At 37.6% G+C, this 115,343-nt stretch carries 91 protein-coding genes; 29 read left to right on the forward strand and 62 right to left on the reverse strand.

Annotated features, from left to right (window positions below; genetic code table 11):
• Positions 1-194: 194 nt before the first annotated feature.
• The 4 genes from R2Q77_RS00580 to tilS form a co-directional block, all read right to left on the reverse strand.
• Positions 195-2,072, reverse strand: a complete 1,878-nt coding sequence (locus R2Q77_RS00580; RefSeq protein WP_316801764.1) for a beta-galactosidase — start codon at positions 2,070-2,072, stop codon at positions 195-197.
• Positions 2,073-2,297: 225 nt separating this feature from the next.
• Complete coding sequence (bshA, locus tag R2Q77_RS00585; protein ID WP_316801765.1) at positions 2,298-3,440, reverse strand: N-acetyl-alpha-D-glucosaminyl L-malate synthase BshA; 1,143 nt, start codon at positions 3,438-3,440, stop codon at positions 2,298-2,300.
• Between the two features lie 211 nt (positions 3,441-3,651).
• On the reverse strand, positions 3,652-4,137 hold the full coding sequence (locus R2Q77_RS00590; protein ID WP_316801766.1) for a hypothetical protein: 486 nt from the start codon (positions 4,135-4,137) through the stop codon (positions 3,652-3,654).
• Positions 4,138-5,469 (reverse strand): tRNA lysidine(34) synthetase TilS, encoded by a 1,332-nt coding sequence (tilS, locus tag R2Q77_RS00595; RefSeq protein WP_316801767.1) that lies wholly within the window; start codon positions 5,467-5,469, stop codon positions 4,138-4,140.
• 65 nt (positions 5,470-5,534) lie between these two features.
• Between tilS and R2Q77_RS00600 the strand changes: the two genes are divergently transcribed.
• Positions 5,535-7,796: an OstA-like protein gene (locus tag R2Q77_RS00600; protein WP_316801768.1), complete on the forward strand. Its 2,262-nt coding sequence runs from the start codon at positions 5,535-5,537 to the stop codon at positions 7,794-7,796.
• Positions 7,797-7,916: 120 nt separating this feature from the next.
• On the opposite strand, the gene R2Q77_RS00605 is transcribed toward R2Q77_RS00600, so the two are convergent.
• Positions 7,917-8,513: a non-canonical purine NTP diphosphatase gene (locus R2Q77_RS00605; protein WP_316801769.1), complete on the reverse strand. Its 597-nt coding sequence runs from the start codon at positions 8,511-8,513 to the stop codon at positions 7,917-7,919.
• Positions 8,514-8,571: 58 nt separating this feature from the next.
• Positions 8,572-9,222, reverse strand: coding sequence for a hypothetical protein (locus tag R2Q77_RS00610; RefSeq protein ID WP_316801770.1), 651 nt, complete (start codon positions 9,220-9,222; stop codon positions 8,572-8,574).
• Between the two features lie 104 nt (positions 9,223-9,326).
• Here R2Q77_RS00610 and R2Q77_RS00615 point away from each other — a divergent pair, with 104 nt between their 5' ends.
• The 7 genes from R2Q77_RS00615 to R2Q77_RS00645 all read left to right on the forward strand — a co-directional run bounded on the left by R2Q77_RS00615 (position 9,327) and on the right by R2Q77_RS00645 (position 15,352).
• Complete coding sequence (locus tag R2Q77_RS00615; RefSeq protein ID WP_316801771.1) at positions 9,327-9,914, forward strand: hypothetical protein; 588 nt, start codon at positions 9,327-9,329, stop codon at positions 9,912-9,914.
• A 59-nt stretch (positions 9,915-9,973) separates the two neighbouring features.
• Positions 9,974-11,332 (forward strand): peptidylprolyl isomerase, encoded by a 1,359-nt coding sequence (locus R2Q77_RS00620; protein WP_316801772.1) that lies wholly within the window; start codon positions 9,974-9,976, stop codon positions 11,330-11,332.
• 5 nt (positions 11,333-11,337) lie between these two features.
• Positions 11,338-12,300, forward strand: coding sequence for a MoxR family ATPase (locus R2Q77_RS00625; protein ID WP_316801773.1), 963 nt, complete (start codon positions 11,338-11,340; stop codon positions 12,298-12,300).
• 88 nt (positions 12,301-12,388) lie between these two features.
• The gene (locus tag R2Q77_RS00630; RefSeq protein ID WP_316801774.1) at positions 12,389-12,925 is read left to right on the forward strand and encodes a hypothetical protein; all 537 of its coding nucleotides are present in this window, start codon (positions 12,389-12,391) and stop codon (positions 12,923-12,925) included.
• An 82-nt stretch (positions 12,926-13,007) separates the two neighbouring features.
• Positions 13,008-14,033 (forward strand): LLM class flavin-dependent oxidoreductase, encoded by a 1,026-nt coding sequence (locus tag R2Q77_RS00635; protein WP_316801775.1) that lies wholly within the window; start codon positions 13,008-13,010, stop codon positions 14,031-14,033.
• Positions 14,034-14,075: 42 nt separating this feature from the next.
• Positions 14,076-14,567 (forward strand): DinB family protein, encoded by a 492-nt coding sequence (locus R2Q77_RS00640; protein ID WP_316801776.1) that lies wholly within the window; start codon positions 14,076-14,078, stop codon positions 14,565-14,567.
• A gap of 263 nt (positions 14,568-14,830) precedes the next feature.
• Complete coding sequence (locus tag R2Q77_RS00645; RefSeq protein WP_316801777.1) at positions 14,831-15,352, forward strand: hypothetical protein; 522 nt, start codon at positions 14,831-14,833, stop codon at positions 15,350-15,352.
• 19 nt (positions 15,353-15,371) lie between these two features.
• Here the strand turns inward: R2Q77_RS00645 and R2Q77_RS00650 are convergent, their stop codons facing one another.
• Positions 15,372-16,205 (reverse strand): hypothetical protein, encoded by an 834-nt coding sequence (locus R2Q77_RS00650; RefSeq protein WP_316801778.1) that lies wholly within the window; start codon positions 16,203-16,205, stop codon positions 15,372-15,374.
• Positions 16,206-16,400: 195 nt separating this feature from the next.
• Between R2Q77_RS00650 and R2Q77_RS00655 the strand changes: the two genes are divergently transcribed.
• Positions 16,401-17,729 (forward strand): DUF937 domain-containing protein, encoded by a 1,329-nt coding sequence (locus R2Q77_RS00655; RefSeq protein ID WP_316801779.1) that lies wholly within the window; start codon positions 16,401-16,403, stop codon positions 17,727-17,729.
• A 170-nt stretch (positions 17,730-17,899) separates the two neighbouring features.
• Positions 17,900-18,091 (forward strand): hypothetical protein, encoded by a 192-nt coding sequence (locus R2Q77_RS00660; RefSeq protein ID WP_316801780.1) that lies wholly within the window; start codon positions 17,900-17,902, stop codon positions 18,089-18,091.
• A gap of 224 nt (positions 18,092-18,315) precedes the next feature.
• On the opposite strand, the gene R2Q77_RS00665 is transcribed toward R2Q77_RS00660, so the two are convergent.
• The 7 genes from R2Q77_RS00665 to msrA all read right to left on the reverse strand — a co-directional run bounded on the left by R2Q77_RS00665 (position 18,316) and on the right by msrA (position 24,542).
• Positions 18,316-19,212, reverse strand: coding sequence for a glycerophosphodiester phosphodiesterase family protein (locus R2Q77_RS00665; RefSeq protein WP_316801781.1), 897 nt, complete (start codon positions 19,210-19,212; stop codon positions 18,316-18,318).
• Positions 19,193-19,885 (reverse strand): WG repeat-containing protein, encoded by a 693-nt coding sequence (locus R2Q77_RS00670; protein ID WP_316801782.1) that lies wholly within the window; start codon positions 19,883-19,885, stop codon positions 19,193-19,195. The genes R2Q77_RS00665 and R2Q77_RS00670 overlap by 20 nt, the downstream gene beginning before the upstream one ends.
• A 50-nt stretch (positions 19,886-19,935) precedes the next feature.
• Positions 19,936-20,793: a nuclear transport factor 2 family protein gene (locus R2Q77_RS00675; protein ID WP_316801783.1), complete on the reverse strand. Its 858-nt coding sequence runs from the start codon at positions 20,791-20,793 to the stop codon at positions 19,936-19,938.
• A gap of 80 nt (positions 20,794-20,873) precedes the next feature.
• Positions 20,874-21,857 (reverse strand): M28 family peptidase, encoded by a 984-nt coding sequence (locus R2Q77_RS00680; RefSeq protein ID WP_316801784.1) that lies wholly within the window; start codon positions 21,855-21,857, stop codon positions 20,874-20,876.
• Positions 21,858-21,962: 105 nt separating this feature from the next.
• Positions 21,963-23,423, reverse strand: a complete 1,461-nt coding sequence (cysS, locus tag R2Q77_RS00685; protein WP_316801785.1) for a cysteine--tRNA ligase — start codon at positions 23,421-23,423, stop codon at positions 21,963-21,965.
• Between the two features lie 86 nt (positions 23,424-23,509).
• Positions 23,510-23,857 (reverse strand): VOC family protein, encoded by a 348-nt coding sequence (locus R2Q77_RS00690; RefSeq protein ID WP_316801786.1) that lies wholly within the window; start codon positions 23,855-23,857, stop codon positions 23,510-23,512.
• A gap of 85 nt (positions 23,858-23,942) precedes the next feature.
• On the reverse strand, positions 23,943-24,542 hold the full coding sequence (gene msrA / locus R2Q77_RS00695; RefSeq protein WP_316801787.1) for a peptide-methionine (S)-S-oxide reductase MsrA: 600 nt from the start codon (positions 24,540-24,542) through the stop codon (positions 23,943-23,945).
• Positions 24,543-24,800: 258 nt separating this feature from the next.
• Between msrA and R2Q77_RS00700 the strand changes: the two genes are divergently transcribed.
• The 3 genes from R2Q77_RS00700 to R2Q77_RS00710 all read left to right on the forward strand — a co-directional run bounded on the left by R2Q77_RS00700 (position 24,801) and on the right by R2Q77_RS00710 (position 27,551).
• The gene (locus tag R2Q77_RS00700; protein WP_316801788.1) at positions 24,801-25,763 is read left to right on the forward strand and encodes an isopenicillin N synthase family dioxygenase; all 963 of its coding nucleotides are present in this window, start codon (positions 24,801-24,803) and stop codon (positions 25,761-25,763) included.
• Positions 25,764-25,834: 71 nt separating this feature from the next.
• Positions 25,835-26,680, forward strand: a complete 846-nt coding sequence (locus tag R2Q77_RS00705; protein ID WP_316801789.1) for a DUF6929 family protein — start codon at positions 25,835-25,837, stop codon at positions 26,678-26,680.
• Between the two features lie 268 nt (positions 26,681-26,948).
• A complete protein-coding gene (locus R2Q77_RS00710; RefSeq protein ID WP_316801790.1) occupies positions 26,949-27,551 on the forward strand; it encodes a hypothetical protein in 603 nt (200 codons plus the stop codon).
• A 217-nt stretch (positions 27,552-27,768) separates the two neighbouring features.
• Here R2Q77_RS00710 and R2Q77_RS00715 read toward each other — a convergent pair whose 3' ends face one another.
• The 8 genes from R2Q77_RS00715 to R2Q77_RS00750 all read right to left on the reverse strand — a co-directional run bounded on the left by R2Q77_RS00715 (position 27,769) and on the right by R2Q77_RS00750 (position 40,641).
• Entirely contained in the window at positions 27,769-28,290 is a 522-nt protein-coding gene (locus R2Q77_RS00715; protein WP_316801791.1) for a hypothetical protein, read from the reverse strand.
• 76 nt (positions 28,291-28,366) lie between these two features.
• Positions 28,367-30,184: a serine hydrolase domain-containing protein gene (locus R2Q77_RS00720; protein ID WP_316801792.1), complete on the reverse strand. Its 1,818-nt coding sequence runs from the start codon at positions 30,182-30,184 to the stop codon at positions 28,367-28,369.
• Positions 30,171-31,802, reverse strand: a complete 1,632-nt coding sequence (locus tag R2Q77_RS00725) for an amidohydrolase (RefSeq protein ID WP_316801793.1) — start codon at positions 31,800-31,802, stop codon at positions 30,171-30,173. The genes R2Q77_RS00720 and R2Q77_RS00725 overlap by 14 nt, the downstream gene beginning before the upstream one ends.
• Positions 31,803-31,991: 189 nt before the next feature.
• The gene (locus tag R2Q77_RS00730) at positions 31,992-33,542 is read right to left on the reverse strand and encodes a S10 family serine carboxypeptidase-like protein (RefSeq protein WP_316801794.1); all 1,551 of its coding nucleotides are present in this window, start codon (positions 33,540-33,542) and stop codon (positions 31,992-31,994) included.
• Between the two features lie 131 nt (positions 33,543-33,673).
• Entirely contained in the window at positions 33,674-35,266 is a 1,593-nt protein-coding gene (locus R2Q77_RS00735) for a SusD/RagB family nutrient-binding outer membrane lipoprotein (protein ID WP_316801795.1), read from the reverse strand.
• Positions 35,267-35,284: 18 nt separating this feature from the next.
• Positions 35,285-38,575 (reverse strand): SusC/RagA family TonB-linked outer membrane protein, encoded by a 3,291-nt coding sequence (locus tag R2Q77_RS00740; protein ID WP_316801796.1) that lies wholly within the window; start codon positions 38,573-38,575, stop codon positions 35,285-35,287.
• Positions 38,576-38,759: 184 nt separating this feature from the next.
• Positions 38,760-39,821, reverse strand: coding sequence for a FecR family protein (locus R2Q77_RS00745; RefSeq protein WP_316801797.1), 1,062 nt, complete (start codon positions 39,819-39,821; stop codon positions 38,760-38,762).
• Positions 39,822-40,086: 265 nt separating this feature from the next.
• Positions 40,087-40,641, reverse strand: a complete 555-nt coding sequence (locus R2Q77_RS00750) for an RNA polymerase sigma factor (RefSeq protein ID WP_316801798.1) — start codon at positions 40,639-40,641, stop codon at positions 40,087-40,089.
• 167 nt (positions 40,642-40,808) lie between these two features.
• On the opposite strand from R2Q77_RS00750, the gene R2Q77_RS00755 reads away from it, so the two are divergent.
• Positions 40,809-41,309, forward strand: a complete 501-nt coding sequence (locus R2Q77_RS00755; protein ID WP_316801799.1) for a sigma-70 family RNA polymerase sigma factor — start codon at positions 40,809-40,811, stop codon at positions 41,307-41,309.
• Between the two features lies 1 nt (position 41,310).
• A complete protein-coding gene (locus tag R2Q77_RS00760; RefSeq protein WP_316801800.1) occupies positions 41,311-41,913 on the forward strand; it encodes a hypothetical protein in 603 nt (200 codons plus the stop codon).
• A gap of 81 nt (positions 41,914-41,994) precedes the next feature.
• On the opposite strand, the gene R2Q77_RS00765 is transcribed toward R2Q77_RS00760, so the two are convergent.
• From R2Q77_RS00765 to R2Q77_RS00810, 10 genes are all read right to left on the reverse strand, one after another.
• Positions 41,995-43,872, reverse strand: a complete 1,878-nt coding sequence (locus R2Q77_RS00765) for an alpha-amylase family glycosyl hydrolase (RefSeq protein ID WP_316801801.1) — start codon at positions 43,870-43,872, stop codon at positions 41,995-41,997.
• 166 nt (positions 43,873-44,038) lie between these two features.
• Entirely contained in the window at positions 44,039-45,415 is a 1,377-nt protein-coding gene (locus tag R2Q77_RS00770; RefSeq protein WP_316801802.1) for an MFS transporter, read from the reverse strand.
• 84 nt (positions 45,416-45,499) lie between these two features.
• The gene (locus R2Q77_RS00775) at positions 45,500-47,344 is read right to left on the reverse strand and encodes an alpha-amylase family protein (protein ID WP_316801803.1); all 1,845 of its coding nucleotides are present in this window, start codon (positions 47,342-47,344) and stop codon (positions 45,500-45,502) included.
• Positions 47,341-49,659, reverse strand: a complete 2,319-nt coding sequence (locus tag R2Q77_RS00780; protein WP_316801804.1) for a glycoside hydrolase family 65 protein — start codon at positions 49,657-49,659, stop codon at positions 47,341-47,343. The genes R2Q77_RS00775 and R2Q77_RS00780 overlap by 4 nt, the downstream gene beginning before the upstream one ends.
• Positions 49,660-49,778: 119 nt before the next feature.
• On the reverse strand, positions 49,779-50,450 hold the full coding sequence (gene pgmB, locus R2Q77_RS00785; protein WP_316801805.1) for a beta-phosphoglucomutase: 672 nt from the start codon (positions 50,448-50,450) through the stop codon (positions 49,779-49,781).
• Between the two features lie 37 nt (positions 50,451-50,487).
• Positions 50,488-52,371: a glycoside hydrolase family 13 protein gene (locus tag R2Q77_RS00790; protein ID WP_316801806.1), complete on the reverse strand. Its 1,884-nt coding sequence runs from the start codon at positions 52,369-52,371 to the stop codon at positions 50,488-50,490.
• Positions 52,372-52,442: 71 nt separating this feature from the next.
• Positions 52,443-53,459, reverse strand: coding sequence for a SusE domain-containing protein (locus R2Q77_RS00795; RefSeq protein WP_316801807.1), 1,017 nt, complete (start codon positions 53,457-53,459; stop codon positions 52,443-52,445).
• 24 nt (positions 53,460-53,483) lie between these two features.
• Positions 53,484-55,073: a RagB/SusD family nutrient uptake outer membrane protein gene (locus R2Q77_RS00800; protein ID WP_316801808.1), complete on the reverse strand. Its 1,590-nt coding sequence runs from the start codon at positions 55,071-55,073 to the stop codon at positions 53,484-53,486.
• Between the two features lie 86 nt (positions 55,074-55,159).
• The gene (locus R2Q77_RS00805) at positions 55,160-58,141 is read right to left on the reverse strand and encodes a SusC/RagA family TonB-linked outer membrane protein (RefSeq protein ID WP_316801809.1); all 2,982 of its coding nucleotides are present in this window, start codon (positions 58,139-58,141) and stop codon (positions 55,160-55,162) included.
• 425 nt (positions 58,142-58,566) lie between these two features.
• Positions 58,567-59,586 (reverse strand): LacI family DNA-binding transcriptional regulator, encoded by a 1,020-nt coding sequence (locus R2Q77_RS00810; RefSeq protein WP_316801810.1) that lies wholly within the window; start codon positions 59,584-59,586, stop codon positions 58,567-58,569.
• Positions 59,587-59,934: 348 nt separating this feature from the next.
• Between R2Q77_RS00810 and R2Q77_RS00815 the strand changes: the two genes are divergently transcribed.
• Complete coding sequence (locus tag R2Q77_RS00815; RefSeq protein WP_316801811.1) at positions 59,935-60,294, forward strand: PleD family two-component system response regulator; 360 nt, start codon at positions 59,935-59,937, stop codon at positions 60,292-60,294.
• 20 nt (positions 60,295-60,314) lie between these two features.
• Here R2Q77_RS00815 and R2Q77_RS00820 read toward each other — a convergent pair whose 3' ends face one another.
• On the reverse strand, positions 60,315-60,665 hold the full coding sequence (locus tag R2Q77_RS00820; RefSeq protein ID WP_316801812.1) for a DUF6717 family protein: 351 nt from the start codon (positions 60,663-60,665) through the stop codon (positions 60,315-60,317).
• Between the two features lie 127 nt (positions 60,666-60,792).
• Between R2Q77_RS00820 and dinB the strand changes: the two genes are divergently transcribed.
• From dinB to R2Q77_RS00835, 3 genes are all read left to right on the forward strand, one after another.
• On the forward strand, positions 60,793-61,893 hold the full coding sequence (gene dinB / locus R2Q77_RS00825) for a DNA polymerase IV (RefSeq protein WP_316801813.1): 1,101 nt from the start codon (positions 60,793-60,795) through the stop codon (positions 61,891-61,893).
• Between the two features lie 72 nt (positions 61,894-61,965).
• Positions 61,966-62,724, forward strand: coding sequence for a 5'-nucleotidase C-terminal domain-containing protein (locus R2Q77_RS00830; protein ID WP_316801814.1), 759 nt, complete (start codon positions 61,966-61,968; stop codon positions 62,722-62,724).
• The gene (locus R2Q77_RS00835) at positions 62,702-63,640 is read left to right on the forward strand and encodes a metallophosphatase (RefSeq protein ID WP_316801815.1); all 939 of its coding nucleotides are present in this window, start codon (positions 62,702-62,704) and stop codon (positions 63,638-63,640) included. Before R2Q77_RS00830 ends, R2Q77_RS00835 begins: the two co-directional genes overlap by 23 nt.
• A 15-nt stretch (positions 63,641-63,655) precedes the next feature.
• Here R2Q77_RS00835 and R2Q77_RS00840 read toward each other — a convergent pair whose 3' ends face one another.
• The 13 genes from R2Q77_RS00840 to R2Q77_RS00900 all read right to left on the reverse strand — a co-directional run bounded on the left by R2Q77_RS00840 (position 63,656) and on the right by R2Q77_RS00900 (position 76,393).
• Positions 63,656-65,179 (reverse strand): SulP family inorganic anion transporter, encoded by a 1,524-nt coding sequence (locus tag R2Q77_RS00840; protein WP_316801816.1) that lies wholly within the window; start codon positions 65,177-65,179, stop codon positions 63,656-63,658.
• A gap of 113 nt (positions 65,180-65,292) precedes the next feature.
• Positions 65,293-65,613, reverse strand: coding sequence for a hypothetical protein (locus tag R2Q77_RS00845; RefSeq protein WP_316801817.1), 321 nt, complete (start codon positions 65,611-65,613; stop codon positions 65,293-65,295).
• 82 nt (positions 65,614-65,695) lie between these two features.
• Positions 65,696-66,403, reverse strand: a complete 708-nt coding sequence (locus R2Q77_RS00850) for a tetratricopeptide repeat protein (protein ID WP_316801818.1) — start codon at positions 66,401-66,403, stop codon at positions 65,696-65,698.
• Positions 66,404-66,466: 63 nt separating this feature from the next.
• Positions 66,467-68,824 (reverse strand): outer membrane beta-barrel family protein, encoded by a 2,358-nt coding sequence (locus tag R2Q77_RS00855; protein ID WP_316801819.1) that lies wholly within the window; start codon positions 68,822-68,824, stop codon positions 66,467-66,469.
• 226 nt (positions 68,825-69,050) lie between these two features.
• Positions 69,051-69,992 (reverse strand): hypothetical protein, encoded by a 942-nt coding sequence (locus tag R2Q77_RS00860; RefSeq protein ID WP_316801820.1) that lies wholly within the window; start codon positions 69,990-69,992, stop codon positions 69,051-69,053.
• Positions 69,993-70,145: 153 nt separating this feature from the next.
• Positions 70,146-70,712, reverse strand: a complete 567-nt coding sequence (locus R2Q77_RS00865; protein WP_316801821.1) for a hypothetical protein — start codon at positions 70,710-70,712, stop codon at positions 70,146-70,148.
• Positions 70,713-70,977: 265 nt separating this feature from the next.
• Entirely contained in the window at positions 70,978-71,589 is a 612-nt protein-coding gene (locus R2Q77_RS00870) for a DKNYY domain-containing protein (protein ID WP_316801822.1), read from the reverse strand.
• Between the two features lie 21 nt (positions 71,590-71,610).
• Entirely contained in the window at positions 71,611-72,795 is a 1,185-nt protein-coding gene (locus R2Q77_RS00875) for a WG repeat-containing protein (RefSeq protein ID WP_316801823.1), read from the reverse strand.
• Positions 72,796-72,953: 158 nt separating this feature from the next.
• On the reverse strand, positions 72,954-74,492 hold the full coding sequence (locus R2Q77_RS00880) for a tetratricopeptide repeat protein (protein ID WP_316801824.1): 1,539 nt from the start codon (positions 74,490-74,492) through the stop codon (positions 72,954-72,956).
• 80 nt (positions 74,493-74,572) lie between these two features.
• Positions 74,573-74,998, reverse strand: coding sequence for a hypothetical protein (locus R2Q77_RS00885; RefSeq protein WP_316801825.1), 426 nt, complete (start codon positions 74,996-74,998; stop codon positions 74,573-74,575).
• A gap of 33 nt (positions 74,999-75,031) precedes the next feature.
• Positions 75,032-75,457, reverse strand: a complete 426-nt coding sequence (locus tag R2Q77_RS00890; protein ID WP_316801826.1) for a hypothetical protein — start codon at positions 75,455-75,457, stop codon at positions 75,032-75,034.
• Positions 75,458-75,511: 54 nt separating this feature from the next.
• Positions 75,512-76,039 (reverse strand): type VI secretion system tube protein TssD, encoded by a 528-nt coding sequence (tssD, locus tag R2Q77_RS00895; RefSeq protein ID WP_316801827.1) that lies wholly within the window; start codon positions 76,037-76,039, stop codon positions 75,512-75,514.
• 3 nt (positions 76,040-76,042) lie between these two features.
• On the reverse strand, positions 76,043-76,393 hold the full coding sequence (locus tag R2Q77_RS00900) for a DUF4870 domain-containing protein (RefSeq protein ID WP_316801828.1): 351 nt from the start codon (positions 76,391-76,393) through the stop codon (positions 76,043-76,045).
• A gap of 201 nt (positions 76,394-76,594) precedes the next feature.
• Here R2Q77_RS00900 and R2Q77_RS00905 point away from each other — a divergent pair, with 201 nt between their 5' ends.
• Positions 76,595-78,457, forward strand: coding sequence for a LuxR C-terminal-related transcriptional regulator (locus R2Q77_RS00905; RefSeq protein ID WP_316801829.1), 1,863 nt, complete (start codon positions 76,595-76,597; stop codon positions 78,455-78,457).
• Positions 78,458-78,565: 108 nt separating this feature from the next.
• On the opposite strand, the gene R2Q77_RS00910 is transcribed toward R2Q77_RS00905, so the two are convergent.
• From R2Q77_RS00910 to R2Q77_RS00930, 5 genes are all read right to left on the reverse strand, one after another.
• On the reverse strand, positions 78,566-80,239 hold the full coding sequence (locus R2Q77_RS00910; RefSeq protein ID WP_316801830.1) for a RagB/SusD family nutrient uptake outer membrane protein: 1,674 nt from the start codon (positions 80,237-80,239) through the stop codon (positions 78,566-78,568).
• A gap of 19 nt (positions 80,240-80,258) precedes the next feature.
• Positions 80,259-83,624: a SusC/RagA family TonB-linked outer membrane protein gene (locus R2Q77_RS00915; protein ID WP_316801831.1), complete on the reverse strand. Its 3,366-nt coding sequence runs from the start codon at positions 83,622-83,624 to the stop codon at positions 80,259-80,261.
• Positions 83,625-83,773: 149 nt separating this feature from the next.
• Complete coding sequence (locus R2Q77_RS00920; RefSeq protein ID WP_316801832.1) at positions 83,774-84,826, reverse strand: FecR family protein; 1,053 nt, start codon at positions 84,824-84,826, stop codon at positions 83,774-83,776.
• A 305-nt stretch (positions 84,827-85,131) separates the two neighbouring features.
• Positions 85,132-85,758, reverse strand: coding sequence for an RNA polymerase sigma factor (locus tag R2Q77_RS00925; protein ID WP_316801833.1), 627 nt, complete (start codon positions 85,756-85,758; stop codon positions 85,132-85,134).
• A gap of 413 nt (positions 85,759-86,171) precedes the next feature.
• Positions 86,172-87,050 carry an AraC family transcriptional regulator gene (locus R2Q77_RS00930; protein ID WP_316801834.1) on the reverse strand — a complete coding sequence of 293 codons (879 nt, stop codon included), beginning with the start codon at positions 87,048-87,050 and terminating at the stop codon, positions 86,172-86,174.
• A gap of 458 nt (positions 87,051-87,508) precedes the next feature.
• On the opposite strand from R2Q77_RS00930, the gene R2Q77_RS00935 reads away from it, so the two are divergent.
• The 8 genes from R2Q77_RS00935 to R2Q77_RS00970 all read left to right on the forward strand — a co-directional run bounded on the left by R2Q77_RS00935 (position 87,509) and on the right by R2Q77_RS00970 (position 97,312).
• The gene (locus R2Q77_RS00935) at positions 87,509-88,276 is read left to right on the forward strand and encodes an SDR family oxidoreductase (protein ID WP_316801835.1); all 768 of its coding nucleotides are present in this window, start codon (positions 87,509-87,511) and stop codon (positions 88,274-88,276) included.
• 7 nt (positions 88,277-88,283) lie between these two features.
• Positions 88,284-89,501 carry an enolase C-terminal domain-like protein gene (locus R2Q77_RS00940; protein ID WP_316801836.1) on the forward strand — a complete coding sequence of 406 codons (1,218 nt, stop codon included), beginning with the start codon at positions 88,284-88,286 and terminating at the stop codon, positions 89,499-89,501.
• 6 nt (positions 89,502-89,507) lie between these two features.
• Positions 89,508-89,972, forward strand: a complete 465-nt coding sequence (locus R2Q77_RS00945) for a hypothetical protein (protein WP_316801837.1) — start codon at positions 89,508-89,510, stop codon at positions 89,970-89,972.
• Positions 89,973-90,031: 59 nt separating this feature from the next.
• Positions 90,032-91,168 carry an acyltransferase gene (locus R2Q77_RS00950; protein WP_316801838.1) on the forward strand — a complete coding sequence of 379 codons (1,137 nt, stop codon included), beginning with the start codon at positions 90,032-90,034 and terminating at the stop codon, positions 91,166-91,168.
• A gap of 76 nt (positions 91,169-91,244) precedes the next feature.
• Positions 91,245-92,894, forward strand: coding sequence for a sodium:solute symporter (locus R2Q77_RS00955; protein WP_316801839.1), 1,650 nt, complete (start codon positions 91,245-91,247; stop codon positions 92,892-92,894).
• Positions 92,895-92,951: 57 nt separating this feature from the next.
• Entirely contained in the window at positions 92,952-95,333 is a 2,382-nt protein-coding gene (locus R2Q77_RS00960) for a glycoside hydrolase family 95 protein (RefSeq protein WP_316801840.1), read from the forward strand.
• A gap of 30 nt (positions 95,334-95,363) precedes the next feature.
• The gene (locus R2Q77_RS00965; RefSeq protein ID WP_316801841.1) at positions 95,364-96,719 is read left to right on the forward strand and encodes an alpha-L-fucosidase; all 1,356 of its coding nucleotides are present in this window, start codon (positions 95,364-95,366) and stop codon (positions 96,717-96,719) included.
• A 149-nt stretch (positions 96,720-96,868) separates the two neighbouring features.
• Positions 96,869-97,312, forward strand: a complete 444-nt coding sequence (locus tag R2Q77_RS00970) for an L-rhamnose mutarotase (protein ID WP_316801842.1) — start codon at positions 96,869-96,871, stop codon at positions 97,310-97,312.
• Positions 97,313-97,450: 138 nt separating this feature from the next.
• Here the strand turns inward: R2Q77_RS00970 and R2Q77_RS00975 are convergent, their stop codons facing one another.
• The 11 genes from R2Q77_RS00975 to R2Q77_RS01025 form a co-directional block, all read right to left on the reverse strand.
• A complete protein-coding gene (locus R2Q77_RS00975; RefSeq protein ID WP_316801843.1) occupies positions 97,451-98,860 on the reverse strand; it encodes a hypothetical protein in 1,410 nt (469 codons plus the stop codon).
• A 24-nt stretch (positions 98,861-98,884) separates the two neighbouring features.
• Complete coding sequence (locus tag R2Q77_RS00980) at positions 98,885-99,940, reverse strand: mannonate dehydratase (RefSeq protein WP_316801844.1); 1,056 nt, start codon at positions 99,938-99,940, stop codon at positions 98,885-98,887.
• Between the two features lie 245 nt (positions 99,941-100,185).
• Positions 100,186-100,875, reverse strand: a complete 690-nt coding sequence (locus R2Q77_RS00985; protein WP_316801845.1) for an RraA family protein — start codon at positions 100,873-100,875, stop codon at positions 100,186-100,188.
• A gap of 13 nt (positions 100,876-100,888) precedes the next feature.
• Entirely contained in the window at positions 100,889-101,332 is a 444-nt protein-coding gene (locus R2Q77_RS00990; protein ID WP_316801846.1) for a hypothetical protein, read from the reverse strand.
• Positions 101,333-101,342: 10 nt separating this feature from the next.
• Positions 101,343-102,140, reverse strand: coding sequence for a glucose 1-dehydrogenase (locus tag R2Q77_RS00995; RefSeq protein ID WP_316801847.1), 798 nt, complete (start codon positions 102,138-102,140; stop codon positions 101,343-101,345).
• 14 nt (positions 102,141-102,154) lie between these two features.
• Positions 102,155-103,324, reverse strand: a complete 1,170-nt coding sequence (locus R2Q77_RS01000) for a Xaa-Pro peptidase family protein (RefSeq protein WP_316801848.1) — start codon at positions 103,322-103,324, stop codon at positions 102,155-102,157.
• Positions 103,325-103,344: 20 nt separating this feature from the next.
• Positions 103,345-106,035: a glycosyl hydrolase-related protein gene (locus R2Q77_RS01005; RefSeq protein WP_316801849.1), complete on the reverse strand. Its 2,691-nt coding sequence runs from the start codon at positions 106,033-106,035 to the stop codon at positions 103,345-103,347.
• A gap of 20 nt (positions 106,036-106,055) precedes the next feature.
• On the reverse strand, positions 106,056-107,450 hold the full coding sequence (locus R2Q77_RS01010) for a sugar porter family MFS transporter (RefSeq protein ID WP_316801850.1): 1,395 nt from the start codon (positions 107,448-107,450) through the stop codon (positions 106,056-106,058).
• A 634-nt stretch (positions 107,451-108,084) separates the two neighbouring features.
• Positions 108,085-109,545, reverse strand: coding sequence for an RICIN domain-containing protein (locus R2Q77_RS01015; protein WP_316801851.1), 1,461 nt, complete (start codon positions 109,543-109,545; stop codon positions 108,085-108,087).
• A gap of 154 nt (positions 109,546-109,699) precedes the next feature.
• Positions 109,700-111,211, reverse strand: a complete 1,512-nt coding sequence (locus R2Q77_RS01020; RefSeq protein ID WP_316801852.1) for a RagB/SusD family nutrient uptake outer membrane protein — start codon at positions 111,209-111,211, stop codon at positions 109,700-109,702.
• A 9-nt stretch (positions 111,212-111,220) separates the two neighbouring features.
• On the reverse strand, positions 111,221-114,256 hold the full coding sequence (locus R2Q77_RS01025; RefSeq protein ID WP_316801853.1) for a TonB-dependent receptor: 3,036 nt from the start codon (positions 114,254-114,256) through the stop codon (positions 111,221-111,223).
• 194 nt (positions 114,257-114,450) lie between these two features.
• Between R2Q77_RS01025 and R2Q77_RS01030 the strand changes: the two genes are divergently transcribed.
• Positions 114,451-115,329, forward strand: a complete 879-nt coding sequence (locus R2Q77_RS01030) for an AraC family transcriptional regulator (protein ID WP_316801854.1) — start codon at positions 114,451-114,453, stop codon at positions 115,327-115,329.
• Positions 115,330-115,343: the final 14 nt, after the last annotated feature.

Below are 115,343 nucleotides of genomic sequence, written 5' to 3' on the forward strand. Positions count from 1 at the left end.
TGATTTTGAGAAAGTTTTGTTTTAACAATTATTTATTATACACTTAAAAACCTGCATGGAATTAAATATTTTGAAAAACAAGCAATTAGCTTATAGAAATGGTATAATTTAAAAATCTTACACTGGGTTTTAAATTATACCACATAAAAAAACCCGTAACTATTCGTTACAGGTTTAAAAAAAGTTTTTAATTTTTATTTTGGCAAACCATTTTCTGGCTTCACCTCTTCCAAAATCGGAGTTTCTATAGATTTAACAGAAGTATGCATTACATCGTTTTTCTGTTCAAAAATTACAATGTCATTTTTACCTTCTTTTAACCAGCAACCTGGAACATAAAGTGTTTGCTGAGGACCAACGCTCCAGTAACGACCGATATTAATCCCGTTAATAAACACAATACCTTTACCCCAGTCGCGCATATCAAGAAACGTATCACCTGTTTTTGTTAAAGAAAAACTCCCTTCATAAACAGCAGCTTTCCCTGCGGTTGCTGTATTTTTAGCTGCATTTAAATTAGGTACAACATCCATTGGCAATTTATACATATCCCAGTTCCCTGTAATGGTTTGTCCGTTAATAATTACCGGAGAAATAATACCTTTTGTGCTGTTGATTATTTTCGAACCATAGTTAATGCGCCCCATATTTTCGACAACAATATCTAAAACTGCGTTGAATGGGATATCGATATCACAGTCGTATTTTTTATAGTAGCTGTTTAGTTCAGCAACTTTAGTTCCGTTAACATAAACAATGGCATAATCGCGCAGGCCAGCCAACTCTAACTTACCGTTAATGGGCTGATTAAACTTTTTACTGTACCAAACATAACCATGTCCCTGGTTTAGTTCTTCAAAAGTTAATGGCTTATCACCATTAACTGGTGTAACCTTGCTTTTTATATCCTCTAAATCAACTGCTTTTGTTAATGAAATATTTGGAATGGAAATTACCGGAATTTTGGCAGGAACCGCTGGTGTTTCAGGTTTTTTAAGCAAATCTCTTAAAGCATTATATTTTTCAGTCGCCCATCCGGCTTCGCTTATTGGAGCGTCGTAATCATAACTGGTTAAATCTGGTTGGATATCGTGCTTGTTATCGTAGTTTGCACCTGATGTAAAACCAAAATTTGTACCTCCGTGCACCATATAATAATTAAAAGATACCCCGCCATCTAAATACTTTTGAGTTTGTTTAACCACCGATTCAGTAGAAACTTTAGGGAAAGGTTCTGCCCAGTGATCTAACCAACCAGGATAAAACTCTGCAACCATATAAGGCCCTTTACCATCGTGGTATTTATTTACCAGTTCTTTAAGTTTAGTTACATCGTCTTCGCCATTTGCAGTTGGTAAAGCACCCGGCAAGGCACCACCTTCAAAAAGCCAGCTTCCATCCGAGGTAAAAAACGGCACATTAAAACCAACATCTTTGAGCTGCTGAAATACAGCAGCACTATATTTTTTATGGTCTTCTAAAGAAATATCTTTACGTTGCGCTACGTAAGAACCAAATTCATTTTCGCCCTGCACCATTACAATTGGTCCTCCGTTGGTAACTAATAGATTTTTAACCTGCCCATACAGTGCAATAAAATACGCTTTTGTAGCTGCCAGGTATTGAGGGTTGTTACCACGGATAACCATACCCGGCACTTTTTGCAAAAACCATGGATAGCCGCCAAATTCCCATTCGGCACATACATATGGTCCCGGGCGGAGAATAACAAATAAGCCTTCTTCCTGGGCCATCTTAATATACTCAGCAATATTCCGGTTATCTGTTTTAAAATCCCACACGCCTGGAGCAGTTTCATGGTAATTCCAGAAAACATAGGTAGCAACAGCATTTAAGCCCATTGCTTTCATCATTTTTAAGCGATGGCGCCAATACGGCTTTGGAATACGTGCATAGTGCATCTCTCCGCTATGGATTTGCACCGCTTTACCATCTAACAGAAAATTACCATCGGCAATTGAGAAGGTGTGTTTTGAGTCTTTTTTTGTTTGAGCATCAACATTTGCTGCAAAAGTTAACAGCAGTGCAATAGCAATAAAAGTGGTCTTCATTTGTGTTTAAGTTGTTACAAAGATTTTTCTTATCCGGCGATAAAACCGAAACCTTGAGTCTATTTTGTTTTTAAAAATCATGGGTTTCACCAAAAAACCTCTTTTTTTCTTCTGAAAAAGACAAACGTTTGATCTTGTCCTACGCCATCAAAATCGAAGGTTTTTTTTTCACAAAACAGCCCTCAAAGCCTAAATATAAGCTTTTAACCTACTTAAAACCAAATTCTAATATTTTGCCTGTAAAGAATTTTCGATCACTTCTTTATAAAAATCGACATAGGATGGCAGGATTTTTTTCAGGTCAAAATCCTGCGCTCTTTTAAATGCGTTTTCTTTAAACTGCTTTAAAGTAGCGTCGTCTTTCAAAATTTCAATTGCGTGAGCACTCATATCTTCGATATCGCCAACATTACTCATAAAACCGCAAAAGCCATCTACATTTAGTTCTGGTAAGCCGCCGGCATTGGTGGTAATTACCGGAACCTTACAAGCCATGGCCTCTAAAGCGGCCAATCCAAAGCTTTCAGATTCAGATGGCATTAAAAATAAATCGGAAACAGAGAGGATTTCTTCAATGGCATCTTGCTTGCCTAAAAACCGAACATGATCGCATATGCCCAAAGTACGGCAAAGCTGTTCATCATAAGCCCTTTCCGGTCCATCACCCACCATTAACAATTTTGATGGAATTTCGGCCTGTACTTTTTCAAAAATCCGGATGACATCGGCTGTTCTTTTTACTTTTCTGAAATTACTGGTATGGATTAAAATCCTTTCGTTGTTTGGTGCAATTGCTTTTTTAAAATGATCTTTTGCCTGTAAACTGAAACGGCTAAAATCTATAAAATTCGGAATCACTTTAATATCTTTGGTAATTTCGAAATGTTTGAAGGTATCTTCTTTTAAATCCTGGGATACAGTGGTTACACCATCGCTCTGATTAATGGAAAAGGTAACCACAGGTTTATAGGTTGGGTCTTTACCTACCAATGTAATATCGGTACCATGCAAAGTTGTAACTACCGGAATATGAATGCCGTAACTTGCTAATATTTGCTTTGCCATAAATGCTGCAGAAGCATGCGGAATGGCGTAATGTACGTGCAGTACATCCAGCTGCTCAAACCGGACAACATCTACCAGTTTACTGGCTAAGGCCGATTCGTATGGCGCATAATCAAACAAAGGGTAATCCCGAACGGAAACTTCGTGGTAAAATAAATTCGCAGAGAAGAAATCAAGCCTTGCGGGCTGGCTGTAGGTTATAAAATGAACCTGATGGCCTTCGTTAGCCAAAGCTTTTCCCAATTCTGTTGCTACCACGCCGCTACCGCCAAAGGTGGGGTAACAAACAATTCCTATCTTCATTTGTAAAATGTATTGTTGTTAGCACAAATGTAGCCGATTTTAGTCTATTATGCATGTCGGTATAATGCAATAATAATGTCGAGGCATTAGGTAGAGATTCCGTGATTCAAAAAGAAAAAAAGGAAGATAATTTGAAAGAAGAAAGGCAATTAAGCCTCGTTAATGTTTAACCCGAAAGTGGCAGAAACAGGCTGTTTTAATAACCAGTTGATTAGATTTTACTCATTTCATCCTTAATAACCAACAACAATTCATTTGGTCTTTGTGTACCGATAAAATACTCCAAACCATCACGATCCGTTAGCACCACAGCATCTTTGCCCGAAGAATAAAAACGGATGGTCCCTTTAGTATGTAAATTATAAACCGGGTTATTAAAAAAATAGCGGCTGTAAATACCCTTACGAACATCAACAATACTATTTAAATCTATCTTTACTCGTTTAGTTGTCCATAGCCCATCTAAAATCAGGCTTTTATTATCAACAACTATTTTATACTGGATTAAGAACAGTAAAATCATAGAAACACCAATAATACCGAAACCTACTACTAAGAAAAGATCTTGTGTATTGTCACGATCGCGTTCATAAACATAAGCAGCAAAACAAAATGCAGCCATAATCAGCCTGATAAATATGCGAACATAGTCTCTGCCGATGTATTGTTTTTCTATATAAGCGTACTTGTTTTCCAATTAATTTATTTTGAGTTCGAATATAGCAACTTTTTTGGTTGCCTTGGTTAATTTATAGCGGTTATCCTGTCGCATACCAGCAACCCAAATCACCTCACCATTCCCGTTTATAAGTAAGGGTGTTGTTTCCTTTAAATGCAAAGGTAGTTTCTCATCGATAAAAAAGTCGCTTATTTTCTTAAAATTCCGCATGCCCAGGGGAATAAATTTATCTCCCTGTTGCCAGCTCCTTATTATTAATGGAAAAATAAGTTTATCAAGGTCTGCAAATGCTTTATGTTTTACCGTTTCAAAAGTTAAATTTTCTGAAAAAGATATTTTGATTTCATTATCCAAAAAGGCCATTTTTTCTGTTGCCGGATGGATGATTTGATGTGATTCATTTACCCGATTTTTTTTAACAATAATCAGATGTGTACGATCGATAATAGCCTGATGGCTTTCGCTAAAAAAATGTTTGCCACTTAAACCATCAACCGATAGCAGGATTTCATCAACAACTAAACTCGAAAAGTTAAAGGGCTTTAATAACTCAAAAAGTAATAAGTGCTGAGGTTTCAATCCAGCTATATCGTTCAGAGAAATATAAACACCATCTGCTTTATTCTTCAGCAATTTAATTGATAAATTTTCAACCTGGGTTTTCAAAAAAGTTTCAATTTCCGAGAACCGTGCAATGTTTTGGGCGAAGGTGTTTTCCAGGTTGGGATTAATTTCCTTCAAATGCGGAACAACTTGTAAGCGCAATTTATTTCGGGTATAATCGGTACTGAGGTTAGAGCCATCTTCAACAAAATCAATATGATGATCCTCAATAAGCTGGTCAATTTCTGCCCTCTTCAGAAACAGCAAAGGCCTGATTAAAAAATCCCTTTTCGGTAATATGCCGTGTAAACCACTAATGCCCGTACCCCGTATAAGATTGATCAATACCGTTTCTACAGCATCATTTTGATGTTGGGCTAATGCAATATAGTTATAACCTTGTGTTTTCCTTATGGTTTCAAACCATTGATAGCGTAAATCCCGTGCGGCCATCTGTGTAGAAATTTTATTTTCTGCGGCATATTTTTTGGTTTCAAAATGCGTTACATAAAACGGAACATCAAAACTATTGCTGAGCATTTTAACAAAATGTTCATCACGCTGTGCTTCCTCACCACGTAAATTAAAATTGCAATGCGCTACACCAACACCAATATCCAGGGCTTTAAAAAGATGCAGCATTAATACCGAATCCCGTCCCCCGCTTATGGCCAGGAGCACTTTATCATCTTTAGTAAACAACTGCTCTTTGCTGATAAAATCCTGAAATTGCTGTAAGGGTAACATTCATCAAAAATATTTAATTTTAACTGTTATTCCGAACGTTCGGAACAAAAAACTAACTTTGTAGGGTGCAAAAATTATTTGTCTTTTTATTTTTTCTAATTAGCCCCGTTTTATTATTCGGTCAGCAAAAAGGTTCTGTTATTAAAATTCTTTCTTACGCTCACATTCAGGGTAATACAAAGACTAAAGCTACCTACCTCAGAAACCCTGTTTTCCAGCAAGATAATGCCACCCTAACTTGCGATAGTGCAATTTATTACAGCGAACGCAATTATTTTGAAGCTTATAAAAATGTACACATTAACCAGTTGACTACCGATATTTATTCGGATCAGCTGGAGTATGATGGAAATAAAAAACATGCCCATTTAACCGGAAATGTTAAAATGATTGACCCAAAATCGGTTTTAACAACTAATATTTTGGATTATGACATGGTTAGTAAAATTGGAACCTATACCACAGGTGGGAAAATTGTAACACAGGATGTAACCCTGACCAGTAAAAACGGTTATTATTTCAACATCAGCAGCGATTCTTATTTCAGGTATAATGTGGTAGTGGTTACGCCCCAGGCTACTATAAAATCGGATACCATGCGCTATAACCTGGATAGTAAATGGACTTATTTTTATGGCCCAACTAACATTAAAGGCAAAGACGATAATTTATACACTGAAAATGGTGCTTATAACACCAATACCGAGGATGCTTACTTTGGCAAGAAAAATTTATATACCCAGGGTACGAGATCTTTAAAAGGCGATAGTTTATATTATTATGGCAAAATTGGTTATGGTAAAGCTGTAAAAAACATTGTTTTTTCTGACACTAAGGATAAAATGAAAATGTTTGGGGATTTAGGCTATTATTATAAAATAGACCAGCGAACATTGGTAACCCGAAATGCTTATTTAGGAATAGGAACGGAAGATTCGGTTTTAGTTAAAGACAAAAAGCGTCCGGATAGTTTATGGCTTGGTGCCGATACGCTGGAAACTCAAATGGTTTTACAGAAAACAATAAAACTAATTCCTAAAATATCCATCAAAGCGGATAATCAGGTGGGTGATGATGATGAAGACGGCGGTGCGAAGAAAGACAAAGGCGAACCTAAAGTTGGAAGTAGTGCCAAAGATATGGAGGAGAAAAAAACGGCTGTTGACCGGAAAGAGGGAAATAAAAAATCTAAAAATAAATCTAAAAACGATGATAAGATTGCAGATAAAGTAGATGTGCTATCAAAAAAGCCCCTCGACAGTTTAAAATTAAAAACAGATTCTATACCAATTATTTTGCCCAAAATTAAACTGGATAGCGCCAAAAAAGAAACAATTTTAAAATCCAAAGTTGATTCTATTGCAAAAAATCTCCCCAAGGGAAAAACAGACAGTATACTTAAAACCGTAAATAAAAAAACAATTACTGAGCCTGTAAACAAGCTGATTAATAACATTAAAACCGTAGGTTTAAAAACGGACACCGCAAAATTTAACCCTGCAGATACGGTTCAGTCAAGGATTATAAAGGCTTACCATGGTGTAAAAATTTATAAAAGTAATATACAGGCAAAAACGGACAGTTTATTTTATACCAGTGGCGATTCTACATTGCGCTGCTTCATTAACCCCATTATCTGGTCGCAAGGGTCGCAGCAAATTGGTGATACCATTTACGTACAATTTAAAAAGAACAAATTAAACAACTTACAAGCGTTCAGGAATGCCTTTTTGGTAAATACACCGGCTGATTCACTTCGTTTTAACCAGATTAAAGGAAGATCCATGACGGGTTTCTTTAATGATGGAAAGCTTAAAAACCTTTATGTGGATGGAAATGCGGAGAGTATTTATTACACACAAGACGATAGCACCAAGGTATATAAAGAAATGAACCAAACGGTTAGTAGCCGGATAAAGTTTGTTTTTAAGGATAATGATATTGAGGACATTATTTATATTAAAAGCATTGAAGGTGCTTTAAACCCCGAAAACACTGTAAAAAAGGATAATGTATTAAAAGGCTTCTCCTGGAAACCAACGGAAAGACCAAAATCCAAGAAGGATGCTATTGGTTCATCAGAAAAGATGATGCGTAAAAGCAAAGCGAAATTGCCCGCTAAAAAGCCGGCAACTACACCTGCAGCAACGGCGAAACCTCCTGCATCTGTACCAAAAATAAATGTTGTAAAAGATTCAGTTGATAAAGCGAAACCTATATCTAAACCTTTGGCTAAGCCCGATACTACAAATTTTGGGATCAAACCAATTTTTCCAAAAAAGGATACCACCAAGGTTATTCAGGAAAAAGAGTTGAAGGTGCAGTAAACGCGTGCCTGATTCAACAAATTTCCTTGCTTAATTCGAAACTTGCTAAAAAACAGCTTTCCGATTAGATTGGCTCAAGAAACTGCTGATTTTTTTTTTAAAATCAGCAGTTCATCATTCTTAACTTGGTTCAGAATCTTTCGCCTGTTGTTTCAAAAAATCAATCATCTTTTTTAAGGCTATGGCCCGGTGGCTGATCTTATTTTTTTCTTCCAGGCTCATCTCGGCAAAAGTAATATCATATCCGTTGGGCTGGAAAATCGGATCATAACCAAACCCTTTAGTACCGCTTAAAGCTGTACGGATGGTGCCTTCAATTACGCCTTCAAACAAATAACTTTCGCCATTATGCATCAACGAAATTATCGTTTTAAACCTTGCATTTCTATTTTCAATACCTTTAAGTTTTTCTAAAACAAGATTAATGTTATCCATACTGTCCCTGGTTCCAGCATAACGGGCTGAATATACACCCGGCTCGTTATTTAAAGCTTCTACCTCAAGGCCACTATCATCGGCAAAACAATCCAAATCGTAATGCTCTACCACATATTTACTTTTCAATGCTGCATTACCGGCAAAGGTTTCTTCGGTTTCCAGAATATCGGTAAAACAACCTATATCTTCTAAGTTGAGCACCTCATATTTACCCTGGAGTGCGGCACGGATTTCTTCTGTTTTATGTTTATTATGGGTTGCGAAAACTAATTTATTCATAAGGGTAAGTGATAAAATTTTGGTTAAAGAAATAGAACGAAAAAACTGCGGATTGTTGTTAAAGTTTTTTCAAATTTCCCCAAAGAGATTTTTTAGCGTTTAAATCACCGTCCAGTTCATGCAGTTCGGGTGCAAAAATCATTCTGGTGGTTTGGTGCAAAATGATTTCATTTTGCCAGATTAGGTTTAAACTTAAATCAGTTGTGGCCACGCCAAAGGCAAGCATCAGTTGTGGTTTAAAAAATTGATGCAACTCCACAAAATTAGTCCCGGTATAACCGGCGTAATTGAGTAAGGCAAAATCAGGCGTTGCAAGCTCAACAGCTTTAACAATTTTCCGGAGTAATTCTCTGCCAGCTTCAGTACTTACGTCATTAGTTTTATCGTTAACTAAAATCAGCACGGCCTTCTTATTTCCACCCAAAAATTTAAACACTTTATCGGGTGCTGGCTCTTCTACAACAGGTGTTTTTACGCTATTTTCGGGATATTCTCTAACCGCTCCCAAAGCTTCCACCCTTGAAATCTGTTCATTTTCAACATTTTGAGCAGCCTGCTCTGGTAGGGTTTTCAAACTGGATACAGATTCAGAAACAGGCTCTGCACTAACCACAGGCTCTATTTTCACACTTTTATCTTCTACTAAAAAAACTTCATCAGTAAAAAATAAACGTAAAGCATTAGCATTGTTGGTAACCTGGTTTTCCATTCGTATTTTTGCAGTATAATAATTTCTGTTAAAATTAGTTAAATATCTTATAATAGCGCCGCTAATTGTTACTTTTATCCATTAAAATTTATAGAGTCTTCAGCGTGAGAAAAGCTTATTGCTTGTTTGTTCTTAGCCTGGTTTGCCACATTTCTTCTGCACAAAATGTGGCTACAATTAATGGCAAAACATTAAGCAGTAAGGAGTTTATCTGGACTTACAAAAAGAGCCATAACGGGAACATCAGTTCTGATTATGAAAACTTAAAGGCCTATTTAAATTTATACATTAATTTTAAATTAAAAGTTTTGGATGCCCGGGAAATGGGTTTGGATAAAAACCCCACCTATATTGACGAAATTAAAACTTACGAAGATGCTTTAGTGAGCCACAAAAAGACTACAACAAGCGATAAAGATTTAAATTATTTAATAAACGAATACCGCGAAGGTGTTTTAATGTTTAATGTATCTGAAGAAAAAATCTGGAATAAAGCCCAGGAAGACGAACAGGCCATTAGCGACTTTTATACAAATAACAAACAAAACTACAACCAACCATTAGCTGAAATAAGAGGGCGTGTTATTGCCGATTATCAACAGCTTTTGGAAGAAAAATGGCTTAAAAGCCTTAAAGATAAATACCAGGTTAAGGTTAACGAAAATGAATTGAAAAAGCTTGCCAGGCTGTAACCGGAAAGCATTCGTTAATTAAACCATTAATATTAAATTTGCAAAATATAATAAATAGAATGAAGAAAGTTTCTTTAGTAGCAATTGCTCTAATTAGCATGTTTTTTAATGGCTTCGCCCAAAAGCATAATATTGATAAAGTTGCTGCTGTAGTAGGTAATAACATCATCCTGCTATCAGATTTAAATCAACAATACACCCAATATCTTTACCAGGGCAATCCGCCTAATACCGATATTAAATGTAGAATTTTACAAAACACTTTAACACAAAAATTGCTGAAACAACAGGCAGAGATTGACTCTGTTATGGTTGAAGACAGTCAGGTAGATGACGAGGTGAGCAAGCGTATGCGTTACAGCATGCAACGTGCAGGTGGCCAGGAGCGTTTGGAGCAATTTTTAAATAAATCTGTGCTTCAGTACAAAGATGAGATCAGACCATCGGTAAAAGATGAGTTAATTGCTCAAAAAATGCAGGCTAAAATCACAGAAAACATCAATGTTACACCAATGGAAGTTGAAAAATACTTCAAAACTTTAGGAGATAGTATTCCTGAGTTTAATACAGAGGTTGAGGTTGGTGAAATTGTTTTAAACCCGCAATTAAGCAAAACCGAGAAACAAAGGTTCCGCGATAAAATTGAAGCTTTACGCTTACGTGTTAAAAGTGGCGATGATTTTGGCGTTTTAGCAAAAACCTATTCTGAAGATCCGGGATCATCTGCTGATGGTGGTGACTTAGGTTTCTTCGATAGAAGTACCATGGCTAAAGAATTTACCGCATGGGCTTTTAAATTAAAAGCTGGTGAAATTTCTCCGGTTTTCGAAACAGAATTTGGTTTCCACATTTTGCAGGTTATAGAACGTCGTGGAGAACAGGTACATGCCCGCCACATTTTAATCAGGCCTCAAACTACACCTGAAAGTTTAACACGTTTAAAACTTCATGCAGATAGTATCTACAATAGAATTGCAAGCAATAAATTAACTTTTGCTGCTGCTGCAAATTTATTTTCTGATGATAAAGAGACTAAATATAACGGTGGAATGATGCTTAATGCTGAAAACGTACAATCCAGAAGTACCATTATTCCCGTTGACAAACTGGATCCGGCTGTATTCTTAGTGATCGATACCATGAAAGTTGGCGGCATTTCGAAACCAGAGGTATTTTCATCTCCTGACGGAAAACAAGGTTACCGCATTTTATATTTAAAATCTAAAATACCACCACATAAAGCCAACTTGGTTCAGGATTTTCCAAAAATCAGAGATGCTGCACAAAGTGATAAAATTAATCGTACTTTAAGCGAGTGGTTTGAAAAACGTCGTGAAAGTACTTACATTAAAATTGACGACGAATTTAACACCTGCAGCGAATTAAAAATCTGGACTAAAAACACAGCCGCAAAATAAAATAAATGCAGTACAAGAACGAAGTAGAAGCTGTAGATGCGCTTCACCAATCTTTCAACAATATCAAAGCCGAAATCGGCAAAGTTGTAGTCGGACAGGATGATGTCATTAAATCGGTTTTAATCGCCATTTTTAGCAATGGGCATTGCCTGTTGGTTGGTGTACCCGGATTAGCCAAAACTTTATTGGTACAAACGGTTGCTTCTGTTCTTGATCTTAACTTTAACCGCATTCAGTTTACACCTGATTTAATGCCAAGTGACATTATCGGTGCTGAAATTTTAGGAGAAGACAGGCACTTTAAATTCATCAAAGGGCCTGTCTTTTCTAATATAATCCTGGCGGATGAAATTAACCGTACACCGCCAAAAACCCAGGCCGCCTTATTGGAAGCCATGCAGGAAAAATCGGTTACTGCAGCTGGACAAACACATATTTTACCCAAACCTTTCTTTGTTTTAGCTACCCAAAACCCAATTGAGCAGGAAGGTACTTATCCCCTGCCCGAGGCGCAACTGGATCGTTTCATGTTCAATATTCAGCTTAATTACCCTGCTTTTGCAGATGAGCTCAATATTGTTAGAAATACGACGAGCAATAAAAATGTGCAACTGCAAAAAATTATCCATGCAGATGATATTCAATATTTCCAAAAACTGATTCGCGATATTCCTGTAACAGATAATGTTTTAGAATATGCGGTTAAATTAGCCTCTAAAACCCGTCCTAATAGTGAATTTGCAACCGAAGCAGTTAATAAATACATCAGCTGGGGTGCAGGCCCGAGGGCTTCTCAGTTTTTAGTTTTAGGCGCAAAATGCCATGCAGCCATTTCTGGAAAATACGCCCCCGATATTGAAGATGTTCAAGCTGTAGCCGAACCGATTTTACGCCACCGCATTGTTCGTAATTATCGTGCAGAAGCCGAAGGCTTATCCATTGAAAAAATCATTAAGGACCTTTTATAAGCTCCTTAATCGAGATAGTTGTTTTTCTGAGATTGTTTAATTTAATATCTTTAAACCTGTAACCGTTTAAAATTAAAGAACAATCCCTATGAAAATTAAAACATTCACCTTTATCTTATTTTTACAGCTATTAACTTTAGCCGCACTTGCACAAAAAAATGCCGGGTTAAATACTTTATTAAACAAAAATACTGAATTCATTTTCCCTCAAACGCCTGATAAAATATCGGCCGCTTTAAATGCAAAAACTGTGTTCTATGAAGATGCCAATGAAGAACAATATGCTAAATGGCTCACCAAATCGGGCTTAGAACTTTATTGCAGTCTTGGCAAGGACAAAAGCATTAACGAAATGTTTTTCGACATTCCGGATGATAAGTTTTTGGTTGTTTCAGGCTTGCCTTTTGGCCTATCCATGAACAAAACTACCCTTCAGCAGGGTGTAGCCAATTTTACTAAGTACAAAGCGAAAAAGGTAAAACTTGGTGACGACAGCACATTTTCGGGCGGCACAAAACTGACTTTTAAAAAGGAAAAACACTATGTTACACTTCTTTTTGACAGTAAGAATCTTTTAAAATCCCTGTCTATCACAACCGAACTTATTGATCCTGCCGCCAATTAATTTTAATTTCTTACCATAGGACAATTGAGCCTTCACTGGGCTTCCTTAACTTGCACCTATAAATATTTTGAAAGGAAAATATATGGAAATTGGAATAGATAGCTTCGCGGCTGCCATGTTCGACCGCGAAACAGGTTCTTCGATTAGTAATGCTGATGCTTTAACTCAATTATTAGACCGGATTGAACATGCAGATCAATCCGGACTTGATGTATTTGGAATTGGAGAGCATCATCGCAAGGAGTTTTTGGATTCGGCACCTGCTATTATTTTAGCTGCTGCAGCTGCCCGAACAAAACGAATTAAATTAACCAGTGCGGTAACGGTTTTAAGTGCTGCTGACCCAGTAAGGGTATTTCAAAATTTTGCAACTATCGATTTAATTTCGAAAGGCAGGGCGGAAATGGTTGTTGGGCGTGGTTCTTTTATAGAATCTTTCCCTTTGTTTGGTTTTAACCTCAACGATTATGATGAGTTATTCTCTGAAAAACTGGATCTCTTACTTAACATTCAGCAAAATGAAATCGTTAACTGGTCCGGAAAGTTTCGTCCTGCGCTAAAAAATCAGGCCATATATCCAAGGCCTTATCAAGATACCTTACCTGTTTGGCTTGGCGTTGGTGGTACGCCAGAATCCTTTGTTAGAGCTGGGGTTTTAGGTTTACCATTAATGGTTGCTATTATTGGTGGCGAAACACATCGTTTCCGTCCTCTTGTAGATTTATACCGCGAAGCCGGAAGAAAAGCTGGTCACCCGGAAGAAAAATTAAAAGTTGGCCTCCACTCTCTCGGTTATTTAGCCGATACTACAGCACAAGCAATTGAAGAATTTTATCCGGGTTATGCCGAAACCTTTACCAAAATTGGTAAGGAACGTGGGTGGCCACCGGTAACCAGGGCCCATTTTGATGCACAGATGGGGCCAAAAGGTGCTTTATTAATCGGTAGCCCCGAAGATTTAGCAGAAAAAGTTATGCGCCACAGTGAGGCTTTGGGCGGTATATCAAGGGTAACTTTTCAAATGGATAATGCCAAACTTTCGCACGGACAATTAATGAATGCAATAGGATTATTGGGTAGCCGCTTATCGCCAATTATTAATGGCTAAATAATAAATCAATCATCAGGACAAAAAATTATATTTGTTTTGATGATTGATTCTAACAAACTGACTGGTGCTGTTGCAGCGCTTTTAGACGAATATAAAAAAGCGATTGATGAGCTGATTATAACCATCAGTCCTTTAAACCCTTTGCAACTTTCCGAAATTGTTAATCCTACTGCCACAGATGAAGATTCGAGATCGGTACAAAATATTTTAAGCCATGTGCTTTCTTCCATTTATAGTTATTCTGTTTATATCGAAAATTCGATTGGTTTGGATACGGTAAGGCCAGAGCGTTTTATTGCCGATGATGTACGAGAATATATTATACAGCTAAATTCAGGTTTTGAATATTCTAAAAATCTGTTTGTACAAAACCCAAATATTATTTTAGAAGTGGTTGATGGCAACAAAAAAATCAATACCCGCTGGGGCCAGCAATACGATGTGGAGCAGTTAATGGAACATGCCATTGTTCATATTTTAAGGCACAGAAGACAGATCGAAAATATAATAAAACGTAATTTTCAGGCTTGATTTATTTTCATTAATTCGTAATTCATTGAAAATAATTATCTTTGCACCAAGAAATACTAAAATGCCACGTCTAATACATATTCAAACAGCAGTGTTTAACCGGTCTTCCTGGTTAAAGTGTTCGGATATGGATTTAAGTTTTCTACCGAACCATTAGTACTTTTTTCTATCCTAAAAGGATAAGAATTCTGATTAAACTCAAATTATTTATTTACCATTTATAAAATCTGTAATCAGTTTTTATAAATTCAATTATATCCATTATGGACATTTATCTTACTGTAGAAGAAAAATATCTGCAGGCAGTAGAGGAGTTGAATTACGGCGAGTTGCCAAAATCACTTCAATATTTTCAGGAAATTGTTTCAGCTGATCCTGAATATGCGCGGGCACATTATCAGCTGGGGTGCTTTTATCATTATCAGTTTAAAAATTACCAAACGGCTGGTTATCATTACAAATTATGCATTGAACTGGAAGCAGAGTTTCCGGATGTGTACGAGCATTATATTAAGCTGTTAATTACTTTAAAAATGCATAAACTGATTGATTCAGTTTCAGAGAAAGCTTTGGCCACTCCTGGCGTATCAGAGGCCCGTATTTACGAATTACTTGGCTTAAATGCGGAGAAATTACTTGATTTTGGTAAGGCCGAAAGCTTTTATAAAAAAGCAGAACTGATTACCGAAAGCAAAATTGATCAGGGGCTTGTACAGGAACACCTGGAAAGAGTAAGAGACAAACAAAAAAGCAAAAAGAAAATGATTTATGCTTATCAGGGATAAAGGCGCTGCCTTTATCCCTTTATTGAACCTGTGCTTCCTTTCTGATTTTATTCTTCATCCAAAATATATAGATGTAAAATTCCAATACGGGTATCAGGAGAATAATAATTAACAGATAAAAAGTTCCCTTAATCATCCCATTCATCTGATCAGAGATGATTTCATCTACCTTTTCAGTGAGTTTACTTTTTATACTTTTTTCTATATCACGGGAATCCATAGTGTTCAATGTGGCAATTAAAGTATTAAACTCCTCATAACTCATATCCTTAACATTAAAAGCACCTCTGCTGGCCAGTAAAAGCATAGCGTATACTGATGCAGAATATATATCATTTTGATATTTGGTAAAAATATAATTTGCCAAACGGTTTTTACCCTTATCAACTACATTAAATCCTGTATTTTGTGATGCTACATATTTATTTAAAGAAATGGTAACATCTTTAGATCCCTTTTTCACTTCTACTACGCTTTCCTGGATTTTTTGGATGAAAATTTTTCTTTTTTCGGGTGAGTCAAAATTTTGAGTAGCCATTTCTTCATAAATGGCTGAAACAATCCGGGGTTCTTCTTTTTTGATAATGCTTTTGGCTGCAAACATTAAACCCAGATGAATGGAAAAATAAATAAAAACTGCAATACCCCCAACAACATACAACTTAACAGCCCAATTGTAATATTTAGGTACACGTTTTAAAATTTTAAACCGCCATAAAATAAGGCCATAAATTACACCAAGTAAAAAGCCAATAGAAATAAAAATAGTTAAATACAGAAACGTGGTACCCAAATGTGGCAATATTGTTTCCTTTATAATTTGCCACCAATTAGCCTGTTCAAAAAACTTCATAACATATTTAGGTTTAACCAAATCTATAATTAATTTGTTAATCAAATAAAATCCGCTAAAAAAATAAGATCATGATAAACTTGGAAAAAAAACGCGCGGAAAAATAAAACATTATTTTATAATGTTTGTTGCTATACTTAACTACCCTCCCTGAGCAACAAACCATAAAATTTCCTAAACCAAAAAACATTTAGAATGTCATTAAATTTATTAGATCAGGCAAAAAGTTATTTTAATAACGAGGTTATTAATCAAGCAAACGGAAGCCTAAATGAATCAGAATCAAATTTATCAAAAGCAATTGAAGTCATTATTCCTACAATTGTTGGATGGATATCTGATAAGGCTCAAACCCCGGAAGGGAGTGTAGAATTGATAAAGGCAGCGGCCGATCAAGAAAGCAAGGGCATTTTAAATACAATTGGAAAGTTTCTGCATCATGAGGATGGAGCTACTTTACGTGATGAGGGCGCCACTTTAAACAATAGTTTATTCGAAAATAAACACATAGATACGATTAAGCAAATTTCCAGCTACGCGGGCATTAAAGCTTCAAGTGTTTCAACATTAATCAGCATGGCGTTGCCTACTATTTTAGGTTTGTTAGGGAAACATTTTAAGGCTAATGATTTCAGCGCAGATCATATTGCAGATTTCTTTATAGCACAAAAGGCTACAGCTACCGGATTTTTACCAGCTGATTTTACTCAAACGGATTTAAAAAGTACTTTTTCAGAAGCTAAAGTTATCGATCCCATTATAACCCCAGAACCGCCTAAGGCTGCACCTGTAAAACATATTGAACCAGTGGTTGCCCATGAAACTCATCATGCCACCCACGAAGAAAAAAAAGAACGCCCTAAAGGCATTTGGGTATTGCCTTTAATTGCTGTTATATTGGCGGTATTGGCTGCCTGGTGGTTTACCAGAGATACATCTGATGGCAAACATGAGCAAAGTCATGATACAACAGTTGTTCATACCGAAACCACAACTAAGGAAACGACAATAAAAGGTAAGCTGGATAGTAATGGTGATTTTATTTATGACGAAGGGGATTCTGTAAGCATTACTTTACCAAATAATGCCGGCCTTTTAAAGGTAGGTAAATACAGTACTGAAGCAAGGTTGGTTGCGTTTTTAACAGATAATGACGCAAAAGTTGATACCGTTAAAGGCAATTGGTTTGAATTTACCAATATTCACTTTAAGTTAAACAGCACTGAATTAACAGATCAATCAAACAAGCAGTTAAAAAACATGGTAGCCATTACGAAGGCTTTCCCTACGGCTAAGTTTAAATTTGGTGGCTACACGGATAATACGGGATCTGCTGAAACCAATATTGCTTTATCTCAGAAAAGAGCGGATGCAATAGCTATTTTAGTGCAAAAATTGGGTGCAAACAAGGCCGCTTTTGAAGCTTCAAAAGGTTATGGACCTGAATTTCCAGTTGCTGATAATGAAACGCCTGAGGGACGTGCACAGAACAGAAGGGTTGCCATTAATGTAAAAGCAAAATAATTAGAAAATCTAATTGATTAATAAAAAGTGTGGTGGAATTAGTTCCGTCACACTTTTCTATTTTATGGATTAAAATAGCTTTAAACTGGATTTAAAGTCTTTATATTTTAAACATTGTTATTATCTTTATCCTAATTATCAAAACAGATTATTAATTCAAAAATATCGATATGTCAAGTCACGATACACATAAACCAGTTCAGGAAACTAAAGGCATTTGGGCGTTGCCTTTAACTGCATGGATCCTTGTTTTAGCATTAGTTTTTGCTTTTACCAGGCCAATATTCCACCACGAAGAAGCTGCTCCTGCACATGAAAAAACTGAAGGGCACAAAACAGAAACTTCTGAATCGCACCACTAAGCAATTGCCGGGTCTAGAAATAAAAAAAGCGCTGAAATCAGCGCTTTTTTTATTTCTGGTTGTATCCGTTAGTCCTCACTCAAAATTACCCACTTTTATCATTCTGAATGCGATGAAGGATCTGCGGCATATCCTACTGTCTTAACATAACCTTAAGCAATTTGTAGCCTCAAGGCTGGATTTTATTGCTTTAGGGATTCTTCACTGCGCTCAGTATACAATTATCAGTTGTTCAACTGTTGCATTAAATTTGGATAGTCAGTAATAATACCGTCCACGCCCAGACTTTTAAAATACTCAATTTCTTTGATCGTATTCACTGTCCAGGGGATGATTTTAATGCCCATTTCGTGGCATCGATCTACCAAGCCCTTCCCTACCAAAACAGAATACGGACTGTAAATGGTTGGTTTAAAGCCGAGTTTTTCAATATAATCTTCAAACGGCTCTTTCTCATCAATTAATAACGAGGTTTGGATTTTAGGATATTTTTCATGCAAATATTGTAAGGTCCGCATATCAAAAGATTCTATAATTACGCGTTTTGCTATTTTTTTCTGATTAACGATCTCCATAATCAGATCAACAAATTCTGCAGGCTCAGGCTGAAACTCATTATCGCCATTTTTAATGGTTTTGGTTTCAATACTGTATACGGGTTTAGCCAGTTTATGCTCTTTAACGTAAGCTTCAACGGCATCAATGGTTTCAGATAGCAAGGGCTTATAGGCCTTAAATTTCATTTGCCCAGGAAAGCGTGCATGAACCTTACTGCCCACATCAAACTTCTTAATTTCTTCATAATCCATTTTATAGATATTGAAGTTTTTTTGGTCTTTAAAAGTAATTGCCTTACCATTAGGTTGTAATGAAATTTCATTGTTAAAATAAGGCTCCTGGGATAATACAACTTGTTTATCTTTAGAAATTACCGCATCCATTTCTAAGGTAGTTACACCAAGGTCTAATGCTTTTAACATTCCCTGAACAGTATTTTCGGGCATTATACCTCTGCAACCGGCTTTCCCTTGTACATCAAATTTTTGCTTTTGGGCAATAACATTTAAACTAAACAAGGTGAGTGTAGCAATAATTAAAATTCTATTTTTTGTGTGTTTCAATTTTCTTTAAATTAGGTTTATACCATTTTATTATTCTGCCCCTTTGATCTAATAATACTTGTTGGTTGTTTATGGTCCATGCCAAACGCCGGTGCTTTTTAACTTCCTTTACTTTTTTAAATTTTAGCCCTTCATGGTTGATAAAGCCAGTTTCGTAACCTTCACTCCAGTACCAGTGTTCTCCATCCATTATTTTATGCCCGCCCATTGTGTACGCTGCCAATCCACCTTTAAACGGCGTTACAAAGTCAAATGTTGCAGGAATTATTTTTTTATACTGTTCATTTGCGAAGCCTATTTTTTCATTTTGTACGAAGCGAAATAATCCTTCTTCAACATAATCCGGGCCGTTATCATAAATAAAAGGCCTGAGCATGTGCTTTCCGGTTTTATTAATAACCAATAAACCCGAATCTTTTAAACTGACAACCGTAAAAGTGGACAGTGTATCTACGTTGCCATACCCCGTGTATAGTGCTGGGATGATCACTTCACCTTTTAAGTTTTTATACCCGGTTAAAACTTTTCCGGAAGAACCATCGGTAAAGGAAATCAAATAGTCTTTTTGCTTTTTTTGGGCATTTGCAAAAAAACACATTAACATTACTATTCCTGTACTAATAATTTTCAAACCAATTTTAACATTAGGCCTGTAATTTACAAATAAAGGCACAAAAAAAGGGCTACTTTTTAAAGATAGCCCCTTCTAAAATTCACATTAAATTATCTTTCTGCAGGAACAAATGCCTGCACAATTAAGTTCCAGCTATGATCAGCAGCTTTTTCGTAAATAAAAACGTAGTTAAAGCTTTCCCGTAAATCAGTTTTATAATCGATAGTAGCCACACCATACGTATAAGCAAAATCGCTACCCAATGATTTATCTGCTCCTGTTGTTTTTAAGTTAATTTTATCAACCATTCCGTTGTAAAAAGCAAGGATTTTCCCTTTACCTTCAATGGCCTCATTTCCAGGAAAAAGCAAACGGGCATCGGCAGTTAAAAAGCCTCCGAAAGCGGCAATTCCATGCGTTTTTAACATGGTATTTAACGTTTTCTCTGTTGTTAATATAATGTCGCGACTGGCTTTTAATTCCTTTTCGTTTCTGAACTTAGGCAAAAAATGATCTTTTGGCTCTACAAAGTTGTCGTTAACTTTATTTAAAGGTTTATTACTTGATGTCCCTAAGTCGACAGCCAGTTTCCATTTACCATTTTCGGCTTTCCAGATGGAAAGATACTGACCATATTTTTTCTCTGCACCATCAATCTGGTATGGCCCGGTGGTAAAACCCCAATCGCCACTACGCGATACTTTAGCCAGGTTTGGTTCCCAACTTATGCCATTCAATCCTTTATCTTGGCCGGTATAAAAAGTTTTAGCATTAACCGGATTTGGCCTGAAAACCAATGTACTTGCTGATGAATATTCTAAATAAGACTCTTTATCTCCATTTTTAGCAATTGATTTAGCAAAATCTTTCTCTGCATTAACAAGAGATTTAGTTGTTCCGTCACTTTTTTGAGCAAAGGCGCTAACTGCTAAGGCAACTGCTACTGTTGTAGAAAATAATTTCTTCATAGGGTGTTTAATAATATGTTTGGCGAATATAAAATTTTCTTTGATTCGTTTTTTTCAAAAGTAATTAACAAATGCACAATTTACTTTTCGCGATAGATGGTTTCCAGTACGGTTTGGCCTGTTGCTTTCAGCGTATTTTTATCAATATTAGCCAGATTATCCAATTGAGTATGCCAGTTGATGTAAAAGCCACCATTATCATTATAATGAATAATATCTATGCAAGGTACGCCAGCTTTGTTTACCCAAACATGGTCATCAACTAATTTGCCCGAAGGGATATTGACAAAATAAGAAGCATAACCAATTTCATTTCCAATATCCCAAACCTTTTTAACCACATCAGGAGCAGCAGTTCTCGAAACTTCATCCTGGGTAAATTGTGCATTTCCGCCACCTACCATATCCAAATTAATCCCATACATAGCTTTGTAGCCCGTTTCAGCAGCATGTTTAGCCCAATACTGAGAGCCTAAACACCAGGTTATTTCATCTGGTGTTTCGTCATTGGCTTTTCCATAATCTTCTAAATCCCAAAGCACAAAATCCACTCCAACGTTAGGTTGTTTTTGTTGAATCTGACGGGCCATTTCCAATAGCACAGCAACGCCACTCCCACCATCATTTGCGGCATCAAAGGGCTTGCCATGGTTTGCCGGATCGGTATCCTGATCTGAAAAGGGGCGTGCATCCCAATGTGCTGTAATTAAAACACGATTCTTCTTATCAGGGCTAAAACTTGCCAGTATATTTTTTAGCTCGAAGCTTTTTCCATCATAAGTAGAGGTTTTTCCACCCTGTATTTTAACCGTTGCACCAAACGATTTTAGCTTTTTAACCAGATAATCTGCACATTTCTGATGGGCAGCAGTTCCTGGGATCCGGGGTCCGAAATCTATTTGTGCTTTTGTATAAGCATACGCGCTATCCGCATTAAAATCAGGCGAAACCAGTTTAATTTCCTGGGTTTCTGTTGTGCTTTCTTCTGTTGTTTTTTTGGTGTTCTTACATGCCTGAAAGCCAATTAAAGCAAGTACAGGAAGTATTAAAAGTTTTTTATTCATTAATGTAATTTTAATCCATCTTAGCTTTTAGAAAGAAAGAATCCAGCCTTAATTCAGATCCTTCGTTCCTCTGAATGATAAATATTATTCCTTTTACACCAGCAATTATGCTTTACTCCAGGTTGTTCCTTCTTTACTATCTTTTAGCTGAATGCCCAATTCCTGTAAGCCAATTCTAATCTTATCTGATGTTGCGTAGTCTTTATTCTCTTTTGCTTCTTTTCTAAGGTTGATGATCATATCCAGCACACTGTTTAAATCGGTATTGCTGCTTTCTTCATCTTTCAACCCTAAAATATCGAAAACAAAATCCTGCATCAGCTGAACCAGTTTTTCTAAAGCTTCAGTAGAAATTTTTGCCTTACCATCATATACCGTATTAATAATTCTAACGGCCTCAAATAACTCGGCAATTAATACCGGACTGTTAAAATCATCGTTCATTGCTGCGATGCATCTTTCTTTTAACGCGTCGATGTCAAAATCATTTTGATCGGATGGAGATAATTTTTCTAAAAGGCTAACGGCACTCATCAAACGGCGAAATCCTTTTTCTGAGGCATCAAGTGCATCGTTAGAAAAATCTAATGTACTGCGGTAATGTGCCTGAAGCATAAAAAATTTAACCGTCATTGGGCTGTACCCTTTCCTCAATAAAGGATGGTTTCCGGTAAACAACTCAAAAGGAAGGAAACCATTACCAGCTGATTTAGACATTCTGGTTCCGTTAACGGTAAGCATATTGGTATGCATCCAATATTTCGCCGGCTGATGGTGACTGCATGCTTCAGATTGGGCAATTTCATTGGTATGATGTGTTGCGGCTAAATCCATACCTCCTCCATGAATATCAAATTCCTCCCCTAAATATTTGGCGCTCATGGCAGAACATTCGATATGCCAACCAGGAAACCCCATTCCCCATGGCGATTGCCATTGCATTAGAGTTTCGGGCTTAGCTTTTATCCAAAGCGCAAAATCTAAACGGCCTCGTTTCTCATCCTGGCCACCAAGTTCGCGTGTATTATTCAGCATATCTTCCAGATTACGATTGGTTAATATGGTGTAATTATAGCTTTTGCTGTATTTTTCAACGTCAAAATATACATTACCATTAATTTCATAGCCGTAGCCATTTTCAATGATAACCTTAATCATTTCTATTTGCTCAATAATGTGCCCGGTAGCGGTTGGCTCAATGCTGGGTGGCAACGTATTAAACATGCGCAAAACATCGTGAAAACCTAATGTATACTTCTGTACAATCTCCATCGGCTCCAGTTGTTCTAACTTGGCTCGTTTCGCAAATTTATCTTCACCTTCGTCTCTGTCGCCTTCCAGATGGCCTGCATCGGTAATATTACGCACATAACGCACTTTAAAGCCTGAAAATTTAAGGTACCTGAAAATTAAATCAAAAGATATAAAGGTGCGACAATTGCCTAAATGCACATCGCTATAAACAGTTGGACCGCAAACATACATCCCAACATTGGGTGCATTCAGGGGTTCGAAAATTTCTTTTTTACGGGATAATGTATTGTAAAGCTGCAAGCCTGTATTCATATTGCAAATGTAATATTTACTGCCGGAAAGTTTAATGTATGCTTAATTGTTTAGTTGTATAAATTGCTTAATTGACATTTACCAAATCAAATGTGGCCTAAAATGTTAATTAGACGCCCGAATGGATCCCGGGTATAAAACCGTCTAATGTTCCAGGGCTCATTAACCGGCCCATACTCGACCGGGAAACCAGCTATTTTAATGCGCTCCAAAACTTCTTCCAAATTATCCACTTCAATGGATAGATCGGGTGTTGCTGTTCCTGAACCACCTTCGGCGGCAAAATTGATTTGAACGTCCATTTGCTGGCTGCTTCCATAAGTTGCAATCCATCCCTGATCCATTAATATGTTTAATTCTAAAATATCCTGATAAAAGCATTTTGCCTTTTCTATTTCGGAAGTATTAATATTGGTAACAATACGTTTAACCATAAGAATAACTATTGTTGAGCAATTTACACTTTAAACAAAAAAATCCTGTGGTTTTGCCACAGGATTTGTATTAAAATTAAAACTATTAGCCCTTTAACTTTGATTTAAAAACTTTTTCGAGTTTTTCCAGCTTAGGCAGAATAACTAACCTGCAATAAGGAGCATCACCATTTTTATTATAATAATTCTGATGATAGCTTTCGGCTACATAAAATGGTTTTTCGGCCTCAATAGCGGTTACAACAGGTTTGCCATAGGCATTGGTTTTATTTAATTCAGCTTTATACTTTTCGGCCAGCTGTTTTTGCTCGTCGTTATGGTAAAAAATAACTGAACGGTATTGCGTGCCGCTGTCTGCTCCCTGACGGTTTAATGTGGTTGGATCATGGCTTTTCCAAAAAACTTCCAGCAAATCTGAATAACTGATTACCATTGGATTATACGTCACCTCCAAAACTTCTGCATGCCCGGTAAAACCCGTGCAAACTTCTTCATAAGTTGGGTTTGCCAACTTGCCCCCTTCGTAACCAGATTTTACGGAAACAACGCCTTTTAACTTTTGAAAAATGGCTTCGGTACACCAAAAACATCCCATTCCAAATGTCGCTTTTTCTGTTTTTTTGCCCTGGGCATTAGCCTGATTTAAGGCTAAAACAGCTAATAAGATTAAAATTATTTTTTTCATGTTGTGTGTGCTTTGTTTAGACAGTTTATGTGATAAAAACTTCGCCTTGCTTACCTAATAATACGAAATAAAAACAGCTAAAGTTTTTATCTCTTTAATAATGGATTTTATATGACAAATGCAATAATTTATTAATTTAAGCACAGATGTTAATAACTTAAAATATTGTTTATCAAATTTTTAACATCAAAAAAATCACTAAGAACACACTTATTAACAATTCTTTTTTAAATTCGTAACACAATAAAATATAAAAATATGTCAACACCTTATATCCCTTGTTTAGATTTAGGCTCGTACATTAACGGCAATGAACAAGAACGTAAAAAATTTTCTGATGAACTTGGTCGTGCTTTTAACGATTCAGGGTTTGTTACCATCACCAACCACGGTTTAAGTCAGGATTTGATTGATAAACTTTACGAAAATATCAAAGCAGCTTTTGCTTTACCGGTAGAGACTAAACGAAAATACGAAAAACCAGAACTTGCAGGCCAGCGTGGTTACACCAGTGCAGGTAAAGAAACGGCTAAAGGAGCTAAAACACCGGATTTAAAAGAATTTTGGCAAATTGGACAGGAAGTAATTGATGGGGATCCGGTTAAAGACGAATACCCTGACAATGAAGTTTTAGAAGAATTACCAGATTTTAATAAAGTTACCGGTGATATTTACAAAAAATTGCAGGAAAACGGGACTTATCTTTTACGTGCTATTGCAACTTATTTAGAATTGCCAATTAATTATTTCGACAAACATGTACATAATGGAAACTCGATTTTAAGAGGCATTCATTACTTCCCAATCGAAAATCCTGAAATCATTCCTGATGATGCGGTACGTGCTGGCGCTCACGAAGACATTAACCTGATTACCTTATTAATAGGTGCAAGTGCTGATGGCTTAGAGGTTTTAACCCGCAGTAATGAATGGCTGCCAATTAAAGCGCACCATACAGATATTGTGGTAAACGTAGGCGATATGTTGCAACGTTTAACCAATAACAAATTAAAATCGACAACACACCGTGTGGTTAACCCACCTCGCGAGTTGATGAAAACTTCTCGTTTCTCGGTACCGTTCTTTCTTCACCCGCGTAGCGATATGGATTTAACCAGCTTACCCTCAACTATTGATGCTGAACATCCTAAAGTATATAGCGATATGACTGCTGGCGAATATCTTGATGAAAGGTTAAGAGAAATTGGATTAAAAAAATAATTCAGAATTCTATTTCCCGAAAAAAAATATAAGCGCCGAAGAAATTTGGCGCTTTTTTATTACCTTTTAAAATGCATAAAACAGATTTAAGTCTTTTCGCTGAAATTGATGCAATAGGGGCGGCATCAGGGCTATTTGCCGAAAACGATTTGTTGTACATTATTGGTGATAACAGTGGATATTTGAACTGTTACAACATTAAAACAGGCGCTTTAAACAAAATTCAGATTCTGCCTTCCACGGGATTAAATCTTCTGGAAAATATCCCTAAAGCACAAAAACCAGATTTTGAAGTTTTATGCAGTTTTGGTAAGGTTTTATACATTTTAGGTTCGGGATCAAGGGCGGAAAGAAATTTGTTGGTTCAGTATAATTTAGAAACGAAGGAAATTACCACACATCATCTTTCGGGCATTTACAAACGTTTAAAAAATATCGCGGCAATCGATGATCAGAATTTTAACATCGAAGGTGCCATTTTTACCGGTGAAGAATGGTTTCTTTTTAATCGGGGCAATGGATCGAACTCTAAAAACGGCTTGTTTAAAATACCTGGGGAAAACCTGGTTGATGCTACAGAAGCCAGTTTTCATCCCATAACACTGCCGAACATTAATCACATTAATTCTTCTTTTACCGACGCCATATTATATAAAGACGATATTTATTTTATATCTGCCGCAGAAGATACCAATTCTACTTTTAATGATGGAGAAATATTAGGCAGTTTTATTGGAAGCCTAAATGTGAAATCTTTAAAGCTCAATTTTGTACATAAAATTGCTGGCCGCCATAAATTTGAAGGCATTTCGTTTTTTAAGAAAAACGATAGTTCTGTTGAGTTTTTATTATGTGAGGACAAGGATACCGAGGAATTGAAAACGACAATTTACAAACTGACCTTAAAATTTTATTAAAACTACAGGACTGTATATTTACACCACTTTAATGCAAAACAATTTATTACATTTGATTTAAATCAATCCTGAGTTATAAACACATCCTGTTAATAATTACTCTGATAGTCTATACCGTAAGTTATTGGCCATTTTTTTTATTAATACCATTCCTATTTTTTTGTGGAGTGGTGAGTATAGCACTTACTTTAGTTTTTAAAAGCAACTTATTTAATGACATTTAAGCTTTAAAGTTTCTTAACCACTTAACTTCTATCTGTAAAAAACAATGAAAAAAATTTTAACATTTTGCCTTTTATCTCTGTTGATTTCAAAATTAACCTTTTCTCAAACATCTTCTGTTAAAGATAAATATTGGGACTATACGCAAATCAGAATGGTTCCGGGAGAGCAAAAGGAAGCTATTGCCAAAGCACTGGATCTTTTAAATTATAAAACTGAATTGAACGAAAAACAAATTGCCAATTTAAGTTTTCATTTGGGCCGCCTTTACGAGGAAACCGGGGAACCGGAAAAATCAATTCCTTACTATAAAGAATGTATTAAAATTGTACCGGGATATTATGTTCCCTACCGGGCGCTTGCTGCAATGCGAGTAGATAAATCTAATATATTAACAGGTAAATTAAATGAGGCTGGCAAACAAAAAAACACTGTATTATACAACCAGTACTTTGCTGAATATAAAAAGGAAGCTTTAATTACTTTGGCGTACTTAGAAAAAGCGCAGGCCTGCGATCCGGATGAAAAAACATTGGAGATGATTACTTTCTTTTATAAAAGTATAAAGGATAATCAATCCATTAGCACACTTGATGCAAGACTTAAAAGCTTAGCGTCAAACTGTGTAACACTTTTAGATGATGAATAATATTACGATCGACAAAAAACCTATTTTCCTATTCTAAATGGCTATTAAAACGACGTCATAGAGAAACTCTTCTTCTCTCTAAAAAATCGGGAGGATCAATTTAAGCTTCAAAAACAAAAGGGATAAGATTTAAACCTTATCCCTTTTATCTTATTTTGGATTAAAAAATAGTTGATCACAAACTTAGAGCGCCCCAGTTTGACAATAAGCCGGAATTTTAATTTTTCAATAAGCTCTTTACTGAAACCTGAGGTATTTCGCCTGCCGGCACAATAAAAATAGCATCGTTTTCTATAACCTGGCCCTGGTCAAAATAGTAGCCAGCGGTAACCGGCATTATTGCACTAACCAATTTACCATCCTTATCTTTAGTATAATAGGTAACATTTATTAAATGGCTTTTCATTCCGACCTGAATTTTTTTTGAAGTTAACCTTGCACCTGTAGCATTAATACAGTCTAATTCTACAATTTTCGAATTTCCTATTGCTGAAAGATCCAAAGAAGTACTTAGGCGAATATTAAAAGATTTTCCGGTATTATTTTTTACCGAGGCTAAGACTTTGTAACGATCGAAATTTTGGTCTTTTATACTTAACTTTTCCTTATTTACGATAGAATAAGTTACTTCTACCCCATTTAAATTAATGGTTTCGCCATCTTTAATTTGCTGCGCATTTACGCTAAATATTATGCCGAACAAGGGGAATAAAAAAGCCAGTGTTTTAATCCATTTCATACTTAATAATGCGTTAAGGTTAATTTTCGAATACATGATGAAGAACACTTAAAAATAATCAATTTTATTGATTATTTTATTTCTTTGATTCATCAATGGCTTTATTCACAACATCCTGAATACGGCCTCTTATTTTTAAGTTAGATAGTTTATCTGTTACAGTAGGATTAACACGGTTTGATAAAAAAATGTACACCAATCCACGTGAAGGATCTACCCAAACACATGTTCCGGTATAACCTGTATGTCCATAAGTTTGTGGCGAAGCCAGATTTGAGGGATAATGTTTAGTTGTATCCGGATCCCAGCGGTCAAATCCTAATCCACGACGACTTACATTGGATTGTTTTGAGGTGAACATATCCACAGTTTGAGGTTTAAAATATTCTACCCCGCCATACGTACCTCGGTTTAACAGCATTTGATAAAAAATTGCCATATCATTACTGTTCGCAAATAAACCTGCATGCCCTGATACACCACCCGCTAAGGCTGCTCCCTGATCGTGTACATAACCAACCAACAAGGTTTTCCTGAAATATTTATCATCTTCTGTTGGTATAATTTGTTCGGGTTTAAACCTGTTTCGTGGTAAAAAGCCAGCCATTTGCATACCTAATGGTTTATAAAAATTTTCATAAACATACTGATTAAGCGGCTCTTCGCTGATGTGTTCTACAATATCTTTCATTACATACATGCTAATATCGCTGTACACATATTGTCCACGGGTTTTAATAGGCGAATTGAGCATTTTAGGCCACATAAAATCTTTGAAAAAACCTTTTTTGATGTAATAATTGTCTGCAACTTTTGTTGGAAAAGCAGCTGAAGAATCTCTGCTGTAGTCGCCTGTTTTTACATAATCATGAAAAGGAATGTACGGAATAAAACCTGCCTGGTGCAACATCACTTCCCTAACCTGAATATTATTCATGGGTGTAGTGCGCGCCTTTGGAATGTAAGCACCAATATTGGTATCTAACTTCAGTTTGGCTTCTTCAAAAAGGCGCATAACAGCGGGTGTGGTTGCCGTAATTTTTGTAACCGAAGCGAGATCAAAGATATCAGTTACTTTATCCGGAATATTATCTACATAAGTATGATTTCCGTAAGCTTTGTTAAAAATTACTTTACCATCTTTAGCTACCAGAACCACCAATCCCGGCGTAGCTTTTTGGCTTATGGCCTCTGCCGCAATATCATCTATTTCCTTTAAACTATTAGAATTTAAGCCGGCATCTTCAGGTACGGTATATTTTAAGCGGCTCGCAACAGTGGTATAACCTGAACCTGTGGTATACTTACCAGAATAATTTGTGGTGAGTTTATTGCTCGCTCCTATACCACCAAAAATATATTGAGGCACCATTGCCGCAGCATCTGCCGTATTATCCTGTGTCCAGATAACAGGCATTTTAAGCATATCAAAAGATTTTAAGCCCACACCATCCCCAAAAAAGGCAACAATAACCTTTTTGGTTTTACTAATGCTATTTATAAAATTAATGTATTTCGTTTTGTTTACATTTTGATTATCCACAGAAACCAGAATGGTATTATAATATTTCAAATCATCTTCGAGGTCATTTAAATTTGAGGTATCGGGATAGGAAACAGCAGAAAATGACGTTACTTTATCGTATTTATTCGCCAAACTATCAAACACCGTACTGTACGAAAAGCCAAGGCTTACCGAAGCAATATTTTTTTTATCTAATGATTTTAATGGAATTATGGAATCTTGATTGTTTAATAAAACCGTTTTGCGGGCGATTTCATTATTAACGGTTAATTTTTTTTCATTTTGAGCGTGTTCCTGTGCGCAAGCCATCAGGCATAAAACATTAAAGAAACTTGCGGCCGCCAGGATGAACAATCTATTTCGCTTCATATACTTTTTCTCCGTTCAGGTAGGTTTTTAAAACTTTGGTTTTTAGTAATTGTTTTGGTGTTGATTTTAAAATATCTGTGTCTAAAATAACAAAATCGGCAAGTTTTCCCGCTTCGATACTTCCTTTTTCTTTTTCTTCAAAATTAGCTTTAGCCGCCCAAATTGTCATCCCTTTTAAAGCTTCTTCAGGCGTTAAGGCATTTTCCATTTGAAAGCCACCTGCCGGAAAACCTTTTGCATCTTCTCTTACCGTTGCAGCATAAAACGTTAATAATGGATTAATGTTTTCGACTGGAAAATCGGTACCCAGCGGAATCCACCCATTTTGCTTTAACAATTGTTTATAGGCATAGGCATCTTTTAACCGTTGTGCCCCCAAACGCTGCCCAGCCCAATACATATCAGATGTGGCATGGGTTGGTTGTACTGAAGGAATGATATTAGACTTACCAAACAGGTTGAAATCATTCTCGTTGATAATCTGTGCATGTTCAATGCGCCAGCGTTTATCGTTTTTACCTTTTAAAACTTTATTGTAAATCTTAAGCATTACCCGGTTGGCCGAATCGCCGATGGCATGTGTGCACATTTGAAAATTATGTGCTGCAATTTTAACAGCTACGTCTTCAAAATGTTTCTGATCGCTTAACAAAAAGCCGCTTTTGCCCGGCATATCACTATAAGGCTGTAAAAGACATGCTCCGCGAGAACCTAAAGCACCATCGGCATAAACTTTAAAGGCCCGAACATTCAATCGGTCCGTTTTAATAGCGCCACGTTTAAATAAATAATCATAATTCTGCGGTGCATCGCTTAACATTACGTACAAACGCATTTTTAATTTATTTGCTGCCTGTAATTTTTCAATAAAATCAACGGCTTCAAAACCTAATCCACAATCGTCAATAGTTGTTAAGCCCGCGGCAAAGCAATTTTGTTGTGCATCGAGTAATATCTTTTCTGCAAGCTTTGCATCCGGAGATGGGATTTTTCTTTCCACCAATGCCACTGCATTATCAATTAAAACACCTGTGAGTTTACCATTTTCGGTAAGCATATCACCTCCGGTTAATTTTTCAGCTTGTTTTATTCCTGCCTCGTCTAATGCTTTTTGGTTGGCAATAGCTGCGTGTCCATCAATCCGATTTAAAAACACCGGCCGGTTGGGAAACAACTTGTTCAACTGTTCATTTGTTGGAAAAGATTTATCTGCCCAGTCGTTCTGGTCCCAGCCATTACCAATTAACCAGCCGCCAGGATGTGTTTTTGCAAAAGCAACCAACCGCTGGCAAACTTCTTCCCAGGATTTTGTCTCCCGTAAATCGGCTGTTTGCAAACTTTGACCATAACCAAAGAAATGTGCATGTGCATCTATAAAACCCGGGTAAACAACCTTTCCAGCTGCATCTATTTCTTCAACTGCATCATATTTTTTCCTGATTTCCTCGCTTTTACCAAGGGCTAAAATTTTACCATCTTTAACGGCAAAAGCCTGAACTGTATCAAAGTTTGAGTTTACAGTATAGACTTTGGCATTATAAACAATTACGTCAGCTTTTTTTCTGCTGCAGGCCGATAGAAGCGTAACCAGGATTAGTGCGTAGCTTAAGGATTTCATAAGGATAAAGATAGAAAATTGAATTCGGTTTGCTTTGTAAATTCGGTTTTACAAGGTTTAAATTAGCAGACAGAAGATTACAGCATTGGCTACTTTACGCTTAATACCGAGCGTGATATAAATGGTTTTAATCCCGCATTTTCAACAAAAAAGGCCTGGCATTTTGCCAGACCTATAAAATTCATAATTCTAAAACTTAGCGGCTTCACCAGCTTTGGGTAATGCCTTTTTAATAAAATCCCTGATGTGACTGTTGGCTGTTTTAAGGTCTTCTTTTCTCAAATACATCATGTGTCCGCTCCTGTAGCCTTCCCAGCTCATACGATCTTTTAATTTGCCTGCTGCATCTAACTGCCACATACTGTACTTTGCGTTAAAATAATCGCAGGCGCCATCATAATAACCAGATTGAACCAATAAATGCAAGTATGGATTTTGCGCCATGGCCTGCCTTAAATTATCTCCGGTTCTGTTCCCGGTATTGTCCCATGGGTAAACCGAGCCAAACATATTGTATTTTAAATCTGTTTTATAGTTCAGTTCATTCCGGATGTACATGTTAATTGCCGGTGTGAAAGAATGCAACCAGGAGGTTAATTCGGCATTATAATCCGGCCCATCTCCTGCAGCCATTTTATCTACACCTTTATACCTCGAATCCAAACGACCAACGGTAAAACCTTTATCACGCAACAATTCTTTCCAGAAGAAATTTGGTGGTACATCTAAATTATAATCTAAGATTACTTTCTCTGACAGGCCCGAATAATGAGCCATTTTTGCTGCGATTGCTTTCTTCTTATCGTCGCTTAACATACCGCCCTGTGCAATAGCTGGAATTAATTCGTTAATGGTAAAAGTTTCAACTTCTGGCAGCATAGCCGTTAAATCCTTCCCCTGCAAATCAGCAGATAAAGCTTTATGATACCATGCAGTAGCTGCAAAATATGGCAAACGCAAAGCGGCATCAACCGGGCCACTTCTTTCTATACCCAGCTCAGTAGGCGAAACCAATACCACGCCGTTTAAATACATCCACTGGCTATTTTGTAATTCCAATGCCAAACCTGAAACTCTTGTTGTTCCATAACTTTCGCCGATTAAAAACTTAGGTGATGCCCAGCGGTTGTTGCGCGTTACAAAAGTATTGATCCATTCTGCCAGATATTTAATGTCGGCCTTTACTCCAAAAAATTTATTGTTGGGTACATCCTTGCTTGTGGCTCTCGAATAACCCGTGTTCACCGGATCTACATAAACAATATCTGCCACATCTAAAATAGAATAAGGATTTTCTTTATAACCATAAGGCTGAACGGGATAACCTTCATCATCAATATTTAAAACAACAGGACCTGTATAGGCTATGTGCATCCAAACGGAGGCTGAACCCGGGCCACCATTAAAAGAAATCACCAGCGGGCGTTTATCCCGGTTTTGAACATCACTCCTTTCATAATAGGTATAAAACAAACCGGCAATTGGTTTTCCTTCTTCATCCCAAACCGGCAAAGTTCCTGTAGTGGCTCTGTACGGAACCGTTTTTCCATCAATGGTTACGCTGTGGTTGGTAATTACCGAACTTTCAACTTTAATTGTCCGTTCGTTTGGTCCGGCTTTGGGTTCTTCTTTTGGTGTTGTTAGCGGCACTGGTTTAGCATTTGGTTTTTCGGGCCGCTGTTGTGCCTGCATTAACAAGCTGGAACATAAAAGAATAGTGAGTATAAGTTTCAGTTTCATAATTTTGGTTTGATTTATAAATATCAAACTAAAGCGGCATTTAGCTGAAATTGATTTGAAATTGTTACGAAATAAAAAACGGCAGACACATACTGTGCCTACCGTTATCTCGGGATGTGAGGATAAAACCTTTATTTATCCCACCAAACTCTGCCAGTCAGGTTATCGCCACCTGGCACAGCAGATGAGGCCGCTGTATAATTTGCCCCATTTTTGGCTGCTTCTTCTAAAGGATAAGGAAAACGACGCGGAATGGTTCCATTTGTGGCATTACCGGAGTATACAACAGGCGTTAAAGCCGGGAAACCAGATCTTCGCCAGTTACTCCAGGTTTCATAAAAATCGAGCATGGTGTTGGTATGCAACCAATACTGGGTATTAATCATTTGTAAACCGTTTGCTGCATTGTAAGGATTTGCTGCAACATAGTTGCTGGCATCTGTTGGAGATATAGCCAAACTTGCATCATATTGGGATAGGAATGTAATGGCTGCCGAAACACCGTTGGCATAATGCGTTGCCGCCGAACCACCAATGCCCCATCTTTGTGCGGCTTCGGCCAGTAACAATTCGCCTTCTGCATAGGTTAAAATAAATGCGACCCCATCTTTTTTAATCATTGCCGGATTTGGCGAAGAATATGCCGGAAAAGTAGTGAATGATGGATCTTGCCTAACATCTTTACCCGCAATTCCGCTTAAATCTTTGCCGTTTGGCATTCCCTTTTGATCAGCAGGATTAGCACTGTAGGCGCTACTCTGAACTTTGCTGTTTTCATCCAGATAAAGCCCGGTAACGGCTACTTTACCCAAACGTGGGTCGTTTGATGCTTTAAGCACATCAATAAAAGTTTTAGACCATTTTACATAGTAATTCTCCTGCCCCCCATCTCCTTGTAAAACCTGGCTATTTCTATTTTGAGTAACCCTTGCTCCGGATACATCGTGCTTAATAAAGGCATTATCATCATTATTTAGCATGGTTTTTCCAATTACCTTTTGAACATAGGCTTTTGCTGTATTTTCATCAGCTTTGGTTAAACGCATAGCAATACGGAGTAATAAAGTATTGCCAAAGCGTTTCCATTTATTAATGTCTCCTTTATAAATTACATCACCAATTACTTTATCGCCGTTTACATCCAATGCATTGGTTGCCTCATCTACTTCTTTTAATAAATCGGTATAAATGGCTTGTTGTGCATCGTATTTTGGCGTTAAATTTCCGGTATAGTAACCCTGGCCAGCTTCAGAATAAGGCACATCGCCATATAAATCAGTGAGGCGCTCAAAAACAAGTGCTTTCCAAAGGCGTGATACCTGGCGTACATTATTGTATTTAGCTACGCCTTTAGTTGATTCTACAACATCGGCAATGGGCTTAACCTGTTCAATGTAAGCACCAACGGTTGAGGTACCCCAATAAGCAGCTGTATAACCGGGGTTAAGCAAATATTTATCGCCTGCCCAGTAGCTAATTACGGTAGATAATCCCTGCATCATGGTTGATGAATAAATTAGATTTCCTCTCCAGGTATCGTATGCAAAATCGATACTTCCTGTATAAGCCAGTTGCGACGATGTTAAGAGGTAATTAGGATCAAAAGTTGAAGTACCATAAGCAGATGGGTTGGTATTGATATCTTTAAAATCTTTGGTACAAGCCGAGATCATTAAAATGCCGGAAAGTAACAGGCTATATTTCTTTAATATGTTCGTTTTCATTGTTCTGTCTGTTTAAAATTAAAACTTAACACTAAGGTTTACACCGAATGTTCTAACCGGTGGCACTCCACCCAATTCCAATCCCGGAAAAGTAGCATTGTAGCTTGATTCGGGATCAATGTTATCCGTTTTTTTCATCAGGATAAATAAATTCCGGGCAACTAAGTTTACGTTTAACGCCTGAATTTTATTATTAAACATTTTTGCAGGGAAATTATAGCCCAGCGTTACCTGTCTTAATTTAATAAAGCTGGCGTCCTGTACAAATTTATTCGAAGCATAGTTGGCTTCATTTAAATAGTAAGTAGCCGCATTTGTACCAGACGACGGCGCATCAAGCGCTTCTCTGTTTGGCAGCGTATTTTGATGCAGACCAAATACATAACCATAATAATCTGTAGCAGAAAAAACTTTACCGCCCCATTTTCCATCAATTAAAAAGGAAAGCGTTGCTCCTTTATAATTAAATTCGTTGTTCCAGCCGGCAAACCATTTATTGTAAGCAGAGCCGTAAGCCTTTAATTCGTTAAGTGGCTGTCCGGTACCATCTCTTAAAATATTACCAGAAGCATCGTATTTATAATCATAAGCCATTACCTGTGCGGCAGCTTTTCCCGGAATATTTTGTAAAAAACCCACTCCAGATCTCGAAGTGGCTAAAAGTTGTGCGTTCACGCCCTCGGCCAACGATAATACAACATTATCATTATAAGATCCGTTTAGGGAAGAAGTCCAGGTGAAATCCTTACTTTTCACAACCTGTCCGGATAGTAAAAGTTCTAAACCCTGGTTTTTAATTTGTCCGGCATTTAAAACGGCTCCGCTGTAACCTGTAGAACTTGAGGTGGTAACAAATGAAATCTCATCCTTCGACAGTTTTCTATACCAGGTAAAATCTAAACTTAAACGGTCGCCCAGAAGACGCATTTCTGTACCTATTTCTAATTCTGTAGCTTTTGATGCTCTTAATGAGGTATTCGGAATATTAACATTGGTAATGGTACCCAGTGGTGCTCCATTTAAATTCTCGCTTCTGAAGGCATAAGTTAAAATTGTTTGATAAGGATCAGTTGCCTGGCCAACCACCGCATAACCTGCTCTTAATTTACCAAAGGTTAAAAAGGAGGGTTTCCATAACTCAGAGAACACGAATGATCCACTAACAGATGGGTAGGTAATGTAAAGTTTATTGTCCTTTCCAGGAGTTGCCAAAGTAGAGAACCAGTCGGTACGTAAACTTCCGCTTAGGTAAAAAATATCTCTGTAAGCTAAATCAAGGGTACCATAAACAGATTGGGTTTCACTAACCGTTTCCACATCGGCCACTGATTTATTTTTAGCATTTAAAATATTGTAAACACCAAAAACCGCAAAATCTGATCCGCTGTTGGTTGTTTGGCGCACATTGGTTTTTCTATAACTGGCACCCAAATTTGGTGTAACAGAAAAATCTTCACTTACTTTGAATGCTTTGCCTACCAATACATCGGCATTTAGATCGGCAAACTTTGTAGACTGATCGGTAATTTTACCTGGCGCGTAATAAGCCGTACCAGAAGGCACCACATTTTTATAAGAATCGGTATAAGAATCTCTTCCGGCACGTCCCTGTAAAAACAAACCGTCATCGAAGGTATACTTCGCATTAAATGAACTGATTAAACGATCGCGTTTGGTATTGTTAACAAATTCGTTTGCCGCAAACCACGGGTTGGTTGCATAAGCATTTCCTTTATTGTACTGGATTTCATTGCCATTGGCATCTTTCCAGGGTTTCAGGTCGTTAACATTAACGCTGGTTGGCAAAAAAGCTACATTATAGTTTGCATTACCTGCTCCGTCAGAAAGCATTGGTCTGTTTTTTACCTGCTCCAGAATGTAATTCATGCGGGCATCAATGGTTAAGCGCTTAATTGGGTTAAACGTGCCGGTTAAATTAAACGATTGTCTGTTTAAACCAGAATTGGGTACAACAGACGTGTTATGAACATCATTTGCAGATAAACGAATCGTTCCACCATCAAAGCTTTTGTTTAAAGCTAAAGTATTAGACCAGGTACCACCTGTACGGTAAAAATCTTCAATATTGTTTTTTTGCGCAGAATAAGGTCTGGATACTCCATCAAACTGCACTACATTAGAACCATCGAGTTTAGCACCCCAGCTTGATCCGCCAACCTGTGCTGCTGCAGCGGCATCGGTAGGTTTTATTCCATTTGCGCCCTGACCATAAACATATTGCCAGTTTGTTCTATCCATTACCTGCTCGGCAACATAATTGGTATTAAACTCTATACTGTTGCCTTTTCCACTTTTTGTGGTAATTAAAATTACACCTGCTTTAGCGCGGTAACCATATAATGCAGAGGCTGCTGCGCCTTTTAATACCGAAATACTTTCAATGTCATCTGGATTTAAGTTCCCAATAGCATCCCCTAAATCCGGTGCATTATCATACTGGCTGCCTGAATTACCATTGGCATTAGCATTATTTAAGCCAACAGGTTTATTTTCCATTGGCACACCATTAATTACATACAAGGGCTGGTTGGTTTGGCTTAAACTGGAAACCCCACGAATGGTAATACTGGTTGCAGATCCTGCGCCTCCCGCTGTTGCGCTTACATCCAAACCGGCAACCTTACCAACCAATGAATTGGCTACATTATTTTCTCTTGCCTGGGTTAAGGATTCGCCGCTAACCTGAGTTACCGAATAGCCTAATGCCCTTCTTTCTTTTTTAATCCCCAATGCCGTAACCACAACATCGGTAAGCTGCTTTGTATCTTCCGCCAAAACAATCTGCACACTGGTTTGGGTACCAATTGGTATTTCGCGGGTTTGAAAGCCTGCATAAGAAACTACTAAAATGGCATTCTCCGGTGCATTTAAAGTAAATTTCCCATTTATATCGGAAGAGGTGCCGATACCGGTACCTTTTACACGGATGGTTGCACCCGGCAATGTACCGCCCTGCGCATCTTTTACCACCCCGGTTATGGGTACTTCTTTGGATCTGCTGATGACAATCAATCCGCCATCAGAAATAGAATATTTTAAGTTTGTTTTGTTCAAAATTGCCGCTAAAACATCAGTAACCAATGTATTGGTTACAGTAATGCTTACATCTTTATTAACGGGAACATAAGACGAGCTGTAAACAAAATGGTAACTGCTTTGCTGCTCTATAATCTGTAAAACTCTTGCCAGTTTTGTTTTCTTTACATCAAGTGAAATTTTTTCCTGGGAAAAAACTGATGCAGAAACATTAAGGCAAGTAATGAGAACCACAATACAGGTTAGTTTCATTAGCATGATAAATTTTAAGAACGTCCTGAATCCGGACCGCTCTTGCAGTAAGTAATAATAAATCATATTTTTGTTTTTTTGGTTGCGTAGTTATTTGGCAGCGATCTGTTAGCACATAAGCTGTCATGTTAATTAATCAAAGAAGAAGTTTAAAGGGCGGTGCGTCAACACCGTCCTTTTTTTCTTACCTCGATATGGTTACTTCATTTCCTTTTATTTCATATTTAAAATATTCTACCTTTTGTAAAGCTTTTAATGCGTCATCTAATGTTTCATGGCTAAATGTTGCTGTAAAACGGTATTTTTCAATTTGCGGATCTGCGAATTGAATATGAATGCCGAACCATTTTTCTAAAGCGCCCTTTATTTCAGAAAAATCCTGATCATAAATTTCAATCTTTCCTTTTGTCCAGGCAGTTTCAACAATAGAACTGTCTTTTATCAGCGTATAATGGTTAATGGTTATTTCGGGGTGGCTTAATGTTGGTTTTAATTGTTTTTGATTTTCCTTTACCGGCGCAACTTTATAAAAAGTAACCTTCTGGCTGGGTTTTAGTGTAATCATTCCCCCATTGCCATTTACAGCCTCCATGGTAATTAAACCTCTAATTAAGGTTGCTTCCGAAGCATTTTCGTCGGGATAGGCTTTAACATTGAAAGCAGTGCCTAAAACATTAATATTAAAATCAGTAGTATGTACCTTAAATGGCTTGTCTTTATTATGTACCACATCAAAAAAGGCTTCTCCGGTCAACTCCACTTCTCTAACTTTATCATTAAAGCCCGCACCGATTGAAAGCACACTTTTAGCATTAAGAAATACAGTAGAACCATCTGGAAGGGAAACTTTTTTGCGTTCGCCATTTTTTGTGCAAAACACCTGTGCTTTTAAATCTGCACGGGTAGTTTTTTCGAAACTATAATTACGGTATATGAGGGCAATGCCTGCAACTAAAACAATGGATGCTGCTATTTTTAACCACAAGTAATTTTTATGAACCTTTAAGGGTTTACCGGCATTCAAATCTTTTTTAAAGACTTCCAGCTGATGATTTAGGGGACGTTTATTTCCACTTAAAATAACGAATAACCTTTTGGCTTCCATCATTACACTTTCCTGCTCAGGATGGGTTTTCAAGTATTTTTCCCAGTAATCTACACAAAGCTGGTCTGTACCCGAACAGTATAACTGAAAAGTATTATCAACAAGAAAGTCTTCTGCATTGAATTGACTTCGATCGATCATTATTATTTGGCTTTTATATATCAGTGCCTAAAAGTTTTACTTTTTCCTAAGGAAATTTTAACTTTTTTTTGAAGTGGCAGAATATATGCCTTGAGGGCACACAGAATAAAGAAATTTAATTTGCAAAAATCATACTTCAAATGTTTTCTGGCAGATTTCCCCGCTGCGCTCGAAAAGACGAATGATCCATTTTTTTACCCGTCTTTTCGACTGAAGCGAAGCGTAATGGAGAAATCCAAGGGTTGAAAAGTCGAAATTTGGAGATTTATGCTTTCAGCTCTTTTCTTAAAACTTTAAGGGCATCATAAATGGTATTATAAGCTGTTTTGATGGTTTGGTTGGTTTGTTCGGCAATTTGCTCGTAACTCAATCCATCAAAAAACTTAAGATGAATTAATTGTTTCTGCCGAAAGGTTAATTTATCCAATGCGCTTTTAAGCTGAAACCGAACCAGTTCATCACTTTGTACTTTTACAATAAACTCTTCGTAACTCATTTCCATCCATTCGCCTTCTGTGCCAGCATTGAATAAAGCATCATTTAATTTACGTTTTCTTTCTAAAATGCGGAGAAGTTTGCGCTTTAAAAAAGTTCTTAAATAGGCCTCCACATTATCAACCCGGTTTAGGCTTTCGTGTTTTTCCCAGATGGTGGTAAAAACCAGGTCGGTTGCTTCACTTGAAATGTCGGCATCAGCACAAACCCTGATTCCAAAATTAACAAGCGGATAATAAAGCGCTGCATAGAGATCAAAAAAGGCATCTTTGTCGCCGGTACGTAGTCGTTCCCATAATAAGTGATGCGCTAATTTGTTGTTCATTTTTTGATTAGAGATTAAGGCAATATTAACTAAAATCAATCAAAATATTAACGGTATGCAAAATTAAAAAGCAGAGGCTTAACTATTGAGGCAAAAAATCATTAAACTACATTTGCTTTGTAACTTTTTTTAAAAACGGTCGACTTATCAGGCAAATCATTAAAATTTTGAAAAAGACAATATTAGAAATAGAATTTGAAGCCAATGTTAAAGCATACAAACTGCTGATTTATAAGATTTGCAGAATGTATGTAAACAGTCATGACGATATCCAAGATCTTTATCAGGACATTATAATTCAGCTGTGGAGATCGTATCCAAAATTTAGAGGGGATTCCAAATTCAGTACCTGGCTTTATCGCATTGCCATTAATACGGCCTTAACCAATTTCAGAAAGCAAAAACGCTCCGTACAAACTACTGATGTTGAAATCCAAAATATTGAAATCCCCGATTATGATCATGATGGACAGAAAGAAGACCAGCACCAGCAATTATATACGGCAATACAAGCTTTAAATGATGTTGAAAAATCCATTGTAATGCTTTACCTGGAAGATAAATCTTATGATGAAATGGAAGAAGTTTTAGGCATAAGCAATGCAACCCTTCGCGTAAAAATGAACAGAATTAAAGATAAATTAAGAACCTTAACCAACAATAAATAAAATGGAATTAGATAACTTAAAAAATAGCTGGAATAGTGTTTCAGTAGATTTAAACAGCAATAAATTTGACATTATTAATGCAACAAAAAAAGAAATGGAATCGCCTTTAAGTGCATTAAAAAAGATTTCTAAAAAACAAATGTTAGTGTTACCGCTACTTTTTATTTTTTTACTGATAATGACGGGTTTTGTACCTGAAATGAAATCGCAGCTTCTGGTTTGGATGGCTTTTATTTTGCTTCCGTTAACAGCCCTTTATCATTATTTTAATCTCAGAATGATAAAGGGCCTCGAAGAAACCAATGGTTCGGTAAAAAACGACCTGCAAAGGAAAGTAAAACGCCTGGTAACCTCAAACATTACCTATCTTACCTTAACCCGGGTTATCCTTTTAATACTGATGATTTTAGCAGAGATTCTTTTACAAAGCAACAGGATGGATTTAATACCCGGCCTGGAAATATTAAAGTTTATTGTGCTGCCTTTGAGGTTATTAATTTATGTGGGTGTAATAGGTGTGCATTATGTGGTGAGCAAATATACCTTTAACTTATATTTCGGAAAATATTTAAACCACTTAAAATCTTTATTAAAAGAGATGTAAGTTAAAAAACATGGTAACTGGAGTTGAATACAAAATTTTAGAAACCTCACGGCTTTTAAAAGCCGCGAGGTTTAATTACGGTTACTTCAGAGTTGTTTTACTAAAAACGTGGTACTCGCCAGGCGCTAATGTTGCATTGTAAATATTTGCAGTTAAATTAACATTGCTGCCAAAAGCATCAATCCAATTACCTGAAGCTCCAAAATCGATATTGGCAGTTTGTGCAACCACATCAAAATTACCAACCACAAAAACTGTATTTGTACCCTCTGTAAGCTTAATATATTTTATTCCCCCGGCAAGGTTATATGCTGATGTTGTTGAATTAAAAATGCTATTGTTCTTTTTTAGTTTGATGAGTTTGGCATAAACATCATACAAAGCTTTTCTATTTACATCAGTAAAATAATCCCACTTAACCGGTTTTTCTCCCGTTCTTCCATTAAAATCAATGCTAATATCATAACCAAGCTCGCCAAACTGCCAGATCATTTTTGGACCTGGTATACTTAACATAAAAGCTGCAGCCATTTCTTCTCTTTTCAATGATGTAGTTAAATTGCCTTTAACGGCATAAGTGCCCGAAGCATTTCCGTAGGTGATGTTTTTAAAATTAAGCCGTTCTTCATCATGGCTTTCTATATAACCGACCAAATTTTCTGACTTACTAAATCCGTGATTGGTATAAAATCCCCATTGGAAATTCGAATTATCCAGCCAGCCCATTGTTGCTTCGTTCATGTTATAATTCATATTGTTCCAAAGCATCATGCCGTCGTCTGCCAAAACTTTTTCTTCGGTTGCATCGGCAAAGTGCTCTAAAATCACGTAAAAATTATTGGGATCAATACTTTTAATATAGCTGTTGTACTCTTTCCAAATTGCAATCCTGCTTGCATCATACGCGGCAAAGGATGCATCATCGGTAGACGTTTTTTGAGTAAAACCTTTAGAGAGATCGAACCTGAAGCCATCAATTTTATATTGCTGCATCCAAAATTTCATTACGTTTTTGGCAAAATATTTTGTTGCTGCACTTTCGTGATTGAAATCGTACCCAACATTATAAGGGTGTTTTGCATCCACGTTAAACCAGGGACTATCTGAAGTTGGTTTTGTTCCGTCGAAATACAACTGCACCATTGGCGATTGTCCGAAAGAATGATTTAATACCATATCCATAATTACCGCTATCCCTCTACCGTGACATTCATCTATAAAATTCTGAAGGGCCGTTTTGGTGCCATAATATTTATCGGGAGCAAAGTAAAACGATGGATTATACCCCCAGCTTAAATTTCCTTCAAATTCATTTACGGGCATCAATTCAATTGCATTAATCCCCAAATTGGTTAAATAATCAAGTTTAGCCAGTGTAGATGCGTAGTTATGGTCGCTGGTAAAATCCCTGATCAGTAATTCATAAATAACAAGGTTATTTTTATTGGGACGGTTAAAAGTGGTATTCTTCCAGGTATAAACAGCTTGGTTGGCTTGCATAACACTTACAATACCGCTGGTTTTTCCGCTTGGATAAGCTTTCAGGTTTGGATAGGTGGCCGCAGAAATATACTTATCATTATCTTCATCCAAAATTTTCTCGCAGTAGGGGTCTGCAACTTTTAAAGTTCCGTTTACCAGAAACTGGTAAGCATACTCTGTTGCAGGATTAAGGTTATCAATTTGTACCCACCAGTAATTTCCGTCGCTTGTTTTTTTCATTGCTGAAGCCGACCAGTTGTTAAACTCACCAATTAAAGAAACCGAAGTTTTACCAGGTGCATACAAAGTTATAATCGCCGAAGTTCCGTTATTAATAAATGCAACACCATCTTTTGCACCGGCTGGTAATTCTGCATTAGGAACAACAGGATCAACAGAAGGATTATCGGTGCCTGCTTTTTTACAGGCAGTATTAAACGCCGTGATGATTAGCAATAGGTAAGTTATTTTTTTCATTTGGTTAGGGTTTATTTCATTTAACTGCAAGAGGCACTCAGTTTACTAAGCATATAAAGTCTTCAGTACGCATTGTTTTAAAGGCTTAAGGTGGTTCTGTTAAGTGATAGCACAAATTGAAGCGAGAAATATTACTTTCGCCGTTCCTTATCCATTATGGTTCTTTTTATACCGATCTGTTTTCTTCTACGCCCAGTTTCGAAGCTAAAACTTCATCTGTTTTTTTAGGCTCACGAATAAAAATGTAGCAGATTAAAGCGGCTAGGATCATTAATCCCCCACCAATTTGCACCGCTAACAGCCTGTCGTTATTTAAAACATTACGCATTAACCAGCCAAAACCAAGGGAGGCAATAATCTCGGGCAATACAATGAAGAAATTGAAAATGCCCATGTATATTCCAATTTTATCTTTAGGTAATGATCCGCTTAACATGGCATAAGGCATAGAAAGAATGCTGGCCCAAGCTATCCCAACGCCCGTCATGCACAAATACAGCATATTTTTATCGTGTACCCAGGCTACACTTATTAAGCCTACAGCACCACAAATTAAACAAAGGGCATGAGTGGTTTTGCGCCCTAATGCATCCGCAATTTTTGGTAATACCAAAGCAAACAAGAATGTAATTACACTATAATAAGCTAAGGTTAAACTCCCGAAATCGGCCCCGTGTGCGTAAACAGGATCACTTGCATCTTTACCGCCAAATACATTTACAGCAACTGCAGTTGTATAATAAAACCACATTAGAAATAGGCCCGGCCAGGTAAAAAACTGAACCAATGAAACGATCTGCATTCTTTTAGGCATATTCCTTAAAGCACCAAATATTTCTCTTACACCACCGCCAAAGCCCTTATTGCTGGCCAATACTTTTTCTTTAAAATCAACATCTTGCGGCGGATATTCTTTTGTTGTAAAAACTGTCCATAATACGGCAGCCAGGAAGAAAAATGCGCCGATGTAGAATGAAAACTTTACATTTTCTGGTATACTGCCCTGCGCTGCGGTATTGGTTAAATGGAAAACATTATTCATAATCCACGGGAGTGCCGATGCAACACTACCCCCTAAACCAATCATCATACTTTGCATGATAAAACCACGGTTTACCTGGCTATCGGGAAGCTTATCCGTAACAAATGCCCTGAATGGTTCCATTGCAATATTTCCAAAAACATCCAGAATCCAAAGCAAACCTGCCGCCATCCATAATACACTGCTGTGTGGCATAAATATTAAAGCAATACTGCTTACAATTGCACCAACCAAAAAATAAGGTCTTCTTCTGCCCCATTTTGGATGCCAGGTACGATCGCTCAAATAACCGATAACGGGTTGTACTAAAAGGCCTGTTAATGGCGCAGCTAAAAACAATAAAGGAACCTGATCGGGATTGGCACCCAGATTTTCATAAATCCGCCCCATATTGGCCCGTTGTAAATCCCAGCCAAACTGTATCCCGAAAAAACCAACACTCATATTGATGATTTGTACCAGTGTTAATTTCGGGTTTTCGAATATTGTTTTTAAACTCATTGTATTGGTTTGTTTTTTATCGCAGTGCCATTCCTGGTTTTATGCCCTGTACAGCAACAGTAGGTTTTCTTGCGATTAATCGTTTTAAAATTCTATTACCTGTGCAGAAACTGGTGCAAGTTTTACAGGTATACTTGTTCCGGCAGGGATATTTAATTTAATCCCTGTTAATAAATCAGTTACCCGGGATGACGATTTTACTTTTAAAATTTCATCCGGAATTTCGATGTTGGCCTCCAATGTCTGGTTGCGGTCAAAGTTGGCTACAACCAATAAACGTTGCTGACCAGAATACCGGATAAATGCATACATGCGGTTATTCATATTTCCCGTTTGCGCAATTTCATAAATATCACCATGGCGCACCGCATCGCTGGCGGTGCTTATTTTAAGCAATTGCTGATAATAACTTCTTAACTTTTGCTGATCGCTGCTTAGTTTTTTGCCATCAAACTTACCATTGTTCATCCACTGCTGGTGCGCAGGCACACCCCAATAATCAAATATTGTTGTCCGGTTATCATCGCCACCAAAACCTTCCGCACCTTTTCCCGGTTCGCCAACTTCCTGTCCAAAATAAAGCATAACCGGACCTTTACCCAAAGTAGCCGAAACTACCATTGCAGGTAAAGCCAGTTCGGCTTTTCCTGCAAAACCTGCTGATGCAATACGTTCTTCGTCGTGGTTTTCTAAAAAGCGCAACATACGATCGCCAAAACCAGCGCTTTCTACCTGCCAAACGTGTTTAATATCTTTTACATCTGCGGTTGGTTCGTTCCTGATTAATCTTTTTAATCCATCATAAAGCCCAACTTTATCATATAGGTAATCGAATTTACCTTCGTTTAGGTATTGTTCGTAAACCTGGGGATTGTAGGCTTCTCCAATAAAAATCAGATTTGGATTTATGGCTTTTACCTGTGGAATTACCCAGTTCCAAAAAGCGATCGGAACCATTTCTGCCATATCACACCTAAAGCCATCAACGCCTTTCTTTGTCCAAAAACTCAGAATATCTTTCATTTTAATCCAAACCGGCGGAATTGGATCGAAATGTTGCTGGGCTTCGGACTGATAATCAACACCATAATTTAACTTAATGGTTTCGTACCAGTCATCGTATTTAGGCTGGGCAGCAAATACATTATTACCTGTTGCTTTTGCCGGATTTTCAGCAAACTTACCATCTTGTAAAGCAGAAATTGGTGTTTGTTTAGGGGCACCAGCCGGAACAACAAACGGCTGTCCTGGAATGTAATAAAAATCGTTTTGTATGCCGAATGCTTTTGTCACATCGTCTTGCGCACCAAAATCGTTTGTGCCGGCGGGTTTGGCATAAGAATGATAACTTCTGGCTACATGGTTAGGAATAAAATCTATAATTACTCTTAAATCCTTTGCATGTGTTCTTTTTAATAACGATTCAAATTCCTGCATGCGATTTTTAACATCAACGGCCAGATCCGGATCAACATCATAATAATCGCGTATGGCGTATGGCGAACCTGCACGGCCTTTCACTACATCCGCATCATCAACCTTAATTCCAAAAGCCGAATAATCTGTTAAGCTTGCATGTGCCAGGGCGCCGGTATACCACACGTAATTTGCGTGTAATTCCTTTATTCCATCAAGCGCTTTATCGGTTATATCGTTAAACTTACCGCTTCCGTTTTGCTCAATAGTACCATATGGTGTATTTGTTGTTTGTTTATTCCCAAATAACCGGGGCAGCAATTGATAAACCACGATTTGCTTCTCGTTCATTTTTGTATCGTTTTTTTGTGCGAAAGATGGAAGTGAGGTGAATAAAATTAAAATTGACGTTACATAGGCTACCGCCTTAAGATGGCTTCGCTGTTTTTCCCTGCAACGACGATTCTTTGATAAAGCAACATTTTCTACATTACGTTTTACTTCTACAATCATACCAACTCCGCATTATCTACTTCAATTTCGGCATTACCACCTAACTTATAATTTTGGTTTCTGATGCCGATTTCAAGATCAATATCTCCGCTATTCTTAATATTGATTCCATTTTCAGTGATTTGGACTTTTAAGGTTGTGCCTCTAAATCCAATGGTAAACGAAAACGATTTCCATTTTTCGGGCAAGAAAGGGTTAAACTGTAACTTATCATTACGTACCCGCATGCCTGCAAAACCTTCAATTACACTCATCCACGTTCCGGCCATTGAGGTAATGTGCAAACCATCTTCCGTATCGTTGTTGTAGTCGTCGAGATCTAAACGCGCTGTACGAAGGTAAAATTCGTATGCTCTTGCTTCGTCATTTAATTTTGCAGCTAAAATGCTATGTACACAAGGTGATAATGAACTTTCGTGAACGGTACGTGGTTCGTAAAAATCGAAGTTGCGTTTTAAAGTATCCAGGTCATAATCTTCTTCAAAGAAATATAATCCTTGTAAAACATCAGCCTGTTTAATAAAACATGAACGTAAAATGCGGTCCCAGCTCCATTTCTGATTAATCGGTCTTTCGCTCGCCGGCAAATCTTTAACTAAAATTTGCTCCTTATCTAAATAACCATCCTGTTGTAAGAAAACCCCCTGCTTTTCATCAACCGGATAATACATTTTTTCTACAATATCAGCCCAGTCTGCAAATTCTGCTTCATCAAAATTTAAAGCTTTAACCAGCTTATTGTATTTTTCCGGCTGCTGGCTTTTAACCACCTCAGCCGATTGTTTCGCGTATTTTAAACACCAGCTTGCCAATGTATTAGTATACCAGTTGTTATTTACATTGTTTTCGTATTCGTTCGGACCTGTTACCCCAAGCATTACATACTGTTGTTTATCGCTACTCCAGTTTACACGTTGTTTCCAGAAACGGGCAATGCCGATTAAGACCTCCAGGCCGTAATCAAATAAATAACGCTGATCGCCTGTATAACGGATATAGTTAAAAATAGCAAAAGCAATGGCACCATTACGGTGAATTTCTTCAAAAGTAATTTCCCATTCGTTGTGGCATTCTTCACCATTCATAGTTACCATTGGATATAGGGCTGCACCTTTATTAAAACCAAGTTTTTCGGCATTTTCTATGGCCTTTCCTAATTGCTTATGGCGATAAATCAATAAATTTTTACTTACCTCCTGTGGGGCCGTTGCCAGGTAAAAAGGTACGCAATAGGCCTCTGTATCCCAATAGGTAGAACCTCCGTATTTCTCACCGGTAAAACCTTTCGGGCCAATATTTAAACGATCATCCTTACCGGTATAGGTTTGAAACAATTGAAAAATATTAAAACGGATGGCTTGTTGTGCAGCTACATCACCTTCAATAATAATGTCGCTTTCCTGCCACTTTGTTTCCCAGGCCTCCGTTTGTTCTTTTAATAAAGTATCAAATCCTTTTGATGCCGCATTTTTAATAACCGATTTGCAATTGGCTAAAAGAGTCGCTTTGGGATGGTTTTCTGAAGATAGATTTGCCGCAATTTTATATAAAGTAATTTCTTCGTTTGCTTTTACCTCAACAGAAAGTGTTTGTCCAACAAATTTTTCCTTACGGATTTCTTCCGCGTCAAATTTAACTTCTTTCTCGTTTTTAAATAACCGGATGCTACTTCCGGTACAAACTTCGAATGCTGTTTTTTTAGTACGTAAAGTTAAATAAGCCTCGTTACCAGAAATTTCATCGGTTACGGCTTCCCAGAATTTCTCATCATAGTTGCTGTCCTGGTTTTTAACATCTCCATCAATAAATGGTGTTAAGGTTAATTTTCCATCAAAATCTACAGCAGTAATACTATAGCGAATTGCACCTACTTCATCATTTGCGATGCTACAAAAACGCGTGGATTTTATTTTTATGGTTTTTCCACTTTTTAATTTAGCGGTAAAGCTACGCTCCAGATAACCTGCGTGCATATTCAGCACACGTTTAAAATCGCTTACCTCTGCAGTGGCCAAATCTAAAATTTCACCATCAATTTTAACTTCTATACCAATCCAATTAGCGGCATTTAAAACTTTGGCAAAGTATTCAGGATATCCGTTTTTCCACCAGCCCACACGGGTTTTATCCGGATAATAAACACCGGCTACATAATTTCCGGGTAAGGTTTCGCCCGAATAAGTTTCTTCAAAGTTTGCACGCTGTCCCATACGGCCATTACCCAAACTAAAAATGCTCTCTGATATTTTATTTAAATGAGGATCAAAACCTTCTTCTATAATATTCCACTCGTGTGCCTTAATGTAATTTTTCATTTTCTTATGCTTTCGTCATTACGAGGTATAATCTCTTCTCAGAGCGTTAGTTCCTGTAATTGATTTGAATTTTCTTTGCTTTAAGATTGCTTTTGTGTCTTGCAATGCCCAGCAAAGTTTTATAATGCCTCTAAATCTTTAACTGATAATTTATCTAATCCGCTTACAACCACATCTGCCTGGGTAAGCACGCTTTTTTCACCAATTCCAATGGCTTTCATTCCACCATTTTTAGCTGCTTCAACACCTGCAACCGCATCTTCAAAAACAACGCATTCTTCTGGCTTAAAACCTAAAAGAGAAGCACCTTTTAAAAAAACTTCAGGATCGGGTTTTGATTTACTTACCATATTTCCATCAACAATTTCATCAAAGAAATGAGCCAGATTGGTTTTTTCTAAAATAATACCTGAGTTTTTACTGGCAGATCCCAATGCAGATTTGTATCCCGCAGCATGAATTTCTGTTAAAAAATTAACTGTACCTGGCAATACCTCGGCAGGAGTCATTTTAGTAATCATATCAACATACCATGTGTTTTTTAAAGTAGCCAGTGCATCTTTTTCAGCATCTGTTTTGCTCACATTGCCCCAGGCTAATATTTTATTCAGGCTCTCTACACGGCTTACTCCTTTTAACTGTTCGTTTTGCTCTTCGGTAAAATCAAAACCCATGGTATTGGCCAAACGTTTCCAGGCTTTATAATGGTAAACTGCGGTATCAACCAATACGCCGTCTAAATCAAACAGACAGGCTTTTATAGAAGGTTTTGTAGGATTATTATCTTGCATCTTTGTTCTTGTTTTTAGTACCTCAACCTTTATTTTTCTACTTCAATTCTAATACTAAGGCTGTTTTAGCTGGCACTTTAATGTCTTTCAGGCTTATACTTTCGCCTGTAATTATATTTTTTGCTGTTGTAAGTCCGTTAATTCTTTCAGAAAACCGCTCCGTTGCAAGATCTTTATCTTTCCCGGTACTGTTTACCACAACCATAACGGTTCCTTTTGCATTTTCGTTATAGCGGAAATAAACATAAACATCATCCTGCGGAACGTATTGCATTAATTTACCCGTTTGTAAAGCTGCACTTCCTTTACGGAAATTAGCCAAGGTTTTCACAAATGTAAACGCTTCATTCTCCTTATTTGTTCTACCTTCGGCAGTGAACTTATTTTGCTTATCGCCATTCCAGCCACCTGGAAAATCAGAACGGATTAAACCATCGGGGTTTGAAAAGTTTTTCATTAAAATTTCTGTTCCATAATACATTTGTGGAATCCCGCGCATGGTTAACAGAATTGCCATTCCTGCTTTATATTTATCAAAATCTTCATTTACCATAGAGTAAAATCGACTCATATCGTGGTTATCTAAAAAGATACAGTTTGTGTTTGGGTTTTTGTAAAGAAAATCTTGTGCAAGTGTTGCATATAAGCGATTTATACCGTCTGTCCACCCCGATTTTCCATTTAAGCCTTCGTATACTGCATCTTTTAAAACCGCATCTGTTATCCCTTGCAGGTGTGTATCAAATCCTCTGTTAACCGTATTGCCACCTGTAAAAAATGCCTGGCTTGCTACAGATGAAACTAAAGTTTCGCCAAATACGGTTAAATCTGGAAACTCGGCATGGATTTTTATTGCCCAATCTGCCATGTATGCAGCATCGTTATAAGGATAAGTATCTAAACGCAATCCGTCTATTCCGGCATATTCAATCCACCAGATGTGGTTTTGGGTTAAATAATTTTGAACGTAGGGGTTGGTTTGGTTTAAATCAGGCATTGATGGAACGAACCATCCGTCAAGCATTTGTTTTTTATCAGTTGCAGAGGCGTGAGGGTCCATTACCGGTTGATCGCGATAACTGGTTTGTGTATATTTTGGCCATTGGTTTAACCAATTTTTCATTGGCAAATCCTTATAAAACCAATGTCCGGTGCCAATGTGGTTGTGCACTATATCTTTAATTACTTTTAAGCCTTTTGCATGGCAGGCTTCTACGTATTGTTTATAAAGTTCGTTAGTGCCATAACGGGGATCAATTTTATAGTGATCGGTTACCGCATAACCATGATACGATGCATGAGGCATATCATTTTCAATCTCTGGTGTCATCCAAACTGTGGTTACACCCAAATCTTTTAAATAATCAAGGTGGTTCATAACCCCCTGAATATCGCCCCCGTGGCGGTAGTACATACTATCGCGGTTTAAGGCTGTTTCTGTTAAGCCCTTAACAACATCGTTATTTTTATCGCCGTTAGAAAATCGGTCGGGCATTAACAGGTAAATAAAATCTTTATTGGAAACGCCTTGTATGCGCCCTTTACTTTGGTCACGATTTTTTAGCTCGTAAGTATAGGTTTGTTTTTTCCCGTTTAAAGAAAAACTGATGGGGAATTTTCCCGCTTTGGCTGATGGAGATATTTCCAGATCTAAAAAAAGATAATTTGGATTTTCTACCTGGTTAACCTTAACCAGTTTTACACCAGCGTAATTTAAGGCTACTGCACTTGTCGAAATATGATCGCCATGTACCAGCAATTGCAATTTTGGATTGTGCATTCCCGTAAACCAGAACATTGGCTCAATGCGTTCTAATTTTTGAGCAAAAAGGTTTGTGCCGGTAAATACTACAATCAGTAAGATGAGTATTTTTTTTAGTCCTGAAGAAGGGAAGGGAAAGAAAGTATGGAATCTGATCATGCTAAAACTAAAAAGAATGTTAAAAAACCCCACAAAGCAATACGCTTTGCAGGGCATGTATTAATTAATGATTAATTTTTAACCATAGTGGCTTTTTTTGCCGCTACATCTAAAGTAATGGTATAATTTCCGGCAGTTGTAACTGAAATATTAGCACCGTTATCGGTTAATGCTCCAATACTTCCACCTAAATTTGTACCCCAGTCATGCGCAAACCTAAATTTGAAAGCACCTGCAGTTAATGTGGTTTTAATGGTATAGAAATTCGATTTTCCATCATTGGTTACTTTCATATCCGTATCGGTGTCCCATCCACCTAGGGTGGCATCACCAATAATAGACCATTCTTTTGGCGTAGAAAAAGCAATGGTATTGGTTTTTAGATTAACTGTAACTTGCTGAACCACTGCTTTAGGTGAAGTAATGTTATCGCCTGCTGTAGGGCTTATGTTACCAGAACCGGCATCGCCATAAGCAATTGTCCATGTTTTAGCTGGTGTTACCTTGAATATCAAATTTCCATCGGTAAATGCAATCATACCTGTGTATATGCCATTACTTGATAAAGAAACCAAACTATCAGCCGTTCCCGGATCCCATCCTTGATAAGCACCAGGAACATAGATCCAGGCAGATGCCAGATAAGGTGTAGCTGCAATGGTTATCACGTTAGAGTAAGTGGCATCGTTTGCTGCTGCACCCGATTTTAAACGCACTTCTAATTGGGCTGCTTTACCTACCTCTCCACCAACAGCCAGAATGATACTGTTCAATTCACTCACCGTTGGTGCATAAGTGGTTTTGTTTACAACCACCTCACTTGCTGAGGCAAAGTTTTTACCTTTAAGGCCGAATTGCAGCGTGGAAGTAACCGGAACTACATAACCTGTTGAAGTTGCCAAAGGAAATGTTAGGGTAAGCGCAGTATTTGCGCCACCAGGCTGTGTCAAACTCACCGTTGTAGCTGACGAGGTAAGCGTGCCAGCCGGTGCAACGTTAGAAACCGTTTGGGTTTCATCCTTTTTGCATGACCATAGCGATAAGGCAATTAAGCCTACCGTTAGGGATTTAAATAATTTTGATTTCATATTCTATCTTATAAAATATTAAGATTAATAGCCTGTATTTTGAACTAAATTCGGGTTGGCAATCAGATCTGCCGTTGGGATAGCATAAAGTGTACGATATGCCGGGATTGATGCCCCTGCTTTAACGCCACCTTTGTATTGCCATAAATAGGTTGCACCTGCATATTTTCCAAAACGGATTAAATCAGTACGACGATGACCTTCCCAGTATAATTCGCGGCCACGTTCATCTAAGTAAAAATCAGTTGTTAATGCAGCGGCATTAACATTGCCACTTGTATTGCCATAAGCCCTTTGGCGCAATTCATTTACATAAGTTAAGGCCTGAGCAGCTGTACCTCCAGATCCACCACGTGCAACTGCTTCTCCATAAATCAAATATTGCTCTGCTAAACGGAATAAAGCAAAATCAAGAGAACTGTAAATTCCGTTTAAAGATTGAGGTGTAACATCTGTTGAGGTAATGTTTTTAAACTTAGTAACACGTAAACCATCTGTAAAAGTACCCACATCATCAATTGTGTTCTTCGTTCCGAAGAAAGTACCACGTTTATCTAATGTTCCGGTAGCATCAGGAAATAAGGCAGGCAGGTTTGCACGTGTTCTGTTACCACCCCATCCACCATTTGGAACGCCATAAGTTGCAGGAAGCATATCTGCGTTAATAGCAGCATTAATAAGGTAGGTTGTACCGCCATTATTGGTGCCATTTACACCATCGTAATTAATGGTTAAAATATTCTCGGTGTTACCGATGTTGTTATCTGCCCTGAACAAATTCATGTAATTTGATTTCAGTTTATAATTTGCGGCAATTACTTTACTCGAATAAGTAATGGCTTCTGTATTTTTTGCAGTACCCGTATACACTTGTGCATTTAGATATAATCTGGCTAACAAAGCCCAATCTGCAGCTTTATCCGCACGGCCGTATTCGTTTGTACGTGCATCTGCCAAATCGCCTTCAATTGCTTTTAGTTCAGATTCTACATAAGCAAATAGTGCTGCCCTCTGAATTTGTTTTGGAGCAACTTTACCAATATTATCGTCTTCTGTTACAAAAGGTGGATTACCGAATGCATCTAACAATACCCAGTATTGAAAAGCGCGGAGAAAACGGGCCTCTGCGCGGTATTTTGTTACATTGGCTGCGTCAGCGCCTGTAATGTTACGACTGGCCAGTTTATCGGGGGTACTTTCTCTTAAAAATTCATTACAAAAAGTAATCTGTAATAAGCTTCTTGAGTATAAACCTCTTAAAAACTGATTATCGTTACTTGGTAAACTTGTATTCAATTCCGGGATACCTACATCACCCCAGGCACAAATGGCCTCATCGGTTACCAATTCCTGAGACATCCAGAATAGCCTTAAAAAATCAGCGAAACCCGAGTTTAAACCTCCAACATCACTTCCATCTGCACCCTGCGGACTTGTTAATGCATAAGTTGCATATAATTTTACTAAACTATTTTTATAACCTGCAGGCGTAGCGTAAACGTTATCAGCCGTTACATCATTGGTTGGCTTTAAATTTAAGTCTTCTTTTTTGCAGGAATTCAAGGATAAAAGCAAAAAACCTGATGCCAATATTATTTTAAATGATTTTTTCATTTCAGTATATTTCTTTAATAGATTCGATTACAACCAATGGATTTCCCAAACGGGATATAATGGATTGTTTTCATCTCTTTTTCAAATTAAAAACCAACATTTAAACCTAAAGTATACGTTCTTGGTCTTGGGTATAAGTTATAGTCGATACCAGTTGACAATTCCGGATCTAACCCTTTATATTTAGATACGATAAATACATTTTGAACATTTGCTGAAATTCTCATTGTTGTATTGCCTGTTTTAGACAACTTGCCAACATTATAAGCTAAACCAACATTATCCATTTTTAAGAAAGATGCATTCCTAATGTAGTAATCGCTCAAATACTGTGTACCCGAACTACCAGAAAAATTAGTATTGTATAAATCTACCGCAGCATTGTTTAAAATACCCTGAGTACTCAGGATATTATTCCTAACACCAAAGTTTGAAGAAACGTTGTCGTAAACATAATTACCAAAACTTGCTCTTAATACAGTGCTTGCAGTCCATTTTTTATAAGTAAACGAAGTATTAAAGCCGAAAGTAAAGTTTGGATCGGGTGATTTGTAGAAATACTGATCATCAGTATTAATAATGCCATCGCCGTTTAAATCCTGGTAAACGCCTTCTAAAGGTACACCGTTTTGATTATATACCTGTTTGTAAACAAAGAAAGCACTTGGCACCTGGTTAACAGCGTTCCATTTTAATGTATTTCCTGTACCACCAGTTATATCTCCGGCACTTACTTTAGAACCTGCATCAGGATTTAAGGTTAAGTTGGTAATCTTCCTTTTGTTGTAGGCTGCATTTATACCAAAATCCCAGGTAATATTTTCTTTTTGAATGGCTACAAAATTTAAGCTCGCTTCTGCACCTCTAACATCCATATTACCTACATTGGTTGTAAGTAAGTTGGTAAAGTTGGTTCCAACGGCAATATTAATGGTACTTAATAAGTCTTTTGTTTTTTTGTAATAAACATCCAAACTACCATATAATCTTCCATTTAAGAAACCATAATCTAAACCTGCATTGTAGGTTGTTGTGGTTTCCCATTTCATGTTTGGATCATAACCAGCAGGACTATAATAATTATAAAAAGTATCCCCTATCTGGTATTGACCTTGATTGGTATTGGCATAATACCTGGCAAGGTAGTTGTAATTACCAATTGTTTCACCGTCTTTATTACCGGTTTTACCATAGCTCAACCTCAATTTTAAATCAGATACCACTTTACTATCTTTTAAGAAATTTTCTCCGATAATTCTCCAGGTAAAACCTGCGGATGGAAAATATCCCCAACGGTTTTCTTCAGAGAACCTTGAAGATGCATCAGCACGCATGGTTCCTGATAAGATATATTTATCGGCAAGTGTATAAACAAACCTTCCATAATAAGAAAGCAGTTTTTGTCTCTCAACTGAATTTGGAAAAACTGGAGTAGTTAAAATTTCTCCTGTGCCTTTATAAGTATTAAAGTTATAGTTTGTAGTTGCGTTATCGTAATAACCATAACCGGCAGTTACATCAAATCTACTTTTAATACTTTCTACCGTGTGGGCATAGTTTAAGTAAAACTCAGAGAATTTATCAGAGCCTTCATTCAATCTACTTGAATACGATCCACTGGTTGCGGCACTTTGTGCAGCATATGTGGGTACGCTGGTAGAACCATAACCTTTAGAAACATCGTAACCTAAATTTAAGTTGGCGTGTAATTCCGGCAAGAAATGGAATGAATAATCGAACCTGGCGTTACCGAAACTTCTTTCAACGTTACCGTGGTTATCCTGCTGTCTGATTAATGCAACCGGATTGCGCGGCGCATTTGGATTTGGAACAATAGCGTCACCGGTTCCGGATAGCCACTCGAAATAGTTTCCAAATTTGTTATTTGCGTAAACAGGTTGGGTTGGATCAAACTGAATTGCATTTTGAATGGCTGCATCATTTGGGTATTGAGACCTGCTCAAAGTACCTTTTAAGCTTAAATCAATTTTTAAATGATCTTTAAATAAACGTGGCGATAATGTAAAACCAGCTGTTGCTCGTTTAAGTTTGCTGGTAATAACCACACCATCCTGATCTAAATAACCCGCCGATACGCGATAAGGCACGCCTTTGAAAGAACCGGCAATACTCAGGTTATTATCTGTTGAAAATGCATTTTGATATATTTCATTCTGCCAATCTGTATTGGCCGTACCCAATAGCGATTTCTGTACAGCTGTTCCATTGGCCATTACATAAGCACGAACTTGATCTGCAGAAAACACATCAACCTTTTTTGCGACTGTCGCAATTGAATTATTAGTACTGAATGTAATTACTGGAGCACCTGAAGATCCTTTCTTTGTTGTAATTAAAATTACACCATTTGATGCCCTGGAGCCATAAATTGCAGTTGCATTTGCATCTTTTAATACGGTAAAAGTTTCAATATCATTTGGGTTAATCAATGAAAGAGGACTTGGCGCATTACCGATGCTATTTCCGCTGAATGGAACACCATCTACTACAATTAACGGATCGTTACTTGCATTTAAAGATGCACCGCCACGAATACGGATCTGGCTTCCTGAACCTGGGGCACCACCACCTGAAATGATGTTAACACCCGCTACTTTACCCTGAATTAACTGTTCAGGGTTGGTAATGGTACCTTTCTGAAAATCTTTTGCACTTACGGTTGTAATAGAACCCGTTAAGTTTTTCTTTTCGGCTGTACCATAACCAATTACAACAACTTCATTAAGTTTCTGTGCATCAGGCACCAATTGAAAACTTAGGGTTGCATTTGCGCCAACCGTTACAGCTTTATCTAAAGTTTGGTAGCCAATAAAACTTGCCGACAGCGTAATTGAACCGCCAGCTAATCCGCTTAACTTAAAATTACCGTTTCCATCCGTTGATGTACTTCTGGTTGTTCCTTTAACTAAAATGGAAGCACCAGGTAAGGGTTGGCCGGTTTCATCAAGCACCTTACCAGAAACTGATCCGGTTTGTGCTTTTACGATTAATGCTGCAAAAACTAACAGCACTAAAAGCCCCTGTTTTAGCAGGTAAAATACTTTCATATTCGAAGCTCTTTTAATGATAAAAATTTGGTTAAATATTATAGTGATTTACACATAGGCCTAATTTACAGCACATAATGAGATTTCAAAATTTATTTAAAAAATATATTTTTACCTAAAAATTGTTGCTTTGATTTTCATAAAAATCACTGATTATCTGAAATTTATTTTTTCAGAAAGACAAAATTAAAATATTCAACTAACTGAAAATAAACGCATTAAAATTGTTAAATTTCAATTTTAAGTGTATTTTTTACACTAAGCTATTTTTTAGCTGTTTTTCGGGAACGTTCCCGAAATTGTTAACACAAAACACTCCTCTTTCTCGGGAACGTTCCCGAAAACTCGGCGTAATTCTGCTTATTTTACACTAAGCATCTAAAATAATTACGAAATTTAAGGCTTAAAAAAATGCGTTTTTCAGCCTAATTTTTGGCTGGTAAAGTTGAGTTTCTGATGATGATTTTTGACTCTAAAACCACCTCTTCAGGCAGGTTTTTATCTCCGTTATTATCAAGCATTTTAAAGAGTAAGTTTGCGGCCTGTTCTCCTATCTCGGTAGCGGGCTGGGTAATAGTAGTTAAAGATGGATTGAGTAGTGGGGCGATCTCCAAACTGGAAAAGCTGATTACTTTTAAATCGTTGGGGATAGAAACATTTAAATCATAACAGGCATAATAAGTAGCGAAAGCCAAACGCTCCACGGAAGTAAACACGCCATCAGGCTTTAATTGTGTTAACGCTTGTTTTATGGTTATACTGTTTTCTTCATAACTGTTGCTGCAATCCACAATCAGGTTTTCCTCGTATTGAATGTTGTGTTTTTCAAGGGCGTCTATATAACCTTGCATACGTGTTTTACCAATGGATAAACTTTTATTAACCACCAGGTAAGCAATTCGTTTACAGCCCTGTTCTATTAAATGTTCGGTTGCCAGATAGCTGCTGTTGTAATCGTTAGTAATTACCCTTGAGGTTTCAATATCTTCATAAATCCTATCGAAAAACACTAAAGGTAATCTCTTTGTACCGAACTTATTTAAATAATTATGATCATTGCCTTCTCCCGAAACAGACATGATAATGCCATCGGCCCTTCCGTTATGCAAATGCCTGATAAAGTTTACTTCTTTTGTATACTCATCGTCCGTTACATAAATTAAAATATGGTAGCCATTTTCTCTCGCTACTCTTTCGATGCCATGAATGGCCTGCGAAAAATAATTATTTGCCAGTTCGGGCACAATTACCGCTATGGTTTTACTTTTCTGCTCTCTTAAATTGCTGGCGTAATGGTTAGGCTGGTAGTTTAATTCTTTAGCTTTAGCAAGTATACGTTCCTTTGTAGCCGAACTTATATCGCTGTTATCTCTAAAAGCTCTGGAAATTGTAGACGTAGATAATTTTAAGGCCTGGGCTAATTTCTTAATATTAATGCTATCCATTTTGGCTATTAAACCTAATTAACATGTAAATAATGCTGTAAATATAAACTTAAAAAATACTAAATGACGTTAACGGATTTTTAATTGCAAAATTATAAAACAATTTTGCCCTAACCTTTATTATCATTATATACTATACAAAAACAGATCATTATCGAACAACCGTTACAAAATATCTTAAAGCTGATTATTCTTAGAGCCTACTATAAACACCTGGTTTTGTACAGACTTAGTTAATGTGTTTCTTTTTTTAAAACGGAAACATTAAAAATTATTAATAGTTATACAATAAATTATCATATTTGGTTTTGCAATAGGCAAAGCAGAATACATAGTACGAATAAACCAATGGGAAATAAAAAAATACTCATCGCTGATGATGACGAGGGGATTGTTGATGCGGTAACGATGATATTAGAGGTGATGGGTTATGAAGTAGAATTTACTTACGATGGCGGAACGGTGATAGATGCGGTTAAGGGAAAACCAGATCTTATTATGCTCGACATCTGGATGTCTGGGCACGACGGTCGCGATATTTGCAAAGCACTTAAAAACAATCCAGACTACAAAGAAATTCCAATTTTAATGATTTCGGCCAGTCGCGACATTAGGCAATCGGCACTGGATGCAGGCGCCAATGACTTTATGGAAAAACCTTTTGAAATGGATTCACTTTTAAACAAAGTAAATTTACTTCTTAATTAAAAGCAGGCCAATATCAAATTTTACACCTCTTTAAAGTAAATGGTTTCAGGCAGTTGTTTAAATACAAATTCAGTTACCTGGCAAAGCCAAAGCTTGTGATTTTTCCATTCGCCTTTAAAACTTTCTAAAATATAATCTCCACCACCACCAAGATTACGCGCTCTGGTATATACTAAGCTCAAAATTTCCGCATCATTTATATGCTTATCGGCCATCAGCAACTTACATTCGCTTGCTGCAGCGGCTATCCATTCCAATAATTCATCCGCACCTTCTACCATTTGCAACTCTGCTACATCTCCGGCCCATTCAGGAATATCGGCATACCACTCTCCTTTTGCATTTTTATAAAACCTGATCGTTCTTTCCATATTTTGTAAAGAAAAAAAATCCATTTCAATAATCCTTATAAAATCACCAATTTTATAGGGCATCTTTGTTTAATAAGTGTAACCATTTTTATTAAGATTGGGCACGTATTTTGGTTCGGTAAATAAAATGTCTGAAGAAAGCTCACCTCTTTTAAGAAAAATTATTCACATTGACATGGATGCCTTTTATGCATCTGTAGAGCAGCGTGATTTTCCTGAATACCGGGGTAAACCATTGGTTGTTGGTGGAAAGCCAGACAGCCGTGGTGTGGTATCAACAGCCAGTTATGAAGCCAGGAAATATGGAATTCGATCGGCAATGTCGGCCAGCAAAGCGTACCAGTTGTGCCCAACGGCCATTTTTGTATACCCCAGGTTTGATGCCTACACAACAGCCTCTAAATGCATCCGTGAAATATTTAGTCGCTATACCGATATAATCGAACCCTTATCATTAGATGAAGCTTATTTAGATGTTACAGAAGATAAATTAAATATAGGCTCGGCCATTGATATTGCAAAATCTATTAAAGATGCAATCAAAAACGAACTCAATTTAACCGCTTCTGCGGGGGTATCCATTAATAAGTTTGTGGCTAAAATTGCTTCGGATATGAATAAACCTGATGGCTTAACCTTTATTGGCCCTTCTAAAGTAAAAGGCTTTATGGAGAAACTACCCGTAGAAAAATTTTTTGGTGTGGGCAAGGTTACTGCGGCTAAAATGAAGGCCATGCAAATTAATACGGGAGCAGACTTAAAGAAACTATCTGAACAGCAATTAATTGCGCAGTTTGGTAAGTCAGGGCGGTTTTATTACAAGGTTGTTCGTGGTATTGATGACCGTCCGGTTAGGCCAAACCGTGAAACCAAATCGGTAGGAGCCGAAGATACCTTTTCAGCTGATACCAATGAGCTTTCTGTTATGCATGGTCTTTTGCTCCAGATAAGTGAAATTGTAAACAAACGGCTGGAAAAACATCAGCTTAAGGGAAAAACATTAACACTGAAAATAAAATTTGCCGATTTTAAAATTATAACAAGAAGCAGGTCTTTTAATGCTTCGTTTAATGATGCTCCACAAATTTACAATGAAGCCATTAAATTATTGGATGAAGCCGATATTGGGCGTACGGAAGTACGTTTATTGGGCATAACCCTCTCCCGCTTTTATGAAGAAATAGCAGAAGATAAACAGGAAAATAATCAGCTTGAATTTGATTTTTAATTTCTTTTATCAATTTCGATACAGTACAAAAGACAAAAAGTAAAGCCATATCTTTATTGCATATTTCATAAAATGACTAAAAAGTTCTTTTACCCCTGGCAAATAATACTGACCTGTTCGGTGTTGCTCTTATCATCCTGCCAGTCGCATTTCGATCTGGTTAAAGCCAACAGGAAACAATATTCTATTAACAATACTGTAGAGGCTGATTCTTCCATCATTAAATTTTATTTGCCCTACAAACAAAAAATGGAGGCGGAGATGAATGCTGTAATTGGCCGTACAGATAGTTCGCTTTATAAAGGGAAGGAAGCGGAATCTACGCTTGGAAACTTCTTCGCTGATGCCTGCCTGGCAGAGGCAAAAAAGATTGATCCGGCCATTGATTTTGCAATGCCCAGTACAAATGGTGGTTTAAGAAACAGTATTCCGCAAGGAAATGTAACACGATCTAACATTTTTGAATTAATGCCTTTTGAGAATGAACTTTGGGTATTGAAACTTAAAGGAAGTGATGTTGCTGAACTCATCAACTTTATAGCTAAATCTGGGGGTCAGCCGGTTGCCGGAATCAGGTTGGTCATTAAAGATAAAAAAGCTGCTGAAATTTACATTCATGAAAAGCCTTTTGATGTAAACCAAACCTATAATGTACTTACATCAGATTATATTGCTGGTGGTGGCGATGGGACCTGGGGAATGGCACAGCCCATTGAAAAAAAGGTTTTAAACCTAAAAGTGAGAGACGCTTTGCTCAATTATATTAAAATACAAACTGCTGAGGGCAAAAACCTAACTACTAAATTAGATGGAAGAATTACAAAATATTAACCGCCGTAATTTTGTTAAAGTTAGTGGAATTTTATCTGCTTCTTTGCTGGTTGGCAACCCTTTTGATGTTTTTGCTCAAGGCGAAATAAAAAAACTAACCATTTTGCACACCAATGATGTGCATAGCCGTATAGAACCTTTTCCGATGGATGGTTCCAGAAACCAGGGTTTGGGTGGCGTGGCCCGAAGATCGGCCCTGATTAAAAAAATCAGGAAAGAAGAGGACAATATCCTTCTACTGGATGCAGGGGATATTTTTCAGGGGACGCCCTATTTCAATTTGTATGGTGGCGAATTGGAAATAAAAATGATGAGCCAAATGGGCTATGATGCAGCAACACTCGGAAACCACGATTTTGATAATGGTATTGAAGGTTTTTATAAACAATTACCCAATGCAAACTTTCCGATATTGATCAGCAATTATGATTTGTCTAATACAATAATGCATAAATCAACCCTTCCTTATAAGATATTTAAAAAAGGTGGGTTAAAAATTGGCGTTTTTGGTGTAGGCATTGAACTTTCCGGTCTTGTAGACAAGAAAAACTATGGTGATACGGTTTACCTTGATCCTATCCAAAAAGCCAATGAAATGGCTTCATTATTAAAAAACGACCTGCAATGTGACTTGGTGATTTGCCTTTCGCATTTGGGTTATAGCTATAAGGATAAGAAGGCTTCGGATAAAGTACTGGCCTCAACAACTAAAAATATCGATTTAATTATTGGCGGTCATACGCATACTTTTATGAATGAGCCGGAAGACATTAAGAACCTCGACGGAAAAACGACCACCATAAACCAGGTTGGTTTTGCTGGCATTAACTTGGGTAGAATTGACTATTACTTCGAAAAACAAAAAGGAAAAATCAGTAAAACATCTGGTCAATACCAGATTAATAACACCATTTAAATTGCTCCGGTAAATTTAAATGCGGTAAGTAGGATCTTCAAGAATATTAACTTCAATAATGTCGTCGGCATTTTTAAGTAAAAGTTTACAATCTTCGCTTAAATGCTTTAGATGAAGTTTTTTATTCACTTTAGCATAACGATCTGTCAATTTGTTCAGTGCATCAATGCCAGACATATCGAAGATTCTACTTTCTTTAAAATCTACAATTACGGTATCGGGATCTTCAGCAAGGTCGAATTTTTCGTTAAATGCCGCAACAGAACCAAAAAATAGAGGACCAAAAATTTCGTAATGTTTTACGCCTTTCTCGTCAATATATTTTTTTGCCCTGATTCTTTTTGCACTTTCCCAGGCAAAAACCAATGCTGAAAGAATTACACCTATTAATACGGCCAAAGCAAGGTTGTGAAGCCAAATGGTAATTAAAGCAACTAAAACTCCTACAAAAATATCTTGCCTGGGCATTTTATTAATTACCCTAAAGCTCATCCATTCAAATGTTCCAATGGCAACCATAGCCATTACACCCACCAGAGCGGCCATGGGCACGCGGTCTATTATTGGAGCGCCAACCAATATAATGAGCAGAATGGTTAATGAAGCAATGATTCCAGATAACCTTGCTCTTGCACCTGCAGATAAATTGACCAGTGTTTGTGCAATCATTGGGCAACCGCCCATTCCCGTAAAAAAGCCGTTTAAAATATTTGCGGTTCCCTGTGCAATACTCTCTCTGTTCCCGTTGCCTTTTGTCTGGGTCATTTCATCAACCAGGTTTAATGTAAGCAATCCTTCCGTTAAGCCTACGCCTGCCATAATAAGGGCATAAGGGAAAATAATTTTTAGGGTTTCGAAATTAAACTGAATGCCAGGAATATGAAAGGCAGGAAAACCACCGCTTACTGAGGCAATGTCTTTAACCAGTTTGGTATTTATTCCGAAACTTAAAACAACAATAAAAACAACAATTATAGCGACTAAAGAGGCTGGAATAGCCTTAGTTATTTTAGGCAATACCAGCACAATGGAGATGGTTAATGCGACTAAACCGAGCATAATCCACAAGGACGATCCGCTTATCCAGGTTACCTGACCATTAACAACAGTTTTAAACTGTTCTAATTGCGACATAAATATTATAACTGCTAAGCCATTTACAAAGCCAAACATAACAGGTTGTGGCACCAGCCTGATAAATTTACCCAATTTAAATAGGCCAACCAGGATTTGAAAAACACCTGCTAATGCCACTGCAGCAAAAACATATTCAATGCCCTGTGTTTTCATTAGCGCAATAAGTACAATTACCGTTGCGCCGGCACCTCCTGAAACCATTCCAGGCCTGCCGCCCAATAAAGCAGTAACCAAACCCATTATAAAAGCAGCGTATAAACCTGTTAGTGGTGGAAAACCGGCCAATATTGCAAATGATAATGATTCGGGAATCATGGTCATCGCTACCGTTAATCCTGCTAAAATTTCGGTTTTATAGTTTATCTTTTTCGAAAAATCGAAAATTTGTAAATACGGTTTCATCAAGAATAAAAGGAATAACCATAACCTTGCGCAGGTTATTAAGCAAAGGTATTAAAGAAACTGATAAGAAAACTTTCCGCTCTTTGAATAAACCAAATAATTATCCTTTTAAATTAGCCATGTACTAAACTGTAAATTTGCTGCATGTAAACCGCTTCCTGTATTGCAGCAAAAAATATTTCCCATTCATCCCGTGTAAATACCAGGCTAATATCTGGAAATGGAGTAGATAGAATCACAATTTCGTTTCCATTGGGCGCAGTTTCCAGGTAATCATCGAACCGGAGTTTCTGCGTAGCCTGATTAAAGGCATCGAACTGACCAAAAGAGAAATTCATAAGTACACCTGCACGCCATATGTTAAGTACTTTACAGTTGCGGCATTCAGTAATCGAAATGTTTGCTTTTTGAACAAGAATGGTTGTATTACACATAGGCTACGTCTAAATCTTATTGGGATTTAGACAAATATCCTATTATTTAGAATAATTCCAAATAATATTAAAAAATTAATGTTTACTTTATTGTATCGAGTTTAGTTTTTGCCCATTCATAGTCTGGTTGCAATTTTAAAGCCGCCTGGTAATCGCTTAATGCCAATTCTTTTTGGTTAAGGAACAAATATAAATCACCCCGGTTTGTTAAAATCTGTGCACTTTTTGGCGAAGCATTTATGGCTTTATTATAGGCCTGCAAAGCTTCCTGATGCCGCCCTGCGTCATGTAGTATGGCCGCTTTAATATTATAACCAATACTCCATTCAGGAGATTTGAGGATAAGCTTATCTATTTTCTCAATTGCCATTTCGTGCTTGCCTTGTTGAGCCAAAGACGTAGCCGCGTAAATATAAAACCATTTATTTTCAGGATTGAGTTTAATGGCCTCATTAAAAGCAATTACAGCCTCAATCAGGTTATTTTGCCTGCTCCATAACTTCCCCTTAAAATTTTTAATATCTGCCAAATCGGGATATAAAGAATCTATTTCTATTGTTAAATTTAAAGCTTCATTATAGTTACCACTTCGGATTAATTGAGCTACTTTTTGATTGAAGACCTGTACAGCTTTCGGAAAAGTTTTTATTCTTTCACCAAGTGCTGCATTCTCTGATTTTACTTCTCCGAGATAAGCATTATCAAATTTGCCCATTTCTGCTGGCTGCTGCCCGAAGCAAATCACATTTAGCAATAACAAAAATGTTGAGTAAAAAATTTTCCGTACCATAAGCGTTAACCTGATCGGTTAATTTACAGCAAAAACCGTACTCTTTTTTCAGGATCATTCAACCTAATTTGCCCGTTGGGTTTCTTTAAAATTAACCTGCTTTTTGTTCCCTTTTACTTTGCTTCTTCCAAAGGTATAGGTTAGGTTTAGGTTAAACCTTCTCGAATCGTAATAGTTATTAAAGGTTTGGGTAAAATCCTGATAATAAATCTCCCCTCTGTTTACAGTACCTTTAAGCAGGTCGTCGCCAGAAGCATTAACCTGGAACTTGCTATCAAATAAAGAAACCCTAACACCCGATGATAACGATGAACGGCCTTTGCTGTAAGTATTCCCCTGGGTAGAGGGTAAAGAATGCCAGAAATTAAGAAATACATTAACCATTTTACTCAGGGTAAATGTATTGTTGGTACTGTAATACAAGGCAGAACCATTTTGTAAAAGCACTTCGGGTAATGCCGATTTTCCGTGTGCAAAGTTAAAACTTACAAATTCGCGGTTCTCCCACCATGGAAAAAATTTAAGCCCCAAAGTGGCTTCTACTCCCGAATTGTATTGGGTAAGGTAATTTTGATAATTCACAATTTTTATCGGTCCATTAATTTCAACTAAACGGCCATAACCATTAATTAACTTTTGACCGTAGACCGTGAAAGATAAAATTCCTTTATACAGATAAGAAATTTCGGCGTTATGATTATAGGAAGGCTGCAAAAGCGGGTTTCCGGTAGAATAGGTATTTGGATTGGAATACCACCTGAATGGATTTAAAGCCCTAAAGTTTGGCCGGTTTATTCTTTTAGAATAATTAACCGAGATGGTATTATCCTCATCTGGCTTATAGCTTAGGTAAACTGAAGGAAATAACCGTCCGTAGTTAAATTTGTTTCTTTCGTTATTTGTGGGCGAATAGGTATTAATGATGGAATACTCATATCTTAAACCTGCTTTTGCCGACCACTGTTTATTAAATTCTACCTGTGAACTTACATAACCGGCTATGTTTTTTTCTCCGTACTCAAATACATTACTTTTTGATGGGTCCATTTCATAATTACCCTGGATCAGGTTAAAATATCCTATGGTTGAGTTGTTGTCAAAATTTGTAAATTTTAACCCGGCTTCAATATTACCCCATTTATAGGGCATGGTAAGATCGGATTGTGCAGACCAGATTTTATAATTTAAATCGCTGTTGTTCCTTACAAAATCCGTTGTAGAAGTTTGACTGGATGCCGTTTGGAAATTTACCGCCGATGCCGGAAGGGTTGAAAAGAAATTAAACCCTGAGCTTAACTTTTTGCCAGCTTTATCCAGTTTTTGATCGTGGTAAACATTCAGGGTTTGCGTAAACGTATTGTTCAGCTGCTGCGAAAAGGTATTAAGTATATCATCCGTAACCGCTCCGGTTTTATAAATATAGATGCTGTTAATGTCGATATCGTAATTGCTCCTGCCAATATCGTAGATAAAACCAATATTCGATTTGGTGCTATTTTTATAATCCAGGCTTACATTAGCACCAAAACCATGAGAAATATCTTTTCTGGAATCATTACTCAACATGGAGTTTGCGCCGATAACGTTAATTTCTTCTGTTGGGTGTGTTAGCGTTCGGTATTGTCTGAGTTTTATAGAACCACTTATTTTTTGCGATTGATAATTCAGGTTTAAGTTATTTGCAAAAGCGGGGTAAGTAGTTTGTGCGTAAGTAGAGCTTATGCTACCGCTCAAACCCAAACTTTGGTTTTTTTTAAGCACGATATTGATAAGCCCGCTATTTCCCTGGGCTTCATATTTAGCCGGAGGTGTGGTAATTACCTCTATCTTTTCTACATCGTCTGATCGTAGCGACTTTAAATAATGGATCAAATCAGCACCGCCAATATTTACAATCCTATCATTTATCATTACGGAAACGCCACTTTTCCCAATAATGGAAACACTTTGATCATCTACCCTTAGCATTGGCGTTAAGGCTAATGCCTGGCTAAGATCAGTACCTTTCGCGGCAATAGAATTACCAACGTTAAACACCATCCTGTCTATTTTTCGCTCTATTAATGGTTTGTTCGCCGAAATTGTTATCCCTTTTAAATTTGTGCTCGATTGATGGTTGATCATTAGATTAATCGTTGAGTCCTGATGCAATTCAAAAAGATTAGAAAAACCCTTAACCCCTAAATAAGTTCCTTCAATTTTATAACTTCCCGCCGTTAATCCCGTAAACCTAAATACTCCCTTGTCATCAGAACTTACAGTTTGAATTAGGTTTCCATTGGCCTTAAACAATTTTAAAGTTGCCTGCATTAAAGGCACATAACTACTATCGGCAACATTGCCTGTTATTTTTAACTGGCCGAAAACAGCATTGGTACTCATAAAAAAGAAAGCAATAATCAGAGCGAAATAAGGTTTCATAAAGTTTGTTGATTTTATTAAAAGACACCTTTTAAAACCAACATGTTGCACCGTACGAAAAGCAAAATCGTTTAAAAGCAAAAAACCGATTGTAGCGCTACATATCGGTCTTTTATAACAGCATACTGAGTATTAACCCAAGTTACCTCAAATTTTTCATTAAATTAAAGATCTTAATGAAGCGATTACTATTTATCAAACAATATTGAGCGGCAACTCATTACAACTATAATGGTTCTTTTTTATTCGACTGTACTACTTTGTACTGCTCAAAACTTTGGTTCATGGCTGTTTCAAAGGCAGCATAAGTTTCATCGTTAAATGGGATGGTGGCCACCCATTGCTTTTGTTCAGCCCATTCAAGTTTTTCAAAATGCTCCAACGCTCCCAACAGTTCATAAAATTTAGATTTTAAGCCATACTTCACATCGAAGGGGCTGAGCATGAACTTACCCAGTTCCTCATTTGGTATTAATTGGTTTTTCCATAAATGGCCGCCTAAAGTATTTTGCACAAACAAGGATACGCAATCATCACTATTAGTCAGTTGCGCTGTACCAGCAAGAAGATAATGATGATCATTTAGCCACTTAACTACCATAAAAATTAAATTTACCTCATCGTTCCATTTACGGTTAAATTCCGTAGCATGATACAATTCAAACGACTCTTTTACAGCGGCAAAATAACCACTCAACTTGTTTTCTTCAGAGATTAAACTTACAATAATATCTACTTGTTTATTAAAGGGAAGGTATATGTTGGGGTATTTTTTGGTATGATCAAATTTACCGAAATGCTTTTCGATAATTTCAATGCTACTTTCAGGCCCGGGACTAACATTCCAAAAACTATCGGGTTCTTTTCGTAGGCGTTTTGTGTACAGTTTATTATTAAAAACAACCTGTGTGAAATAAGGGGTATAGTTTTTCCCGTCTTTGAGCAGCGGAAAATCTTCATTTAATACTTCTGATTGAAAATAATATAAAAATCCCCATTCCTGATCTTTTAAACCCATATTATTTTTTATACCAAGTGGCGTGGTGCTGTTTGGTTTCACAATAGGAATCGTATGAGGAGGCGTAAGATTTCGCTCTGCAAAAAAGCTAATGATCTTTGGATCGGATACCGGTAATCCCAATAACGATAATAAATCTTTTTGTGTCATGTTGCGGATATTAGTTCTTGTCTAATTAATTTTCCATGTGCTGGGCCAATTTCAACTCCAGTTTCAAATATTTCTTTTATTCTTTAACCTTTTCAGCGAAAGCCAATAAAACGCTTACCAAATTACTTTTGCTTATGGTAAAACCTAAACAACTTACTCCTCTTTAAAATACTGTCCAAACCAGGCATCGAAGTTTTCTTTGTGTTTTTCCTGTGCCGTTTTAATTATTTCATCGGGTTGTTCTATTTGATCCAAATGATAATCTCCCTTCATCCATCTTAAATATTCACTTAAATCGTCGCTTTCTTCATAATCTTCTTCATTCCTAAAGAAATAGGTTTCTTCAAGATCAACCCAAATTTCGGTATCGTAGGTAATTAAATGCAAAAGCTGTAAAAAGTTTTCTGCAACAATATGAACACCGCCTTCATCTCCAAAAACCACAACAGGCATTTGATTTAAGGGCTTGTTTGTTCCATCATCCCAAATTGCATAAAAAGAACCCGAACCATTGGCCTGTGCAAAAGGTAGTAAATGATTTAAAAAATTTTCATCATCATTCCAGCTTTTTAAGCCTGATTTATCATCCAGTAACACGGCAAAGCCTTGACTATAATTTCCGTAAGATGAAATGTTATTTTGAAAATAAATTAGCTTTTCCAGTTCAGTCGGAATTTCACTTAAACCTAAATTTTCCTTAAATGTTGTTATGTTGATCATGGTATTTGTTTGAGTGAATACTAAAATAACGCTTGCTTTATTTAAATCCAAACAGTTGAGCCTGAAAAATAAGAGGCCGCGGAACCTTAAATTCTGTTCGTACCTCCATTTAAAAATGGATACCAAGAAAATTGCACAGCTTATGCACATCTAAGCCAAAAGCGTGCGCATGAGCCGCTACCTTGTTAAACAAAAATTAGGCCTTAGTAAGGCGGAAAACTTGAACTTATTTCTGCAAAATGTAGAGTAAATTATAGTTCTATATTTAAACGGTCCTCTTAATTATTAATCCATCTTTTACATAACAACTATACTTATCCTTATAGTCGTGCGGGCCAATTTGTGCAAAGGTAGCCGCATCGGCATATTTTAGTTTCAGTCCCCGGTTGTAAACAAAGCTTTGTCCAACTGCAACCTCCGAACTCCAGGTATGCGTGGCTTTTAAATCAGGAAAATTTTCATCCTGGTAATCGCTCGTATAACCTGACAAGGGTTTTAAATGTTCCTCCGTAATAACTTTTGCACCCTCGGCATAATAGTAATGATTTTGATCTTTCGCATACAGCATACTAATGGGCACGAAGCTATCCCAATCAACATTTTTGAGAGGCGTAAAGTAGTACCGCTCCGATTTTTTTCTAATGGTATAGGATAATCCATAAATCGTGTTCTTATCTTTAAAAAAGCCATAATTTATACAGCTAAAGGTGGCAGCATCTACCAGCAATTGGTGGTTACCCTGATCCATTAAAGACGCATTATTCAAGGTGATTTGCTCACCAGTTACTGTTATTTTTTCGATCAGCAAACGGCGCGCATATATACCAAACATACCAGTCATTACATAATCTGGAATATGGAGCTGAGGAATAGTCATTTAATGATTTGTGGATTAAGTTTACTTATTATTTTCTTTCGCAATGCTTTGCCAGTGTTTCAGTTCTTTATCGATATTGACTTTTAGTTTGGTACCGGGCGCTTCGGTTTCCCAATTATTTTTTACTTTTTGCAAACCATCTGTTATCCATTGGTCAAGTGGTATTTTTTCATCCGCTAAAAAAAATGGAGCACTATAGTGAAAAATTTCTTTGGTATCCTGTTGCACCAAAAAAGTATACATCGCATCGCCTAAATTTTCCCAGTATCCCTGTATGTAATAATATGGGAACCCGTTTTTGGGCCGGTCTGTAATTTCAAAATGAATGCTTTTCCCTTCGCTTTCCGTACGTATAATATCTATCGAATTAGTATGGGTTATTGCCTTTATTTTATTTAGACTATCGACCAGTTGTTGCTCCTTCTTAGTATAAATAAAGGGGTTGGCCAGGTACTGTCTGTTAGAAATAGAATAATCCTTATCGCTTTTAGCAGCCGGGGCAGTTTTAATCAATTCACCTTTAATGTTAATGTAGCCGGTAAAGGCAGTATCGGTAAGTGGTTTATAATCTATATAACCTGGCATTGGTAATTGTTTCCATCCACCACCATAAACCCGGGCATAACCGGAGTTAAACGGCCCGGAAAAATCCCATCGGGCAGGTGTTACTTTATTACCCAGCCCATCAACAAAACCAAGTTTTCCTTTTTCTACATATGGCCTGTATCCTTCGCTGAAGGGCTCCGGGCTTATAAAGCTAAAGCCTTTCTCAGTCCTGTGGGTGATGTACCCCGCAACATAATACAGAAATTTACCTTCCCGGTTATACACTTCGCCACCTGGAATACATGGTTTTTCAATGGCTGCCTCCGACCCTTTTGAAATACCTGCAAACTCAATAATTATACCTGTAATGGGTTTTTCAAAATCATACCTGTTATCCGGAATTAGTTTAGGCTCAGTACTGTAAAAAATACGCGGTTTTCGTTTGGTTGTCTCCAAACCGTCATAGAAATCATTTATATCGCGGCTACTAAGTATTGGATGCACGGCCGGGATAATAATATCGCCCCTGCCGTTTTTAACACCTACATAAGTGGTATCGGTATTAGGAAAGTAATATAAATTTTGACCATCTTTCTGTCTGTTGCAGCTCAACAGAAAAACGGCCCCAAGGATGATCAAGAAAAAACATATTGTTCTCATTCTCATAATAATTTATTTGCTTTCTGATCTACATTGATCGTTGTGAATAATTAAACTTAAATCTGGCTGATGTAAAATGTATCATGAAGATAAATTTTTGATTATTATACTTTTTCGCAGTTCAGCCTCTATAAAAACCCTGCTGCATCTATTATTATTTAGTGGATTTCCAGCGCTTCAGCCTTTTTAAAATCATTTTCTGCCCGTTCTTTTTGTTTGAGTTGCTGGTAAATTTCTCCCCTACCTCTGTAAGCCTGCCCATCTTGCGGGTTTAATGCAATGGCTTTTGCATAATCATTTAAGGCCGTTTTATATTTTTTTTGGCATTTATAGGCTAATGCCCGGTTGGCATAGGTATTCCCGTTTTTAGGGTTTAAGCCAATGGCTTTTGTATAATCCTTAATGGCAGGTTCATAGGCTTTTATAAGCGAATACGCCAGTCCGCGAATGGTATAATTTTCTTCGGTATCAGCATCAAGCTCAATGGCTTTCGTTAAATCAATAATTGCAAGTTCGGTTTTTTTTATATAGGTATAAAGATTTCCCCGGTTGCGATAGGCTTCCGCATTTTCGGGGCTTAACGCAATTAATTTTGTGAAATCTTTAATCGCTTGCTCATATGCTCCCTTATAATAGTAAGCTAATCCACGATTGTGGTAATTCCGGGCAACATTAGCATCAATTTCAATTGCCTTGGTTAAATCTGCAATGGCAAGTTCTGGCTTATTTACCTGGATATAAACCGCACCACGATCACCTAATGTTTGTGCAGGTTCAAAATTTTGTTCAATTGCTTTTGTAAAATCGGTAATGGCCAGTTCTGGTTTATTTATTTTGGCATATAAAAAACCACGATTCCGATAATTACTCGCAATTTCCGGGTACAGTCCAATTACTTTAGAGTAATCTTTAATCCTGAGTTCGTATGCTTCTTCAAGGGTAGAATGTGGTATTCCTTTTGAAACATAAACCTCTTTAAATAACTCTTTTTCTGTTGTTGATGCTGTTTCTTTTATAGAATCGGCGGGTATTGGTTTGAACCTTTTGGCCTGTGTGAGCAAATAGAGGTGCTCGGCACCGTAATAGGCCGCCACATTTTTTGGGTTCAACACTTTTGCCTTTTCATAATCTTTAATGGCTTTTGTATAATTTTTTAACTGCTCAAACGCTTGTGCCCGTTTAACATAGGCCGTATCATTTTTAGGTTTTAGCTTGATTATATTAGTATAATCGTTAATGGTCAACTCCTGCTTTTTACTGAAAAAGCTGTCAGCCTCCTTTACCTTTACTGGCCTTTGTTTTGAATTCAGTTCTATTGCCCTGGCAAAATCACTGTAAGCCAATTCAGGCGCGTCTATTTTAGTGTAAATAAAACCCCGAAGCCCAAAGGCCCAGGCATTAGCCGTATTAAGGGCAATAGCCTTGTTTAGGGCCAAAAGGGCATTTCCATTCTCTCCCTTTTGTAGGTAAGCAAAGCCGAGGTTGGCGTAAGCCGAATCGGTTGGATTTAATTTTACCGCCTCTATAAAACTGTGTATTGCCGCATCAAAATTCTTTTCTGCTAAAGAGTGCTTTCCTATTTTATAACTTGTTTCATCTTCATTATTTTTCAATAGTGTATGATCCTGTCCGTAAGCAGATGTAACCAAACTTGTCCAAACTATTATTATGGTTTTAACGAACAACTGCGCTTTCATCTTTTTTAGTTTATCTGATCAATTAAAAATTCAACAAAAGCGCCCTTACCAGTCTAAAACAGAGTAGTAACCACCTAAATTTATTTTTTATTTAAAGTGTATGCACTTACATTTCTGTGCTTAATGCCTTTTGAATCAACGTTACTATCTTCCAGGCTTAAAACCATTTGGGCATTACTGTTAAACTTTAGATTTAGGTATTGACTGGTGTTGCCCTTTGTCATTACAAATTCTTCACCCTTTAAGGTGTAACTATATACTTCTCCGGCATCATTGTTATTTTTCACGGTCACATTATCCCCTTCAAAAACAAATAACATTTCATTGGCGCTATATTTATCTTCGTACCTGTTTTTCTCCACATCGTTTTCATATCTTATTTCAAGCATTTTTTCTACTTCCCAGGTTCCCATTAAATTATTATTGTTTTTCTTATCAGTACTTTCTTTTTTGCAGCTTACCAGCCCAATTAAGGCCAGAAAGCAAATTGTTATTATTTTTTTCATTGCTATCTTATTTTAAATTTACGAACTGTTGTTTTACTTTTTATTTAAAGTGTATACCGTTACGTATCTATGTTTAACCCCTTTTGAATCGGTATTACTATCTTCAACACTTAGTACTATTTGAATATTACTGTTAAATTTCAGATTAAAATGTTTCCCCTGATTGCCTTCTCTCATCACAAAATTTTCACCATTTAACACATACGTGTATACATCCGGCGTTCCATTGCCATATACTGTGGTGAGGTTATTTCCTTCAAAAATGTAAAGCCACTGGCCTGACTTATATTGCTCCTCATATCGATTTTTTTCCACGTCGTTTTCGTAGCTTATACTCAATTCCTTTTGCACCTCCCATTTGCCCTGTAAATTATCATTGTTTTTCTTCTCCGTGTTTTCTTTTTTACAGCTTAGCAGTCCGCCAAAGGCCAAAAAGCAGATTATTATTATTTTTTTCATGGGTTAAGTTTTTTATGTTCTATTTATGCCTTGCTTAGCTCAGCATTCGATTATTTATCTGTTAATTTTCGGCTTTACCGTTGTAAATATGCTTACGTCATCAACGGATAATTTTTTCACGTAAATGCTCACCTGGGGTGAAGTATTGGCGCCAACCGTGCTGTAAAAACTTTCAGAAAATCCAGCCACCTGTCCGCCGGTAAAAGTAATTTTCCTTGGTTTTTTGATACCGTTAACAACCAGCATGGTAATTGTTCCTGAGGCATTTTTTACAGTTCCTGCAATCCATTTCAAGAAAAATTCATCCACATCCTGCGCCAGTTCCATTGTAATGCTGCAATTGCCATTATTAATCAGCTCGTTTTCGTCTAAACTGTAGTAAGGCGTGTTTAATGCATAATTAATCCCTAAAAGTTTATAACTATGGCTCGTGTTGCTTAAACTATCGCTTAGTTTAAATTCAATCTGCATCTGAGTTTCGTCTTGTGCCAAAACATTAAATCCAAAAAACAGCAACAATAACATTATCGCACAACAATACCCCTGGGGCTTGCTCCGCACGTAATGAGTTCTCGTACCCATGGCTTAGATATTACCTTGTTTTTCTGGAGCAAAATTGAACTTGCCTTCAAATATTTTCCCGATAATGGGTACAGGTTTCTCAACTTCGTTTGCTGCTGCAATAATACCCAGCAACAACAACACAAACGGAGCTAATAAAATAAGATAGAAAATGCTACCGAGTGAAGGAATAATGGCCAATACAATACTGCTTATTAGGCTTAATGCAAAAAAAATAATGTTGATACCAAGTGCTTGGCCCAAATGATAATTGACCAGGCTGCTCTTTGCTGCAGACTTTTTAAATTCGAGATAAGAAATAATCCATCCCACTAAGGTGATGTAGGCTACAATAGCCGTTGTTCTGTTTTTCATAATTTCGCTCTTTAAATAATAGAATGGAACAAAATTAGCCCCATACAAAGGGCTAAGCAAGAAAACGGAGACTACCTTGAGACTACATATGGAAATATAAACGACTACAATGAGGCTACAAAAAACACATAAAACGCTTTATTACAAACACTTGCTTGTATTTTAAGTTTTCTGAAGTCATTCTTTTATCTATTTTTGTTTATGCAGCTACCACTGAAACCATTACTCATCTTCCTGTTTTTATTCCTCATTTTTTTTAAAAAGGCGGAGGCGCAAAAAATATACATCGACTCCCTTAATCATTTACTCAGTCAAAAAGAGATTTCTAAAACAGATCAGGTAAATATATTGTGTAAGCTGGCCAGGGCCAATTTTGAGAAGAACCTGACGCTTTCTTTTAAGCAAACTGACGATGCGCTTAAAATTAGCACCGCAATTAAAGATAGCCGTGGAAAAGCGATGACTTATGCCACATTAATACATTTATATGTTTGGAAAAAAGACCTAAAAAAGGCCTATGAAAGCCGAGACAGCGCCATGTATTATGCAGATAAAACTAAAGACCGGATTACTTTGGGTTTTGTATGGTTTAGAAACGGCTGGCTGGATCTGATTAATGACGAGAATGACAAATCAGTTGTAAAACTGCTTAAAGCGCTTGATTATTTTAAAGGTGAAGATGCAGCCGAATATGAAAGCACTATATATCATTATTTAGCAAGTCTTTATGGCTATGGGAATAATCCGGCTAAACAAAAAAAATATGCTGATTTATGTTATTCAACCGCTGTAAAAAGCAAACAGGTGGATATAATGAATAATGCTTATTTTACCATCGGGCAAACTTATTTTGACCGTTTTAAGCTCGATACAACTAAGCGTTATTTTTTAGATTCTGCGTTAACCATTTATAAAAAAGCACTGCAGCTCGCCAGTAAACAGGAAGGACGTTTACTAATCTATAGCAATACGGCAGCTATTGCTTTAAATACAGCCAACACCTATTTTCAGTATTTTCCATCTATTTATACGGATAGTGCCGAAAAATACACAGATATCGCCATTAAAATTGCCTTAAAAACCAATCTGCAGGAGGTACTATTAAACAGTTATGGATTGCGCAGCGAATATGCCCTTCGGGATGGGAATTATGATGAGGCTGAGAAAATACTTCTTACCGGCCTAAATACCATAGCAAATGGTGTTGTTAAGATGCCGCTTACCAAAGCACGGATATTTCAGGGACTTGCCAACATTGCAGAAAAAAAAGGTGATAAAGATGCTGCGTTAAATTATTTGAAACAATATTTTGTGTTTTATAAGCAAGCTTTTGATGAAGATAAAATTAATAGTATTACAAGAGTAGAGGCACAATATCAATCCGAAAAAAAGGAACAGGCAATTGTTTATTTACAACAACAGGCCGAATTTGCAAAAAAGCGCACCATTTTTTATGTTATACTGGCTTTAACAGGAATTATTGCATTGCTTTTTCTACTCATGTCGTATAATTTTAAATTGAAAGCTTCCGGCCGAAAACAGGAGCTGATTGACCAGGGAAAAAGAGCTGCCGAATTGAGGGCGCAGTTAAAAGAAGCAGAAGCTACACAACTCCAAACTGAGCAGGCTTTGCTAAAAGAACGTCAGGAGCGTTTACAAAAAGAACTGTTGGCAGGAACACTTCAGATTGAAGAAAAAAATGAATTGTTAGAATTGCTATCGGGGAAAGTAAACAACGAAAGTCACCTATCTTTTGATGAGCAGATTAAGAAGATCGTAAACCAGCAACGGAAGATGGACAAAGATTTTGAAGAATATAAAGCCGACTTTTTTGAATCCAACCCTGCTTTTTTTGAACGCCTGCAGCAACAGGCAAACCATACGCTAACCCGCCTCGATTTAAAATATTGTTCTTATATGCTAATGGGGCTTTCAAATAAAGAAGTTTCTATCCGTTTGGGTATAGAACCTAAAAGTGTGCGTATGAGCCGATACAGGATTAAGCAGAAGTTAGGTTTAGGAAAAGACGAAGACTTGAATTTATTTCTGCAAAGCGTGGCTTAATTCAATATATAAAAAGCTTGATTTTTCAGCATACTTATATCCAACTCAAAACTGTCCAATTTATAATGGGCAGTTTTGAGTTAAAAAATAATTGCTTGCCTTTAAAGGCTATTTAGGCCAACCTGTGTTTTGTTCCAATTTTGGATTTTTGGTTATTTCGGTCTTCGGTATAGGCATAAAATACATTTTTTGTTCAAAAATAGCTGGCTGCAAATCAACTGGGGCATACTGATAAGTAAAGTTTCCAGGGCCTTGTTTGGTAATAATAACACCATCAAATTTTTTCCCGTTCAATACGGATTCGGCCATTTTCCACCTTCTTAAGTCCCAGTAACGCTGACCCTCGAAACATAATTCTATATACCTTTCGTTACGGATCAGATCTCTCATATCGCTTTGCGATAAGCCCATAGTTAATGGCGTTACAATCCCACCTCTTTGTCTTATTCTATTTAAATAGGCATATACATTAGCATCTGGAGCGCCTTGTGCTTCGTTAATTGCTTCGCAATAATCAAGTAATATTTCGGTATACCTAAATTCTATCCATGGCTGTTCGCTTCCGTAACCATATCTGTAAATGATGTTATCAGGGTTTGTTGCTTTAATAGTTAAATAACCAGTAATAGTGTTATAAACAGCATAATTGGCAACAGAATCGTAATCGCTGCCTCCTTTATAAATACTAAGGCCATAGCTTTTAGTTAGCTGGCCAGGTGCAACACCCGGATAAGGACGTGAAGGAATACCTGCAATAATGGATTGATTGTGTGCGATAAAAGCATTAAATCGATCATCCCGATTTGCATATGGCTTGCTTGGATCATAACCTGACGCTGTTTCGTTAATTCTTTTACCATTTTTCATCGGGAAGGCATCAACCAATTTTTGTAATGGTGAACATTGCCCAGCATCGCCATTAGCCAACCATACAGGTTTCACTTCTGCATCCCATCCGTGAGAAGTTTCAGGTAAATGATATTGTTTCTCAAAAATAATCTCTTTATGCGCGTTTGATTTATCAAGCCATAATTGCTTTAAATCGGGATATAAATCATATTTCCCTAAATCTATAACATCTTTGGCAGCGCTGGCTGCATTTTGCCAACGGATTAAATCGTTACTGGGGTTAAACAATGGGCTGGCAAAATACAAAAGTGCCCTGGTTTTTAAAGATAGTGCGGCACCTTTAGTAGCCCTGCCCCTATCTGCATCTTTAGGCAAATCGGCTGCAGCGGTGGTACATTCGTCAATTATAAATTTAAAACATTCGTCGGCTGTATTGCGTGTTACCATTAAATCGTCGCCCAGGCTTTGTGCTTTAGTTATTAGCGGAATACCGCCATATCTTTTTAGCAGATTAAAATAAAATAAAGCCCGCAAAAAACGAACTTCTGCGGTGCGAAGTTTTTTAATATCATCGCTTACGGTAGAGGTAGTTATATTGGCAAAAAAATCGTTGGTTACCCTAATCTGCTTGTAGGTATCTACCCAGATATCCATAGGGTTATCTACTTCGTTCCACTGGCCAACCAAAATTGAATTTGGGCCACCAGAGTAATTGCTCCGTGCCTCATCAGCAATGTTATTATAGGTATTATAATCCCAACCGGGCACAAAGCTGTATACATTATTTACATATAAGCCAAGTAGTGCGGGATCTTTCCATACATCATTTTGATTAATCGTAGATGGATTATTTGGGTTGAGGAAATCTTTTTTACAAGAGGTGATAAATAAGATTAGTCCGCAAAGTACTATTGTTATTTTTTTTAAATACATCGTATCTTCGTTTAAATAATTAAAACTTAACATTTACACCAGCGCTAAATACCCTTTGCTGTGGGTAATAAGAGCCTGCGCCCGATTCTGCTTCTGGATCGAAACCAATTTTATTTAAGGGGCTTACCGTAAACAGGTTTGTACCAGATACAAATACCCTTATACCATTAAGATGGATTTTTTTTAAATTGATATTGGAGAAAGTGTAACCAATATTAACTGATTTTAAACGGGCATATGCCGAATTTTTTAACCAGATATCTGATGGCTGATTGTTTATGGTGCGCCCTCCTGGCCAAATAAGCGGGTACTCTGCCCCTGTATTGGTTGGTGACCATGCATCTAATAGGTAAGTGAAAGAGTTTCTGGGGCCACCATCGAACATTACTCTGGCATTTTCGGCTAATAATATATTTTTGGCTGCAGCGCCTTGTATCAAAAAGCTTAAATCGAAATTTTTCCAGTTAATATCACCTGATAGACCAAACATAACCCGCGGTGTGGCGTTGTAGTTAGATAATACGAGCTGATCGTTACTGTCTATCATTCCATCACCATTAAGATCGGCATATTTTATATCTCCGGCACGTGTTGCTAAGCCAAATTCTTTACCGCTCATCCAAGCTTGTGCTTCGGCATCGCTCTGGAAAATACCGACAGATTTGTAACCTGCCCTAAAGTCCATAGGCTTATCTAATTGACGTTGAAAATCCAAGCCTCCAGCAGGATCATCAATAGCGGTTACTTTATTAACGGCATAACTGGCATTGGCACTTATTTTATAATTTACCTGGCCTATGTGGTTTTGGTGGTTAAGTACTATTTCAAAACCTTTGTTTTTTACTCTTGCATAATTTTCGAATGGCAATGTACGGCCAAATGTGGCAGGTGTAGAACGATCGCGGGGGCGTAAAATATCTTTGGTATCTTTAATAAAGTAATCAAACTCGAAACCAAATAAGCCTTTCCAAAAGCTGGCTTCCAAGCCAATATCAGTGTTATCAGATTTTTCCCAAGTAATATATGGGTTGGGGTAAACCCCATAATAAGCAATAGGTTGTGGAAGGTTATTAAAAACAGGTATAGTACCCCCACTCGTGGCAATGGTATAAGCATCTTGAAATTGATAAGCACTAACCCTATCATTACCTATTAAACCTTTTGATGCCCTTAATTTCAGGTTATCTATAAAAGAGAGCGATGGATTGTTCTTTATGAAGCTTTCTTCCGAAATCCGCCATGCGGCAGATACGGCAGGAAAAAAACCAAATTGTTTTCCTTCAGGAAAAATATAGGAACCATCGTACCTGAATGATGTTTCTACAATATATTTGCTGTTAAAGGTATAACCTAAACGGCCAACAAGTGCCCTGCGTGCATCGTTAATTAAGCTCGTACCAGTAACGCTCTGGTTTAATGGTCCACTTACAAAAAGTTCGTCTTTTATCTGGGTAGGGAAATCTTGTTTTGTAGCATTTAAATTATTGCCAGTACTTTTATTTTGTTCGAACAATAAAAGTGCATTAATGTTATGCTTGCCAAAATTGCGTTGGTAGTTTAACGATACGTTGTAAAAAACAGTGTTTGTTTGTTCAAAAACCTCGTTTAAATTGGGTACACCACCAACAATTTTCGTTCCGGTAATGTTACCGTTTGTATCTTCATTATACATGGTGTAGGGTAATGCAAAAACTTTTCTAAAAGCGTATATTTTACCAAATGAAACCCTGCCGTTGGCCTCTAAACCAGGGGTAATGGCATTTAGTTTTTGGTTTAGCGAAAGTGTACCCTGAAAGGTGTTAACATTATAATTGTTATAGCCAGAATGTATAGCCTCTTCTGTAGGGTGCTCTCCGGCGGTATTAACCGGCCGGCCACTTGCAAAATAGGCACGGTACGCTGGCGATACCCGATTGGCATGCGAAAATATTGTATTCGCATCAATAGCTGCCGCATTATTGTTTTCTTGTCTGCCCTCCAGATTAATGCCCAAAGTTAAGGTGTTGTTTATTTTGGCATCGACATTAGAACGGAACTTATACGCTTTGTAATTGATATTATCGTACATCCCATCTTGATTTACATAACCTAAAGAGGCGAAATATTTAATAGCATCGGTACCGCCGGTAATGGTTAAATTGTGGTTGGTCATCGGCGAATTTTTCCTGAAAGTAGCATCGTACCAATTAACACCATCTTCGCCTGTATCGAATTTTTGTATTTCGGCATCGGTAAAGCCAGGCGTACCGCCAATGTTTTTTTGGCCTTCGTTAATTGCTCTTGCATATTGCCCAGGAGACAGTAGCTGAGGAAATGAGGTAGGTTGTTGTATAGAAAAAATACTGGTATAAGAAACAGATGGCTTGCCCAATACGCCCCTTTTGGTAGTGATTAAAAAAATACCATTATTGGCTCTTGCGCCATATACGGCCGATGCTGCTGCATCTTTTAAAACAGAGATGCTTTCTATATCATTTGGATCGATGGCACCAAAACCATCATCACGCTGTACCCCATCTACAATTACAAGTGGCCTATTGTTGCTGTTTTGATTATCGCTTGCTATTGTACTAAACCCCCTAACATTTAAATTTGAACCACTTCCAGGTCTACCATTAGGATTTGTAGCCACCACACCAGGTACGCGGCCTGCTATTGCATTGGCAACGTTAGCTACGGGGCTTTCTGTTAACTGTTTACCCGAAATAGTAGAAACGGCGCCTGTTAGCTCTACCTTTTTCCTGGTGCCGTAGCCTATAACCACCACCTCATCTAACAATTTATTGGATGCCTTTAAAACCACGATCATTGATGAAATAGCAGGTATTTCGATGGTTTCATAGCCAATGATAGAAAACACCAACGTAGCATTATCGGGCACTTTGAGGCTAAATTTACCATCGGCATCGGTAGAAGTGCCAATGCCCTTTACACCTTTTACGCTAACAGAAACACCTGGCAGTACTAATCCAGTGCTGTCTTTTACTATTCCCTTTGCTGTAATATCTAAGCTGACACTTCCTTTAAGCGATATGGTAATCAGGTTGTCGCTTTTTAAAGCATAGGTAAGTGATGTGCCGCTTAAAATTTGATCTAAAATGGTGCTAATGGGCGTGTCCTCTGTTTTAATACTTACTGATTTGCCAAACGGTCCTTCCGTTGGGCTGTATACAAACCGGTACCCACTTTGTTTCTCGATGATCTGCAGGGCTTTTTCGAGCTTGACATTTTTGATGTCAAGCGAAAGTTTTTCCTGGGAGAAAACCTTAGCAGAAACATTTAAACAGGTAACAATTACTAATAAAAATGCAATCTTCATTGGAATAATGACTTTAGAAAGCAGCCTGAGCCATGGCGAGGCTTGACTAATGTAAATTTTAATCATATTTTTGTTTTTTGATTGGTTTATTTGAGGCCGCCCATTTCTGTAATGAAGCCTCAGATTAAAAAAGAAGATCAAAAAAATAATGAGGGGATTGTTCCAGCAAGCCCCTCTTTTTCGTTTGATAAAGGTTTATTTTGGTTAGTCTTTTGTTATTTGCTTATCGTAATTAGGTCTCCTTTCTGTTTAAAATTAAAATGTTTTACCTGCTGCAGATTGCGTAGTACAGTTAAAATATCTTCGTTTTTAAAGTTTGCCGTATAAACGTATTGTGCAACTTCTTTATCTTCAAAATCGATATTGACATTAAACCAGCGCTCCAACCTGTCTTTTATTTCGTCAAAATTATTGTTTAAAAAAATCAGGTCATTATTTGTCCATGCAGATTCTACTACCTGCTTATTGATAATCGTAAGGTTATTGACTTCAATTTCAGGCAATTTATCTTCTAAACCAGTTAATACCGATTTAGTAACAACTTGCTTTTTCACTAAATGATAAGTGATTTTTTGTCCTGCTTTAAGAATAATGGTATTTTTATTAAGCCCAGTATTATCTTCTAACCTGATTGTCCCTCTAACTAAAGTTGCAGCTGATTCTTTTTCGTTATTATAACTTTTAACATTAAAAGCGGTGCCCAATACCGTAATCTTAAAATCTTTTGTGTGCACATAAAAAGGTTTATCCACATTGTGCTTTACATCAAAATAGGCTTCGCCAATTAATTTGACATTTCTGTCCTTTTGATCGAAATTTTCTCCAAGCTCTATTTTACTGTCGCCATTAAGGTATACCAAAGTACCATCGGGTAAAATAATTTTCTTCTTCTCTCCTTTTTTGGCAATAAAATTTTCAGCGTATTGTGGTGCTACATTCGGCTTCTGATAACTCACATAAATAAGTCCTAAAAACAGCACAATAAATATGGAAGCTGCCATACCATAATGAATTGCGCTAAACCTGCTGATTTTGGCTACAGGAGAAATCTGATTGGTGAGGCCATCCAGTTGCTGATCAACAGGCTTTAAATCGCCACTTAAGATCTTATATAAATTTTTAGCCGCATTAATTGTTTTGTTTTTTTCTGGATGTTTAGCAATCCAATCCTCCCAAAAGAGTACACATTTTTTACTGCTACCTTCACAATATTGCTTAAAGGTATCATCCATTAAAAAATCCTCTGGATAATTATATTCATCAATCATTAAACACTCTTTTAATACCAGTGCTTAGAATGTGAAACTTTTACCAAGTATTTTTTATTTTTTTTTAAACAGCTTTAAAATGATATTCGAAACTGTTAAGATTTACAGGTCATCGGCTGTTTAAAAACGGATAAGCAACAATATGAATTACTAAATTTTAGACCAAAAATATGTCTATATATTGAATCCTTAAGAAGTTAATAAAATTAAGTTGACCTACATTTAAATATATTGAACTGTTATAAAAACAATTGTAGCACAATTTGCTAATGCTGCACCAACCTCGCTTTGAATTTTTAGCTTTTTTAAAGTTTAAGATGGGTACGAAGAAATTTTAGTGCGGTGTAAATGGTATTATAGGCTGTTCTAACGGTTAATTGGCTTCTTTTAGCTACTTCATCATAACTTAAACCATCGTAAAAACGCAACTGTATCAATTTTCGTTGTTGGGGCGTTAATTTTTCTAAAGCTGCAATCAAACTCAATTTTACCAACTCATCTGATTGAATTTTTACGATCAGTTCTTCATATGGCATCTCTAAAAGTTCTTCATCTTCTCTTACAATAATTGCAATAGCTTTATTTAATCGCTGCTCATGTGCAATTTTCTTTAAAATTGTCCGCTTCAAAATTGTCCGGAGATAAGATTCAACCTGCTCTACTCTTGGAAGCGTATCACGCTTTTCCCAAATTTCAAGAAAAACGTGGTTTAGAGCATCCGTAACAACTTCAGCATTGCTACAAACCCTTAAACCAAAGCCCGCTAAATTCCGGTAAAGACTTTTATACAGATTCAGAAATGCATCTTTTTCGCCGAGGCACATTGCTTCCCACCACAAGCTATGCAGAGAAATTTTTTCATCCGGAATATTCTTTTCATCCATAGTTGACGGTACTGTTTGCTTGGTTTTACCCGCCTTGCACGTACTCATCAATTTGATAGATGGCAGGTAATGTACTTACTAAATAGTTAAGAGGGATGAAAATATTATTTATGGACTAATCACATCAGTCCGTATTTTTTTATTCAGATTGTAATAAAACAGAACTTTAAAACATCCGAATTCATATGGCGAAAAATTGCTGCTGAGGTACCTTTAAACACTGATATCAAGTTGAGACATTTACTTATTTCTTTTGTTCTTTAACAAAACCTACATTAATTATTCCTTTGCAAAAGCACGCGTACTTAGAATAAAAATTTTATCAATGCCCGCCAAATATAATAACTAAAACAAAAAAAGCAATAGTCATCGTACCATAGCTAACTACTATTTTGAAAAGTTATATTTTCTTTTTGTTGATATTGCTGTTATACTAATTGCAGATTGAATATTACGATTTTCTAAGATGAAACTACTTTTCTACGGTATTCTTTTGGTGTAACGCCCTTCATTTGCTTAAAAAACTTATTAAAGTTAGATAGGTTATTAAAACCGCATTCATAGGCCAAATGGCTAATTTGATAGTCTCCTTCAGATATAAGTTTGCATGCATTTCCTATTCTTACCTCATTTACAAATCCCATAAAAGTTTTTTGCGTACGGCTTTTGAAATACCTGCAAAAAGCTTGTTTATTCATCCCAATCATATCGGCTATATCATTTAATTGTATCTCCTTTGAAAAGTTATTAAAAATGTATTTTAAAATCACATCCATTCTATCATTGTCCTTTAACTGATAAGTATTGGTGTAGCCAATCCCCATAATGAGATCAAATTCATCTGTTTGGCAAAATAAATCCAATATATCCGTTAAACCTCTTAATCGAGGCAACATTTCTTCTGTTTTGGCCATCTTGACTAAAAGACTCTTTAATTCTGCTTTTGTTTTCCCCCTAAACTTAATTCCTCTTTTACTGAGTTGAAAAAACCTGGCAAGATTTTGTACGTTACCAAATTGTGAAAAAAGCTTAAGTGTTTTCTCGGGGTTAATAAACAAGGAAAGTGATTTAGCCTGATTTTCATTTTGTTCGCCTAAAAAGTACTCCTCGCTGTTATGCCAAACATGCGGAATATTCGAGCCCACCATAATCAATTCATCATTGCTAAAACGCTCAATACTATCGCCAATCATCCTGGTGCCTGCGCTTTCAACCACGTAAGTTATCTGGCATTCTTCATGAAAGTGGAATGTTGTGGAAAAATAAGGCAGTTCCACTACTTTCGTCCCAAACACTTCATTTTCTTTGCCTTGCAGTATTTTTGCCTCTAAGGGTTTCATAAAAAGGTTAACAATTTAAATTATCAATGATGCGGCATATAGGAATACCTTAATGTCGCATCATTTCCAGAAGCAATAATCGAAAAAAAACGCCAAAATAAATACATTATTAGCTACATATACAGATATAATAAAAATTATGCTAACCAGGCATCATAAATGATCAATAGAGCAATAGGATTTACAAAAAAATAATCATCACTTTACCAGAACAGGATGCTAAACTGCTAACCAAATATCATTCTTACTCAGAAATACCATTTACAGAAAGTGAAATTACCTAACCCAATTTAAACGGCTATGAAAAAAGATCATCTGCTCAAATTCTGCACTTTAATGGCCTTTTTAAAATTTGCTTATGCTGAAAAAAAGAAAAGCTGAAATTAATCACTTTAGGCATTAAGCCTTTACTTAAAAACTACGAAACGGTCTGTTTTATCAAAAAATTTAAGCAAAAAATGTTATTAAACAATAAAATAATTCTTTTAACTGGAGGCGCAGATGGAATTGGCTGGGAATGTGCTAAAGCCTATGCAAATGCTGGCGCAACGGTTTGTATTGCTGACCAAAACCAATTAAGCAGCCAAAAAATCAGTCATTTAAATGGCCAAAATCACCTTGCCCTAACCTGTAATATAGCCGATGAAAATGCAGTAAAAAACCTTTTTGATCGCCTAATAAATACTTATGGACGGTTAGATGCCATACACAATAATGCAGGTATAGCACATCCATCGAAAACGCTTGACGAAACCAGTAATGATGAGTGGAATTTATTGATGGGTGTTAACCTAAAAAGCATATTGTATACCACAAGGTATGGTATAGAACACCTAAAAAAAACAGAAGGCTGCATTTTAAACACCAGCAGCATGGTGGGCAATATTGGTCAGGATAACCATGCTGCTTACGTAGCCAGCAAAGGCGCAGTTAATGCGCTAACCAAGGCTATGGCATTGGATTATGCACCTTTTAAAATTAGGGTAAATGCAATTTCGCCAGCGGCAATAAATACACCAACATTACAGGCGTGGAGCCAGGAACAGCCCAACAAAGAACATATAGAGCAGTACCTTAACCATTTACAACCATTGGGTGGCCCGCCGCAAGGCGATGTAATTGCAGATGCATGTGTTTTCCTGCTCAGCAATGCTGCCCGTTTTATTACTGGTACAATTTTACCCGTTAGTGGTGGCGCAGAACTTGGATACCGAACATTAATATAACGCGGCCATGATCCATAAAATACAAATACTCGATAAGAGATTCGGACTATCTGCAGGTGCAGGTAGTGATGCCATACATAAAGACCCACAATACTCTTATGCCGTAACTAAGCTTACCGAAGGCAACAATACCGGCACGGGCCTCGCCTTTACCCTTGGTCAGGGCAACGATTTAGTATGTAAAGCAGCACAATTTTATGCCGAAACGCTAAAAGGAATAGCTATCGAGGAACTGATGGCCAACTTTGGTCAAACCTTTAAAACCTTATCTAACGAGCAACAATTTAGGTGGCTGGGCCCACACAAAGGCGTTGTGCACTTAGGGCTGGCTTCGGTAACCAATGCATGTTACGATTTATGGGCGAAAAAACGTGGTGTGCCCTTATGGAAATTACTGATTGATTTAACCCCAGAGCAAATTGTAAACACGCTGGATTTATCTTACCTGGAAGATGTTTTGACCAGAGAGGAAGCCATAGAGATATTGGAAAGTCAGGTTAATTTAAAAAAATCAAGAGAAAGCATATTAAATGTGGGCTATCCAGGCTATGATACATCAGTAGGCTGGTTTAACTACGATGATGAAAAGGTACGCGAAAACTGTAAAAAAGCTATTGATAATGGTTTTACAGCTATGAAGCTTAAAGTAGGTTCTACAGATGCACATCGCGATATACGCCGTGCAAATATAGTTAGAGAAGTTGCCGGCGAAACCGCAAAAGTTATGCTGGATGCCAACCAGCAATGGACCCTTCCACAGGCCATTTCCATTTGCCACGAATTGAAACAAATGAATCCTTATTGGATTGAGGAACCTACCCATCCTGATGATGTGCTGGCACACCAAACCTTAGCCAATGAAATTACGCCTTTAAAACTTGCATTGGGTGAACATGTACCCAACCGCATTATTTTTAAAAACTACCTGCAAGCCGGCTGTACCAGTTTTGCACAGGTAGATGCAGTACGCGTGGGTGGTGTCAGCGAATTTATTACCATTAGTTTAATGTGTAAAAAATTTGGGGTTCCCGTGGTGCCGCATGTTGGTGATATGGGGCAGTTGCACCAACACCTGGTTTTGTTTAATCATATTGCTATGGGCCATCAGGCATTGTTTTTAGAACATATTCCACACCTGAAATCTCATTTCGTTGATCCGATAAGCATCAAGAATGGCGTTTATATTACCCCGCAAATGCCCGGCAGCAGTTGCGATTTGAAGTAATTAATTATGACAAGATATTTTATTATTTGTACCATTATTTTAGCCAGCTTTATTGCCTACGCGCAAACCCTGCCTACTGCAAAAGGCAAAACACCAAAATTGCCCTACACAAAAATGGCTTTAACGGCCAAACTTTTAGGTACTGCCATTGCCGATACCGTTTGGTACAATTGGTGTGTAAGCCCCATTATAGGCAAAGATAAAAAAGTGCATATTTTTGGTAGTAGGTGGCCGGCAAAAGAAGGAATGGGAACTATTTTAGATTACTGGGGCACGCCTGATGACCATAAAAAATTATTGGCTGTACCAGGTCGTTTCGCTTACCACGATACAGGAAAACTAGAACGTCCGGCTGTATTGATGCAAAACGGCGTACCTACTTATTTATACGCACCAGCCACACTTAATATTAACAATGGCAAAGTAGCCGAAAGCTATGTTTTTAAAATAGATTTTAACAACGGCAAATAAGATTAAACTTTAAACAAGCACATATAAAATGATCTGTACTAATTAATCTAGAAATCCGAATGACAATAAATAGATATTACAAACCTGAACTAGACTTACTTCGTTTTTTTGCGTTTCTTTTTGTGTTTTTTACACATAGAATGGATTTAGCACCAATTGACCCGACAAAATATTACTGGACACACCATCTAAGTTTAGTTGGTGTATTTGGAGTACCTCTTTTCTTTTTTCTTAGCGCCTTTTTAATAACTGAATTACTTTCTAAAGAGCAAGATCAGTTCGGAAAAATTAATGTCAAATCCTTCTACATAAGACGAATTTTACGGATTTGGCCACTCTATTTTACCTTCTTTTTTAGTATGGTACTATTAGCTTATTTTACCGGTAAATTCGGACGACCCATTTCTGGAGGTGCAGTGGCAGCTTTTAGTCTTTTCTCTGGAAATTGGTATATATCTTTTAATGGTTGGTTCAATTATCCTGTAAATCCACTCTGGAGCATTTCGGTAGAAGAGCAGCTTTATATTTTACTGCCGTTAGTATTTTTCTTTACCGGAAAACGAGGGTTAAAGATTTTTTCATTTTTAGCGCTTGCAGTAGCCTACCTAACTATAACTTATTATGCCTTTCATCCAACAGAAGGCTTTAGTGGCGAATGGACAAATAGTTTTGTGCAATTTCAGTTTTTTGCCGCAGGCATTCTACTATCTGTTTATTTTAAAGGATGGCAACCCAATTGGCGTATTGCAGGTAGAATTATAGCGTTCATATTAGGGTTGATATGTTGGCTTATTGCCTCCATTGTTTGTGAAGTTCATGCAGATGGCCCACATTTTTCTAGTGTTGTGCAAGCCATTAGCGGCTGGATGTTAATACTGACCGGAGTGATGCTCTTTTTTCTATCATTATATGGGGCTTCTACCAAATACATACCAGCTGCATTGGCATATCTGGGTCGCATATCTTACGGAATGTATGTTTTTCATATCACAATGTTTTGGTTGGTTTACAAAATATTCGGAACCGAGTTGGCGTCATTAAGTAATATGATTGGCTTGTATGAATGGCGAAACGAATTAGGCTTTGCTATCGCTTTCTGCGCCACATTTATTATCTCTATTTTGTCATATAGTTTTTTTGAAAAACCATTTTTACGCTTAAAAAAGCGTTTTACGTTTATTCCGTCAAGAGATTAGCCAAGAAACAGAATTTTAATACCAATTAAAATAATCATAAATCAAATCATCAACATTTTAAACAACCAAATATAAAATGATTAGTACCTTAGATATCGTCATAACCATTGGGTACATTTTGTTTATTGTAACCATAGGCCTGTGGAGTGGTACCCGTAAAAAAGAGAAAACCGATAACTCCTCTAATGATTATTTTTTGGCAGGTAAATCCTTAAAATGGCCTATGATAGGTTTGGCCCTTTTTGCCACCAATATATCTTGTCTTCATCTGGTTAGTTTGGCTCAAAGTGGGTTCGACAGCGGCCTGCTTAATGGTAATTTCGAATGGATGGCCGCCTTTACCCTTATTTTACTGGCCTTATTTTTTATTCCCTTCTATATCCGTTCGGGCGTTACCACCTTACCAGATTTTTTAGAACGGCGGTACAATAAGGCTTGTAGAAACTGGCTGGCATTTGTATCCATCATTTCGGCTATCATTATTCATATTGCCTTTTCATTTTTAGCAGGTGGTATCGTTTTAAAAACATTATTCGGCGTTAATATGTACATCAGCATTGTTGTAATAGCGTTAATTACCGGTTTGTATACCATTATTGGTGGCTTGCGGGCGGTGGTGGTAACCGAAACCATCCAAAGCATCGTACTGATAGCTGGAGCCATCATCATTACAATATTTTCCTGGAACAAAATGGGTGGCTGGGAAAATATGACTTCTGTATTAAAGCAGAACAATGCCATGGATAAGTTAAGTATGATAAGACCGATTGGTGATGCAAGCGGGATGAGCTGGGTTGCTGTATTTTTAGGCTACCCCATACTCGGCATCTGGTACTGGTGTGCCGATCAAACTATTGTACAGCGTGCATTAGGTGCTAAAGATGAAAACCAGGCCAAAGCCGGTGTTTTATTTTGTGGTTTTATCAAAATACTTCCGGTATTTATTTTTGTGCTGCCCGGACTTTTTGCTTACGCACTCTACAAAAGTGGAACAATTGATTTGAGTAGTTTGCAAACCGTTGGAGCCGATGGCAAACAGGTTATAAATACAAAAGGGATTTATACTTTAATGATTACCCAGTTACTGCCATCGGGCTTGATAGGCATACTGGTTGCCGCTCTTCTATCAGGATTAATGAGCCAAATTGCAGGAGCGCTTAACTCAATAGCCACATTGAGCAGTTTCGATTTATACCAACGTTACAAACCTAATGCCTCGAGCAATGAACTGGTAAAGGTAGGGCGTATATCGGCAACGATTGCCCTCTGTGTTTCTTTAGGCTTATTGCCCTTGCTAAACCACTACGGGAGTTTATTTGAAGGTATAAATGATATTATTGCCCATATTGCACCTCCCATTACCTGTGTGTTTTTATTAGGTGTTTTCTGGAGAAAAGCTTCGGGCAAATCGGCTCAGTACACTTTGTGGTTAGGCTCTGCCCTGGGGGTTTTGGTTTTTGCCCTAAATAAACTTTATCCCGAAAGTTTAATTGGTCATGTCCCTTTTATGATGATGGCTTTTTATCTTTTTGTGGCCTGTGTAGTTATGCAGGTTACTTTTTCTTACCTATACCCTGTTGTACATACTGAAGAAAGCGAAAAATTATATTGGACTTCTTTTTGGGCACCCTTGAAAGTGCCTGGCTGGAAAGGTATTGGAAATTATAAGGTTTTATCAGCTTTACTATTGCTGATTATGGCCGGCCTATACATTATATTTAAATAAAAATAAATAATTATGATTTTGAAAAAGGCGATATTTTGTGCGACAGTTATTTTAACTATGATGTTGTTTTCAGGCCGGTTATACGCACAAAACAATTTAAGCAAAATATGGTTTAAAACACCTGCAAATGCTACAGCAAAAGATAATGCAGACGGTTGGGTTAGCGATACCGAGTGGTTAAAAGCTTTGCCTGTTGGTAATGGTTTTTTGGGTGCAATGGTTTTTGGCGATGTAAACCAGGAAAGAATACAACTCAATGAAAAATCTTTATGGAGCGGAAGCCCCGACGATAATGATAACCCTGAAGCAGCTAAATATATTCCACAGATACGAGCACTTCTTTTTGCAGGAAAATACAGGGAAGCAACCGAATTAACCAATAAAACGCAAGTTTGTAAAGGAAAGGGAAGTGGTAATGGTAATGGAGCCAATGTGCCCTTTGGTTGTTATCAAACTTTAGGTGATTTGCGGTTAGATTTTGGTAAAAAATCTACTTTTAAAAACTACTATCGCGAACTCAACTTAACAACAGGCATAGCATTAACCAGCTATGAGCAAGACGGCGTTAAATATACAAGAGAAGTTTTTTCCAGTTTTCCCGACAGGGCTTTAGTGATTAGGCTAACTGCAGATAAACCTCATGCATTATCTTTTTCAGTATCACTCAACAGACCGGAGCGGTTTAAAACCCTGGCACAAAATGGTCGGTTAGTAATGAGTGGAGTTTTAAATAATGGTAAAAATGGCGATGGCATGCATTATAAAACCTATGCCATTCCGCAACTTACCGGCGGAACCTTAAAAGCTGATGGAAATACTTTACAGATTACAAAAGCAACTTCTGTTACCATTATATTAACAGCCGCTACCAATTACCGTTTAAATTATCCTGATTACACCAATGTAAATTTTGAAAGTGAATTAAATATTACAACCAAAAATGCAGTAGCCAAAAATTACGAATTACTGCGTAAAAGACATGTGAGCGATTTTTCATCGTTTATGAACAGATCTGTGCTAAAACTAAACAACAGCATCAATAGCTTACCTACAGATGAATTGATGCAGAAAAATGTGCGAAGTCAAAACGAATCAGCTTTATATGGCCTCTACTATCAATATGGCCGTTATCTTTTATTATCATCATCGCGTAAAGGAAGCTTACCTTCCAATTTACAGGGCATTTGGGCCAATCAGATCCAAACCCCGTGGAACGGAGATTACCATACCGACATTAATGTACAAATGAACTACTGGCCGGCAGAGGTTACTAATTTGTCCGAATGCCAGGACCAATTGGTTGATCTGGTTTCATCGTTATTAGAACCAGGAAAACACACCGCAAAAATCCAATACCAAATGGATGGATGGGTATTGCATCCAATTACAAATGTTTGGGGCTACACCTCTCCTGGAGAACACCCCAGCTGGGGTATGCATGTTGGGGGTGGTGGTTGGATTTGTGAACATTTATGGGAACATTATGCCTTTACAAAGGATAAGCATTACTTAGCAAAGGTATTTCCTATTCTTAAAGAGGCAAGCAAGTTTTACTTAGATTGGCTGGTAAAAGATCCAAAAACCGGCAAACTGGTATCGGGCCCATCACCATCACCAGAAAATTCGTTTTTAGCACCAGATGGGGCCAAAGTGCAGATCAGCATGGGGCCAACCCACGATCAGGAAGTGATTTACGAACTCTTTAGCAATACTTTAAAGGCTGCAAATATTTTAAAAATAAATGAAAAAGATTTTCTGCAAAAAATAAAGGATGCAAGGAAAAATTTGGCCGGGCCAAAAATAGGTTCGGATGGCAGGTTAATGGAATGGGCAGAAGAATTTAAGGAACTGGAAGTTCAACACCGTCATTTATCGCATTTGTACGCCCTTTACCCTGGTAATCAAATTACAACAGATAAAACACCCGAACTGGCCGAAGCGGTAAAAAAATCATTGGAAGCCAGAGGTGATGGTGGCGTAGGTTGGACCTTTGCCTGGAAAATTGCGCTTTGGGCACGTTTGAAAGATGGCAACCGGGCTTTAACCATCCTTAATACCCAATTACGGCCAACCACCGATGCAACCACAAAATACACCGATGGAGGTGGCACTTATTACAATATGTTTGATGCCGGCCCGCCATTTCAGATTGACGGAAACTTCGGAGTAATAGCGGGTATAGCAGAGCTTTTATTACAAAGCCACGAAGAATACATAGAACTTTTACCGGCATTGCCTACCGCATGGAAAGATGGTGAAATTAAAGGTTTAGTTGCACGTGGTGGCGTTGTAATTGATATGCAATGGAAAAACAACAAAATAATTTCAGCAAACGCATCCTCAAAAACAGGTGGCCATTTTAAAATAAAATATGAAAATAAAATTTTTGAAATCGATATAAAACCTAACCAAAAACTGAATTTCAGGCAATATTTATAATTACAGTTTTACAAAAAAAAACCAAACACTATGAAACAAATCAAACATTCAGTTCTAAACCGCTTTTTTTTTAGAAATGGTATTTATTTAAAAATAGCATTTACATTATTTTTAACATTAACAATCATTTCGCAGGGCAATGCGCAAAAAAAAGATGTTAAACCATCTTCAATGGCCGATTTTATGAATCAACGTTTTGGCATGTTTATCCACTGGGGGCCGGTAAGTTTACGCGCTACCGAAATTGGCTGGAGCCGGGGCGATCAGGTTGATGTTGCCGATTACGATACACTTTACAAAGAATTTAATCCCGTGCTGTTTGATGCTGATGCCATTGTTAAAGTAGCTAAAGATGCAGGCATGAAATACCTGACCATTACGGCGCGCCATCACGATGGCTTTTGCCTTTGGCCGACAAAATTTACAGATTATAACATCCAGGCCTCGCCGTATAAGAAAGATATTGTTGGGGCACTAAACGAAGCCTGTAAAAAACAAGGCCTCAAATTTTGCATTTATTATTCGGTATTGGATTGGCACCATCCAGATTACCCCATCCATTCGCCAAAAAACCAAACCATCGATCCTAAATCTGATATGGCAAAATACATCGTCTATATGAAAAACCAGCTAAAGGAGCTGATAGACAATTACGATCCTTACATGCTCTGGTTTGACGGACAGTGGGAAAAACCTTGGACAGACGAGATGGGGAAAGATATTTACGCATATGTAAAGGGCTTAAAACCAACTATTATTACCAATAACAGGTTGGGAAAAGAGTTTGCGGCCATGGAGAATAAAAACATTGATACAACCAAAATGATAGGTGATTACGATACTCCCGAACAGGCTATTGGCAAACTTAATATGCAAACTCCCTGGGAAAGTTGTTTTACCATTTGCAATCAATGGGCCTGGAAACCAAATGATAAAATGAAATCGTTACAGGAGTGTTTAACAATTGTATCGAAAACGGCTGGTGGCAATGGCAACCTTTTATTAAACGTAGGGCCCATGCCCGATGGCAGGATAGAACAAAGGCAAATAACCCGTTTAAAAGAGATAGGCGATTGGTTAAACAAAAATAGCGAGGCTTACTATGGCACTTTGGGTGGACCCTACCAGCCTACAAACGATTATGCCACCACCAGAAAAGGAAACAAACTTTTCATTTATGTATTAAATGCCAAGGCAGAAAATTTAGAATTAAGCAATATCCCGAATAAAAAAATATTAAATGCCCAGGTTTTAAGCGGTAATAATGTTGAGATAGAAAAGGGAAAAGAAAAATTTAAACTAAAGCTATCAAGCGATAATAAAGCGCCTTATGTAGTCGTGGTTCAGTTTAATGCAAATATAGAAAACGTACCGTTGCTGAACTAATTTTACAAAAAGCAATGTGGATTTATTATACAAACACCATTATTGATATGGAGCGCAGGGCTATCTGCATGTATTAACAGATAGTCCCCGCCTTATGCTTCAGTTGGCAAAATTTAATAGATATTACGAAAAGAATAATTTTTCCTCCTATGAAAACCCTAAAAACCTTATTCTCAATTTTAGCAATAGTTGTGTTTATAACCGCCTGCATGCAACAGCCTCCTAAAGAAAGCACGGCACAAACCATTAAAAAAGTTGCACGTTATGGCTCCATTACAGGCCTTAAACCCGAACAAATGGCCTATTATAAAAAATTACATGCCGCAGTATGGCCTAAGGTGTTAAAAAAAATAACCGAATGCAACATCCATAATTATTCAATTTATTTAAAAGAAATTGAGGGGAAACAATATCTTTTCAGCTATTTCGAATATACAGGAAATGATTTTGCGGCCGACATGAAAAAAATGGCTTCCGATACCACCACGCAGCGCTGGTGGAAAGAGACTGCACCAACACAAATCCCTCTTCCTGATGCCATGGCAAAAGGCGAAACCTGGAGCCAGATGGAAGAAGTGTTTCACAAGGATTAAGCTTTATAAACCAATGATAAAATCGTAATGATTAATAGCTACTACCCAATTTGCGTAAGGATATTGCCATTATCCTGTTGTTAATGGCAACCTTATCGCAAAAAGATAGCTGCTTGTTTCCAAACTCAAATTCACTTATTATTTTAACCTGAGCAGTGCGCCCAATGCATCCATCCCTATGGATTGGCATACCCCAGCTTTTTGACCTTTATCCATTTTTTCAATATCCCATTTAATTACATTGTCTCCTGATTTAAATTGGGATTTAAACTTTTTGTTATAATTTTTATCTTCTTCTACAGCAGTAAATTCTGGTGTAAATTGATTGTTATGCAGATCTCTATGTGCCCAAATTGCTTCTACGGTATTCTTTATTGATTTGTAAAAGTCTGTTTTTATTATTTTTTTGTCTAAAGCACCCAAATAACGCATCATTATTCCTCTTCCTGCTAAATAATCGTTCCCAAATTCGGCGCCAAAATTAGCTGTAAATGGTGCTTCTCTAATCACACCATCATTTTCTCCTACCAAGCCTTGTTCAATTCCTTTAGCTATTAACAGGATATAGTTTTCGATGCTACTTTCAAAAGAGGTCATTTTAAATTTATCATCAATTTTATTTTCGGTAACCCAGGTATAAATATCCTTTTTTATGCTGCGCAAATCGCAAAGTGCAGCTAAAACCATCCCTTGATCTCCAGTCCATAGCCATCCTTCTTCCCAGGTTGGATGGGTTATGTTGGTATAAGTAGAACCACTAACTATTGCCATTGGCCTCTCCTGAACCAAGCCGGCATTATTACTTATTTTTTTTAAATACTGGTACTTTTCCAATTTAAACCAGCTATCAAACCACAGCCATTGCTTATATATCATTTCCATGTATTTATCCCGATCGGCCATTTGCGCTGTTTTAGCCTGTTTATAGTTACGGATGGACAGCAAAAAAAACAAAACATTGGTCACTGTATTTTTAACCCCTTTGTTCTCTCCGGCTGCATCGCCATTGCTGCAACCATGCGTAACCGGCATTCCGGAGTTTGAAAAATCGTAAGCTTTTTTGCGTTGGTAATCCCAACATAAATTGCTTGATAGGTCCAAAAACTCGTTAGCCAGTTCGGTATTGCCCGATTTTAACAAATGTTTATTAGCATTTAGCCCCATTAAGCCCCACCAACCAAAATCATCAGCCCATAGCTTATCAGGATTAAACCCTTTAAAGTAGGCGAGATTTTCTTTTAGCATTACATTTACTTTTTGTGCTATGGCTTTTACTTCCGGATCGTTTGGAAAGCGAACCATCAAAGCATCAACAAAATTTAGGCAGGCATCAAATGTATTCCCCCGTTTCCAAAAATCGTTGAAATTCCATATTTCACTAAAGCGGTTAAAAGCTAAAATACATTTTGCCTTTAAATCTTTATCGTTTTCTAAACCTGTAAAATTTGCAAAAACATTTCCAAAAGGAATTAGTAATAAGGCAACACCCGATTGTTTAATAAATCGGCCACGGCTTAGAGTTTGTTTTTGTTTAAAATGTTCTTTCATGTTATGGTTTTTATAAAAATTGGCTTAAATCATTCCTAATATAGCTTTCATATACCCGAGTGTGTAGGCCATTCCGGCATGCCAAGGCGCATCGCAAGAAATTTGTGGGGTATGATCTGGGATTAAGACCCCGTTAAAGTTCTTATCTTTTAAAATTCTCAGTATTTTAAACATATCAATATCTCCCTCATCAACAAATACTTCCTTATAGTGTGGCGCCTTGCCTATTACATTTCTAAAATGGACGTATGCAATTTGATCGGCATATTGTGCTGTGGCCCGGTATACATCTCCTTCGGTCATTTCTGCAATAGAACCTAAACAAAACTCCAAACCATTTGATTTTGAAGGCACAATATCTAATAACCGCTGATACATTTCTGGCTGATAGACTAATCTTGGCGTTTCCCTTAACACCGGAACTGGCGGGTCATCTGGATGGGCTGCTAAAACAACATTGGCTTCTTCGGCTACAGGAACCAGTTCTTGTAAGAAAAAAGTAAGCCTCTGCCACAATTCTTCGTGTGTTATTTTGGGAATATAGCCTTTTCCCGCATTCGTATCATAAGTCATATTCCATACCATGCCATTTTGGATAGGACGGTTATCAAGCCCATCCATCGCCACCGAAATTGCTTCGCCTCGGGCAAAAGGGCCCGTTATCCGGCTACTTACCCCAGCCAAACTAAAGTTATAACCGAAAACAGGAATACCTGCCTTACCCACATTGCGAATAATCGTTTTAAGATTTTCGATCTGCTTTTTCTTTTGTGGGCCGTCTAACAAAATATCGTACCAATTGGCCGGATCAAAATTCTCAATAGCCTCCAGCTCCAAACCAGCGCTGTTAATTTCTTTTTTTAAGCTTAATAAATCAACTAATGACCATAGTTTATCTTGATTATTGGTAATGCCCCAACCCGATCCATCGCCAATGGGTTGGTTGTCTTTACCGTGCAGTTTGCCTTTATTAAAATAATCGACCAGGTGAACCACTAAATGGGTACACCCGCATTGTTTGGCAAAACTGTAATGCTCTTTATTAAGCATGTGTTTATAAAGGCCTAATCCTAATTTCATATCAATGTATTCTTAAATTTGTTGTTTAACATGAGTTATTGTTTTTTTGCCCTTGCGAACTGAAGCAAAGGTTAAAAATGGGATGAAGCAATCTTTCTGGTTCGAAATAACATTCATGTATAAAAGATTGCTTCCCCGAAAAAACGGGGCATGCTGTCGTTCCTCCTCGCAAGGACGGATCTTCTTATAAACGACATTTAAACTAATATTTATAATCAAAAATTAACATTCATAATTCACGTTGTTTATAGTATGCCGTACTTTTTAAAGGCATCGGTACTCGACATGCCATTTTCAATTTCTTTGCGCACCAGTTTTTCTCCACGTGCTTTAATCAATGCCTTGGTTACCACTTCCTTTTCAAATTGAGCGGGTATAACAAGAATGCCATCCAAGTCTCCAAATATTAAGTCACCAGGCTTAATGCGTACCTTTTCAATTTCTATCTCACAATTGTAATCAACCACCTGTGTTCTAACGCCAGAATCTTGTGCAAACCGGCCACGGCTAAAAACCGGCCAGTGCTGTTCCATTACTTTTTCGCTGTCTCTGTAATATCCATTAATTACTGCCCCCACAGCACCCCGTTTTTTAGCCGTTGCCGTTAAAATTTCGCCCCAGTAGGCACAACGCATATTGCCGCCGGTAGCAACATAAATCTCGCCTTCTTTTAATTGGTCAAGCGCTTCGGTAAGCTTGCCAAAAGGCTGTTTTTGAGGGCCGTACACATCAATCATCAATACCGTCATCGCTCTGCCAACCAGTTTATCGTAATCGTTTATTGGTTTAATGGGTTGTGGTAAAAACTGATGATAACAACCCAAATCATCCAAAATATCTCCGGCCACAGGCGTATATAACTCGTTTTTAATGAGCTCGAAAAGTTGCTTATCATTTTCCCAAACAGGGTTTATTGTATTTTTATCGTATTCCATTTTATAATATTTGTTAGGCTGTGGGTAAGTGATGATTTGATTGATCTTCATTCAAAGTGGTGCGGATATTATTGTACAGCTCCATCTTTTCTTTTTCGTTTAAATGCTCGTAAATACAATCGTTAAGGTGTGTATTGCTCTTTTCAACAATAATAAGCTCGGCATCGGTATCCATTGCTATATTGTGCCAGGTTTGGGCCTTAATATTGTAGGTAACGCCTGGTATCATTTTAACCGAATGAAAAGAAAAAGACTTTTCATTACGTTCTGCTCCTATCAATACAGCGGTTCCTTTTAGCAGGATAAATACTTCGTCTGTTTGGGTATGTTGATCAATTTTTATAATATCTGCCAGCCCCTGCGCCGGCATGTAATTTAATTTGGCCACCTGCCAGTTATCCCGAATCAAAAAGGGATTGTAGCCTTCTCCTTCGTATGTGTAAGTTTCTATTAACATTTTTGTCTTTCTATTTATCAGGTCTGGGGTCGTAGGGAATGGTACTTTCTTTATATCCCCCATCGATATATATTTCTGTTGCGGTGTAATATGCAGCCATATTACTGGCCAAAAATGCACATGTCCATGCTACATCATCCACCACACCAACTCTTCCTAAGGGAATCCAGTTGTTAAATTTTTCCCTTCCAAATTTCTCGATCTCCTCCCTGTTCATTTCTGTTTCTATCGCTCCTGGCGAAACCGACACTACGCGGATGTTATTGGCGGCCAGTTCTAATGCCAAACATTTGGTCATCATGTTCATCCCAGCTTTGGCAGCGCAATAATGCACCAAACCTTTTCGCGGCACTTTATCATGAATAGAGGAGATATTGATAATTACGCCGCTGTTTTGATTAATCATTCTTTTACCGGCCTCCTGAGCGCAAATAAAAGCACCACGTAGGTTCACATTGAATATGCGGTCCCAGTCGTCTAAATCTAAATGCAGGGCGTGGTCTATTGTTTCACAGCCAGCATTATTTACCAGAATGTCTATTCCGCCTAAAACATCATCAGCATACTTAAACATGTCGATGATGGTAGCCTGATCAGAAACATCTGCCTGAAAGCAAAATACTTTTACACCAAATTGGCGTTTCAGCTCATTGGCCAAAGTTTCGGCAGCTTGCTCATCTTTATGGTAATTGATGATAATATCTGCACCACAGGCGGCCATTGCCTGGCATATACCAGCGCCTATGCCTTTACTTGCCCCGGTAACAAGCACCCGCTTGCTTTTTAAATCGATACTATTATTTATCATATTTTTCAATGCTATCAAATGCTTAATCCCCTGGGGTAATCAGATAACAGGAGGTAACCATTGGCTGTAATTAAAATATTATCTTCTATTCTTGCTCCGCAGTTAATTTCCAAGCCGTAAATACCGGGTTCAACCGTTAATAACATCTCTTCTTCTAAAACACCGGTTGATTTTGGTGATAGGTTCGGCCCAGGGTCGTGATACCTATATCCCACGTGATGGCCTAAAGCATGATTGTAAAGATGCCCGAAACCATTTTCAGTGATGTAAGTTCTGGCGGCGGCATCAACAGTAGCCATTTCAACGCCAGGTTTCATCATGGATATGGCTAATTGTTGCGCTGCTAATACGGTATCGAATATTTTTTTTTGTTGTTCATCTACTTCACTTGTTTGCGCTGTTCGGGTAATATCTGCCCAATAACCATTTACACAAATGCTCATTTCGAGCATTACCATTTCACCAGCTTTAAGTATGCGCCCGGTTGTTCTGTTGTATCGCCCGCCAAAAGCGGCATTAATGCCCGATTGAACAAGCGGCCATGCCCTCGCAAACTGAATATTGTCTTGACCCGTTGTTTGCTGCACCGCTGCTTCTATTTCTGCCGCAATACCTGCTTCAGAATTACCTGGTTTTACGCTGTTATAAAAAACCTGCACGGCTTGAGCCGCAACTTCGTGAACAACTTTTAAACACCTTAGGTCTTCCTCGTTTTTGTAGAGGTAAAGTTTTAACAAATCGTTATTAATGTCTTTATAACCAGCATCACTTACCGCAGCCAATTGCTCATGCAGGTCATAAGGTAAATGAGGCTGCTCACCTGTCATTCTACAGGGAGCGGTACCTCCAATATTTTTTATGAAAGATATTGGGTAATTATTGAGCCCGCTTTTGCCTATTAAAATTTTAATCTGACTAAATAAATCAGCCCATGGATCGGCACAATTAATGTTTCCCCATGGAAATTTCCTTATTTCTATCCCATTGGGTAATATATCATCAGGTTCTACTTCGGGAACGTATAAAACAGCTTCATCATTTTGGGTATACACTAAAAATGATAAACCCCATTGCGGCATATACCCCAAAGTAAGTACAAGTTCATCAGGACGCCAAAAAATAAGCGCCCCCAATCCATGCTGTTTTATAACCTGCTGAAGCTTTTGTTTTTTAGGGATGTTCATTTTTTATTGTCTTGGTTTACTTATTTGATGCGAATGGTTTCAATTGAATAAGGCTTTATACTTAGCTGAATACTTCCGGCACTCGTTTTAAGTGGCTTATCTTCCTCTTCTATAATATTTGTGGTGTTAACCGAAGTGGTTTTGCCAAACCAATTTATTTTAGCATTAACGGCTTTACCTTGCATGTCAACCAGCCGCATAATGACGTTATTTTCATCTTCTGATTTTTTGATGGCTGAAATAACAAGGTTATCACCATTTACCCCTGCGAAACTAAAGTTTAAGGGTAAACCTGCTTTAAGCTGCTCAACATTTAATACAACAGGTTGTAGTGGCTGATTTTGCTGCTTTCCGGAGTGAACGCTATTTTGCCAATCGCCTTTATTTGAGGTTAAACTAAATTGAAAAGCATGATTACCAGGCTGCAGGTAATAATTGCCTTCGCCATGGCAGCTTTTACGGCTCGACAGTAGAATTGGCTGTAGAACGGTGTTTTTGTTTAGAGAATCTGTAGCATCTATCCAATCAAATACTGCAACAGAACTACTAATGGTAACGGAGGTATTACCTTTACTTGCATTAAACCAATCCTGCACTTCTCGCGGATGAACTTTACTACAGGTTGTATTATAATCCTGAACACCATAAGAAAAGCCTGCCGCACCTTTTATTTCGCTTTTGCCCACCTCAACTACGCCCATAGGAACTTCATAAGCAACTTTTGACGCTGTTTGTTTTAAAGGAAAGGCCATTCTGTACTCGCGGTAGCGTTCGCCAGAAAATCCAAAAATTTCTGCTTTAAAATCGATCTGTTTTAAGTCGTTATACAGCGTTACGGTTTGATGGATGGTGGCAAATTTTGTTTGCTGGGTAAGTTCCCACATTTTGCGAACAGGACCATATTCTACACAATTCCATTTGGGCTTGTACTGGCTCACTTTTTCAAAGCCGTTCATGGTAACCGGTTGCACATCGCTAAACTCTCCTGCCCCGTTTCCAATAGATTCTAACTGAAATATTTCGCCACCCAATAACTTCTGGCTGTCTAAAAGCTCGGTTTGAAGTTCCTTATCAAAAATACTTTTTAAGCCTCCATCGGCAAATTCAACTTTATAAAATTTATTCTCATATACATTTCCATTATCTTTCGCCTCAATGGCCGATGCATTGGTTGGCGCCAAAGGAACGCCGTTTTTATCAAGTTTGTTTACAAAAGGCTGCAAATAGTAACTTTTGTAGCCAAGCGAGGGTACTTTATCTGCCACAAAAGCAAGTGTTATTACTTCGTCTGATTTGTTGGTTGGTTTTGCCTTAACCAACTGACTTGGAATTTCTACTCCCGATGTAGCATCAATAATTTTATAGGATAGCGTATCTTGACCATAAACATTTACACTCACTTCAACCTTATCGCTACGACTCCATGATAATGGATTAAAAACCACAATAGCACGGCCTTTTTTAGTAAAACCTATTGACTGTGTGATAGAAGACAGACTTTTCTGTAAAACACTGTCGGCTATTGAATAGGCATTTTCAAACTTATTCCTGAATGTCAAATCGGTCATATCGCCACGTTTTCCTCCCCAACCGTGATCGGCATAAATCGCATTTTCCCAGGCTGTGGTTAAAGCCTTTTGGGGATAATCAGAAAAATTATTTTGAATAGTGGCATTAATTGCGGCAAATTTTTCGGCTGCTGTAAGTGTCCTGTTTGCCATTCTTGAGGCTGTTAAAGCACGCTCGTGGGTTGGCCCGTGAATATATAACCAAACATTAGGGCGTTCGCCTGTTAACTTTTCATATTTGGCATTTGGTGCATCAAGCGCTTTGAATGCCGCTGCAGCACTGGTAAACCTCAATTCGGGTAATCCTTCGCTTTTTGCAGATTTGTTCCACATGGTCATTAACGAACTAAATTCCATCGGCTGCAACCAATCAGAAGAAATAAGGATAGGAAGTGCTGGTTTAAATTTATTGGTTTTGAAATAAACATCCCATGCATTAAGGTGGTTAATTACGCCCTTTTTCCTGTCTTCATCAGTTTTTACATCCCATATGTCTCTGCCAGAACCATCGTAATGCCCAGGTGTATAAACCAATACATTGCTACCATCAGGACTGTACCAACGATAAATTCCAGCTTCGTGCCTTGAAATGTTGAGGTACTTTACGCCTGCTTTAGCTAATATCTGCGGCATTTGCATTGCCCTGCCCGGCACATCTTCGTTTGATGCTACCGTAAAATTACAACCAGGAAGTATTTTTTTTAACCATTTCTGCCCCAAATAGGTTTGCCTGATTAAGGCCTCGCCATCATACATAGATTCGTAAGGCATATTATAAGTTGCTCCCCATTCCAGCCTTCCTTCTTTGGTATATTTCAGAATGTCGTTATACCTATCCGGATGCCTTTGTAAATATTCGCGTAAACTTAACGCATCTTCCACACGGAAGCAGTAGTTAGGGTTTACTTTCATAATCGCCAATGCTGGTGTAATCATTTTCTCGTCTCTAAATTTTTCGCAAGCTACTATTGAGTCCATCCAGGCAATATCCTGATGACTGGAGCTTATGAAATTGACTGTACCTTTTTTAAAGTAAGAATGGTCTGTATTTTTGGATCCATGTGGCCGGTAATTGGTCTGCGCCCATAATGGGTTGTTATACCAAAAAGATAATACAATAATTAATATAAATGCGCTTCTCATTTCGAATTGATTAATTTAAATTATTTATGCTCTTGCTGGTCTTTAACCTGCCAGTATTGCTCAATTTCTTCTAAAGATTTCCCCTTTGTTTCGGGCACCACTCTTTTTACAAAATAGGCCACCGGTAACATCACTGCTGCGTATAATAAAAAAACATATCCAATGCCAATGGAATCTCTTAAAATGGGGTAAGTTTGCGTTACAAATGTTGAGCCCAGGAACAAGGAAAGGGTGGCCAGCGACATGGCTCTGCCTCTTATTTTTGTTGGATAAATTTCCGAAATAACCACCCATACACCGGGCCCCAATGTGGAGGCAAAAACAGCAATGTATAAGATAAAAGGTCCCATCAAAATATTTCCGGCAGAAGCTTTACTTATAAATGCCCAACCTATTAAAAATAAGGCAATACTTAACCCAATAAACCCCCATATTAATAAGGGTTTTCTACCCCATTTATCAATTTTCCAGATGGCTACCAGTGTAAATATCATATTGAAGAAACCGATTACTGAAGCACTGCCCATTGCCGAGCCTGCTTTTAATCCTGCTTTTTCGAAAATAGCTGGCGCATAATACATTACCGTAGTAATGCCAGATAACTGACTTAAAAAAGGCAAGGCCAAACCTATTATTAATGCTATACGCAAGCCAGGTGCTAACAATTGCCTGAAACTTCCCGATTCTCCCGAAATAGCAGTTTCTATTTCTGATAATTCGGCGGCTGCATTTTGTTTGCCATTAATACGTTCAAGTATTCTGCCGGCCTCTGTGGTGTTCCCAATTTTAATTAACCACCTGGGGCTTTCGGGCACAAATAGCAGAAATACAAAAAATAATAATGCAGGTACCACATTTGAACCCAGCATACCCCGCCAAACCTCGGCCACCAAATAGTAATGCATAAAACCATGGGTACCTGCATTGCTGGCATACTGCAAAAGGAATGAGTTTGATAAATAAGAGCATAAAATACCTAAGGTTATGGCAAGCTGGTATAAGGAAACCAATCGGCCTCTTAATTTTGCCGGCGAAAGTTCTGAAATAAACATAGGCGCAACCATAGCGGCGAAGCCTACGCCAATCCCCCCAACAATCCTTGCAATTACCAAAAAGGATGGGGTTACGGCAATGGCACAGCCGATGGCAGATACAATAAACAAGATGGCCGAAAGGATTAATGTCATTTTGCGACCGTATTTATCGGCCAAATAGCCTGAAATTGCAGCGCCAAATACGCAACCCACCAATGCAGAACTCATTAGCCAACCTTCCATAGCAGCAGATAAATGGAATTGGTTTCGCAAAAAATTAATGGCACCTGATATAACAGCGGTGTCAAATCCAAATAAAAATCCACCCAACCCTGCTGTAAAACAAATCAGTGTTACATAGGCATTTCCTTGTAATTTCATTCAATTAGATTTTGTAAAATAAATAAGTTATTTTCTTGACCTTTATCAATTTTCAACACCTTATACTAAATGTTGTTAATGAATTATCGTTAATCGACTCCACTGGAATTTATATTGGCAACTCAAAAATACATAGGGCTAATTCAGTTTTGTAAACTGAATTTAATGAATACTTAAACTATTTTAATCATATATTTAATTTTTATCTCGATTTTATTTAACCATTATTGCTTTTATCCCTCCTCAAAAAAATATCATTACTTTATTTTTTATCAAAAAAATAGAAAATTTAGTTTAAATTGAAAACAACTATATTAGTTCTGAATTTATTAACAAAATGAACCGGTCAATTTTGGCGCCCGTCTACGAGGGGTACTAAATCTATAGCAATTTAGACGTACAAAAGAAAATGTAGTACCTTATTGGAGTCTAACATCATGTGGCCCAATCCGAATATTGGTTTTTTGCCATAAGCCACCCGAGAAAAAAAGATCGACAAAAACAGATGAACTATTTTTTTAATATTCCACTTTCAAATAACGAATCCTATTGGTTGTGTTAAAAAGAAAGGTTCCCGTTTTGAGAACCTTTCTACTATGGTGATCCATAGTTTAAAAAAATCAGAATTTGTTTGTTATTGTTTAACGAATTTCCATTTTTGGTTGTTTCCGCCACCATTAGTCCATATGTCTATTTTGGACCCATTAGCTGTCTGGTATCCATTAAGATCCAAAGGTTTAGTGGGCGCATTGGCCGGCGTAATGGTATAATTACCCCCACCAACATCAACGATAGCCCATTGCTGGTTGCTGGCGCCACTATCGGTGTAAATATCAACCTGGGTGCCATCTGCTGTTCCGGCGCCCCTTACGGTCATCACTTTACCAGGGGCATTTGCTGGCTGCAGTTTATACCTACCTCCGGCAACACTGGTTATCACAAATTTTTGATTAGCACTTACCGGAGTGTTTTTAGTCCATAACTCAACTATGGTACCATTAGCGCTGCCCCCGCCAAAGATATCCAGCACACTTGTATTATTTACCGCGGTTACGATCTGGTAAGTAGCGCCGGATACGATACCGCCACTGGCCGCTGGGTTCATGATCTTTATTAACTTATTGGTCACGATATAATTAGGAATATACAGGGTACCATCACTTGAAGAGGTTAGCGGTGCGTCACGATCGATCGCATAACTCGCAACACCTCCCTTTTTGCCCCCCCCGCTCGGTTCCCAATTCGCATAATCAAATGCGGTTCCCGTACCGTTTACCGGATAATGAACATCATTCCATACAAAACCTCCAGTGCCTTCAAAAAAACTAAACGCGGGAACCCATTTGGTAGAAGGAATGTAAGCTTTGTAGGTATCCCAGGTCGCCTGTACAACACCGACGTTAGCTCCATAACGCTGCATCCATACATAGTCGATCATGGTGTACACCTGCTGGAACATGTTGTTGCTACCTGGCTGGTTGGTGTCGAAAGTCAGCAATTTACCCGTGCCTGATTTTGGCCCGAGATAGGCTGATAAAGCCGTGTACACACCCACTAAATCGGTCAGTGTTTGCCCGGTTGGGTTATCTTCCACATCTATGTCGTAGCCGTCTAAATTATACTTGTTTACCAGATTATCCATGATAGATTTTGCGGTGGCCTGGTAACCTGCCGTATTATGTCCGGCACCTGGTATTAAGTCCAGGTTACCAGTCATTATCACTTTAGTACCTTTGGCATGCAGCGTATTGATCCACCCTGGTACGCTGGCTATAATCGGTGAGCTGGGCGAAAAACAGAATAGGATAAGGATATCCAAACTGTCAGGTACCAATGAAAAATTCGAGCCATCCAGCAGGGTAGGATAGCAAGGTCCCGCTACCCGATAAAAGCCCGCAGAGATTTCATGGGGGCTCTTCTTGTAAGCAATCAAATCGGACGGTGAAGTCGCCAATGATGCGGTGTTTGCGCTGGAACTCGCCGCCAGCTTCAGCGCTGGCCTCGGCTCAGCATCATTCTTTTTACAAGCTGCGAAAGCCATGCAGATCAGACTCATCAACAGGATTCTCCTGATGTTGTTGTACACTCTTTTCATTTTCTTTAATATTTAAGTTAACGTAATGAATTCTTTTTCTACCAAAGTCTGGTATTGCCATTTACCTCCCTTGGAGGAATTACAAGCTTCATTAGAAACCCATACCAGCACTTGGCTTTTGATCATATTTCTTAATATCAGTGTCTAATTGAATTTAATAACCCTGATTCTGGGTTAGTTTCGGATTAGCATCTATTTCCATCTGTGGTATCGGGAATAAGTAATGTTTCATCTGGAATTTTGCAGTGTTATTGGCTGGAAAAGTATAACCTACCATAGGCACAAAAGCATCATTTTTTGTATCATACACCATCCTTGTTCTTACCATATCAAACCAGGTGATGTTTTCAAAACAAAGCTCATGATTTCTTTCACGCCATACCGCCTGCCTAAACTGATCTTGGGTTAAACCTGCTAAAGCCGTTAAGTTTGCTCTTGCACGTATGGCATTAATATATGTGTAACTATTTGCATCCGGCGATCCATCTGCTTCGTTTTGGGCCTCGGCGTAAAGCAGCATAATATCCGAAAGACGTATTATTGGGAAACACTTTCCAGAGCCCTGCCCGCTCGCCTGTGCCACATCGTCCCAAAATTTGTAAACATGTTGTCCGTTTTTAAACTGCACATTCGTTCCGGTTAAAAAATTTGGGTAATGGGAGTAAAAAAATTGTTTCTCCTCCTTACGTTTATCTGATGCCGTATAGGATGCATAAAATGAATCTTCTGGCAAAAGTGTACCTGTTTCCTGCTGCCCATTTGAAATGTTACTAAAACTTGGAAGCGTGTTAGAAAACATCGGGTTTGTGGCAATGCCGGTTGCAAACTGTACCATAAAAATATTTTCCATTTTATTATCATTTGCCGCATTGCGGAACTGGTCATAATTTTGGTAAAGGGTATATTTTCCAGAGTTAATGACCTCTAAAGCTTCTTTTTTAGCCAGTGCCAATTTGTCTTTTTGCTGTAAAGGAAATCCCGCCATAGTTTGATAAACTTTGGCCAAAAGCGACTTTACTGCGCCTACAGCTACTCTTCCTGTTTGATCTGAAAAAGGCAACCCACTTTGTTCTGCGGCAAGTAAATCAGGGACAATCAATTTTTCATAAACATCTTTAACACCTGTTCGTGTTACCTGAAGATCTGCGGCGCTGGTGGTTGGTTGTATAACTAAAGGCACGTCGCCATATATCCTTACCAGGTTAAAGTAGAACCAGGCGCGCAAGAATTTGGCCTGGCCCAGCAACTGGTTTTTTTGTACATCAGTAACAACAGACGATGGAATTAAAGGTATGTTCTGAATAGCGAGATTTGCTGCATCAATACCTTTATAAGAGCTGCGCCACCACACATTAAAATATAAATCGGTGGTTTGCATGGTCAGGTTACGCAAATTTGCATTGTTATTTGATTGATTAATATCGCTTTTGGCCTGGCCGGTAGGGTTTTCGAGCATAAGCATGGCATCTTCTTCGTAAAGCCCAACCGCTGCATAGAAATCGCGGGTAAAAACATAAATACCATTTACAGCATTTTGCGCTTGCTGGTAGCTTTTATAATAATTGTCTGAAGTATAAAAACTCTGAGGTTCTTCATCCAAAAACTTTTTGCATGAAATTGCACCTATGCCAACAAGTGCAAGCAATAATATGATTATTTTTTTCATAGTGTTCAATTATAAACCAATGTTTAAACCAAAATTAAATGTACGGGGCTTCGGCTGAGCGTAAAACTCGATACCATAAGCGAAAGGTTGAGCATAAGTAGAAACTTCTGGATCGTAACCTGTTTTATACTTCGTAATCAGGAAGGCATTTTGTACCCCTGTAAAAAGGCGCAAGCTGCTTAAACGCAATCGGCTACAGAAATTTGCCGGCACAGTATAAGACAAGGAAATATTTTTACCCCGAATGAAAGATCCATCTTCAACATAATGACTATCCTGGCGCAGCGATGGGCCATCTCCGTTTAATCTTACCTGTGCAATACTGGTGTTTTGATTGGTAGGTGTCCAGGCATTAAGCAAGGTGGTGTAGCCGTTGGCAAGCGTTTGTCGATCTTCTGAAGTTGCATAGCCCAGGTTTAAAATGCTATTGCCCTTACTTACCTGAATATCTACAACAAGATCAAAGTTTTGGTAGGAGAATCTATTGATAAAGCCAATCGTAAAATTAGGATAGGCATGACCCAAAACAGACTTAGTGCTCGAATCTTTTATATCGCCTGGTTTGGCGCCAACCAATGCAGCTTCAGTGGCCTCTGCTGTTCCCCAGGTACCTAAACGGGTAAGCCCGTAAAAACTGCCAACAGGTTCGCCAACGCGTAATATATTGGTTTGATCAAGGAATCCTGGACCAGGGAAAATATCCTCATTGTATAACCCAAGTGCCAATATTTTATTTTGATTGGCGGCAAAATTTAATGAAGTGTTCCATTTAAACGCACCTGTAAGATTATTGGTATTCACCCCTAATTCAACACCCCGGTTACGAACGGACCCGATATTACTTAAAACATTATCAAAACCTGATGATAAAGGAACAGGGGCATACAACAACAATCCCTTGGTAACCTTATTGTAAACATCTGCTACGATATTAATACGATTGTTAAACAAGCCTAAATCGAGTCCAAAATTGGCCTGATTTGTCCTTTCCCATTTAAGATCGGGATTTGGAAGTGTACCCTGTACTTGTCCACCAGCCCGTACGCCTCCAAAAATTGCAGTATTAGAAGCCAGCGCACCAATAGATTGGTATTGCCCAATTTCAGAATTTCCGGTACTGCCATAGCTTAACCTTAATTTTAAATTGCTTATGGTTTTAGAATCTTTTAAAAAATCTTCTTCTGATATCCGCCACGCTCCTGCAGCAGATGGAAAAAACGCATATTTATGGTTTGTTCCAAACTTGGAAGAGCCATCATACCGCCCTGTTGCGGTAAACAAATATTTATCCAGCAGCGAATAATTTATCCTGGAGAAATAGGAATGAATCTGCCAATCATAAGCATTAGAAGTAGGTGGGTTTGGCGATATCCCAGCACTCAGGTTATTCCATAAATAAAAATCACTATCAAAATTTGATGTTGAAGCACCAACGGTTTGATCATGTTTTTTTGCCCATTCTGTACCTAAAACCACATTTAAGTTATTCGCTTTATTAAATTGCTTTTTGTAGGTAAAATAACTCGAACTCTGCCAGTAAAGAGACTTTTCTGAATAAATACCTGCAGAAATATTTTGGTAAAGCCCTCTTTGTATAGCCGAACCGCTCGATGCCTGATTATTTTCATCGGTATAACTTTCTGCTGAAAGACTGGTCCTGAATTCGAGATTATCCGATAAGCGAACGTTGAAATAAGTGTTTGCTAAAACATTGATTCTATTATGGATATTATAATAATTCGTCAAAATGTTTACCGGGTTATCGGCACCTTCAGAATTTAAATGCATAAAATTTCCTCCCCATGAACCATCGGGCATCTTTACAGGAATCATTGGAAAAGCTTCCATTACTTCGCGGGTTGCAGTTAAACCGCCTACACCATCATCTTGTATTCTTTCTTTTGAAGAAACGCCTGATAAATTTAGGCCGGTAGTTAGCCAATTGTTGACTTTTGCATCAAGGTTAATCCTTGCCGAGTATTTTTTGTTGTAGGTAAATAACATTAATGCCTGATCATCCTGATACCCATAATTCATGCTGTATTTCAAATCGGGATTACCCCCAGAGACGGACAAGTTGGCATTTTTAGAAAAACTTGGCTTGTATACTTCTGCCTGCCAGTCGGTATTGTATTTAGGTGTGCCATCAGCATTGTACAACAGTGGCTCCAGTTTTGCAAAATCCGGGTATTCTCTACCTGGAACATAGGCATATGCAGCCTTTTCTATAGTTTGATATTGCGCTGAGTTCAACAGGTCAATCTTTCTTGGCAGTACGTTATAACCTCCTGTTAGGTTTAAATTGATGACGGCTTTTCCATCTTTGCCACGCTTGGTTGTGATGATAATAACCCCACCTGAGCCTCTTGCACCATAAATTGCTGTTGAAGAAGCATCTTTTAAAACATCAATTGATGCAATATCGGTTGGGTTAATGGTAGCATAATCTACGCCGATTACTCCATCAACCACAAACAATGGATTATTGGAAGCATTGATAGAATTAAACCCCCTTATATTCACACGCATATCGCCTGGGCGACCAGAATTAGAAGTAATACTCAATCCCGGAACCTGCCCCGCCAACGCACCAAGCACATTAGGCGAAGGTCTTTCTGTAATGGTTGCATTGTTAACGGAGGCCACAGAACCGGTTACATCAACTTTTCGTTGCGTGCCATAACCTATTACGACAACATTCTCCAAGGTGGCTGCTTGCGGCTCCATTTTAACCTCAATTGCCAATTGATCTTTAACCGTAATCTCCTGTGTTTTATAACCTACAAGGCTAATTACAAGAACGGCTCCATTTTTTACAGTGAGTTTAAATAAGCCTTTATCATTTGCACTGGTACCATTTGAGGTACCTTTTTCCAGAACATTGGCGCCGGGGAGCACTAAATTGTTTTCGTCTCTTATGCTTCCAGAAACTGTTTTTTTCTCTTGCGCAGAAACATTTGTTACAGTGCAGAATAGCAATAAAGCAAAACAAATTAAAGCCCATGGTTTTCGGGCTCTTTTTAACAGTAATTTTTTTCTCATCATTATAGTTATCTGGTTAGTTGGATAAAAATCATATTTGGTATCTCAAAAATAATCGGGCTTTTAGCTGCTTTGTAAAATCTATTTAATAGATACTTAAACTATTTTAATCAGATATCTAATTTTCTAAGCATTTTTACTAAATCCTGGCTATATTTAACTAAAATAAATGGAGGTAAATAATTCATTAAGATTCTATGAGACCTAATCTGATTACCGTTGGAAATGCTGATGTTAGTTCTTTCCTGATTAAGAAAATTGAGGAGCATCATTACAATTCTCCTTATCATTTTCATAATTTATGCGAATTAAATTATGTAGTGGAAAGCTGGGGGAAAAGAATGGTGGGCGATAATATCAATAACTTCTCTGCCGGAGACCTCGTTTTGATGAGCCCCGATTTGCCACACATATGGTATAATGACCCTTCGATATTAAATAATCCGATTGAAACTAAACTGGCTAAAGCAGTAGTTATTTATTTTCCATTTGATTTTTTATCAAAAATCGTAGATGATGATATTGTGCGGATGAAAACGCAAAAATTATTTGAAAAAGCAAAAAGAGGCCTCAAGTTTTACGGAAAAACTCAAATGCAGGTAACGTCAAAACTTAATCATATAATGGACAAAACCGGTTTTTCTAAAACAATAGAATTCCTGGAAATCATAGATATGCTGATTGATTCGAAAGAGTGTGAACCATTGGCCTCAGTGGGTTATACACACAGTTTAAATGAGAAAGATACCGCAAGAATGAATAACGTTTTAAAGTATTTAATGCAAAACTTCGTTAATCCGATCAGCTTGAATGAAATTGCAGAAATTGCGAACATGACGCCACCAGCGTTCTCCAGTTTTTTTAAAAAAAGAACCGGAAAATGTTTTTCTCTATTCTTAAATGAAATCCGGATAGGCCATGCCTGTAAACTCCTGCAAAATCTTGACATCACCATAGCGGAGATTTGCTATTCATCGGGATTTCAAAATTTTACCAACTTCAATAAATCCTTTAAACACTTCACAGGAAAAATTCCGAGGGAATACAGAAAACATTGTATCGATTTAAATGCTTAATGGAGTGAAATTTA

The sequence above is a fragment of the Pedobacter nototheniae genome, from assembly GCF_032678625.1.
In the GTDB taxonomy this organism is placed as follows: domain Bacteria; phylum Bacteroidota; class Bacteroidia; order Sphingobacteriales; family Sphingobacteriaceae; genus Pedobacter; species Pedobacter nototheniae_A.

Bases quoted from the DNA above. Each gene is read 5' to 3' on its own strand.
- R2Q77_RS00580 (WP_316801764.1), bottom strand. From the start codon at position 2,072: ATGAAGACCACTTTTATTGCTATTGCACTGCTGTTAACTTTTGCAGCA.
- bshA (WP_316801765.1), bottom strand. From the start codon at position 3,440: ATGAAGATAGGAATTGTTTGTTACCCCACCTTTGGCGGTAGCGGCGTG.
- tilS (WP_316801767.1), bottom strand. From the start codon at position 5,469: ATGTTACCCTTACAGCAATTTCAGGATTTTATCAGCAAAGAGCAGTTG.
- R2Q77_RS00605 (WP_316801769.1), bottom strand. From the start codon at position 8,513: ATGAATAAATTAGTTTTCGCAACCCATAATAAACATAAAACAGAAGAA.
- R2Q77_RS00610 (WP_316801770.1), bottom strand. From the start codon at position 9,222: ATGGAAAACCAGGTTACCAACAATGCTAATGCTTTACGTTTATTTTTT.
- R2Q77_RS00620 (WP_316801772.1), top strand. From the start codon at position 9,974: ATGAAGAAAGTTTCTTTAGTAGCAATTGCTCTAATTAGCATGTTTTTT.
- R2Q77_RS00625 (WP_316801773.1), top strand. From the start codon at position 11,338: ATGCAGTACAAGAACGAAGTAGAAGCTGTAGATGCGCTTCACCAATCT.
- R2Q77_RS00630 (WP_316801774.1), top strand. From the start codon at position 12,389: ATGAAAATTAAAACATTCACCTTTATCTTATTTTTACAGCTATTAACT.
- R2Q77_RS00635 (WP_316801775.1), top strand. From the start codon at position 13,008: ATGGAAATTGGAATAGATAGCTTCGCGGCTGCCATGTTCGACCGCGAA.
- R2Q77_RS00640 (WP_316801776.1), top strand. From the start codon at position 14,076: ATGATTGATTCTAACAAACTGACTGGTGCTGTTGCAGCGCTTTTAGAC.
- R2Q77_RS00645 (WP_316801777.1), top strand. From the start codon at position 14,831: ATGGACATTTATCTTACTGTAGAAGAAAAATATCTGCAGGCAGTAGAG.
- R2Q77_RS00650 (WP_316801778.1), bottom strand. From the start codon at position 16,205: ATGAAGTTTTTTGAACAGGCTAATTGGTGGCAAATTATAAAGGAAACA.
- R2Q77_RS00655 (WP_316801779.1), top strand. From the start codon at position 16,401: ATGTCATTAAATTTATTAGATCAGGCAAAAAGTTATTTTAATAACGAG.
- R2Q77_RS00660 (WP_316801780.1), top strand. From the start codon at position 17,900: ATGTCAAGTCACGATACACATAAACCAGTTCAGGAAACTAAAGGCATT.
- R2Q77_RS00675 (WP_316801783.1), bottom strand. From the start codon at position 20,793: ATGAAGAAATTATTTTCTACAACAGTAGCAGTTGCCTTAGCAGTTAGC.
- R2Q77_RS00680 (WP_316801784.1), bottom strand. From the start codon at position 21,857: ATGAATAAAAAACTTTTAATACTTCCTGTACTTGCTTTAATTGGCTTT.
- cysS (WP_316801785.1), bottom strand. From the start codon at position 23,423: ATGAATACAGGCTTGCAGCTTTACAATACATTATCCCGTAAAAAAGAA.
- R2Q77_RS00690 (WP_316801786.1), bottom strand. From the start codon at position 23,857: ATGGTTAAACGTATTGTTACCAATATTAATACTTCCGAAATAGAAAAG.
- msrA (WP_316801787.1), bottom strand. From the start codon at position 24,542: ATGAAAAAAATAATTTTAATCTTATTAGCTGTTTTAGCCTTAAATCAG.
- R2Q77_RS00700 (WP_316801788.1), top strand. From the start codon at position 24,801: ATGTCAACACCTTATATCCCTTGTTTAGATTTAGGCTCGTACATTAAC.
- R2Q77_RS00705 (WP_316801789.1), top strand. From the start codon at position 25,835: ATGCATAAAACAGATTTAAGTCTTTTCGCTGAAATTGATGCAATAGGG.
- R2Q77_RS00710 (WP_316801790.1), top strand. From the start codon at position 26,949: ATGAAAAAAATTTTAACATTTTGCCTTTTATCTCTGTTGATTTCAAAA.
- R2Q77_RS00715 (WP_316801791.1), bottom strand. From the start codon at position 28,290: ATGAAATGGATTAAAACACTGGCTTTTTTATTCCCCTTGTTCGGCATA.
- R2Q77_RS00720 (WP_316801792.1), bottom strand. From the start codon at position 30,184: ATGAAGCGAAATAGATTGTTCATCCTGGCGGCCGCAAGTTTCTTTAAT.
- R2Q77_RS00725 (WP_316801793.1), bottom strand. From the start codon at position 31,802: ATGAAATCCTTAAGCTACGCACTAATCCTGGTTACGCTTCTATCGGCC.
- R2Q77_RS00730 (WP_316801794.1), bottom strand. From the start codon at position 33,542: ATGAAACTGAAACTTATACTCACTATTCTTTTATGTTCCAGCTTGTTA.
- R2Q77_RS00735 (WP_316801795.1), bottom strand. From the start codon at position 35,266: ATGAAAACGAACATATTAAAGAAATATAGCCTGTTACTTTCCGGCATT.
- R2Q77_RS00740 (WP_316801796.1), bottom strand. From the start codon at position 38,575: ATGAAACTAACCTGTATTGTGGTTCTCATTACTTGCCTTAATGTTTCT.
- R2Q77_RS00745 (WP_316801797.1), bottom strand. From the start codon at position 39,821: ATGATCGATCGAAGTCAATTCAATGCAGAAGACTTTCTTGTTGATAAT.
- R2Q77_RS00750 (WP_316801798.1), bottom strand. From the start codon at position 40,641: ATGAACAACAAATTAGCGCATCACTTATTATGGGAACGACTACGTACC.
- R2Q77_RS00760 (WP_316801800.1), top strand. From the start codon at position 41,311: ATGGAATTAGATAACTTAAAAAATAGCTGGAATAGTGTTTCAGTAGAT.
- R2Q77_RS00765 (WP_316801801.1), bottom strand. From the start codon at position 43,872: ATGAAAAAAATAACTTACCTATTGCTAATCATCACGGCGTTTAATACT.
- R2Q77_RS00770 (WP_316801802.1), bottom strand. From the start codon at position 45,415: ATGAGTTTAAAAACAATATTCGAAAACCCGAAATTAACACTGGTACAA.
- R2Q77_RS00775 (WP_316801803.1), bottom strand. From the start codon at position 47,344: ATGATTGTAGAAGTAAAACGTAATGTAGAAAATGTTGCTTTATCAAAG.
- R2Q77_RS00780 (WP_316801804.1), bottom strand. From the start codon at position 49,659: ATGAAAAATTACATTAAGGCACACGAGTGGAATATTATAGAAGAAGGT.
- pgmB (WP_316801805.1), bottom strand. From the start codon at position 50,450: ATGCAAGATAATAATCCTACAAAACCTTCTATAAAAGCCTGTCTGTTT.
- R2Q77_RS00790 (WP_316801806.1), bottom strand. From the start codon at position 52,371: ATGATCAGATTCCATACTTTCTTTCCCTTCCCTTCTTCAGGACTAAAA.
- R2Q77_RS00795 (WP_316801807.1), bottom strand. From the start codon at position 53,459: ATGAAATCAAAATTATTTAAATCCCTAACGGTAGGCTTAATTGCCTTA.
- R2Q77_RS00800 (WP_316801808.1), bottom strand. From the start codon at position 55,073: ATGAAAAAATCATTTAAAATAATATTGGCATCAGGTTTTTTGCTTTTA.
- R2Q77_RS00805 (WP_316801809.1), bottom strand. From the start codon at position 58,141: ATGAAAGTATTTTACCTGCTAAAACAGGGGCTTTTAGTGCTGTTAGTT.
- R2Q77_RS00810 (WP_316801810.1), bottom strand. From the start codon at position 59,586: ATGGATAGCATTAATATTAAGAAATTAGCCCAGGCCTTAAAATTATCT.
- R2Q77_RS00815 (WP_316801811.1), top strand. From the start codon at position 59,935: ATGGGAAATAAAAAAATACTCATCGCTGATGATGACGAGGGGATTGTT.
- R2Q77_RS00820 (WP_316801812.1), bottom strand. From the start codon at position 60,665: ATGGAAAGAACGATCAGGTTTTATAAAAATGCAAAAGGAGAGTGGTAT.
- dinB (WP_316801813.1), top strand. From the start codon at position 60,793: ATGTCTGAAGAAAGCTCACCTCTTTTAAGAAAAATTATTCACATTGAC.
- R2Q77_RS00830 (WP_316801814.1), top strand. From the start codon at position 61,966: ATGACTAAAAAGTTCTTTTACCCCTGGCAAATAATACTGACCTGTTCG.
- R2Q77_RS00835 (WP_316801815.1), top strand. From the start codon at position 62,702: ATGGAAGAATTACAAAATATTAACCGCCGTAATTTTGTTAAAGTTAGT.
- R2Q77_RS00840 (WP_316801816.1), bottom strand. From the start codon at position 65,179: ATGAAACCGTATTTACAAATTTTCGATTTTTCGAAAAAGATAAACTAT.
- R2Q77_RS00845 (WP_316801817.1), bottom strand. From the start codon at position 65,613: ATGTGTAATACAACCATTCTTGTTCAAAAAGCAAACATTTCGATTACT.
- R2Q77_RS00850 (WP_316801818.1), bottom strand. From the start codon at position 66,403: ATGGTACGGAAAATTTTTTACTCAACATTTTTGTTATTGCTAAATGTG.
- R2Q77_RS00855 (WP_316801819.1), bottom strand. From the start codon at position 68,824: ATGAAACCTTATTTCGCTCTGATTATTGCTTTCTTTTTTATGAGTACC.
- R2Q77_RS00860 (WP_316801820.1), bottom strand. From the start codon at position 69,992: ATGACACAAAAAGATTTATTATCGTTATTGGGATTACCGGTATCCGAT.
- R2Q77_RS00865 (WP_316801821.1), bottom strand. From the start codon at position 70,712: ATGATCAACATAACAACATTTAAGGAAAATTTAGGTTTAAGTGAAATT.
- R2Q77_RS00870 (WP_316801822.1), bottom strand. From the start codon at position 71,589: ATGACTATTCCTCAGCTCCATATTCCAGATTATGTAATGACTGGTATG.
- R2Q77_RS00875 (WP_316801823.1), bottom strand. From the start codon at position 72,795: ATGAGAACAATATGTTTTTTCTTGATCATCCTTGGGGCCGTTTTTCTG.
- R2Q77_RS00880 (WP_316801824.1), bottom strand. From the start codon at position 74,492: ATGAAAGCGCAGTTGTTCGTTAAAACCATAATAATAGTTTGGACAAGT.
- R2Q77_RS00885 (WP_316801825.1), bottom strand. From the start codon at position 74,998: ATGAAAAAAATAATAACAATTTGCTTTCTGGCCTTAATTGGGCTGGTA.
- R2Q77_RS00890 (WP_316801826.1), bottom strand. From the start codon at position 75,457: ATGAAAAAAATAATAATAATCTGCTTTTTGGCCTTTGGCGGACTGCTA.
- tssD (WP_316801827.1), bottom strand. From the start codon at position 76,039: ATGGGTACGAGAACTCATTACGTGCGGAGCAAGCCCCAGGGGTATTGT.
- R2Q77_RS00900 (WP_316801828.1), bottom strand. From the start codon at position 76,393: ATGAAAAACAGAACAACGGCTATTGTAGCCTACATCACCTTAGTGGGA.
- R2Q77_RS00905 (WP_316801829.1), top strand. From the start codon at position 76,595: ATGCAGCTACCACTGAAACCATTACTCATCTTCCTGTTTTTATTCCTC.
- R2Q77_RS00910 (WP_316801830.1), bottom strand. From the start codon at position 80,239: ATGTATTTAAAAAAAATAACAATAGTACTTTGCGGACTAATCTTATTT.
- R2Q77_RS00915 (WP_316801831.1), bottom strand. From the start codon at position 83,624: ATGATTAAAATTTACATTAGTCAAGCCTCGCCATGGCTCAGGCTGCTT.
- R2Q77_RS00920 (WP_316801832.1), bottom strand. From the start codon at position 84,826: ATGATTGATGAATATAATTATCCAGAGGATTTTTTAATGGATGATACC.
- R2Q77_RS00925 (WP_316801833.1), bottom strand. From the start codon at position 85,758: ATGAGTACGTGCAAGGCGGGTAAAACCAAGCAAACAGTACCGTCAACT.
- R2Q77_RS00930 (WP_316801834.1), bottom strand. From the start codon at position 87,050: ATGAAACCCTTAGAGGCAAAAATACTGCAAGGCAAAGAAAATGAAGTG.
- R2Q77_RS00935 (WP_316801835.1), top strand. From the start codon at position 87,509: ATGTTATTAAACAATAAAATAATTCTTTTAACTGGAGGCGCAGATGGA.
- R2Q77_RS00940 (WP_316801836.1), top strand. From the start codon at position 88,284: ATGATCCATAAAATACAAATACTCGATAAGAGATTCGGACTATCTGCA.
- R2Q77_RS00945 (WP_316801837.1), top strand. From the start codon at position 89,508: ATGACAAGATATTTTATTATTTGTACCATTATTTTAGCCAGCTTTATT.
- R2Q77_RS00950 (WP_316801838.1), top strand. From the start codon at position 90,032: ATGACAATAAATAGATATTACAAACCTGAACTAGACTTACTTCGTTTT.
- R2Q77_RS00955 (WP_316801839.1), top strand. From the start codon at position 91,245: ATGATTAGTACCTTAGATATCGTCATAACCATTGGGTACATTTTGTTT.
- R2Q77_RS00960 (WP_316801840.1), top strand. From the start codon at position 92,952: ATGATGTTGTTTTCAGGCCGGTTATACGCACAAAACAATTTAAGCAAA.
- R2Q77_RS00965 (WP_316801841.1), top strand. From the start codon at position 95,364: ATGAAACAAATCAAACATTCAGTTCTAAACCGCTTTTTTTTTAGAAAT.
- R2Q77_RS00970 (WP_316801842.1), top strand. From the start codon at position 96,869: ATGAAAACCCTAAAAACCTTATTCTCAATTTTAGCAATAGTTGTGTTT.
- R2Q77_RS00975 (WP_316801843.1), bottom strand. From the start codon at position 98,860: ATGAAAGAACATTTTAAACAAAAACAAACTCTAAGCCGTGGCCGATTT.
- R2Q77_RS00980 (WP_316801844.1), bottom strand. From the start codon at position 99,940: ATGAAATTAGGATTAGGCCTTTATAAACACATGCTTAATAAAGAGCAT.
- R2Q77_RS00985 (WP_316801845.1), bottom strand. From the start codon at position 100,875: ATGGAATACGATAAAAATACAATAAACCCTGTTTGGGAAAATGATAAG.
- R2Q77_RS00990 (WP_316801846.1), bottom strand. From the start codon at position 101,332: ATGTTAATAGAAACTTACACATACGAAGGAGAAGGCTACAATCCCTTT.
- R2Q77_RS00995 (WP_316801847.1), bottom strand. From the start codon at position 102,140: ATGATAAATAATAGTATCGATTTAAAAAGCAAGCGGGTGCTTGTTACC.
- R2Q77_RS01000 (WP_316801848.1), bottom strand. From the start codon at position 103,324: ATGAACATCCCTAAAAAACAAAAGCTTCAGCAGGTTATAAAACAGCAT.
- R2Q77_RS01005 (WP_316801849.1), bottom strand. From the start codon at position 106,035: ATGAGAAGCGCATTTATATTAATTATTGTATTATCTTTTTGGTATAAC.
- R2Q77_RS01010 (WP_316801850.1), bottom strand. From the start codon at position 107,450: ATGAAATTACAAGGAAATGCCTATGTAACACTGATTTGTTTTACAGCA.
- R2Q77_RS01015 (WP_316801851.1), bottom strand. From the start codon at position 109,545: ATGAAAAGAGTGTACAACAACATCAGGAGAATCCTGTTGATGAGTCTG.
- R2Q77_RS01020 (WP_316801852.1), bottom strand. From the start codon at position 111,211: ATGAAAAAAATAATCATATTATTGCTTGCACTTGTTGGCATAGGTGCA.
- R2Q77_RS01025 (WP_316801853.1), bottom strand. From the start codon at position 114,256: ATGATGAGAAAAAAATTACTGTTAAAAAGAGCCCGAAAACCATGGGCT.
- R2Q77_RS01030 (WP_316801854.1), top strand. From the start codon at position 114,451: ATGAGACCTAATCTGATTACCGTTGGAAATGCTGATGTTAGTTCTTTC.